The 115,343-nt window shown below is 49.9% G+C and carries 99 protein-coding genes and 1 tRNA gene (1 of these 100 running past the window's edge); 53 read left to right on the top strand and 47 right to left on the bottom strand.

Annotated elements, in window-relative coordinates; all coding sequences use genetic code 11:
- On the bottom strand, window positions 1-384 hold the beginning of the coding sequence (locus tag KOO62_08200; GenBank protein MBU8933976.1) for a hypothetical protein. The gene continues 3,534 nt to the left of window position 1, outside the view; 384 of the gene's 3,918 nt are visible here — the first part of the coding sequence; it begins with the start codon at window positions 382-384; its stop codon lies off the left edge, out of view.
- Between the two features lie 258 nt (window positions 385-642).
- Here KOO62_08200 and KOO62_08195 point away from each other — a divergent pair, with 258 nt between their 5' ends.
- The 7 genes from KOO62_08195 to KOO62_08165 all read left to right on the top strand — a co-directional run bounded on the left by KOO62_08195 (window position 643) and on the right by KOO62_08165 (window position 9,564).
- Window positions 643-867, top strand: coding sequence for a hypothetical protein (locus KOO62_08195; GenBank protein ID MBU8933975.1), 225 nt, complete (start codon window positions 643-645; stop codon window positions 865-867).
- A 364-nt stretch (window positions 868-1,231) separates the two neighbouring features.
- Complete coding sequence (locus KOO62_08190; protein MBU8933974.1) at window positions 1,232-2,743, top strand: oligosaccharide flippase family protein; 1,512 nt, start codon at window positions 1,232-1,234, stop codon at window positions 2,741-2,743.
- Window positions 2,740-4,221 carry an O-antigen ligase family protein gene (locus tag KOO62_08185; GenBank protein ID MBU8933973.1) on the top strand — a complete coding sequence of 494 codons (1,482 nt, stop codon included), beginning with the start codon at window positions 2,740-2,742 and terminating at the stop codon, window positions 4,219-4,221. The genes KOO62_08190 and KOO62_08185 overlap by 4 nt, the downstream gene beginning before the upstream one ends.
- Window positions 4,214-5,272 (top strand): FemAB family PEP-CTERM system-associated protein, encoded by a 1,059-nt coding sequence (locus KOO62_08180; GenBank protein ID MBU8933972.1) that lies wholly within the window; start codon window positions 4,214-4,216, stop codon window positions 5,270-5,272. The genes KOO62_08185 and KOO62_08180 overlap by 8 nt, the downstream gene beginning before the upstream one ends.
- Window positions 5,273-5,276: 4 nt before the next feature.
- Window positions 5,277-6,485 carry a DegT/DnrJ/EryC1/StrS family aminotransferase gene (locus tag KOO62_08175; GenBank protein ID MBU8933971.1) on the top strand — a complete coding sequence of 403 codons (1,209 nt, stop codon included), beginning with the start codon at window positions 5,277-5,279 and terminating at the stop codon, window positions 6,483-6,485.
- A gap of 7 nt (window positions 6,486-6,492) precedes the next feature.
- Window positions 6,493-8,835 carry a glycosyltransferase gene (locus tag KOO62_08170; protein MBU8933970.1) on the top strand — a complete coding sequence of 781 codons (2,343 nt, stop codon included), beginning with the start codon at window positions 6,493-6,495 and terminating at the stop codon, window positions 8,833-8,835.
- A gap of 261 nt (window positions 8,836-9,096) precedes the next feature.
- Window positions 9,097-9,564 (top strand): hypothetical protein, encoded by a 468-nt coding sequence (locus KOO62_08165; GenBank protein ID MBU8933969.1) that lies wholly within the window; start codon window positions 9,097-9,099, stop codon window positions 9,562-9,564.
- Here the strand turns inward: KOO62_08165 and KOO62_08160 are convergent.
- The 4 genes from KOO62_08160 to gyrA form a co-directional block, all read right to left on the bottom strand.
- The gene (locus tag KOO62_08160; GenBank protein MBU8933968.1) at window positions 9,561-10,520 is read right to left on the bottom strand and encodes a hypothetical protein; all 960 of its coding nucleotides are present in this window, start codon (window positions 10,518-10,520) and stop codon (window positions 9,561-9,563) included. The genes KOO62_08165 and KOO62_08160 overlap by 4 nt on opposite strands.
- 4 nt (window positions 10,521-10,524) lie before the next feature.
- Entirely contained in the window at window positions 10,525-11,454 is a 930-nt protein-coding gene (locus tag KOO62_08155; GenBank protein MBU8933967.1) for a DMT family transporter, read from the bottom strand.
- A 96-nt stretch (window positions 11,455-11,550) separates the two neighbouring features.
- On the bottom strand, window positions 11,551-12,432 hold the full coding sequence (locus KOO62_08150; protein ID MBU8933966.1) for a serine protease: 882 nt from the start codon (window positions 12,430-12,432) through the stop codon (window positions 11,551-11,553).
- A gap of 9 nt (window positions 12,433-12,441) precedes the next feature.
- Complete coding sequence (gene gyrA / locus KOO62_08145) at window positions 12,442-14,868, bottom strand: DNA gyrase subunit A (GenBank protein ID MBU8933965.1); 2,427 nt, start codon at window positions 14,866-14,868, stop codon at window positions 12,442-12,444.
- 574 nt (window positions 14,869-15,442) lie between these two features.
- Here gyrA and KOO62_08140 point away from each other — a divergent pair.
- On the top strand, window positions 15,443-16,411 hold the full coding sequence (locus tag KOO62_08140; protein MBU8933964.1) for a hypothetical protein: 969 nt from the start codon (window positions 15,443-15,445) through the stop codon (window positions 16,409-16,411).
- A 167-nt stretch (window positions 16,412-16,578) separates the two neighbouring features.
- Here KOO62_08140 and mfd read toward each other — a convergent pair whose 3' ends face one another.
- The 3 genes from mfd to motA all read right to left on the bottom strand — a co-directional run bounded on the left by mfd (window position 16,579) and on the right by motA (window position 21,926).
- A complete protein-coding gene (mfd, locus tag KOO62_08135; protein ID MBU8933963.1) occupies window positions 16,579-20,001 on the bottom strand; it encodes a transcription-repair coupling factor in 3,423 nt (1,140 codons plus the stop codon).
- A 203-nt stretch (window positions 20,002-20,204) separates the two neighbouring features.
- A complete protein-coding gene (locus tag KOO62_08130; protein MBU8933962.1) occupies window positions 20,205-21,062 on the bottom strand; it encodes an OmpA family protein in 858 nt (285 codons plus the stop codon).
- A 6-nt stretch (window positions 21,063-21,068) separates the two neighbouring features.
- Entirely contained in the window at window positions 21,069-21,926 is an 858-nt protein-coding gene (motA, locus tag KOO62_08125) for a flagellar motor stator protein MotA (protein MBU8933961.1), read from the bottom strand.
- 440 nt (window positions 21,927-22,366) lie between these two features.
- Between motA and KOO62_08120 the strand changes: the two genes are divergently transcribed.
- Together KOO62_08120 and KOO62_08115 are read left to right on the top strand one after the other, a co-directional pair.
- A complete protein-coding gene (locus KOO62_08120) occupies window positions 22,367-23,623 on the top strand; it encodes a cation:proton antiporter (GenBank protein MBU8933960.1) in 1,257 nt (418 codons plus the stop codon).
- Between the two features lie 104 nt (window positions 23,624-23,727).
- Window positions 23,728-23,804 (top strand) — tRNA-Met (locus KOO62_08115).
- A gap of 122 nt (window positions 23,805-23,926) precedes the next feature.
- Here KOO62_08115 and KOO62_08110 read toward each other — a convergent pair.
- From KOO62_08110 to KOO62_08095, 4 genes are all read right to left on the bottom strand, one after another.
- On the bottom strand, window positions 23,927-26,260 hold the full coding sequence (locus KOO62_08110) for a protein kinase (protein ID MBU8933959.1): 2,334 nt from the start codon (window positions 26,258-26,260) through the stop codon (window positions 23,927-23,929).
- A gap of 400 nt (window positions 26,261-26,660) precedes the next feature.
- Window positions 26,661-27,239 (bottom strand): NAD(P)H-dependent oxidoreductase, encoded by a 579-nt coding sequence (locus KOO62_08105; GenBank protein ID MBU8933958.1) that lies wholly within the window; start codon window positions 27,237-27,239, stop codon window positions 26,661-26,663.
- Window positions 27,240-27,424: 185 nt separating this feature from the next.
- The gene (locus KOO62_08100) at window positions 27,425-27,997 is read right to left on the bottom strand and encodes a PadR family transcriptional regulator (protein MBU8933957.1); all 573 of its coding nucleotides are present in this window, start codon (window positions 27,995-27,997) and stop codon (window positions 27,425-27,427) included.
- A 397-nt stretch (window positions 27,998-28,394) separates the two neighbouring features.
- On the bottom strand, window positions 28,395-30,659 hold the full coding sequence (locus KOO62_08095; protein MBU8933956.1) for a protein kinase: 2,265 nt from the start codon (window positions 30,657-30,659) through the stop codon (window positions 28,395-28,397).
- Window positions 30,660-31,021: 362 nt separating this feature from the next.
- Here KOO62_08095 and KOO62_08090 point away from each other — a divergent pair, with 362 nt between their 5' ends.
- From KOO62_08090 to typA, 5 genes are all read left to right on the top strand, one after another.
- The gene (locus KOO62_08090) at window positions 31,022-32,005 is read left to right on the top strand and encodes an ATP-binding cassette domain-containing protein (protein ID MBU8933955.1); all 984 of its coding nucleotides are present in this window, start codon (window positions 31,022-31,024) and stop codon (window positions 32,003-32,005) included.
- Window positions 32,002-32,781, top strand: coding sequence for an ABC-2 family transporter protein (locus tag KOO62_08085; protein ID MBU8933954.1), 780 nt, complete (start codon window positions 32,002-32,004; stop codon window positions 32,779-32,781). The genes KOO62_08090 and KOO62_08085 overlap by 4 nt, the downstream gene beginning before the upstream one ends.
- On the top strand, window positions 32,774-33,589 hold the full coding sequence (locus tag KOO62_08080; GenBank protein MBU8933953.1) for an ABC-2 family transporter protein: 816 nt from the start codon (window positions 32,774-32,776) through the stop codon (window positions 33,587-33,589). The genes KOO62_08085 and KOO62_08080 overlap by 8 nt, the downstream gene beginning before the upstream one ends.
- Before the next feature lie 295 nt (window positions 33,590-33,884).
- A complete protein-coding gene (locus KOO62_08075) occupies window positions 33,885-35,222 on the top strand; it encodes a DEAD/DEAH box helicase (protein MBU8933952.1) in 1,338 nt (445 codons plus the stop codon).
- The gene (gene typA / locus KOO62_08070) at window positions 35,219-37,132 is read left to right on the top strand and encodes a translational GTPase TypA (protein MBU8933951.1); all 1,914 of its coding nucleotides are present in this window, start codon (window positions 35,219-35,221) and stop codon (window positions 37,130-37,132) included. The genes KOO62_08075 and typA overlap by 4 nt, the downstream gene beginning before the upstream one ends.
- A gap of 94 nt (window positions 37,133-37,226) precedes the next feature.
- Here typA and ispG read toward each other — a convergent pair whose 3' ends face one another.
- Window positions 37,227-38,315 (bottom strand): flavodoxin-dependent (E)-4-hydroxy-3-methylbut-2-enyl-diphosphate synthase, encoded by a 1,089-nt coding sequence (ispG, locus tag KOO62_08065; protein ID MBU8933950.1) that lies wholly within the window; start codon window positions 38,313-38,315, stop codon window positions 37,227-37,229.
- An 11-nt stretch (window positions 38,316-38,326) separates the two neighbouring features.
- Between ispG and KOO62_08060 the strand changes: the two genes are divergently transcribed.
- Window positions 38,327-38,815, top strand: a complete 489-nt coding sequence (locus KOO62_08060; protein MBU8933949.1) for a hypothetical protein — start codon at window positions 38,327-38,329, stop codon at window positions 38,813-38,815.
- On the opposite strand, the gene KOO62_08055 is transcribed toward KOO62_08060, so the two are convergent.
- Both KOO62_08055 and KOO62_08050 read right to left on the bottom strand, forming a co-directional pair.
- The gene (locus tag KOO62_08055; protein MBU8933948.1) at window positions 38,799-39,182 is read right to left on the bottom strand and encodes a YraN family protein; all 384 of its coding nucleotides are present in this window, start codon (window positions 39,180-39,182) and stop codon (window positions 38,799-38,801) included. The two genes, KOO62_08060 and KOO62_08055, sit on opposite strands and share 17 nt — an antisense overlap.
- Window positions 39,169-39,819, bottom strand: coding sequence for a ribonuclease HII (locus KOO62_08050; GenBank protein ID MBU8933947.1), 651 nt, complete (start codon window positions 39,817-39,819; stop codon window positions 39,169-39,171). The genes KOO62_08055 and KOO62_08050 overlap by 14 nt, the downstream gene beginning before the upstream one ends.
- Before the next feature lie 151 nt (window positions 39,820-39,970).
- Between KOO62_08050 and KOO62_08045 the strand changes: the two genes are divergently transcribed.
- Window positions 39,971-40,552: an RsmD family RNA methyltransferase gene (locus tag KOO62_08045; protein MBU8933946.1), complete on the top strand. Its 582-nt coding sequence runs from the start codon at window positions 39,971-39,973 to the stop codon at window positions 40,550-40,552.
- 68 nt (window positions 40,553-40,620) lie between these two features.
- Complete coding sequence (locus KOO62_08040) at window positions 40,621-41,382, top strand: type III pantothenate kinase (GenBank protein MBU8933945.1); 762 nt, start codon at window positions 40,621-40,623, stop codon at window positions 41,380-41,382.
- A gap of 26 nt (window positions 41,383-41,408) precedes the next feature.
- Here KOO62_08040 and KOO62_08035 read toward each other — a convergent pair whose 3' ends face one another.
- The 7 genes from KOO62_08035 to KOO62_08005 form a co-directional block, all read right to left on the bottom strand.
- Entirely contained in the window at window positions 41,409-42,620 is a 1,212-nt protein-coding gene (locus KOO62_08035; GenBank protein MBU8933944.1) for a glycosyltransferase family 4 protein, read from the bottom strand.
- 62 nt (window positions 42,621-42,682) lie between these two features.
- Window positions 42,683-43,243 carry a 2'-5' RNA ligase family protein gene (locus KOO62_08030; protein ID MBU8933943.1) on the bottom strand — a complete coding sequence of 187 codons (561 nt, stop codon included), beginning with the start codon at window positions 43,241-43,243 and terminating at the stop codon, window positions 42,683-42,685.
- 15 nt (window positions 43,244-43,258) lie between these two features.
- The gene (locus KOO62_08025; GenBank protein ID MBU8933942.1) at window positions 43,259-44,728 is read right to left on the bottom strand and encodes an OmpA family protein; all 1,470 of its coding nucleotides are present in this window, start codon (window positions 44,726-44,728) and stop codon (window positions 43,259-43,261) included.
- A gap of 11 nt (window positions 44,729-44,739) precedes the next feature.
- Entirely contained in the window at window positions 44,740-45,999 is a 1,260-nt protein-coding gene (locus tag KOO62_08020) for a SpoIID/LytB domain-containing protein (protein ID MBU8933941.1), read from the bottom strand.
- Between the two features lie 38 nt (window positions 46,000-46,037).
- Entirely contained in the window at window positions 46,038-47,228 is a 1,191-nt protein-coding gene (locus KOO62_08015; GenBank protein MBU8933940.1) for an anhydro-N-acetylmuramic acid kinase, read from the bottom strand.
- 12 nt (window positions 47,229-47,240) lie between these two features.
- On the bottom strand, window positions 47,241-48,239 hold the full coding sequence (locus KOO62_08010) for a hypothetical protein (GenBank protein MBU8933939.1): 999 nt from the start codon (window positions 48,237-48,239) through the stop codon (window positions 47,241-47,243).
- A 63-nt stretch (window positions 48,240-48,302) separates the two neighbouring features.
- On the bottom strand, window positions 48,303-49,859 hold the full coding sequence (locus KOO62_08005) for a sensor domain-containing diguanylate cyclase (GenBank protein ID MBU8933938.1): 1,557 nt from the start codon (window positions 49,857-49,859) through the stop codon (window positions 48,303-48,305).
- Window positions 49,860-50,365: 506 nt separating this feature from the next.
- On the opposite strand from KOO62_08005, the gene KOO62_08000 reads away from it, so the two are divergent.
- Entirely contained in the window at window positions 50,366-51,601 is a 1,236-nt protein-coding gene (locus tag KOO62_08000) for a hypothetical protein (protein MBU8933937.1), read from the top strand.
- Between the two features lie 41 nt (window positions 51,602-51,642).
- On the opposite strand, the gene KOO62_07995 is transcribed toward KOO62_08000, so the two are convergent.
- On the bottom strand, window positions 51,643-52,455 hold the full coding sequence (locus KOO62_07995; protein MBU8933936.1) for an aldo/keto reductase: 813 nt from the start codon (window positions 52,453-52,455) through the stop codon (window positions 51,643-51,645).
- A 159-nt stretch (window positions 52,456-52,614) separates the two neighbouring features.
- On the opposite strand from KOO62_07995, the gene KOO62_07990 reads away from it, so the two are divergent.
- Window positions 52,615-53,682 (top strand): glycosyltransferase family 4 protein, encoded by a 1,068-nt coding sequence (locus KOO62_07990; GenBank protein MBU8933935.1) that lies wholly within the window; start codon window positions 52,615-52,617, stop codon window positions 53,680-53,682.
- The gene (locus KOO62_07985) at window positions 53,648-54,832 is read left to right on the top strand and encodes a DegT/DnrJ/EryC1/StrS family aminotransferase (protein ID MBU8933934.1); all 1,185 of its coding nucleotides are present in this window, start codon (window positions 53,648-53,650) and stop codon (window positions 54,830-54,832) included. Before KOO62_07990 ends, KOO62_07985 begins: the two co-directional genes overlap by 35 nt.
- Window positions 54,833-54,929: 97 nt before the next feature.
- On the opposite strand, the gene lpdA is transcribed toward KOO62_07985, so the two are convergent.
- From lpdA to KOO62_07925, 12 genes are all read right to left on the bottom strand, one after another.
- Window positions 54,930-56,327, bottom strand: a complete 1,398-nt coding sequence (lpdA, locus tag KOO62_07980) for a dihydrolipoyl dehydrogenase (protein ID MBU8933933.1) — start codon at window positions 56,325-56,327, stop codon at window positions 54,930-54,932.
- A gap of 221 nt (window positions 56,328-56,548) precedes the next feature.
- Window positions 56,549-57,358 carry a ZIP family metal transporter gene (locus KOO62_07975; protein ID MBU8933932.1) on the bottom strand — a complete coding sequence of 270 codons (810 nt, stop codon included), beginning with the start codon at window positions 57,356-57,358 and terminating at the stop codon, window positions 56,549-56,551.
- 61 nt (window positions 57,359-57,419) lie between these two features.
- Window positions 57,420-58,535 (bottom strand): SO_0444 family Cu/Zn efflux transporter, encoded by a 1,116-nt coding sequence (locus KOO62_07970; GenBank protein MBU8933931.1) that lies wholly within the window; start codon window positions 58,533-58,535, stop codon window positions 57,420-57,422.
- A 117-nt stretch (window positions 58,536-58,652) separates the two neighbouring features.
- Window positions 58,653-59,228: a rubrerythrin family protein gene (locus tag KOO62_07965; protein ID MBU8933930.1), complete on the bottom strand. Its 576-nt coding sequence runs from the start codon at window positions 59,226-59,228 to the stop codon at window positions 58,653-58,655.
- A 264-nt stretch (window positions 59,229-59,492) separates the two neighbouring features.
- Window positions 59,493-60,164 carry a hypothetical protein gene (locus KOO62_07960; GenBank protein MBU8933929.1) on the bottom strand — a complete coding sequence of 224 codons (672 nt, stop codon included), beginning with the start codon at window positions 60,162-60,164 and terminating at the stop codon, window positions 59,493-59,495.
- Window positions 60,165-60,183: 19 nt separating this feature from the next.
- Window positions 60,184-60,699 carry a ferritin gene (locus tag KOO62_07955; GenBank protein MBU8933928.1) on the bottom strand — a complete coding sequence of 172 codons (516 nt, stop codon included), beginning with the start codon at window positions 60,697-60,699 and terminating at the stop codon, window positions 60,184-60,186.
- Between the two features lie 8 nt (window positions 60,700-60,707).
- A complete protein-coding gene (locus tag KOO62_07950) occupies window positions 60,708-61,085 on the bottom strand; it encodes a desulfoferrodoxin (protein ID MBU8933927.1) in 378 nt (125 codons plus the stop codon).
- Between the two features lie 86 nt (window positions 61,086-61,171).
- Window positions 61,172-61,699, bottom strand: a complete 528-nt coding sequence (locus KOO62_07945) for a ferritin family protein (protein ID MBU8933926.1) — start codon at window positions 61,697-61,699, stop codon at window positions 61,172-61,174.
- A gap of 33 nt (window positions 61,700-61,732) precedes the next feature.
- Window positions 61,733-62,236 carry a hypothetical protein gene (locus KOO62_07940; protein MBU8933925.1) on the bottom strand — a complete coding sequence of 168 codons (504 nt, stop codon included), beginning with the start codon at window positions 62,234-62,236 and terminating at the stop codon, window positions 61,733-61,735.
- Window positions 62,237-62,322: 86 nt separating this feature from the next.
- Window positions 62,323-62,910 carry a peroxiredoxin gene (locus tag KOO62_07935; protein ID MBU8933924.1) on the bottom strand — a complete coding sequence of 196 codons (588 nt, stop codon included), beginning with the start codon at window positions 62,908-62,910 and terminating at the stop codon, window positions 62,323-62,325.
- A gap of 69 nt (window positions 62,911-62,979) precedes the next feature.
- Complete coding sequence (locus KOO62_07930) at window positions 62,980-63,417, bottom strand: hypothetical protein (GenBank protein ID MBU8933923.1); 438 nt, start codon at window positions 63,415-63,417, stop codon at window positions 62,980-62,982.
- 54 nt (window positions 63,418-63,471) lie between these two features.
- Window positions 63,472-63,873 carry a transcriptional repressor gene (locus KOO62_07925; protein MBU8933922.1) on the bottom strand — a complete coding sequence of 134 codons (402 nt, stop codon included), beginning with the start codon at window positions 63,871-63,873 and terminating at the stop codon, window positions 63,472-63,474.
- Window positions 63,874-64,093: 220 nt separating this feature from the next.
- On the opposite strand from KOO62_07925, the gene lepB reads away from it, so the two are divergent.
- The 4 genes from lepB to KOO62_07905 all read left to right on the top strand — a co-directional run bounded on the left by lepB (window position 64,094) and on the right by KOO62_07905 (window position 67,299).
- Complete coding sequence (lepB, locus tag KOO62_07920) at window positions 64,094-64,819, top strand: signal peptidase I (GenBank protein ID MBU8933921.1); 726 nt, start codon at window positions 64,094-64,096, stop codon at window positions 64,817-64,819.
- Between the two features lie 3 nt (window positions 64,820-64,822).
- On the top strand, window positions 64,823-65,962 hold the full coding sequence (hemW, locus tag KOO62_07915) for a radical SAM family heme chaperone HemW (protein ID MBU8933920.1): 1,140 nt from the start codon (window positions 64,823-64,825) through the stop codon (window positions 65,960-65,962).
- Between the two features lie 53 nt (window positions 65,963-66,015).
- Window positions 66,016-66,861, top strand: coding sequence for a pantoate--beta-alanine ligase (gene panC, locus KOO62_07910; GenBank protein ID MBU8933919.1), 846 nt, complete (start codon window positions 66,016-66,018; stop codon window positions 66,859-66,861).
- Between the two features lie 192 nt (window positions 66,862-67,053).
- Window positions 67,054-67,299: a hypothetical protein gene (locus tag KOO62_07905; GenBank protein MBU8933918.1), complete on the top strand. Its 246-nt coding sequence runs from the start codon at window positions 67,054-67,056 to the stop codon at window positions 67,297-67,299.
- Between the two features lie 87 nt (window positions 67,300-67,386).
- Here the strand turns inward: KOO62_07905 and KOO62_07900 are convergent, their stop codons facing one another.
- Complete coding sequence (locus KOO62_07900; GenBank protein ID MBU8933917.1) at window positions 67,387-67,815, bottom strand: isoprenylcysteine carboxylmethyltransferase family protein; 429 nt, start codon at window positions 67,813-67,815, stop codon at window positions 67,387-67,389.
- Between the two features lie 350 nt (window positions 67,816-68,165).
- On the opposite strand from KOO62_07900, the gene KOO62_07895 reads away from it, so the two are divergent.
- Window positions 68,166-68,927 (top strand): inositol monophosphatase, encoded by a 762-nt coding sequence (locus tag KOO62_07895; protein MBU8933916.1) that lies wholly within the window; start codon window positions 68,166-68,168, stop codon window positions 68,925-68,927.
- 252 nt (window positions 68,928-69,179) lie between these two features.
- Here the strand turns inward: KOO62_07895 and raiA are convergent, their stop codons facing one another.
- From raiA to lptB, 3 genes are all read right to left on the bottom strand, one after another.
- Window positions 69,180-69,539 (bottom strand): ribosome-associated translation inhibitor RaiA, encoded by a 360-nt coding sequence (gene raiA, locus KOO62_07890; protein MBU8933915.1) that lies wholly within the window; start codon window positions 69,537-69,539, stop codon window positions 69,180-69,182.
- A gap of 458 nt (window positions 69,540-69,997) precedes the next feature.
- Window positions 69,998-71,401 carry an RNA polymerase factor sigma-54 gene (gene rpoN, locus KOO62_07885; protein ID MBU8933914.1) on the bottom strand — a complete coding sequence of 468 codons (1,404 nt, stop codon included), beginning with the start codon at window positions 71,399-71,401 and terminating at the stop codon, window positions 69,998-70,000.
- Window positions 71,402-71,535: 134 nt separating this feature from the next.
- Window positions 71,536-72,261 (bottom strand): LPS export ABC transporter ATP-binding protein, encoded by a 726-nt coding sequence (lptB, locus tag KOO62_07880; GenBank protein MBU8933913.1) that lies wholly within the window; start codon window positions 72,259-72,261, stop codon window positions 71,536-71,538.
- A 186-nt stretch (window positions 72,262-72,447) separates the two neighbouring features.
- Between lptB and KOO62_07875 the strand changes: the two genes are divergently transcribed.
- The 7 genes from KOO62_07875 (at window position 72,448) to KOO62_07845 (ending at window position 80,687) form a co-directional block, all read left to right on the top strand.
- Window positions 72,448-74,625 carry a hypothetical protein gene (locus KOO62_07875; protein ID MBU8933912.1) on the top strand — a complete coding sequence of 726 codons (2,178 nt, stop codon included), beginning with the start codon at window positions 72,448-72,450 and terminating at the stop codon, window positions 74,623-74,625.
- Window positions 74,626-74,662: 37 nt separating this feature from the next.
- Entirely contained in the window at window positions 74,663-75,643 is a 981-nt protein-coding gene (locus tag KOO62_07870) for an NAD(P)-dependent oxidoreductase (GenBank protein MBU8933911.1), read from the top strand.
- Between the two features lie 32 nt (window positions 75,644-75,675).
- Window positions 75,676-76,377 (top strand): NTP transferase domain-containing protein, encoded by a 702-nt coding sequence (locus KOO62_07865; protein ID MBU8933910.1) that lies wholly within the window; start codon window positions 75,676-75,678, stop codon window positions 76,375-76,377.
- Between the two features lie 256 nt (window positions 76,378-76,633).
- Window positions 76,634-77,869: a PAAR domain-containing protein gene (locus tag KOO62_07860; GenBank protein MBU8933909.1), complete on the top strand. Its 1,236-nt coding sequence runs from the start codon at window positions 76,634-76,636 to the stop codon at window positions 77,867-77,869.
- Window positions 77,870-77,912: 43 nt separating this feature from the next.
- Window positions 77,913-79,307, top strand: a complete 1,395-nt coding sequence (locus KOO62_07855; protein ID MBU8933908.1) for a hypothetical protein — start codon at window positions 77,913-77,915, stop codon at window positions 79,305-79,307.
- 41 nt (window positions 79,308-79,348) lie between these two features.
- A complete protein-coding gene (locus KOO62_07850; GenBank protein ID MBU8933907.1) occupies window positions 79,349-79,780 on the top strand; it encodes a DUF1795 domain-containing protein in 432 nt (143 codons plus the stop codon).
- 13 nt (window positions 79,781-79,793) lie between these two features.
- Complete coding sequence (locus KOO62_07845) at window positions 79,794-80,687, top strand: hypothetical protein (GenBank protein ID MBU8933906.1); 894 nt, start codon at window positions 79,794-79,796, stop codon at window positions 80,685-80,687.
- 85 nt (window positions 80,688-80,772) lie between these two features.
- Here the strand turns inward: KOO62_07845 and KOO62_07840 are convergent, their stop codons facing one another.
- The gene (locus tag KOO62_07840) at window positions 80,773-81,978 is read right to left on the bottom strand and encodes a glycosyltransferase family 4 protein (GenBank protein ID MBU8933905.1); all 1,206 of its coding nucleotides are present in this window, start codon (window positions 81,976-81,978) and stop codon (window positions 80,773-80,775) included.
- An 83-nt stretch (window positions 81,979-82,061) separates the two neighbouring features.
- Between KOO62_07840 and KOO62_07835 the strand changes: the two genes are divergently transcribed.
- From KOO62_07835 to KOO62_07815, 5 genes are all read left to right on the top strand, one after another.
- Window positions 82,062-82,997, top strand: a complete 936-nt coding sequence (locus KOO62_07835) for a squalene/phytoene synthase family protein (protein MBU8933904.1) — start codon at window positions 82,062-82,064, stop codon at window positions 82,995-82,997.
- A 113-nt stretch (window positions 82,998-83,110) separates the two neighbouring features.
- Window positions 83,111-84,460, top strand: a complete 1,350-nt coding sequence (locus KOO62_07830) for a DUF4139 domain-containing protein (protein MBU8933903.1) — start codon at window positions 83,111-83,113, stop codon at window positions 84,458-84,460.
- A gap of 83 nt (window positions 84,461-84,543) precedes the next feature.
- Window positions 84,544-85,911, top strand: coding sequence for a tetratricopeptide repeat protein (locus KOO62_07825; protein MBU8933902.1), 1,368 nt, complete (start codon window positions 84,544-84,546; stop codon window positions 85,909-85,911).
- Between the two features lie 82 nt (window positions 85,912-85,993).
- Window positions 85,994-88,405 (top strand): primosomal protein N', encoded by a 2,412-nt coding sequence (gene priA, locus KOO62_07820; GenBank protein MBU8933901.1) that lies wholly within the window; start codon window positions 85,994-85,996, stop codon window positions 88,403-88,405.
- Window positions 88,406-88,574: 169 nt separating this feature from the next.
- The gene (locus tag KOO62_07815) at window positions 88,575-89,486 is read left to right on the top strand and encodes a DUF4097 domain-containing protein (protein MBU8933900.1); all 912 of its coding nucleotides are present in this window, start codon (window positions 88,575-88,577) and stop codon (window positions 89,484-89,486) included.
- Between the two features lie 76 nt (window positions 89,487-89,562).
- Here the strand turns inward: KOO62_07815 and speE are convergent, their stop codons facing one another.
- The 5 genes from speE to KOO62_07790 form a co-directional block, all read right to left on the bottom strand.
- Entirely contained in the window at window positions 89,563-90,441 is an 879-nt protein-coding gene (gene speE, locus KOO62_07810; GenBank protein MBU8933899.1) for a polyamine aminopropyltransferase, read from the bottom strand.
- 23 nt (window positions 90,442-90,464) lie between these two features.
- The gene (locus KOO62_07805; protein ID MBU8933898.1) at window positions 90,465-91,634 is read right to left on the bottom strand and encodes a type III PLP-dependent enzyme; all 1,170 of its coding nucleotides are present in this window, start codon (window positions 91,632-91,634) and stop codon (window positions 90,465-90,467) included.
- Between the two features lie 13 nt (window positions 91,635-91,647).
- Window positions 91,648-92,064: an adenosylmethionine decarboxylase gene (gene speD / locus KOO62_07800; protein MBU8933897.1), complete on the bottom strand. Its 417-nt coding sequence runs from the start codon at window positions 92,062-92,064 to the stop codon at window positions 91,648-91,650.
- A 32-nt stretch (window positions 92,065-92,096) separates the two neighbouring features.
- Window positions 92,097-92,639: a helix-turn-helix domain-containing protein gene (locus KOO62_07795; protein ID MBU8933896.1), complete on the bottom strand. Its 543-nt coding sequence runs from the start codon at window positions 92,637-92,639 to the stop codon at window positions 92,097-92,099.
- 371 nt (window positions 92,640-93,010) lie between these two features.
- A complete protein-coding gene (locus KOO62_07790; protein ID MBU8933895.1) occupies window positions 93,011-95,482 on the bottom strand; it encodes an SBBP repeat-containing protein in 2,472 nt (823 codons plus the stop codon).
- A 228-nt stretch (window positions 95,483-95,710) separates the two neighbouring features.
- Between KOO62_07790 and KOO62_07785 the strand changes: the two genes are divergently transcribed.
- From KOO62_07785 to KOO62_07715, 15 genes are all read left to right on the top strand, one after another.
- Complete coding sequence (locus tag KOO62_07785) at window positions 95,711-97,159, top strand: AAA family ATPase (protein ID MBU8933894.1); 1,449 nt, start codon at window positions 95,711-95,713, stop codon at window positions 97,157-97,159.
- Window positions 97,156-98,259 (top strand): AAA family ATPase, encoded by a 1,104-nt coding sequence (locus KOO62_07780; GenBank protein MBU8933893.1) that lies wholly within the window; start codon window positions 97,156-97,158, stop codon window positions 98,257-98,259. Before KOO62_07785 ends, KOO62_07780 begins: the two co-directional genes overlap by 4 nt.
- Before the next feature lie 23 nt (window positions 98,260-98,282).
- The gene (locus tag KOO62_07775; GenBank protein MBU8933892.1) at window positions 98,283-98,726 is read left to right on the top strand and encodes a type VI secretion system contractile sheath small subunit; all 444 of its coding nucleotides are present in this window, start codon (window positions 98,283-98,285) and stop codon (window positions 98,724-98,726) included.
- 15 nt (window positions 98,727-98,741) lie between these two features.
- Window positions 98,742-100,160 (top strand): DUF5458 family protein, encoded by a 1,419-nt coding sequence (locus KOO62_07770; protein ID MBU8933891.1) that lies wholly within the window; start codon window positions 98,742-98,744, stop codon window positions 100,158-100,160.
- Window positions 100,161-100,267: 107 nt separating this feature from the next.
- A complete protein-coding gene (locus KOO62_07765) occupies window positions 100,268-100,678 on the top strand; it encodes a hypothetical protein (GenBank protein ID MBU8933890.1) in 411 nt (136 codons plus the stop codon).
- 72 nt (window positions 100,679-100,750) lie between these two features.
- On the top strand, window positions 100,751-102,664 hold the full coding sequence (locus KOO62_07760) for a hypothetical protein (GenBank protein MBU8933889.1): 1,914 nt from the start codon (window positions 100,751-100,753) through the stop codon (window positions 102,662-102,664).
- 8 nt (window positions 102,665-102,672) lie between these two features.
- Window positions 102,673-103,047 carry a GPW/gp25 family protein gene (locus KOO62_07755; GenBank protein MBU8933888.1) on the top strand — a complete coding sequence of 125 codons (375 nt, stop codon included), beginning with the start codon at window positions 102,673-102,675 and terminating at the stop codon, window positions 103,045-103,047.
- A 13-nt stretch (window positions 103,048-103,060) separates the two neighbouring features.
- Window positions 103,061-104,743, top strand: a complete 1,683-nt coding sequence (locus KOO62_07750) for a hypothetical protein (GenBank protein ID MBU8933887.1) — start codon at window positions 103,061-103,063, stop codon at window positions 104,741-104,743.
- On the top strand, window positions 104,740-105,687 hold the full coding sequence (locus KOO62_07745; GenBank protein MBU8933886.1) for a type VI secretion system baseplate subunit TssG: 948 nt from the start codon (window positions 104,740-104,742) through the stop codon (window positions 105,685-105,687). The genes KOO62_07750 and KOO62_07745 overlap by 4 nt, the downstream gene beginning before the upstream one ends.
- 52 nt (window positions 105,688-105,739) lie before the next feature.
- On the top strand, window positions 105,740-107,188 hold the full coding sequence (locus KOO62_07740) for a hypothetical protein (protein MBU8933885.1): 1,449 nt from the start codon (window positions 105,740-105,742) through the stop codon (window positions 107,186-107,188).
- Window positions 107,189-107,212: 24 nt separating this feature from the next.
- The gene (locus KOO62_07735) at window positions 107,213-108,121 is read left to right on the top strand and encodes a hypothetical protein (GenBank protein ID MBU8933884.1); all 909 of its coding nucleotides are present in this window, start codon (window positions 107,213-107,215) and stop codon (window positions 108,119-108,121) included.
- A gap of 60 nt (window positions 108,122-108,181) precedes the next feature.
- Window positions 108,182-110,377, top strand: a complete 2,196-nt coding sequence (locus tag KOO62_07730; protein ID MBU8933883.1) for a GTPase domain-containing protein — start codon at window positions 108,182-108,184, stop codon at window positions 110,375-110,377.
- Window positions 110,378-110,420: 43 nt separating this feature from the next.
- Complete coding sequence (locus KOO62_07725; protein MBU8933882.1) at window positions 110,421-110,963, top strand: hypothetical protein; 543 nt, start codon at window positions 110,421-110,423, stop codon at window positions 110,961-110,963.
- A 76-nt stretch (window positions 110,964-111,039) separates the two neighbouring features.
- Entirely contained in the window at window positions 111,040-112,158 is a 1,119-nt protein-coding gene (locus tag KOO62_07720; GenBank protein MBU8933881.1) for a T9SS type A sorting domain-containing protein, read from the top strand.
- A 237-nt stretch (window positions 112,159-112,395) separates the two neighbouring features.
- Window positions 112,396-113,463 (top strand): class I fructose-bisphosphate aldolase, encoded by a 1,068-nt coding sequence (locus tag KOO62_07715; protein MBU8933880.1) that lies wholly within the window; start codon window positions 112,396-112,398, stop codon window positions 113,461-113,463.
- 71 nt (window positions 113,464-113,534) lie between these two features.
- Here the strand turns inward: KOO62_07715 and KOO62_07710 are convergent, their stop codons facing one another.
- Together KOO62_07710 and KOO62_07705 are read right to left on the bottom strand one after the other, a co-directional pair.
- The gene (locus tag KOO62_07710; protein MBU8933879.1) at window positions 113,535-114,344 is read right to left on the bottom strand and encodes a PASTA domain-containing protein; all 810 of its coding nucleotides are present in this window, start codon (window positions 114,342-114,344) and stop codon (window positions 113,535-113,537) included.
- Between the two features lie 274 nt (window positions 114,345-114,618).
- A complete protein-coding gene (locus KOO62_07705; GenBank protein MBU8933878.1) occupies window positions 114,619-115,089 on the bottom strand; it encodes a cyclic nucleotide-binding domain-containing protein in 471 nt (156 codons plus the stop codon).
- Window positions 115,090-115,343 lie beyond the last annotated feature (254 nt).

The following is a 115,343-nucleotide window of genomic DNA, read 5'->3' as shown; positions in this document are numbered from 1 at the left end:
AGTGATTGTGATATCAGGAGTCACTGCCGTAAACTGCTCTCCCCGGTACAGCACATTCCCTTCAGCGTCCAGGGCTTCGACAATAAAGTGTCGATTTTCTCCGACTGGAATTTCCAGCGTATCGCCAAACACCAGTCCCTGATCTTCATAGACCGGAATCATCACATCGATGGAATCCATGTTGTCGCCGGTGACAATTATGTGTAACCGGTTGATCATTTGGCTCAGCTCAGATGACGCCAGTTTGAAGCTGAGATCAACCGAGGGTGCATTGGTCGTGTTGACACTTCGATTGGTACATCGTGGCAAAATTACCATCAGAAATGTAATCGCTGTCAGCAGTGACAGCCAGATGAGCCAGCTTGATCGATATTTGTTGGGCATGGGTTCCCTTCCTTGGTACCGGATTCCTCCATTGGGCACTATGGTAAATAACCTACGAGACAGTCAGTCCGGTCGCAAGGTCTTTCTTGGTTAGCAACGCGGCAATACACTCCGTAAAATATTCATGGATATTATATTAGCAGAGTAATAATGTGGTCAGTCTATAACAGACAACATGATATGTGTCACTATCAATAAAATTGAATATTCCGGTCTATTTGTTGTATCTTATGTTAGAGAGTAAGACAGGAGATTATCATGTCAGAGACAATCTACTACTTCATCATTGCGGCGATCCTGGTAGCTTTGATTCCCATAGTACCGAAATTTCTTTGCCTGAGGATCAAGATACTCCGCTTCCTGCGTTGGAAATCACTGGCCGATTGGCACGCACGGCATTTTGGTGGCTTGGTCATCGCCGTGAGAGCTATCATGGGTGTGATTGCAATAGTGGTTCTGATCCTTGGGATCAAAGGCCTATAGCGAGTTGGGTCACTTGTTTACCATTTAACCATCAGCTCTGCCTATCTTCAACCGACAATCGGTAGGCATCAATTTGAATGATTTTCATTATCTCGATGGATTTACAATCCTTTCCCTCGACGGCAACCTTCATTGTCTGATTCAGAATCCTTGATGAGCAAATATGTCGATGTCCAATCCAATATCCTCAAGTCCGAGGCAAATGGAATATCGTATATCTCTCTATGGTCTGCGAAAAGGCAGCAATCCGGTTACACTGTCGGTTACCGTACTTAAGTGTACAAGGCGATAATCGAAATATTTTGTTGTTAGCCGTTAGGGTCCGGTCGATATTAGTTTAAAAGACCAGATTGTCATTAAGTTAATGAACGAGACCAAGGTAGAAGCCGTGGCAGAGAGTATCAACTATCGAAAGCTGATAACAAAATCCTCGATATATATGCTTGGTGTGCTTATCTCCAAGGCGGTCGGATTCGTTATGATACCGATCTATACCCGGTATCTGATCCCGGCTGACTACGGGGTGATGGAGCTTCTTGCCATGACAACGAACGTTGTTTCTATGCTGATAGGCATCGGGCTCGCTGCCGCGGTATTAAGGTTTTACTACGACTACGATAGCGAGAAGGATCAGAACGAAGTTGTCTCCACAGCCTTGTCTGTTTCTTTGGTGTTGTTTGGTACGGTCTTTGGACTTTTGGCTTTGAATAGTTCTCATGCCTCTCAACTAGTTTTTTCGACCGATGAATACACACATCACTTTCGGGTGATCTTTGTTACCATGATGTTATCTGCGGGCATAGAAATTCCAATGATTTATCTCCGTGCGATGCAGAGGGCTGGGTCTTTTGTCACTATCTCGATGGTAAGGTTGGTTATTCAACTGTCGTTAAACATAATAGCTGTTGTTGCCTTGGGATTGGGCGTACTGGGGATATTGTACAGCTCACTGATTAGTTCTATTGTTGTTGGCGGGTACCTCGTGGTGACCACTTTTGCCAAAACAGGGATTTCAATTTCTTTGCCAAAACTCAAGGTTATGGCGCGGTATGGTTATCCTATGGTGTTTTCTTCAATCGGCGCATTTATCCTGACATTTTCCAGTCGCTATTTCTTGAACTACTATTCCAGTCTTGACGAGGTTGGCATATTTGCTCTCGGTTTCTCATTTGGCATTATGGTTTCGTTTCTGGTTAATCTGCCCTTTGGACAGTTCTGGGGAGCAGAGATGTTTGTGGTCGCCAAGCGCAAGGATGGCCCTGAGACGATTTCAACTGTCCTGACATACAAGATTCTGATTTCTGTTCTCTTCTGTCTTGGGATGTCACTCTTTATCAAGGAAGTGATTGAGTTCATTGCCGATGAAGCCTACTGGCGTGCCTGGGAATTTGTCCCGGTCATTTGTGCGGCGTATGTGGTGGCTGGCATGAGAGAGCACACCAATTGCGGTATTCTCATAACCAAACAAACCAAGTACGGTGCCTATGCTGCGGGCATAGGTGTTGTCGTCATGATTGTACTGTGTTTCCAATTGATACCCCGGTACGGAGCGATGGGAGCGGCGGTCGCGACTCTGGTAGCCGGTTGGGTCCGGTTCCAACTTCTCCATTGGTACTCGCAAAGACTCTTCAGAGTAAATTATGATTGGGGAAGAATCCTGACGGCGATTGGATTGGCGGCAACGCTGGTAGTCGCGTCATATTGGGTGAAAGGCGACCTGGTTGCTGTTCTTGCGATAAAGTCGGCGATGTATCTGTTCTTCTTGTTCGTGCTCTTCTGGAGCGGGTGGATCCGACCGCGCGAAAGAGAAATAATCATCAAAGCAGTTCGTAATCCCAGGGCTGTGCTAAATTCTTTTCGCACGGTGGGACAATGAGTGAATATCCAGTAAGTGAGAATAGTGGGCCTTCGGACTCACCGGGTTCGAAAGTCAACTTGAACAGAGCACCCGATCTCGTGGATGAATCTTCTCGTATATACATGAAGGCTCGGCATCTGTGGATTGCTATCTTGATAATTGTGGCGGTCGGACTTGGTATCGCAGTCCCATACGTTGATGGTATGGTACTGGTATTGCTCGTCATTATTGTGTTGGCGGTTGCCCTGACGATTATTCACCCCATCGTGGGCTTGATAGCCTTCACGATTGTCAATTTCATTCGCCCGGCTGATCTTGTTCCGGCGCTGGAGGCTGTTCCGCTTGCCAAGTTGGTGGGTGGCGGTACATTGCTCATCATGGTCGCGCAGGCAATCATCCGAAGAAAACTGTTTTTCAGGTATCGACAAACCTGGGCAATTACCGGCATTCTCATTACTCTATTTCTTTCGATACCCATGTCCTATTGGCCGAGCGCTTCTTTGCAAGTAGCCGTTGACTATACCAAGATCATCCTTTTCTACATCCTCATCATTAATCTTGTAAGGAATCTTCAAAGGCTGAAAGTCATGTCATTGATTACACTTGTCTGCGTGCTCGTGTTAGCCATATCAACGCTGGAGGGCTATTTCTTGGATGGAGGAAGAGCCGCATCTGCAATTGGTGCGAAGATGTTTGGCGATGCCAATGATGCCGCCCTGTTTTTTGTAGCGGCATTACCGCTTTCAGCCTTCTGGCTGAGAATACGTTCGCACGCATACATTGGTCGCATAATGTACTGGCTTTCAGTGGCAGTACTTTTTTCTGGAACAATCGTCACTCAGTCCAGGGGCGGATTCCTCGGATTGATAGCAGTCTTCTTTTTCTACTTCCTTCGTCGCCGTAACAAAATAGTAGCAGCGATAGCGATCGTACTAATGGGAATCATTGGTTTTGTTGCCCTGCCAACTGAAATTACTGATCGGTACGAGACTATAGCCGAGCCCAATCAGGAGGCATCAGCTTCCGCCCGGTTACATACTCTGGGAGCAGGGTTGAATATGATGCTCCACAGACCTCTAAATGGTGTAGGTGCGGGGGCATTTGAAACAGCCTTCGGTACTGATTTTCGGCCAGCAGGCTATCTTCCATCCAAGTGGAATGCTCCTCATAACACTCTGATACAGGTGGGTGCGGAAACAGGCCTGATTGGTCTGGGTTGTTTTCTGTTTCTTTTCTTCTTTACAATTCTCCAGTTGAGAAGGATGACGTTTGAGAGGAATGAACTGGACGCCGATGAGATTGACATGAGAGAAATTAGGGACATAATTTATGGTAGCATGATAGGCTATGGAGTTTGTGCCTTCTTCCTTACTCAGGCACACAATTATTTGCTCTACTATCTAGTTGCGGCCACTATAGTTCTGGTCGATTTATACCAGGACAAGGATCGTGAAAGAACAGAGGCATCCTATCTTTCGGTGAAAACTGATGAGTAGTGCTTCCACATCATATGACTCAATCAGGATAAGCCTGGCCGAAACAAGCGATGCCGGTCAGTGGGACACTTACCTGGCAAATCATTCATCTCGCACGTATGCCCACAGGTTTGCCTGGTCCGGAATATTCGAATCCGCTTTTTCCGCCAGACCATTCTATTGGATTGCGCGGCAGGATAATCAAGTTGTAGGTATTCTGCCGTCAGTGTTGTTAAGCAGTTCCATATTTGGTCGGTTTTTAATCTCTATGCCATGGCTTGACTATGGCGGGCCTCTGTCTGATGCTATTGAAATTGATATTGCCCTGGTCGACCGGGCGGAAGAAAAGGCCAGGGAGTTTCAGTGTAAATTTGTGGAGCTACGAGCGATCTCTAATCAGCTTCCAAATGTTGTAGAGAAAACCGATAAGCGACAGTTCCATCTTGGACTTAGTGATGGAGAAGAATCCGTCTGGAAATCATTCGACGCCAAAGCCCGCAATCAGGTGCGCAAAGCAGAAAAAAACGGGCTGAAAGTAGAGTTTGGTGGCCCTGAGTTATTAGGCGAGTTCTATCGGATATTTTCCCGCAACATGAGAGACCTCGGCACTCCGGTTTGGCCAAGGAGTCTATTTCGAAAAATCTTTGAGCAGTTTGGTGAGGATACGGAACTGGCTTTGGTTCATAAGGGTAACAAAGTAATTGCGGCTGGCCTGCTGGTTCACTATGGGGATTATTCCGGAGTCCCTTCGGCATCGGCGATTCGTGACTACCTTAGCCTTTGCCCTAATAACCTGCTGTACTGGGAAGTAATCAAACGTTGCATTGAACGTGGCTCCAGAGTCTTTGATTTTGGCAGAAGTTCCGAGGGTGCCGGAACTTATCGCTTCAAGAAGCAGTGGTTGAAGGAACCGAAGATACAGACCTGGCAATATCGCCTCCTGTCAATTGACTCTCTTCCGGAGTTGAATCCAAGTAATCCAAGGTTCAGAATGGCCATATCAATTTGGCGCAGAATGCCAATATGGCTTGCAAATATTATCGGTCCCAAAATAGTGACGAAACTACCGTAGTTAGATGTTTAATACACTTCCTCCAGCAGGTATACCATTTGGATGGCGCTTTGTTTTTTCGGCCGCGGCCGATAAGCATGGCGAGTTCTCGAGAGCAATTGAAGACATGCTGGGAGGGAAAACTTCTCTCACCATGAGCGGTAAGGCAGCCCTCTATCTCATTTTGCGCGCCATGCATCGACTACGACCTGAGAGAAACGAAGTAATAATACCTGACTACACCTGCTGGACAGTTCCTGCAGTAGTGGTACGGGCTGACCTCCGTGTGAAAGCTGCCGATATCAGTCTGGTCAATTATGGGTTGTCACCGAAGGCGGTCGCGCGAGTGGTCTCTGATAAAACTCTGGCTGTGGTTGCCACCCATTTGTTTGGAATACCCTCGAACATAGACTCGATAGAGGACACATGTAGAGATCAAGGACTGTTTTTAATCGATGATTCTGCCCAGGCGCTGGGAGCCAGTTTGAACGGACGATTGATGGGGAGCTATGGGGATGCTGCATTACTAAGTTTTGGAAGAGGCAAATGCATTACAACTGTACACGGTGGTGCCGCCGTCATCCATAATGAAAGCGTTCAATCGCAAGTTGAGGATGTTCTTGAGAGAGAGTTTCAACCGGCGGATTCCTCTCCGCTTCGCGACATGTTAGAACTGGGTGTCTACAAAGCCTTTTTCTCACGGCATCTTTTCTGGCTCCCGGACAACCTTCCGTTTCTCGGATTGGGAGAGACTGTATATGATACATCATTTCTCCTGTCGCGCATGACAGAGGCTCGCGCAGGTCGAGGAACGGAAATAATTACCAACCTAAAATCGATTAACGATATTCGCAACAGCAAAGCACAAACATACATGGAACTGCTTGGCGACAATCAGGATTTGACACTTCCGGCCAAGGCCGATTTTACATCCGCCGCCTGTCTTCGCTTTCCACTACTGATGCCGGACAGGGAAGCGGCCACAAAAGCAGGCGAGTTGGGACATCATCTGGGAATCTCCCGGATGTATCCCGGAACTGTCAGCACCATTCCAGCATTATGCGCAAACCTGGCCGATGGTTCACCCGGCAATGTCAACGCAACTATGGTTGCTGAACGTTTGATTACTCTGCCAACGCATCATGGAGTGGATTCAAACGATATGGAAAGAATTGCCGATCTGTTGAATATGATTATCGCTAACAATCGCTCCAGCCGAGTGACAGAGAAATAACTGCATTATGAATACAAAGGAAGCCAAAAAGAGATACGACCAACTCGCCACTCCAATTGTCTGTTATGCCGAAGACTGGGCAAGGCTTCCTTCGTCAACCCAGCATCTCATGCGTGGATTGTCTAAAACTCACAAGATTCTGTGGATAGACTCACTCGGGCTCAGGACCCCGTCAGCCACTCCGGGGGACATGAAACGGATTATTGCCAAAATTATGAAGAATTTTGCCGGGGCGAAAGAGGTCGAACCAAATATCTTTACGATGGCTCCGATAGTTGTGCCGATGTTTCACCTGGCTATCGTTCGCTGGGTCAACCGACTACTGCTGAAGCTGTACATCGGTCGATTCCTTAGAAATCACCAAGTACACACGTTCATACAGTGGTCGTCCTGCCCTACATCAGCAATAATGATCGGCGCTCTGAAGGAGGCGGCCAACGTTTATTACATCGGAGATGAGTTTTCCGAGTTCACCCAGTTTGATGCCTCTCTCGTACATCGCCTTGAAAATGAACAAATGGTGTCATCGGACTTGATGTTCGTGGTAAGTGATCGGCTAATGGAAACGAAGTCCAGATTCAATCCGCACATCAACAAGATTCCGCACGGATGCGACTTTGAGCATTTTTCATCTGTACAGAAGCTGACGAAACATGACATTCCACAGGAGCTGCGACGGATCAATGGACCGGTGATAGGCTACTACGGATTGATCCGCGACTGGTTTGATTTTGAAATGCTAAAGAACATATTCAGCCGACGGAAGGATTGGTCGCTGGTTCTGATTGGCCCCCATGATACGGACCTCTCTCTGATCAACAATCTGCCCAATGTTCACCTGCTCGGTCCCAAACCTTATGAACAGCTACCTTTCTATATTCGCGGATTTGATATCTGTCTGATTCCTTACCGTAAGACAGAAATAACAGTGGCGGCCAATCCACTAAAATTGCTGGAGTACTTGAGTTCCGGGAAACCGGTGGTGAGTACAGACCTGCCTTCGGTGCATCCCTACCGCGAGGGTCTGCAGCTGGCAGATTCTGAGGCAGAGATGGAACAGGTGTTGGCTGACACTATTGACGGAAAAAACATACCCCCGAAAGAAGTCGGTATGGAGATAGCCCGCACTAACTCCTGGCAGTCACGGATTGAAAAAGTGGAGCAAGCAATGGAAAGGGATGTCTATCCACTAATCTATCCGGACAGTCATCAAGCAAGACCGGTTGTTCTACACCTGATAGCTGGGATGGGAATTGCGGGAGCTGAGAAAGTATTGCTCAATCTCCTGTCTCAGTCATCAAGGTCGAGTTACGATTTGAGAGTCGCATCTTTCGTTCGCAAAGAAGATGGCGCTGGAGTGGAACTGCTGAGAGCGTCGGCGAAATTGGGTGCGGTTGTGGACAGAATCCCTATTTCGATCAAGAAAGGCTGGGATATCTCCAACCTTCTTGCTATGCGTCGACTGATAAGGAGACATGGGGCAGAGATAGTACATACTCATGGATATAAGTCGGATATTGTTGGATCTATAGCCGGCAGATGGGCAGGCATACCGGTCGTCGCTACTGCTCATGGATTTACTTCCAGCGACGGACGGCTGGGACTGAATGAGAAGATCGGCCGGATGTTTCTGAAACGAGTTCGAAAAATCATTGCCGTATCGAAAAACGTCCAAACTGTATTGGTCCAGACCGGTATCAATGAAAACAAAATACTTACAATACCCAATGCCGTGGATTTTGAATACTTTGCAGGTGAGGCCGAACTTGACTTCCGTTCCGAATGGCAGGTTGCCGAAGGCGAGATACTGATTGGGACGGCTGGCAGACTATCATACGAGAAGAACCAGCTTGATCTCATTCGTGCTTTTTCAAAACTGGCTCCAGAACTTATGCGTAAATGCAAGCTGGTTATTGCGGGCGAGGGAGAATTGGCTGATCAGCTTGTACAGGCAACTAGGGACAGCGATCTAACAGATAGAGTTATCTTTCCGGGGTTTGTCCATGATATGCGTTCATTCTACAAAGCTCTCGATCTATTCTGCTTGCCATCAATAGTAGAAGCCTCACCATTGACAGTACTTGAGGCGGCTGCCACCGGATGTCCGGTTATTGCTTCCAATGTAGGTTCGATTGGAGAATTAATCATCGACGGAACAGATGGTTTCCTGATCGAGCCAAAGGACAGCTATCATCTCGCTGCCTGCCTCAGCCTGCTTGCTGGTTCCAGCCACAAATTGGTTCAGCTCGGAGCTCTTCTGCGAAATAAGTTGCGCAAGGATTATGACCTCCACACTTGGTCAGACAGGATATTTGCTGTCTATGATAGTGTCAGGGCTGACAGGAGCTGATTGACACCACCACAATAGTTAGTTGCTTAAAAAACGAGATTGGTAGCATTTGAGGAGAAACAGGTGCTGCCAATAATCCGGTGGACTTTTTCTTGCAGACATATGCACCTTCTGGTAGGTGGTGAGCCACATTTTAGAGCCGCACGAACTCCTGCCCAATACAGGAAGTATCACTCCCACAAGTAGTTATTCGTCCTTTTGAGGGATAAATGCCTCTTGGCACAGATATTTCTTTACCCTTCGGGTGAGGACATGTAAAAAATGGAAGCAACCTTTAGTAACATATTCAGTGGTGGTTGGTACCCCATGCTTGCCGGCTTACTTTGCATGTCGATGTTTTTCGCCAGGGCGGGTCTGCGCGACATAACCAGCCAATTCCTGGAGGGCTTTCTTTTTCTGGCTCTGGCGGTCTTCTTTTTCTGTGCTCATCTCTACCTGTTGCTTGACATGTCTATCCAAAGTTCTCTGGGCAGTCTGGCTGCTGATCTTAATATTTGGCAATGGCTGGCGCTCATGTATGCACCTTCGCTGGTTTTCCTGTTCATTGTGATGAGTGCCATGAATTTCTTCACCAGGCAACATCGGGTCGGAGTTGTGAAACTCTTCTTTGGATTGACGCTCATGTGCTACCTGTGGATGGTAGGTGGTCACTGGCCAGCCGATTGCAAAGGTATTCTGGCTATGATCTATGGCGGTGTGTGGTTCAATCTCGAACTGCGAACGGCCTAGCAATCTTCCTTTTCCAGATACTCCTCTACCAACAGACAGTTCATCATGGCTTCATGGTTAGCTCTGGTGTTATACAACGCTTCTGGTAGGCCATCGGACAACTCAACAAACTCAAACGAATCGAATTCTTCCGCAGGCAACGAGGAACGCAATCTGATGGAGAGTTCGTCCTCTGTCAGTGACGTACGAATAAGGCAGAACAGTTGCGGCTTCTCCCCCCGGACTATCTCGCGCGCCCAGGCCAACGGCTCGATACTGAACTCGTGATCTGCCAATCCCAATTCCTCTCGAATCTCCTGTGAAAGGCTCCACCGGCTCAACTCCGCCAGAGTTCGACAGGAAGTTGTGAAATCAATCGATCCGGCTGCTGATGGCCCCACGCTGTTTTCCAGTGACGCGAGATTTCCGGATCGATGCACAAGCAACAGGCGGGAACGTGCGGGCGTCTCGGCAATTAAGATACCACAGACACCTATACAAAGCGCCAGGGGGTGGCTCTCCAACACTGAGTTCGGGGTCATTCGCTTGTAGTATTCACGAAGGGTTCCTCCGAATCCATCAAACAACGGATCAGGTTCATCGAGAGCAAAACAACTTCCCGCAAAGACACCGTAGGTACAGGCCTTGACGGTTATGGAAAAGGGGGATTCAGACATATTGGCGGCCGCAACTTGCATAACCAATGGTCCATCGTAGATACGTCCCTGTTGCCGGAGACAAGTCTCTATTTTCTCGGCGAATTTCCTTATTGTCGGATTTATGAGACAGTATTCCCCCGGTTCATACTTGATCTCAACCGCTTCAGGGTCGATCCTCTCGCTACCGAAAAAACGTATCACGTCGAAATATCCGGAGTCATAGGAGCGGTTGCGCCCTACTCGCCTGACCTCTTGATCCTCGGAGGAACCAAAGTATCTGTCGATGAAATCGGTTAGTTTATCATAGTCCAAAAGCATGTCATCATCCCAGGAAAATAAGCGTCACGCCAGCAACTGCCAATATTGCCCCTAGCCAGGCTCGAAGTGAGACTTCTTCGCGATAATACCAGATCAGCAATGGTAGCACAGCTATGGGTGTCATCGAGTTGAGCGTTGCGGCCACACCGGTCGCAATATACTTGACTGCCACTAATGACAACCAGACTCCAAGAAACGGTCCGACTATTGCTCCTCCGGTGCAGAAAGTCATGGCGGGGCGATTTTTCAGAGCACGTATCACCAGGGGTAACTGGCCACGAATAATCGCCAGCAACCAGATTCCGCCCAGACCGACAAGCATCCTTATAAACGACGCCGACATCGGGGATAGATCGCCGCCGGAGTGAACCATGCCCTGTTTAGCCAGTACCAACCCGACCGCCTGCCCAAGCGCCGCACCGAGTCCAAGCAGGATTCCTTTGGTCAGTGAACCTTTGTCCGGGTGGTCATCTGTAACCGCGCTGGTCTGCCCGGTAGAATACTGCCGCTCCATCACTACCCAGCTCACACCTCCAATAGCTACAGCAATCCCCAACAGGTCCCAGCTTCCCAATTTCTCCCCGAGGAAAACCCAGGCAATGATTGTCGCCATTATTGGAGCCGTAGAATACAGAAGTGTTGTCAGCCGGGGGCCAATCATCACGAGCGCTTTGAACCCAAGCCCATCTCCAATGGACAGTCCGATCAAGCCCGATAATCCCAGCCATGTTAATTGCTCGGTGTTGAGATCTTCCGGCCAGGGGGTACCATCAAGAATTGTCAGGACTATCGAATAGATAATAACCGCCAACAGCAACCGGATACAGTTGACTGCAAACGATCCAATCCGCTTGCCCGCCTCGGAGAATAGAATAAAGGTCATGGCCCAAAACAGGGCGGTACTCAGTCCGGCTATTTCACCTACATATGGCATGAGGGAATATAGACCCTCATCAAGGGCTTTGCAATCGTCATGAGGTTATAACGGGCAGGGGCGGCGTACTGCGCAAATCCACCCACCATGCTACGATTAGTCTACGGACTTGGTCGTATCTTGATCTGAATAATAAGTGCAATCAAGGATATCAAAGAAATCGAGGATGTACCCCGAGTTCACAACTCCGGCTATACCAAGATCGTGAGTTTTGATGACAACCTCGTCTCTTGATTGAACGATTTCTTTCTGTCCTTGCGAGTTCGAGACAATTCCGACAATAAAACCGGGGAGTGTCTTGCCTTCTGACCTCTGAGCAAGTAACACTGGCCCACCGCTGTTCCCTTTCTTGACTGGGCCATCAATGTAGTATACCGGATTGCTGCGAAATGGTAGTATTGGATAAGACGCTATTATGCCACTCCTCACCAAAGGGAAGTCACCTTGCGTAGATGCAAATCCCCACGGATAGCCAATGAAATACACTTCGTCACCTGTGTGCAACTCAGCATCGGCCAATGCTGAATCACTTACAAACATACTTTTGCTCATGATTTTGGGGTCAAGTCTTGGGTCTTTGGGCAATGGAAATCGCATACCGGCAAGATCAATATTGGAATCAGGATGAACGTGGTATAGCGGTATGCTATCCTTCCTAATCTGGATCGTCCATGGATGGACTTCCACGAGGCCCGTACCAGTGTATCTCCGCAGGAATATTTGCACGCTGTCAGATCTTATTGAATCAAATACGTGCCGTGCAGTAACAATTGCCGGAATCCTCCTTAGTGAATCCACTGGGCAACCAATAAACAAGCCTGTACCATAATGCCCATCGAATCCTTGAATCCGATATGTGCATCTTACCACATGCTCAGTGTAGAAAGCAGGCGAATCGAAAGCATCATCTGCACTAGCCTTCGCTCCCATGATTGAGAGTAGTACGAACCCAACTAAAAGCAGTAGTATTCTTGCCACCTTTCCCCCCTACTCCTCCCTTGCCACTCGTGCGACGTCTGTCACGAGGTCATCGTCTTTGAGGGTAATCAATCGCACACCTTGAGTGTTGCGACCAATGACACTGATTTGTTTTACCGCCTGACGATTCGCAATTCCGTGTTTCGTGATCAGGATCAACTCGTCCTCATCCAGCACTTCCTTGATCGCTACTACTTCGCCGTTGCGTTCTGAGGTCTTGACATTGATAACGCCTTTGCCGCCACGATTGGTAATACGGTAATCATCAATCGAAGTCCGTTTGCCGTAACCGTTCTCCGTCACTACCAGCAGACTGCTGTCGCGTTTGACCACCACCATGCCGATGACATAATCTTTCTTAGCCAGATTGATCCCTTTGACGCCATAAGCCGTGCGACCCATTGAGCGAACTTTCTCCTCGGAGAATCGAATCGCCATTCCCAACCGCGTTGCCAGAACAATCTCGTAGGAACCGTCGGTGAGCGAAGCCTCGATCAATTCGTCATCCTGTGGCACATTCATCGCAATGACACCAATCTGGCGCGGATGCGAAAAGGCGTCCAACTGAACTTTCTTGATAATACCATTGCGAGTCGCCATCACCACATACTGCTCCGATGAGAACTCGCGCACCTTACAGAACGCCGTAACAGTTTCGCCGCGTTCCATCTTGCACAGATTCACAATCGGCTTCCCCTTAGCCAGTTTGCCGCCGGTGGGGATCGCGTACACTTTTACCCAGTAGCATTTCCCCTTGGTCGAGAAGAACAAAATGTAATCATGCGTCGAGGCAATAAACAAATGCTCGGCGAAATCATCTTCCTTGGTCTTGATCCCTTTAACACCCATACCGCCGCGTTGCTGACGACGATAGGCACTCACCGAAAGACGCTTGACATAACCCAGGTGAGAGATCGTTATGACCATCTCTTCCTCGGCAATGAGGTCCTCAACCGTCAGGTCATCGGCCGCTTCCTGAATCTCGGTCCGGCGGTCGTCGCCAAACTTCCTGGCGATAGCCATAGTTTCATCTTTGATAATCTGCATCCGCAACGCCTTGGAATCGAGTATAGCTTTCAGCGCGCTGATCTTCTTGATTAGTTCGCGGTACTCTTCCTCGATCTTCTCTCGCTCAAGTCCGGTCAGGCGTTGTAACCGCATCTCCAGAATAGCAGTCGCCTGGATTGCTGAGAGCTTGAACTTCTTCATCAACCCGGCATGAGCCGTCGGCGTATCTTTGGATTTCTTGATCAGTTGAATGATGGCATCGATGTTGTCCAGAGCAATGCGATACCCTTCGAGAATATGCGCGCGTTCTTCCGCCTTGCGAAGATCGTATTTGGTGCGTCGAACAACAACTTCGTGACGGTGCTCCACGAATGAATCAATGAGCTGTCGTAACGTCATCGACTTCGGTACGCCATGATCAAGCCCCAGCATATTGACCGAAAATGTTGTCTGCATCGTCGTGTGCGAATAGAGCTGATTGAGTATCACTTCCGCCTGGGCATCACGCCTCAGTTCGATGACTATCCGCATACCGTCACGATCCGATTCGTCGCGCAGATCGGTAATTCCTTCGATTTTCTTATCACGAGCCAACTCGGCGATCTTCTCCAGCAGGTTCGATTTATTCACCTGATAAGGAATTTCGGCGACGATAATCATCTCCTTGCCACTTTTCATGCGTTCGACGACTGCCTTCGCACGCACGGAAATGTGTCCCTTGCCCGTAGTATACGCCTGATGAATCCCGGCGCGACCGTTGATAATGCCGCCGGTGGGAAAATCGGGTCCCGGAACCAGTTCGATCAAATCTTCATTGGTGGTTTCGGGATCATCAATCACCTTGATTATTGCTTCGCTGATTTCGTTGAGATTGTGAGGGGGAAGATTGGTAGCCATCCCGACGGCGATACCGGTAACGCCGTTGCATAGCAAGTTGGGGAATCGGCCGGGAAGGACAGTTGGCTCCTGGCGGGTGCCGTCGTAGTTGTCAATAAAATCGACAGTCTCTTTTTTGAGATCGTCGAGCATCTCAACCGCTACCGCAGTTAACTTTGCCTCGGTATAACGCATCGCCGCCGCACCGTCACCATCGACCGAACCGAAGTTACCCTGACCATCGACAAGAGGATAACGCATATTGAAATCCTGCGCCATTCGCACGAGCGTCGGGTAGACAACCTGTTCGCCGTGGGGGTGATAGTTACCGGAAGTATCACCGGCGATCTTGGCGCATTTGCGATGAGCCTTGCCGGGGTTAAGGCCAAGATCGTTCATCGCCACCAGAATGCGACGGTTGGACGGTTTGAGACCGTCGCGAATATCGGGCAAAGCGCGGTTGGTTATGACCGACATGGAGTAATCCATGTAGGAGTTTTTCATTTCCTCTTCGAGGAAAACAGTCTCTATTTTTTGTCGTTCGATATCCATAATTAGTGGCAAATTCCTTTGCTAAAACAGACCAAAAAACACTCAGCTATGTTGACTCAATAAGGTACGAATTATGCTATCTTGAGGCAACAAAAACAGGCTCTAGGGACGCGATTTATTGTGGTGCGGTACAAGGGGTTATGGAAATATTTCGTAGGGTTGGTGGTCCACAGCTTGCTGTGGGTTCTGTTAGTCCGTACGTCGCCGTGTGACTTTACGATTGGGTGGCACGCTCAAACTTGTTTGGGCGTGAATGGGCCAAAACAAAACCCACGAAGCTGTTTGGCTTCAGGGGACCAAGTTTGGTAGCGGGGAGTCGGTTTGAAGCATCCCGATGCCATCTATCTGGCGTTATCTCATATTTGTGTTGTTTCTAATTATGACTTTGAAAATGCGTTGGAGAGAGGTGTATGTCAAGTGACATCATATCTTGGCAGTTGACATTGACTGATTAGTAGATTATCCTATTTTGTAAAGGGTCATAGGGTTACGTTATGCTGAGCCTGATAGTGAATCCGTTGCACTTCATGGCGGCAATTGAGCTTGATCGTTCGTTTTGACAGGGGACTTATTCATGGCAACAAAGATACCACCTCATATCCTCCCGCAGTTGAAAGATATTGAAAAGGACCTTCGCGCTGCAGTCGCCAAGGGCCAGACAGAGATCGCAGTCGAATGCGCCACAAAAATCCAGATGCTCTTTGCTCCCGACCGGAAACACCACCGTCTATTACAAGCAAAGCTGTGGGCCTTTGAGGCTTGTCTGGACGAAAACCGCCTCAGATATGCTGAATCCGGTTTCACCGGCATACGCCAAATAGCTGCGCAGAACACTCGCCTTTATTTGGAAGCCACTGGCTTCCTTGCTATCTGCCTGTTGAGACAAAAGCAGGTGGAGAAGGCCAAGCCGCTCATTCGTGAGGTCGTGCAGAGCGCTAATAACATCCGGTCAGAACGCCGCAGACGCCAGTTTCAAAAGCGCTTTATTGCCCGGATTGAAGAAGAGTGCGTCTTGTCAGAACTGATCGGAACGGGAGAGGCCAGTCTGGACCCAAAGGCGATCCATGAGAAAGCCGTCCTACTTCTTCAGCAAAACGACCAGAACGAACTGACAAAACTGATTGGCAACCTAGTTCCACTCTCTGGAGTCCTTCTTCTCCGCGACGTGCGTACCTACTCGATTCTTCAGCTACCACCACCTGATCGCAAACTGCTCCCTCCTCTAGAGGTTGCGGAAACTCCAAAGAACCTAGGCAAGCGTGCGCTCGCAGTGCTTCGCCGCATAGCATGGCGTGCCATTTGCGATCCAGACAGCTCCATCTATAAGGCATGGTCGAAGAGATTACCGAAAGTATTCAATGAGGGTTACTTTGCGGTTGCTCTTGTGACAACGTTCGGGAACTGGCAAATAGGCATTCCTCTCCTCGTGAGCGGTGTTGCAGCCATCATTATGAAGTATTCCGCACATGAATTTTGCGAATGGGCCAAGCCGCGTGGGCTAATGATTCCTGTTAATGAAAAGGAGCTCGATTCAGAGAATTGACCTATACCCTGCACTGGTGCCCCGCAGCTTGCTGTGGGTTCTGTTAGTGTAGCGCTTTCGTTAGCACTCTCCGATACCATGATATATTGGCATTGTCGAAACTGAAGACAGTTTCAACCTACTCAGCTGCCCTACAACACACTCAATTGAGAAACAGGCAATGCCTGCTACATTTTCCCCAGCACACCCTTCAGATGCGCCAGGCGGTCGGAGGCTTTGATCTGCCCCAGGTCGAGCATAATCTGCGAACGGCCTACCAATGAAAACTCTATCGGGCAGTCGGTTGCTTTCCGCAACGATTCCACCATCTCGCGCGTCAGTTGCGTATCCTCGCGGAAAACCAGACAAGCCTGGCCTTTCTTAAGTCTTAGCTTTTCGATGCCCAATACTCCCGCCAGAACTTTGGTGGCAATAGCGTCGCAGAGATTCACCGCCGAAGCTGGCATCGCTCCAAACCGGTCAGTGACTTCGTCGCGGATTTTCTCCACCTCGTCAATCGCATAACAGTCGGCCAGACGACGATAGATATCCACCCTCTGATGACGGTTGGGCACATAGGCGCCACTCAGATGCGTTTCGAAATCGAGTTCGAACTTGACTTCCGGCGGACGCGCAAGCTCCTGGCCTTTGAGTTTGGCCACCGCTTCTTCGAGCAAACGGTTGTACATATCGTAACCGATCTCTTCAATAAACCCGGACTGCTTCGCGCCGAGCAATGTCCCCGCGCCGCGTATTTCGAGATCGCGCATAGCCAGGGCAAAGCCGCTGCCAAGATCGGAGTGCGCTTCGAGAGCACGTAGACGTTTGATTGCATCCGGTTTGAGCCGACGGATTGGCGGACTTAACAAATAGGCAAAGGCTCGTGCGGCACTGCGTCCGACGCGACCACGCATCTGGTACAACTGGGCCAGTCCAAAGCGGTCGGCGCGGTTGATGATGATCGTGTTGGCATTGGGAATGTCCAGACCGGATTCGATGATTGAAGAACACAGCAGTACATCGTGCTGTTGAGCCATGAAAGCCAGCATGATTCCCTCCAGCGACTTCTCGTGCATCTGTCCGTGCGCCACGGCGATGCGTGCCTGGGGAACGATCTTCTTGAGATAACGATACATGGCGTCGATAGTCATCACCCGATTATGCACAAAGAAAACCTGTCCACCACGATCAATCTCTCGTAAGATCGTGGTGGCGATAATGGCCGGATCGAACTCAACTATCTCCGTAATAATCGGTAGTCTGTCTTTTGGCGAAGTAGTAATAAGACTCATATCGCGCACACCGATCATCGACATCTGCAGCGTTCTCGGAATAGGCGTCGCCGACATCGACAGCGTATCAACCGAAGTCATCAACTGCCGCAACTTCTCTTTGTGACGGACGCCGAAGCGGTGCTCCTCGTCGATTATCAGCAGACCGAGGTCTTTGAAACAAATGTCTTTGGAAAACAAACGGTGCGTTCCGACGACAAGGTCCACTTTTCCTTCGGCCAGATTATCAACGGTAGCCAGTTGTTGTTTGCGGGATCGAAACCGCGAGAGCACTTCCACCCGCACGGGAAACTCGGCCAGTCGCTCGGTGAAGGTCTGGTAGTGCTGTTGAGCTAAAATCGTTGTTGGCACCAATACCGAAACTTGTTTCCCCCGCTCGATAGCTTTGAATGCAGCCCGGACAGCGACCTCGGTTTTGCCGTAGCCGACATCACCACAAATAAGACGATCCATCGGGCGTTCATCAGCCATGTCGCGTTTGACGTCGATGATTGCCTTAGCCTGGTCAGGTGTTTCCTCAAACGGGAATGACGCTTCCAACTGCCGAAGCCAGACTGTATCCTCACCGAACGAGTAGCCGGTTTTCGTCTTTCGTACGGCGTACAACTTGATCAAATCGGCCGCCATGTCGGCGATAGCTTTGCTGGTCTTCTTCTTGAGTTTGTCCCACCCGGCACCACCCAGATGGGTCAGAGCAGGAGCGGTATCTTTGCCGGCATACTTGGAAACTCGGTTGAATTCCTCGATAGGGACATAGAGCCGGTCCTTCTCGGCGTATTCCAACAGCAGGCAGTCGCGTTGTCGCTTGTCCACGAGTATGGTCTCAAGCCCCAGGTACCGCGCGATACCGTGATCGGTATGAACGACGTAATCACTGCGGTTGAGGCTGGAGTAGTCAGAAATAGCTACTCCCTCTTTAAACTTCTTCCGGCGGACACGACGATGATGACGGCTGAAGATTTCGCGATCGGTAAGAACAGCGAACCGTCCGCTCTGACAGACAAAACCTGCTTTGAGATCGGCGACTTCGACAGCGGGTCGGGCCTCCTCACCGATTCGTTCAGCCACAAGTTCACCCAGGCGATCAGCTTGCCCGGTTGTTTCTACGGCCACAAAGTATGCCATGCCCAACGTGTCATATTCCTTGGTAGCTTCGGCCAGTAGATCGAGACGTGATCCAAAAGCTGGATGCGGTGAGCAGCCAAAGTCGATGATATCCTTGCGACCACCTCGAAACGGCACTTGATCAATCCGGGGGAACCCGGCCAGGGTTGAGAAAATGTTCTCAGGAGATTGATAGTAGGTTTCCGGGGTCGGCAGTTTTATGAGTCGCTCCTTAAGGCGGTCATATAGCGCATGTCCCTCTTCCAGAACAGCCTCCGCCTCGTCCTTCAAGCTGCCTTCGCCGTTAAGAAAGGGAACGGTGTCGTTGCCGAAATAGTCTAGCAAATTCCCCTGGCTGATTCCGAACATGAAAACGAGCCACTCGAGTCCGGGTAGCTCCGGGTCGTTGAGGTACCGACTGCGGATGTAGTCAGCATCCGATTCGGGCAGGACACCCAGGTACTCTTCCAGGTTATCAAAAGTAACGGGCACTTCACGCTTCGGCAGTAGCGTAACATCATCGATGCGTCGGATAGTTCGCTGGTTGGCAACATCGAAAAGGCGGATAGTGTCAATCTCATCACCAACAAACTCAATCCGCACCGGTGCCTCAGAGCCGGGAGAGAAAAAATCCAGCAGTCCACCCCGAACTGCAAAGTCGCCAACTTCCTCAACGACCGGTACGCGTCGGAAGCCAAGCGTTATCAGTCGATGCATGAGGTCATCCATATCCGCTTCACCACCGACCTTGAGCTGGATGCAGTTCCCGGCCAATTGTTCACGGGGGATGGTCGGTTCCATCAAAGCCCGGATCGGGCAGACCACTACCGCCAGTCGCTTGTCAAGCAAACCGGCCAGTGTGGATATTCGTCGGCCCATAATCTCCCCCTGGGGGGCGCGGAAATCGTAAGGTAGAATCTGTCTGGCCGGGAAATGACCAATGCGTTCGGACCCCATCAGGAAAGCCAGGTCATCGTGCAGATCGGCAGCGTCTTCGGAATGCTGGGTTACAACCAGGATAGGACGTTCGAGTCGCATACTCACAGCGTCAACGGCAAAAGACAGGCTTGATCCGGCCAGACCGGTGATTGTCTGACAAGCTGGTCCATCGTTGGCTAATCGATCACAGAGTTCAGTGAGCGGAGGATAGGTTAGCCAACGTTGAGCAATACGGGCTACCCGCGATGTTGAAGATTTCTGAACTTCTATGGACATTTTTCAGCTCTTTCTCCCACACATTGGCCATGGCTCATTCCACCACAGCCCTGAAAAAACGCAAAAACCCCCGTTGGCGGCCGTCCGCCCGGGGTGTGTTACCATTAAGTTGTGTGGCCAATATATGAGACAGTTGTATTTAGCGCCATATATTTGATGTCCCTGCCAGTTTCAGATGCTATGGGACTTATGGGACTGACTGCTTAACCGGACGATGCCTGCTGCATCAGGTCAGTTCCTACTTCAATCTGATCGTAATGGTTGGCGCGTTCCTGGTACAAGACCACGATCGTGACACGACGATTGCGAGGATCGTTGGGTGAGTCGACTATCATGGGATAATGATCTGCGAAGCCGCGCACTTCCTGCACCTGCTCCGCATAAAGCCCGGATACTTCCAGCAACTGTCGGGCGGCGTTGGCCCGATCGGCGGAGAGTTCCCAGTTGGTGTAATCCCGGTTACCGGTAAAACCTGCATCGGTGTGCCCTTCAATGACCAGGCGGTTGGACAGCGTACCCAGTTCCCCGGCGATAGTCATCAGGATAACTGCGCTTTTCTGCAAAAGCTTGGCCGAGCCGGGTTCGAAAAAGGCCGGTGCATCCTCGGACTCGTTCAAAATTATTCGGAGTCCTTCCGATGTCAACTGAACTTTGATGTTGTCCTTGAGCTTCCCAAAAGCCTCTTGTTTTCGTAACTCCCGGATGATATTCATGGCCGTCTGACTCATCTCTTTCTTCTCAATATCAGACGGTCCCTGCGATTTCTGCTCTGGCGTTGACTGACGCGCTCCGATGGAAATGTCAGCGGCCGGGATCACACCTTTTGAGCCTTTCAAAACCCCTGAACTACCTTGACTCTTGAACTTACCCGGATCCCGAAAATGTCCTGCCACAGCTTCGCGTACCTCGGGTGCTTGACCAACCAGCCACATGACAAGAAAGAAAGCCATCATGGCTGTCATGAAATCGGCAAAAGCAACTTTCCAGGCTCCACCGTGGTGACCACCGTGCCCCTTCTTGATGCGTTTTATGATTATCGGTTGTTGGTTGTCGTCAACCATTTTCCTTTAGCTCCGCTTGGTCTCGTTACAAGCTTCTTCCAACTCGGTGAAGCCGGGACGAACTTCCGCATAAAGAGAACGTCGGGCAAACTCAACCGCAATTACACCGGCCACACCCTTATGGAATGACAACAGAGCCAGCTTCATACAAGTAAGGTACTGCTTGCCATCGTTGAGACGGTGTTTCATAGCGCCTGACATGGGACCCACAAATCCATAAGAACCCAGAATACCCAGAAAAGTACCCACCAGCGCAGCACCCACCTTGTGTCCGATTATCTCTGGAGGGCCGTCGATGGCTGCCATGGTAATGACAATTCCAAGTACCGCCGCGACGATACCCAACCCGGGCAGAGCGTCGGCCACCGAATTCATAGCGTCGGCTGGACGCGCTTCCTCTTCATGGAGGGTCTCAATATCATTGTCCATTAGATCTTCAAGATCGTGGGGTTGCACTGCGCCGGAAATGATAACGCGCATCGTATCAGCAAAGAATGCTACCGCGTGGTGGTCGGCGAGGAACTTGGGATATTTCTTGAATATCTCGCTCTCCTCCGGGTGCTCAACATGATTCTCAAGACCAATTAAGCCGTCCTTTCGCGCGATATTGAACATCTCGAACATCATAACCAAAAGGTCCAGATAGTCCTTCTTACCCAGACCACCTTTGAGAATCCCAAGCAACTGAGAGATTATAGCCTTGAGAACCTGAAGGGGTGTCGAAATAAGCAGTGCTCCCAGTGCCGCCCCACCGATTATCAGAATCTCTACAGGTTGATGAAGTGCGAGGATGTGGCCGCCTTCCAGAACGAAGCCACCAAGAACGGAGCCGAAAACAATGATGATTCCGATGAAAATAAACATGCTTGCTTATCCAACCATTAGGTCTGTTTACTCACTTTGATTCGACGTTTCTCTTAGTATTTCGACACTTTGGCAATAAAGCTGAGCTATGAGGGACTATTCCGTGCCAACTTTGTGCTTTTTCGGCTAGTACTCTCGGACCAAGCCAGAACTGGTCCCACAAACTCTGGCGCGAAAAAAACTTGTGTGTCTCATGCGGTTACGATACTTTTTTGTGATTCTTGGGTGTGGAGAGCAGTCTGTTGTGAAGATGTTCCCCAACACTGGCATGATAGTCCCTAGTACTTCGACCGACAGGAGGAAGTGTGCGATTTCTTACTAACCGACGGCTGGTCTGGTTTCTGACCATCGCTGGTGTCTATCTTCTTTATGACCTGGCTTTCGCCTCCAATGGAGGTAACGGTCACGCGGACAGTGGCGGTGGTCATGGTGGCCCCGTTCTGGATGTTCTTCTGGAACTGATTGTGATCCTTCTGGCAGCCAAGCTTGGTGGCGATCTCTTTGAACGGATCAAGGCTCCGGCTGTGCTCGGGGAACTCGTGATGGGGATGATCATTGGCAATCTACATTTGCTCGGCGTTGATGTGTTCGAACCTTTCAAACACAACATGACCCTTGAAACGCTCGCTGAAATCGGCGTCATCATCCTGCTGTTTGAGGTGGGTCTCGAATCGACCGTTCGAGGTATGCTGAAGGTTGGTCTCGTCTCCTTCATGGTCGCCATGTTCGGTGTGATTGTCCCCTTCTTCCTCGGCTGGGGCGTGGGCGTATGGTTCTTGCCTGAGGAATCAGTGTATGTCCATGTTTTCATCGGAGCGACACTGACCGCAACTTCGGTTGGTATCACTGCCCGAGTTCTAAAGGATATAAATAAGATACACACGCGAGAAGCGAAGATCATCCTCGGTGCGGCTGTGATCGACGACATAATGGGACTGATAATCCTGGCCGTGATCACCGGTATTATTACTGCCATATCAGCCGGATCGTCCGAAGGAGTCTCATCCGGTACCGTTCTTTTCATTATCGGGAAGGCTGTTGGATTCATAGTCGGGGCGGTTGTGATTGGTGCCTGGGTGTTGCCGGCCTTTTTCAAGTTCGGCTTCCGGCTCAAAGGAAAAGGCGTACTGCTGTCCTTTGCGCTGCTGGTCTGTTTCCTGCTGGCCTATCTGGCGGGTAAAGTAGGTCTGGCTCCAATCGTTGGCGCTTTCGCAGCCGGTTTGATTTTGGAAGAGGTCTGGTTCAAGGACTATCATGATCGGGGTGAACACTCAATCGAGGAATTGATAGCGCCTATTGCCACCTTCCTGGTACCGATATTCTTTGTGCGGATGGGTATGCTGGTCGATCTGACAACTTTTGGAGAGGTCTCGATTCTTGGCTTCGCAGCGGTTTTGACCATCGCAGCAATAGTTGGTAAACAGGTATGTTCGCTGGCGATTCTTGACAAAACGACTAATCGGATTGCGATCGGTTTGGGCATGATCCCTCGTGGCGAGGTGGGACTTATTTTTGCCGGTATTGGTGCCAAACTGATGCTCGATGGACATCCGGTCATCTCCAGTAGCACATATTCGGCAGTTGTTATTATGGTTATCATCACGACTTTGGTGACACCTCCGGCTTTGATATTCTCGATGCTACGAGGAGACCGAAAAGCGGCGCGATCTCTCAAAGGCGCTCAGACCGAAGGATGATTGATCGATTCGAAGCGATGATGTCAGCTATCGAGAATAGTTGAGGCAGAGTACGAATGGTGCTTGACAATGAGATGTTAAGCATGTTCTATAGAGGAACTTGCCGCGGGGTGGAGCAGTCTGGTAGCTCGTCGGGCTCATAACCCGAAGGTCAGAGGTTCAAATCCTCTCCCCGCCACCAAATCCAAGCTCCTGAAGTCCAACGACTTCGGGAGTTTCTTTTTGTCCATGAATAATTAGCTTTCTAACAAAACTTATCATAACTGGGTTCTCGAAAAAGAAGATGGATAGGGTTCGCATCACTTAATTGGGGATAACAGAGGATTGCTGAGACTTGACTATCCCTTCAAGCATATGCCTGGAGATCAGTTGGGACGATTCGACTTTTTGTTCCCAGATTAGTCTTCCTTTGTAAATCAATCTTACATTAGGCCATCCGGTAATATTGAAATGCTTGTAGGCTTTTCCACTCTCTTTAATCATTGGGAAAGTAATACTATTCCTTCTAATAAACTCTTCGCATTTTTCTCTGGTACTTGTCTGTGTGATCTGTGTTACTCCAACCATGTCAATTCCATAATTGTGATACTGTCTATACAGGTTCTCCAGCTTTCCTACTCTTGCATCACAGAAAGGACACCACGCCTCCCAGAACATTATCAGCAGAACGTCACTCTTATCAGGGTCCAGGTTTCCTTGAATATCATATTCCTTATCCAAGGTTGGATAGGTGGGGAAATCTCCATACAACTCGGTAGCTTCAGCAAGTTTTCCCTGGGCTATTAAGGCCGCAGCCAGATGGCTTTTGCTGCTTTCGGTGGGCCAACCATCCTCAATTCTTGTTCTTGCAAATTCCAAAGCCGTTCGCGCTACCTCTTCAGCCTCGGCAAAGCTCCCGCTTTGGAGTAAGAACCATGACAGGTCTCGATCGATTTCATTCCCTAATTCCAAATTATCTGAATGATCACTGAGGTACAGCGCCCGTGTGTCTTGCACCACTTTCAATGCTTCAGAAATCCTACCAGCTCTCTCCATGCCATAAGCTAAACTCAACTTGGAATTGAGAGTGTTTACACTCTTAACCCCATAATTAGCGATATCTATCCTGCAGATCTCTTTGCAGACAGCAAGGTCATTCTTATGTCCCCCTGTCACACTGTTTAGCAATCTCAGTTGTAAGAGCGTTTCTCTAGTTTTGGGATGCCTTTCACCCAGCGTCTCTTTCCTTAACGATAGAGCGAGATTCAGGTGCTCACGAGCCTCACTGTATTTTTCACACCACGAGTAGCCTGTACCAAGAGAGTGACTTATATCTGATTCGACTTCAGGATTGTCAGGGAAAGCACCGTCAAGTGACTTTGATGCCTCGTCCAACATACGACTTATAGGAACCGGCTTACCATATCCGTATGGGACTGCAGTTTCAAATAGATTGGTTAAGAATCCATTGGCTCTCTTTGCTTTTTCCGATTCCTCAGATACCCGAACGAGAAGAGTGGTGGACACAATTGAACCGGCGATTAACAACACCAAGGCCGAAGCAAACGATCCTACCAGCAACTTGTTTTTGCGCGTGAAGACTCTCATCTGGTAGGCCAGACTCGGCGAACGAGCGACGATAGCATCTCCTGATAGATACCTGCTAATGTCTTGATGTAACCCGTAGGCTGTCTGGTAACGCATTTCCCGTTCTTTTCTCAAGCACTTTTGCAAGATGATGTCGACTTCGGCGGCTACCTTTACGCCACTCTTGTTCAAGCCATTCGGCGCTTTTTCCCGAACAATGCTGGCAATTTCATACACCTTTTTGGCCTTCAAATCATAGGGCAGGGTCCCCGACAATAATTCATGAAGGACAACGCCGAGGGAATAAACATCACTCCTCGTATCAAGATCACTTGAATCAGCCTCAAATTGTTCCGGACTCATATACTGAAGTGATCCAATTATCTGTCCCACCTCAGTCTGCACATTTGTCTGACGTAAGTCTGAATCTGTTGCTCGAGCCAGACCAAAGTCAATGACCCGGATTCTATTATGAGAATCTACTAGGATGTTATCTGGCTTCAGGTCACGATGCACCACTCCCTTCTGGTGACCAGAATTCACTGCGTCACACACCTGCAGGAATAATTCGAGCCGCTCATCCACCGAAAGTTTCTTCAGTTTAGCGTATTCTGTTATCGTCCTGGCGTTGGGAATGTACTCCATCGCAAAATACGGTACCTCGGTACCGTGATCATCGTAGGTGCCAGCTTCGTAGATCTCAGCTATTCCCGGATGGCGCAGTCTCGCCAGCATCTGAGCTTCATACTCTAGACGGCTGACAGCTGTCTCAGATGCATCGCCCCCCTTAATCACTTTGATCGCCACTGGCCGACGAGGGTTTTCCTGTAATGCTTCAAAAACAGTACCCATGCCACCAGAAGCAATGACGCGTCTTATGATATACTGACCGATTTTCTTTGGATGATGCGGATCCAGTTTGTCACTCATAAGAGAGGAAGCAACGGTTTTGGTCACATCGTCAATGTGAGAATCCAATTCCTGATCTGATTGTTTCTTGTCTGGATTATCTTTGGGATCAGTCAATTCTATGTCCATAATCAACGGGTTGAGATTGTAACTCTCACTCAAAATATAAAGTACGACTTGAATATGGATAACGCAAGTCTATTATATGATATTTAACATACACCTCTTTCTAACAGCTTTCTAACAAAACGAGCAAGAACACCGGGCAATAAGAAGAAACACCAGACACTGTGTTTCCCGTACGTAATTGCTATTACTACGGGATAGTGTCTGGTGCTTTCTACTGTTTGGATTTCTGTACAGGCTCATAACCCGAAGCACACATAGTGTGGTTATCAGAGGATCAAATCCTCTCCCCGCCACCAAATTATCCCCTTGAAGCCCAACAGCTTCGAGGGTTTTCTTTTGATTCGGGATTCCTTCGGATGCCGTTTGTCAAGTAGTCGCAAAGAGAAGCGGGCTTTTTTGCTGGCTTTGTCTATTTGCCATATTAAGTGACACACTAATCATTTCGCCCAATATTGAGACACTTACTTAGCCATTTTCGTCTTGTTGCTTCAGATGACATTTTTACAGAGCCAAAATATGTTTTCGATACAGGTTTTATTCCACAAAAGTGAAACATGTCTTTCATCATTTTATACCCCGGATCGCCTACAATCCACTTATAGATAATAGGGGGAGTATCCATTGTACTTATAATTCTAGCGGATTTCCCCTTAAGTAATTTGTCCCAGGCAACAACATGTTTGCTTTTCTTAAATTTATACGCAAAACCGGGAAGCATGGTTCTTTCTATAAATGCTTTTAGCAAAGCAGTTGGAGTTGCCCACCATGTAGGATAAATGAAGACCAAATGATTAGCCCATTTTATTTGCTCTTGAGACTTTAAGATATCTGGCTCAATATATTGCTCTTTTGAATATCCATTTTTGAGAAATGGGGCAAAGTCAAGTTCGCCAACATTAATTCTTTTTATTTCATTCCCGGAATCTTTGGCTCCCTCACAATATTTATCTGCCAGACATGCAGAAAAGCTCTCGCTTGAAGGATGCCCGAGTATGACGAGTGTTTTCTTCATGTATGTTTCCTTTAATTACATAACGATTGATTACTCTGATGCCTACTTGCAGGAATCACCTGCAAAGATTTGTTAGTTATTTAAAATAAGCTTAGTTTGCATCTTCCAAAAATTGATAAAAAATAATGTTTCCACTATCAGACAATACACTTTGATTACGATTTCTATTATTCCTAAGGGACGATTTATTTCATTTTTTGTTCTAGTTGTGTAATAATAGAATCGATGAATCGTATTTCGTTTTTAATAAGAGATAATGGGTGCTTAAACACCAAAATAGCAGAGAACGGCAGATTCATAGTCCCCTCATTCTTTAATTTTTCTTTAATAAATACCTGCCTCTTAATTAACTCTGTTTTACGATTTCCAAGCGCGAATATAGCATCCTTAAAATCGACAAAACATAATCCGGCAAGACCAAGATCAAAGCGATAATCTCGTTCATTTGTATTTGATAATGCAAATAATATTTCATCTTTTAATGTCTTGTTTCCTCTTTTATTTAGTTTAAATAATCGAGGTACCGGTCCTTTTCCAGTTTTATTTTTTTTCAGGATCGAAGTAACAAGATGTTTATTTTCTAATTTTACAAGTCCTTTATAAATTGAAGTGGTACCAATATCTGCCCAATTTCTATAACATCTTTCAATTACAATTTGATTGATTTCATAACCAGAGATTTCTTCTTTCTCACCAATGATTTGAAGTAATGTTAATTCAACATTTGTAATTTGGCTATCCGTATTTTTATATATCATATATACAATATAACACTACTGTAATATATAATCAAGAGAAACATTTGACATACACCTCTTCCTAACAGTTTTCTAACAGAACGAGCAAGAACAGTAGATAATAAGAGGGAATACCAGACACTGTGTTTCCCGTAAATAATTGCTATTACTACAGGTTAGTGTCTGGTGCTTGCTGTTGTTCGGACAATTGAACAGGCCCATAACCCGAAGCACACATAGTGTGGTTGTCAGAGGTTCAAATCTCCTCCCCGCTACCAAATTTAAGCTCCTGAAGTCCAATTACTTCGGGAGTTTCCTTTTGAGCGGGACTTCCTTCAGATGCCGGGTTTTCTGACAATTACATGAGAGTGGCAGAACCGCAAAGGGGTTCTGCCCTACGTCAACTACCAACAAGTTGTTAAAGACCAATCTTCCTCAGCAACTCCACATACCGCGTGTTCGACAAGATAGGATCGAAGAAGGGACCTGTTCCTATAAACACCAGCATGGGATTCCTCTCCACGTAGGCTTTCTCGAGCAAATCAAACGCCTCATCCATCCTGCCAAGGCCCAGGAGGACGTTGGCTTGGTGAACTGGGGAAACGTACCGCTTTTTCGCCAGCTCGTTCAGAATGTCAAGTGTTCTCAAGGCATCTTCTTCTTGACCACACACACCGCAGGCAAACCCGAAATACCCGAGCGAGTAAGCGTGTTCTACAGCAGACGCTTCGACCCTACGTATGGTCTTGACCACGCTCTCACACATACCGTTAGCAACATAAGCTAGAACGATCCACGTGTTTGCCAGCAGGAAGTTAGGATCCAAATCCAGTGTTTTCTGCTGGTTCTTGATGCTCTCCTCGTACCGGCGAGCAAAATAGTATGCAACCCCTACGACCGCGTTTATGATGAGCGACAGCGGATCCAGAACCCGAGCGCGCTCCGTCTCAGCGATCGCTTCGTCGAACCTGCCCATAGCGATGAGATAGACCCCGTACCACTCATGAGCCGTTGCGTAGTTTGGATTAAGCTCGATAGCGCGCTTGAATTCACTTTCTGCCGCGGACCAGTCCCACTCATGAAAAGTGTAGAACCAAGCCAGCGACGCGTGGGCCTCCCCCAACTTGTCATCAATCTCCAACGCCTTTTTTGCCGCGGTAAATGCCCTCGGGAAGGCCTCTTTGGGCGGGAAAAAGCCAAAAAAACCGGAGATGTTGTACGTATCGGCAACACCTACATGGGCTAGCGCATAATCGGGATCTTTCTCGATCGCCTGGTGAAAATGTTCCATGGCCAGCTTCATACCGCCTTCGAGCCGCCGATTCCAGAAATACAGGCCCTTGAGATAGAGATTATGGGCTTCCTGGTCATCGGTGTGCCGTTTTATGAGCGCACTTCTCTCCTCCCCGAGGAGTCTGACTTTGAGTTTATCCACAATCGCCAATGAGATTTCGTCCTGGATCGCAAAAACATCGTCAAGGGTGCGATCGTATTTTTCGGACCAGAGATGGAAGCCGTCTTTAACACTGACTAATTGTGCGGTTATGCGAAGACGGTTTCCTGCCTTCCGTACACTACCTTCTAGTACGGTTGTGACACCCAATTCTCGTCCTATGGTTGGAATATCGCGATCGGGTTGCTTGAACTGGAACGCCGACGTCCTGGCGGCTACCTTCAGTCCACTAAGTTGCGTCAGACCGTTGATCAGCTCTTCGGCGATACCGTCGCAGAAGTATTCCTGGTCTTTCTCGGGACTCATATCGACAAACGGCAGCACTGCTATCGATTGGTGCTGCTTTGTTGCTGATGTAGAACTACTCCCCTTGATGGAGACGCGCTTAATGTCGCTGGCCAAATCAGCAGCAGACTGGTAACGGGTCTCAACGTGCTTCTCAAGAACTCTCTCGATTACTCCCTGCAAGCCCTCAGGAATGTCAGAACGGTACCGCGCGAGCGGGTGTACCATATCATCGCAGACGGCCTTGAGAGTCGCGGCTTCAATGTCTCGCTTGAATGGATTCTGTTTGGTGATTAGCTCATATAGGACAACCCCAAGAGAGAAAAGATCGGAACGATGATCGATCTCTTTGCCCTGAACTTGCTCCGGGGACATATAGCCAATGGTTCCGAGAGTTGACCCTGTCTTAGTCAGCTGATCAGACCCCACGACAGAAGCCAGACCGAAATCGACGATTTTTGCCCTGCCATGTGAATCAATGAGGATGTTTGAGAGCTTGATGTCCCTGTGGGTGACACCTTTTTCGTGTGCATCCTGCAATCCTTCACATATCTGAATGCCCAGATCGAGTATCCGCTCTATAGGCAGGTCTTCATCTGACGAGAACTCTCTTACAGACTGCCCCTCGACATGCTCCATCGCAAAGAAAGGTCGTCCATTATGCTCGGCGACTTCAAAAATGGTGACGATGTTCGGATGATTCAACTTGGCTACCGCTTGTGCTTCTCGCTTAAAACGGGCACGGCAATCTTCATCCTGACAGAGGTGCGACGACAGGAACTTAAGTGCTACCTTACGATCAAGCTCAGTATCCTCAGCCAAGTACACTTCCCCCATACCACCGGCACCGATCTTCTCAATTATCTTGTAGTGCGAAACGTCGGTGCCTTTGGTCAGGGCAACGAAGGACTGGGTCCGATCATCATGTGATTCATCTGCCGCCATGGACAAATTGCCTCGTATCCTCTGTCACTTCACACTATCACCTTATGACTACAAGATAGAGATTTCAAATCTCAAGCGCAAATTCCATCTTGACTTCGCTCCAGCGATAACGTAAATCTTTCTCTGCAAACCACAAGTTTACCACGGTTTTGGCTCCTTTGGTTTGGCTCTAAAGACTCATAGTCAAACGCGTTATTATTCCATTTCAACAATTTACACAACTTAAGATACACTACCCACGTCAACTGAAGTTTGCATATATGAACGCTTGCACATATATTGGATGCCAATCGCAAGTCAGCGTTCGGTCGGGTCACAGGAATGGGGTTCCGGCTAACAGGAATTTGTAATCGGGTAATGCCATGGAACAAGCTCTTCAAATAAGTGGTCTTAGAAAAGTATTCAGGACAAAAGTAAAGACATCGGGGCTGGCGGCCGCTATGAAGAGTCTGGTCAGCCCAACCTATCGGAACACAACAGCCGTTGACAACATTTCATTCTCCGTTGACAGGGGTGAAATTCTCGCCTTCGTAGGTCCCAACGGTGCTGGGAAATCCACAACTATCAAGATTGTTACCGGCATTATGTTTCCCGATTCCGGCGATGTTACCGTGCTGGGTTTGAATCCACACCGGGAAAGGAAACAGCTATCATACAGGATAGGGACGGTGTTCGGTCAGAAATCACAGCTCTGGTATCACCTGCCGCCGATAGATTCCTTTCATCTCCTTGCGGATATCTATGATCTTGATCGCACAGAATCTGCAAAGCGTATTGATTTCCTGACCGAGGTTTTTCAAATCGGCGATTACCTGCGCGTACCGGTGAGGAAGCTATCCCTCGGAGAACGTATCCGATGCGAGATCGCCGCCTCACTCATTCACAAACCGGAGATCCTGTTTCTTGATGAACCGACTATCGGACTTGACGTGATCGTTAAGCAACGTATCAGACAATTGATTCGCACCATCAACGCCGAAGATCGGACTACTATCTTCCTTACCTCGCACGACACCGGAGATATAGGCAGTATCTGCAAACGTGCCATAGTAATTAACCACGGTCGCATCGTCTGGGATGATTCGGTCAACAGAATGAAATATTCGTTTTTTCGGAAGAAGACTATCGCCCTGAGGCTTGAGTCCCCTTTGAAATTGGTCATGGATGGTGTGGAGATCCTCAAGAAGAATGATCGTTCGGCCAAACTTGAGATCAATCTTGATCGGGTGGAACTATCGTGTGTCATCGAGGCGATCATGCAAAATAATCGCATCAAAGACATGACCGTTACCAATCCACCTCTTGATGATGTCATTGCCATGATATACTCGCAGGAAACGCCGTGAAGTACCTCAGGATATTGACTATTTCAGGCCGTGAACAGATTGCGTATCTTCCCGCTTTCTTATTGCGCAACGTGTTCTTCGTTGTACTCATGTTCATTTTCTATTCCCTGTGGAAAGCGATCTACCAGGATCACACTTCACTCGAGGGATATACGATGATCCAGATGGTTTGGTATCTTACTTTCGCTGAGGCTATCGAGCTTTCACGATCAGGAATTATGAACCAGATTCAGCGGGAAGTTAAAGACGGAACTGTTGTCTATGGTTTGGCTCGTCCGTACTCCTATGTATTGTTTAAAGTCTCACGCGGCATGGGGGAAAGTCTGATCAGAAGCCTGCCAATTCTCGTACTGGGATTCGTCATTGCCTATCTGTTTGTCGGGCCTCTTGACGGCTATCTGACAGCGCTGCCTTTTGGTCTGACACTGATTGCAGGGGGAATATTACTGAACGTCCTGTGGCAGGTGAACATCGGATTGCTTTCGTTTTGGTTTGAAGAGGTCGGTCCTTTCTTCTGGATTCTGACCAAACTGGCATTTATCGTTGGCGGAGTATTTTTCCCGATTGATCTCTATCCGGAATGGCTGGCCGGAATTGTGCGCTACTTGCCTTTCGCATTCTCCGCCTACTGGCCAGCGCGGACAATGGTCCGGTTTGATATGGATGTCTTTCTGATTGGGCTTTCAGGATTTGCGATCTATGCCACCATACTGTTTATGTGTTGCGCCATGACCTTTGCGATTGCTCGCAGGAGGGTACATGTCCAGGGTGGATAATACACATTCGGGAGATTCATCGCTTGCCAGATCGGTCAGGTTGTTTGGCCGCTATCAGGCGACCAACTTGTCGGCAGGGATCGAGTATCGCGCCGCCTTCCTGACCCAGGTCTTCGCAATGATTGTCAACAACTCCGCCTTTATTATATTCTGGCTGATTCTATTTGACCGCGTTGGTACGATCAAAGGCTATGACTTCACAGCTGTCATGTTTCTCTGGGCGCTGGCAGCAACCGGTTTTGGAATTGCAGCCGTATTTTTCGGTAATTCATCGCATCTATCTCAAATCATCTACAATGGCGAACTCGACGTTTACCTATTGCAGCCCAAACCTGTTCTCCTCAATGTCCTGATCTCGCGTTCACATGTTTCCGGATGGGGAGATCTAGCCTATGGGCTTATCCTCTTTTTTGCCACCCAACCTATCAGCATAGGTGGTCTGTTGTTGTTCATGTTATTCAGCATCATGTTCGCAGCGATATTGATATCTTTGAGGGTATTGTATCACAGCATGACTTTCTTTCTTGGAAATGCCGAGGAATTGGCCACCAGGGCTTCCGATATGGTAATCAGCTTCGCATTGTATCCGGGGACGTTGTTTGATGGTCCGGTGGTTCTTTTGTTATATAGCCTGGTTCCGGCGGCACTTGCGGCTTGGATTCCGTTTGAGATATTTCAGTCCTTTGATGCCAACCAGCTTGCAATCCTAATCTGCGCCGATCTGCTGGTTGTCGGAATCGCCTACGGCGTGTTCTGTCTGGGATTACGATCATATGAGTCAGGGAACCGGATGGGGGTGCGTCTGTAGGAATCTCGCTCTTGAGGTAGAACGTCGGGGCAGACCTGCTTTCCGTGTATCCTCAGCCGTATATGTATCAGAGGTTTATGGTAGATGGATAATATCTACAAATGTCTGTTCTTTGTCCTTGACAATTACTGATTTAACAGTTAATTGTCTCGACTGCAGAAATACTTTCACACACATAACTTGACACATTAGAGAGAATTACTTGAACTTAGACCAACTATTACATGACACTGCTTTAGATAGACATAGAAGAAGCAACAAAACGACCAGACGATCCAGTAGCGGATTTGATAATTTGGATATTATCCCGAGCTTAATAAAGGGGATCAAACAACTTAACTTTGAGAACCCAACTCCCGTTCAGAAAGAAGCGATACCGGCAGGTATTCAAGGAAATGATATTCTCACCGTTGCACAGACTGGTTCCGGCAAAACTCTGGCATTTGGGATTCCAATGTTACAGCGTTTGTCACAAATGAAAAGAGGCACCGGACTTGTGGTAGTCCCGACTCGTGAACTGGCCATTCAGGTGGATGAGCAACTTCAAGCTCTTAGTCGCTTAGTACGTTTGCGTTCGGCAGTTTTGATCGGGGGAGCCTCAATGTCTTTGCAGTTGAATGCTCTCCAAAAAAAACCTCGCTTGATTATAGCGACTCCTGGAAGACTTATGGATCATATTGCAAGGAAAAGCGTCGACCTTTCTAATACAAAGGTTCTGATATTGGATGAGGCCGACCGGATGCTCGATATGGGGTTTGCTCCTGATATCAAGAAAATAGTGAAGTCAATTCCTGGCAAACGTCAAACAATGCTGTTTTCAGCAACTATGCCAAAAGCAATTGAAGCTATTGCTGATAAGTTCATGGAAGATCCGACCCGTATTGAGATCAGTCGTTCCGGCGCCACCCCTGTTGAGGTTAGCCATGAAATGTTTGTCATAAATAAGCGAGACAAGAGCCGGCTTTTGGCCTTCCAGCTCAAGCAGTGTTCCGGCCCGGTACTTGTATTTACGAAAACCAAATGGATGGCTCGCAAATTGACGACTAAAGTAAATAATATGGGGTTTGCCGCGGCTGAAATTCATTCCAACCGAAGTCAGGGACAAAGGCAAACGGCCTTAGAAGGATTCAAGCGGGGAAGATATCAGGTACTCATAGCAACTGATATTGCCGCCCGTGGAATCGACGTCTCAGGGATCGAACTGGTGGTCAACTACGATATGCCGGCTAACTCAGAAGATTACGTTCATCGTATCGGCCGCACCGGTCGGGCCGGGAAAACCGGCCACGCCATTTCTTATGCTACTACCGATCAAAAGGGGTCTATCGGAAGTATCGAAAGATTCATGAATACCAAACTGGCTATCTCGGCTCTTCCGACCCTGCCTTCCGAGAAGCTCCTTATGAGAAAAGCCGATCAATCGAACTTGAGAAACGAGTCTGCAGGAGATGATAAGCCTTTAAAACGAAAAGCTTCCAAAAAGCGTTTATCAAAACGTCAGGACTTCAAGAAGCGTATTTCCAGGAAATCCGCTGTTAAGCGGATTGAATTAAAACAGAATAGCTTCAAGAGAAAAGATCCGAATCGAAAGTATGCATCATCACGCAACTCGGACGGACAGGATCGACAATGACTGATATAGCTCATATCCGAAATCTTGCTATTGTGGCTCATATTGACCACGGCAAAACGACTCTCATAGACTCTGTGTTCAAAGCAACACAGACCTTCCGGGCAAATCAGGAAGTGGCCGAACGGCTAATGGACAACAACGCAATAGAACGTGAACGTGGGATAACTATTCGTTCCAAGCACTGCACTGTATCGTGGAATGATTACTTGATAAATATCATTGATACTCCCGGTCACGCCGATTTCTCCGGCGAAGTTGAACGGGTACTCTCAATGGTAGACTCGGTTTTGTTGTTGGTTGATGCCAACGAAGGGCCGATGCCGCAGACCCGTTATGTGCTTATGCGTGCCCTGAAATTGGGTCTTCGCCCGATTGTCATTATCAATAAAGTAGACCGCCCGAACGCCCGTCCGGATTATGCCCTGGACAAGACCTTTGACCTCTTCATAGAACTGGGCGCTACCGATGAGCAGGCTAATTTTCCGGTACTCTATGGTTCCGGTCTTAACGGCTGGTTTGTCAATGATCTGGGTAAGGAAGAACAAAAGGGAATGGCTTCCCTGTTTCAGACAATCATTGACGAGGTCCCTGCTCCCGGGGGCAATCAGGATGGTGATTTCCTGATGCAGGTCAGCTCTCTTGATTGGAGTGACTATATCGGTCAAATCGGTTGTGGTCGGGTTCTTCGGGGTACTCTGAGGAAAGGTGAGGATTTCACACGCATAGCAACCAAGCTGAAAGATCCACTTCGTCAGGATGAAGGCTGGGAGTTGGTTTCTTCTTCAAGAGCAAAAGGTATCCACATGTGGATTACTCGCGGTCTGACACGGGTCGAGACCGACAAAATCTCCGCTGGCGATATCGTTTGGCTGGCCGGACCTCCCGAGATTGGGATTGGCGATACATTCTGCAAGAGTGAAGATACGAAGGAAGCATTAAGGCCTCTTGAGATCGAACAACCTACTCTATCTGTGTTTTTCTTAGTCAACAACGGACCGTTCTCAGGACAGGATGGCACAGCGATTATGCTCCGGCAGTTGAAAGAACGACTCGCAAGAGAACTGCGTGTAAATGTTGCTCTTCGAGTGGAAGATATCGGTCGGCCGGATGGTGTAAAAGTTTCAGGGCGCGGCGAACTTCATCTGGCTATCCTGATTGAAGAAATGCGACGTGAAGGACTTGAGCTTTGTATCTCTCGTCCGGAAGTAATCACGCGTCTTGACGAAAACGGTCATGTCCTGGAACCGATAGAACAGCTAATGATAGATGTTCCTGAACAGCACCAGGGCATTATCATTGAGAAGCTTGCCCGACGTAGAGGCGAGTTGGTTTCGGTTGAGAATGGTAGTACAGGTACGATTCGTATCGAGTTTGAAATCCCCACCCGCGGGTTGATCGGATACAGATCGGAGTTTCTAACCGACACGCGTGGTCTTGGAATCATGGCCTCCCGTTTTGTTGGCTACGGTTCGTGGCGTGGGAATATTGTATCAAGAACCAAAGGTTCTGTTATCAGTATCGAAACAGGTTCCGCTACCGCGTATGCCCTGGAAGGGCTTCAGGAGCGGTCTGTCATCTTTGTCGAACCGACCGAAAAGGTCTATACCGGCCAGATCGTCGGCGAAAACGCAAGAACAATGGATATGACCTGTAACCCAACCAAACGGAAACATCTGACCAACCATAGATCATCTACTAAAGATATGGGCGTTAAAGTTGATGCTCCCCGGAAAATGACACTGGAGCAGGCGATGGAATGGATCAGGGACGACGAACTGGTCGAAGTCACTCCCAAGTCTATTCGAATCAGGAAAGCGATTCTGGATGGCGATGACCGAAGGCGGGCCAGCAAAAAGCTGCTCGGTTTGGACGAAAGCGAAAATGGTTTGCAATTGAGACCTTCCGCATAGACGCCTGGCTAGTCATATCTAAGTCTTGTCTTGACTGGATCAAAAAACTCGACCTACAGAGCATAGTAAAAAATATCGGATGATGTCCGTTTTGTCACCCTTCGGGTTTCTCGCCGGTGATCGCTTCGATTTCTTTGAGCAGTTCCCGTTCGAGTTCGGTTTCGCTGACAGTGCGGACGATCTCACCCTGCTTGATCACAATCCCTTTTCCATCACCACCAGCGATGCCAACATCAGCTGTTTTTGCCTCGCCGGGACCATTTACCACGCAACCCATTACAGCCACTTTGAGGTGGGCTTTGATGTTCCTGGTCTTCCGCTCGATTGATTCAGCGATGGGGATCATATCTATCTGACAACGCCCACACGTAGGACAGGCGATGACCTCGACGCCATCAGTTTTCAGGGCACAGGATGTGAGAATCTGTTTAGCTACTCTCACCTCATGGATCGGATCGGCAGACAATGACACCCGCAGGGTGTCGCCGATGCCAGTCAGAAGAATGGCACCAATACCTACGGCTGATTTGACGGTACCAGTCTCAAGCGTCCCGGCTTCGGTGATACCGATATGCAGGGGATAGTCGCACCGCTGTGCAAGCAGATGATACGCCCAGAAAGCGGTGGTAGTGTCAGTCGATTTGACGGAGATGACGATGTCTTGGAAATCCATGTTCTCAAGTACGGCAATTTCTCGCATAGCCGCCTCGGCGAACGCTTCGGGATCATTGTGACCAAACTGCTCCAGCAGGTCTTTGGGAAGCGATCCGGAGTTGACGCCGATCCGAATCGGCACGCCAGCGTCTTTGGCGGCCTGGGTCACTTCGCGCACCTTCCACTCAGCACCAATATTTCCGGGATTGATACGAACCTTGTCGAATCCGGCTTCTATGGCTTTGAGCGCCAGCGTGTGCTGGAAGTGGATATCTGCAACTAAAGGTCCATCAATCTGTTCTCTGATATCTTTGAGGCAATCGGCGGCATCATCATTGATAACTGACATCCGTACAATGTCGCACCCAGCCTCGAAGAGTTCCCGAGTTTGCCGAACCGTCGCTTCAACATCTCGCGTGTCGGTGGTTGTCATGGACTGGATTGCAATCGGGAAACCACCACCGATGATAATATCACCGATCTTGACTGTCCGGCTCTTACGCCGCTGTATGGGGTATTTCAGTTCCATCGCATATCACCTTGACCAGTACACATTGGATCAATAGTTTACGCAATAGTAGACATGGCGGCAACCGGAAGTTATCACCGAAGAAGAAAGGAGCCGGTTTGATCTGGGTTAAGCGATTCCTGCCACTTGTCATTCTGATCGCGGCGTGGTTTGGTATTGATCACTACCGCAACAAACAAGCGGACGAATATGATCGGCTATCTCGGGAACAGGCACTGATCACGGCTCGGGTCTGGTACCTCAGCGCCCGGTTTCGTGAGGAACCTCAGACTTTTCTAATCCTGCGTGATTCTCTCCTTGTCGAATCGGGGGTTACGACGGAACAGATGCACAAGTATCTTGAATTGTACAATGATCGGCCTGAGAAATACGAGCAGTTCACGCGCTTGGTTAGCTACTATGTTGATTCGTTGTGCGAGTTAGGACATAAGTATCAGGGAAACCGCGACGAACAGCCGGACTCATTGGAAGTTGTACAGCCTGTCACTCAGGAGCCGTAAAGGCATCAGGGAAATGTTCCAGTTGGCCTTTGGTGAATGTGACAACATCGAACCGAAAGTCGTGCTGATGGATTTCTTCGTCTACGAGGTACCGTTGGGCGGCGCGAACGATATTGTAGACCTTGCGCTTATCAACGCGCTCGACTGGGTGTCCGAATTTTCTTGATGAGGTTGATTTCACTTCGACAAAGACAATCAGGCTATCCTTGCTGACAATCAAGTCTATTTCGCGGGGGCCATCATGCCAGTTACGCTCCAGGATTTCAAAACCCTGATCCTGAAAGAACCGAGCGGCCAGCTTCTCAAATGAGCGGCCGGTTTGCACGCGATTTGTGCCATCGGAAGGATCATCTTTAGACGAGAGCATACTCTTTCAAGAGATCCGCCACTGGCTTAAAGGATTTGCGGTGAATCTCGGTCGGGCCGTACATCTTCAACTCTTTGAGATGAGCCGGGGTCGGGTAGCCTTTGTGCTTAGAGAATGAGAAGGACGGATATAGAGGTTGCATCCGGTCCATAATACGGTCTCGCGTTACTTTGGCAACAATTGAAGCAGCTGAAATACACGGACATCGAGCATCACCAGCCACAACCGCAAACTGCGGAAGAGTGATATTCGGGACAGTGAATTTGCCATCGACCAGAACGAAGTCTGGGGATTGGTTGAGGTCCGACACGGCTTTACGCATGGCCATAAGCGACGCACGATGAATATTCATTCGATCAACATCTTCATTATCCAGTACACCTACGGCGCAGATCAGCCCGAGATCCACGATTTCGTCAAAGACACGCTCTCTCTGAAGGGGGGTAAGTTTCTTGGAATCATCCAGACCGTCTATGTTGGTATTAAACGGAAAAATGACGGCAGCCGCTACAACCGGACCAGCCAAAGGTCCCCGACCGACTTCATCAACACCACAAACAGCGCCATATCCCTTGCGAGCCAGCATCTCTTCGAGATGATCAAGATCGGGCAGAGTCACCATTTTGTCGAGATTCATTGTCATTTGCACCTCATATTTGTAGCGCCAGAGAGCGGCCATTTCAACAAAAAACGCTTCTTTCAGTTCATCGGAGCGGGAAACGTCTTTCATTAGGGCAATCGCTGATCTATATTGTCGGGCGAAATGTTCACAGAATGCACATGGTAGTATGAGCAGGAAAAAACAGAAGTCACTTGATTTCAAGGTTATTGCGGGAGCACTCAAAGGCGCCCGGATTGTCACTCCCGATCTGGGTGTCACTCGCCCACCATTGACGCGTTTGCGACGGGCTATCTTTGATTTCCTGGGGCCGTATCTTGACGATGCCAGTTATCTTGACCTGTTCAGTGGCACCGGCTCGTATCTTTTTGAAGCGGTTTCAAGAGGCGCGTCGCGTGCTGTCGGAGTCGAGCTTGAACCACAACTGGCAGAAGCGATCAATACACAAGCGAAAGAACTCGGTGTCGAGAGCAGTTTGCACTGCTATTGCCAGGATGTTTTTAATGCCATAGAACGCTTTGCCTCGAACGGGACATCGTTTGACATAATTATGATGGCACCGCCGCAATACCAAGGGTTGATCGACCAAGCTCTGACGATATTGAGCGAGCATCCTCTGTCAGCAGAACAGGGAATCATCATTTGTCAACATGATACTTCCGAGACCAAGGATATTGATTTCCAAAACTACCCCATGCTGCAATTGCGCAAGTACGGCAATACGACTTTCTCTGTGCTGGGCATAAAATAGACTGCGTAGATCAGTCTGACGCAACCCGAAGTTAGTGGACAAAACGACTATTCTCTCTATATTAAGTTATGTTGTTAGCTATTGATATTGGCAATACCAATGTTGTCCTGGGAATCCTTGAGGGCAACAAATTGACCGCCAGTTTTCGTCTGGCCACCCGAAGAGATGCTACGGCCGACGAAATCGGCGCAACGCTTCTTAATCTGCTCCAGCGAGACCAGATCGAGGTGAGCAGAATCACACGGGTGATTCTAGGTTCAGTGGTACCACCCCTGACGACCGCCTATGAGCAAGCCTGTGTCAGATATTTCCAACGCGAACCGCTGGTTGTATCACATGAAATTAAGCTACCAATTCGGATTGATATCGACCTGCCCCAACAAATCGGAGCGGATCGTATCGCCAACGCCGCAGCCGGCTATGAACTGTTTGGCGGTCCGGTGATCATTGTCGATTTCGGTACTGCCACGACGTTCGATATTGTCAGCGCTGAAGGAGCCTACATCGGCGGCGTGATCTCTCCCGGACCGGAGACTTCGATGGCCGAACTGGCACGGAAAGCAGCTCGTTTGTTCGATGTACGTATTGAGCGACCGGATAAAGTGGTGGGCAAATCGACTTCGGCGGCTTTGAAGTCGGGCCTATTTTACGGGACGGTCGGACAAGTGGATTTCATTATTGAGCGCATTCTCGATGAATGCAAATTCGAAGGTTGCAAGGTGATCGCGACTGGTGGTCTTGCTCCGGGCATTGAGAAACACTCCCGCCATATCGAACAGGTCATACCTGACCTTACATTGCAGGGATTACGGGTGATTGCAGGGGAGTAAGGGGCATGCCCCAAAAACAATAATCGTTAGTCCTGATCAATCAACTCATAGTAGCGGTGCGCCCAGCGTTCGCGAACGTGATACTTGGCGACATGATCATGGTACTGCCGGCCCAATCGGGCGCCGTCGATCCGACCCTGTTTGAGCTTCAGAATCAATTCGGAGAGCTTATCAGGCTGATCGGCCGGGAACCAGAGCGCGCCACCCGCCTTCTCCAATTCGCTGACCGCTTCGCCACCACGTGACCCAAAAATAATCGGGCGACCTGAAGCCATATACTCAAACAGTTTGGCAGGGAAAGTTCCTCTGGTGATCGGAACCTCTTTGAGACTCTCCACCAGAACATCGCTGGCTTTGAGAAAATACGGGATCGTTTCCAATGACTGAAGTCCAATGAAACAACAATTCTTCAGACCGTAATCCCGTACCATGCCTTCCAGCGCCTGCCGTTTCTGACCATCACCGGCAAACACGAAATATATATCCGGCTGGTCAACCAACTGACGGGCGGCCTCGATAACTGTCTCAAGACTATGTGCCCAGCCCAGGGTACCTGCGTACAGAACCAGGAATTTGTCATCCCAGCCGAACTTCTTACGAATTCCGTTGGAATCAGCAGCCAGGAATTCCTGACCGACACCGGATTTGATCGTTGTTACCTGGTTGGCTGGGATTCCGATATCTGTCATATACTGCGCGATACCATCCGTGACACCGACAATGTGATCGGCTCGACGGTAGATCCAGTGCATAAACTTCTTGAGCACTCTGGTAAACAGCGATGATTTGAGGTTGCCAAACTCCTCGCTGGATTCTGGTTGCAAATCGCGGATCTCAAGGATAAAGCGTGCCCGCCGCAGCTTGCTCACCAGCCAGCCGACGACTGGGGTAGTCACGGGCGGTGATGAAGCCAGGACAACGTCGAACTTGCCCTTGATACGCACACTGTTGAGGAGGGCTGTGAACATAAAAATGATAAAGCCGATCATCCGCTTTCCCGGGTACCGGTTTGAAGCCGGCAGGACGTAGCTGCGATATATCTTGACGCCATCTATTTCTTCGCGGTAGAAGAAGAAACCACGATATTTCTCAGGCACAATACCATCGGGATAGTTGGGAATAGCAGTCAGGACCGAAACATCCATCCCCTTATGTGCAAAGTAGCGGGCAAACTCGCCCAACCGTCTGACAGCGCCTCGTTCCGGCGGAAAATGCTGTGTAATAATCAAAATTCTCATATACTTACCCGTATCAGTCTACAGGTTTTACCTTTTTATTGCAAGGACTTTCTCGTTAACTATCAGTCAGATGAGAGGAGCTGAAAAGTCCTTACTGAAACCCATTTCTGATCATCCAGGGGGGTGATCAGGTCCATTGTCCCAGCCAGGAAACTCTCGGATGGCAGGTAAGGAATGACTTTTTCTTTCACCATCATTACTCGATGGGGAGAGATTTCCTGAGCCACAGTAACGTGAGGAAGAAACTCCTTGAACGGTACCGCAAGACCAAGCTGGGAGTGCAGCCGGTAGTAGAGTGAGATCAAACGGTCGTTACTCTCTACTTTCCAGCATATGATAGGTGATTTTGGATAGAAATCCATTATTGAGTTAAGTTCAATTGGTATTTCCGGTTCGTTTTCGAGCTCTCTTTTGATAATCGCGGTCAGTTCCTCAATCGGATAACTGGACTCAAAGGGAAATACAATGGTAATGTGGGAGGCAATCTGATTGTGAAGTGGGTCAAATTTCTCCCTCAGAGGGATGATTATCCGATCCAATTCCTCAGGCAAGTACGTTACCAGAGCGTACAGATTCTGACGGCGGTTCTCAATATTTTGCCGTTGGTAGAAATTCCGGTACATAGACTTTGTATCCGATCATCTGTAGAAGATAATCTCAATTCTTCTGTTCTTGGCGCGATCAGCCTCGGTCTGATTTGAGGCCACAAAACTAGTTTCTCCTCGACCAAAGACGCGGATTCGTTCTGATGCTACATCCATAGCGACGAGGTAATCCCGAACCCGACGGGCTCTTTTATCCGATAAAGTCTGGTTGGCCGAAGTCAGACCAATGTTGTCGGTGTAGCCGTTTATCTCCAGCTTTATTATTGGTACAAAATTCAGAATACGGGCCAGCTCTCGTAACCGGTCCATATTGTTAGGATCGACCTCGAAGGACCCGGGGGCATAGTCGATGTTCATGATCATCGGCTTGGCGAAAACACTCAGATCAACACAGCCATGCGGGTCAACATCGATCCCGTAAAGAGTGCCGGGACAGTCATCCAGACCGTCGGGGATGCCATCGGCGTCACTGTCGAGCGGACAACCACCTTCATCAACGAAAGCACCGACGGCGTTGTGGGGACATGCGTCACGGTAATCCGGTACACCATCAAAATCAGAGTCCAGTGGGCAGCCGAAAATATCGACTTTATTACGGGCTCTCGGATCGGTACCATCACAATCATCCAGACCGTCGAAGACCCCATCACGATCACTGTCAAGCGGACATCCGTGGCGATCCACAATAACGTCTGTAGGCGTAGCGTGGCAACGGTCATCGGAGTCCGGTATGCCGTCGCCATCGGAATCAGTAGCTGCTTTGGGCTTTTTAGTATTTGTGGGAGCCTCAAGGGACCAGGCTCGTTGCGAAGGCCACCCACGTTGGAAACCGGAGGGACCAAATGAGAATGACAATCCTACAGATGACCCGACCAGCCAACGGTCACGAGCCGAGCTGATTTCGTCGGCAAATTCAGTTCCCGCTCCCGTTAAATAATCCACATGGAGATCGAGATTGAGCGCAAAATGACTCGACAGGGCAATCTCAGTCCCCACCAGACCGGTGACAAACACTTCGGTTGACGAATAATCCACGGTCTCATTTCGTGATCCCGGTACTTCCAGAGTGGTGTCAACTCCAGGATCAGCCATCCTCCAAATCAGCAATCCTCCACCCAGACCAAGCGAGATATTGACTAACCCGCCGGGTGGTAAGAGAATCCGTTTCACTTCAGCCCCGAGGCGGGTCGCCTGGAATCGACGTGAAGATAAGGTGCTATCATTTCTGAAAGAAAAACTGGAGGTGGCGGACAAATCATCATAGAGATCATACCAACCCAGGTTCACATCAAGATCCCAATGTTCTGACACAGCGTAGCCAAGCGACATGCCATAGGCACGTCGCAAAGGGAATTTGTATCCTTCGCCACCCGTAACAGTAGCTACTTCGCCGTGTAATCCCAGGGTGTAACGGAAGTCCGCCGCCTCAGTCGGCATGGCCAGCATGGCGCAAAACACCATAAGGACAGCCGGCGTGATTAATTTGAGCGTAAACTTCTGCATCCGTATGCCTTCTAATACAGTTTTCGGATTTCCGTTCCCTGGTAGTAATGCCGTAAGATATCACCGAACAATTCACCCTGTCGGGCTTTGCCAATCGCTCCACACTGACACATGCCAACACCGTGGCCGTAACCCTGTCCCTGGAAGGTGATATTCTGGATACTGCCCGCCCCGTCACGCGTGATAATGACATCGAATCGATCTGAGGGAAGGATAAGGTCCGGATTGGAAGTACGTCCGATTACCCAACGAATGCGATCTCGGAAGAAACGATAGTTGTCGTTGTCGGTATGGATAGTCAGTTTTGCGATGCGATTGCCGGGGGTACGCTCGCCAATTGTGATATCTCTGATTTCTCCGATCCGCATATCCCGACCTCGATCACTGGCCATATACTGTTCTATCCTGCCGCGTAGTTGTTTTTCGGTGAAGTGTTCTTTCCAGTTGTAGTACTTCGACCATGAACAAGCGCCATCATCGGTAACCGCTTTGAGATACGGAATCGACTTGCGATCCCAGACATGAGCAATATCATCGGTAGCACCACCACAAGTAGAGTGGTAGTAGGCTTCAATCATCTTGTCTTCATACATAATCACATTGCCTGCTGTTTCATCAATAGCTCGATTGGCGACGGAGTTCTCGACCTTAGTGCCTTCGTATACCTGATCATAGATAGAGGCTTTCATGTCATAACGTTCGGACGGATATTGTTGCAAATGAGAAAGAGCGTAAGTACGGGCGGCAACCGCCTGGGCTTTAACTGCCTCCAGCTCATTTTTCGTTCGCTTGCCAATCTCGGGTGGCACAACGCCTCGCAGATAATCTTCCATATAGACGATATTGATAAGCTGTACATTTCGTCCGTAGGGTAGTACTTGCGTGATACCCCGGTATGGTTTGCCGTAGAGGTTGATGTAGTTGCCGGATCCGCGCGGGATGATGTTCACTTCATCGACATTGTCCTGGATCGTTGTCCCCGTATTGCTCACTACCGTCAGAAAACTTCCCTGGCTCCGGACTGTCACTGGACGGCTGGAGTAGTACACAGCCTGTTGTCCACCAGTCAGGCATTCAACGGCGAAAGCTTTCGGGGCCGAGAAGCCGGCTTCTTCCTCGTTCTCCCCCAGAAGGACCCTGACAAATGGAACACGGATGAATGAGCCAGGTTCTTCGTCCTTGAGTCCGGGTACGGTAGCACAACTCCAGACCAAAAGCATAATGCACAGGCCGGTGCCCAGCCGAGCGGCAATTTTCACGAACCATCGCATACGGCTACTACTGCAGTTGTTCTCGTCCATAAAAATCCTTACGCGGGTGGCTGAGCAATATGACCCAGCACCGGCCTCAGAGTTTGAGCCGCTCCGGTTCTAGTGGTCCGGTTTATTGGTTCCGAACGCAAACAAGCCTCACCGATGACGGCATAGGAAGCGGCTTCAACATAATCGCCATCGAGGCCAAGATCATCAATCAAGCCCACCTCAAGGTCGGGCAAGTGCGCATCTAACCTCTCTCGAATGAACATGTTATTTCGTCCACCGCCGGTCAAATACAATTTCGACAACGAAGTATCATCTTCAAGCAATGGTTGCACCGCTTCGGCTATGGTTATCGCCGTAAGTTCGGCGGCGGTAGCAACCAGATCAACGTTACCCAGTCCCAGCTTCCGTCCGTGCTTTATCATCTTGTCGGCCATGTATACACCAAATGTCTCCCGACCGGTCGATTGTGCCTGGCCCTTGAAGAACTCTTCTTTTTGCAGGTATAACATCAGACGTTGGCTTGCGTGACCCTTTCGAGCGAGGCGACCATCGCGATCAAATGGACGATGAAATAACTGTGCCGTCAAGATATCAGACAAACTGTTGCCCGGTCCACAATCACAGGCCATCAATGTAAATCGAGTTTGTCGGCCGGGAAGGTAAAAATAATTCGCCATACCCCCAATATTGACAATCAGTCGGGATTTCTGCGTTCCGAACAATCGTTGTACGGCTCCAGTAGTAATAGGCGCACCCTCGCCCCCAATGGCAATATCAGCCTGTCGAAAATCACCGACCACCGGCAACCCTGTCACAGCGGCGATCTGATCCAGACTGCCAAGCTGCAGAGTGCCGTTGACATGGTATGGGCCGATACGAGTTATCTGGGGAATATGTCGCACGGTCTGGCCGTGAGAAGCAACCAGATGAAGCTTTGTGTTCCGAGCCGCCATGTCGTCACAACAACTTGCAGCCTGCTGCCCATAGAACTGCCCCAGTAGGTTATCCAGAAGGACGACTTCTTCGAGCGTTACAGTTCTGGCATCAGCCAGCTTGAGAACTCGCTCTCTAAGTGTCTTGGAATATGGTACAGTATGGCCGTGTATGAAAGTGGTGCGGAGACCCGTTTGGGATCGAGAGATGCGGACCACTGCCAGATCAAGGCCGTCGGCCGAGGTCCCGGAGTTCAGCCCCAGAACTACGAGACGTCGGCGTTGAAGAAGCCGTTGCATTAACATAGCTATAAAGAATCAGCGCAGGACTGACCTGTCGAGTTTGAACTTAATCCCTGACACCCGGTCGAGCGCCCTCTGGAGACGCTGTTGGCTGATCTCACCGAGACGAACACAATCACAGAAATAGTCATAAGCGCGTGAGGCCAGCATAAAGTCACTACCAAACAGCAGCAGGTCGTGTCCGGCCTGGAAGGCCGCTATGGTGCGTCGACCAACCTCGCCCAGTTCCTGGGCACCAGCCATAGCAAGATCGTCGGTGATGACGGGACCATCGAAATCAAGTGATTTGCGCACGAGCGACTCGATGATACCTCTTGATCCTGTTGCAATAACATCGTCGAACTCGGGCAGCAAGATATGGGTGGTCATAATGAGGTCTGCCCCGGCGGACACACCAGCCGCAAATGGAATCCGCTCCCGGTTGGTCCAGATTAGTTCATCATAATCGGCGGTGGCAGTTTTCTGGTGGGGATCGATACTACTGGCACCTAACCCTGGAAAATGCTTTAGACAACTGAGTACACCAGCCGTTCGTGAAGCCTCTACTGCGGCCACCACAAAAGGTTTAACCACTTCTGGTGTAGTGCCAAAACAGCGCCCGTCGCAACAGTTATTCTCAGGATTGAGAAAAACATCACAGACCGGAGCGAGATTCAGGTTGATACCCAACGACTCCAGAACCAGCACTGAACGCTCATATTCTTCACGGAAACGCTCGACATTGCCGTCCTGCCCATACTCCCAGGCGGATCGGATCTCAACCGGGGCACCTCTCAGACGGCAAACACGCCCACCTTCCTGATCGATCGCAATGAATGGTGTGTTATCTCCGCAGACGTCTCGTATGAGCTTGACGTTCTCTCGCGTTTTCTTCAAAGATGGACAGTTCTCCTCAAATAGGATCACACCACCAATACGTCTCTCTTCGAGAAACCGAAGAAATGAAGAGGGCGGCTCCTTACCGGGAAATCCCACGATGAACAATTGACCAATACGTTTCAGATAATCTGACATATTCTTATCCCCTGCACCGGATTGCGGTCGCAAACATTAGATATCGTGAACCAAAAACACTTTTTACAATACACATACGAGATTTCTTCCTTCATCCTTGGCCTGATAAAGAGCACGATCTGCCGCCGACACCAACTCTTCCTGTGGACGACCGTTCTCAGGAAAAGAACTAACGCCTACCGAGACCGTAATTCGCAACTGTTCCTCGGCGGCACTGATCACCGATTCCATAACATTGCTTCGGATACGCTCACCGATAACAGTTGCTTCCTCCTGTCCGGTCTGGGGCAGGATGACGACAAATTCCTCACCACCGTAACGGGAGAAAATATCAACATCACGAATACTGCCCTGGATGATTCTGGCCAGATGACTGAGCATCTGATTGCCGATCTCATGACCATAAGTATCGTTGAATTTCTTGAACCAGTCAATGTCTATCATTATCAGGGACAGCGCCACTCCATAGCGACTGGCCCGTCGTTTTTCTTCCTCGAACTTACGGATGAAATAGCGGTAGTTGTAGGCACCGGTGAGATCGTCGATAATGGTCAATGCTTCGGTCTGTTTGTGCAGCTCGGCGTTCTCCAGAGCCATAGCGGCCGAACGGGCCACCATTGAAAGAGTTTGCAGGTCTCGCTCGGTGAACGCCTTGGCATGGTTGGATTCAACGATTACTACTCCATTAATCACACCATGCGAATTCATGGGAACTATCATCGCGGATTGCGTTTCCCCAACCAGAGGCACAAAGTCGTCACGACTTCGGGTATCAAGGATTCGCACCGGCTCATCAAGTTTTGAGACCATCTTGGCCAAGGAGAATTTCTCTGTATCGACGGTTTTCATATGGTAATTTGCGTTTCCGTTCACCGACCGCACGCGGTATACGAATTGGTCGCTCTTGTCGCGAAAGATTATTGAATGGTCCGGATAATCCAGAATGGAACCAAGAATACTTGTGGTTTCCCTAACAACATCATCTGGTTCAAGAATAGTTGACAGGTTCCGCATATTGGCGTACACCATCTCCATCTGTCCCTGAGAGCGCTCTAACTCTGAAGTACGCATATTGAGCGTGTCGAACAAGTGAAGCAATCTCTTTTCAGATCGCCTCATGTATTTTGAGATATAGGAAATGGCTAAGAAAGAGACCAGGAATAGCCCTGTCCGAAGTGAGACATCATACAGTGTGGCAAGGCTCAGGGATGTTTGGATCGACAGCAGGTAGACACCAATTATCAAACAGGTGGCCGAGACTGCAAACCAGAACCGCAACACATAGGCCGCTACCGAGATTGTCATCAGGAATATCACATAGAATGAGGAATCAAAGCCACCAGACAGAGTCACCATCATTGGCACAACAAGGATATCGAGAACAATGGTTACCAGATAGGCCAGCTTGATATCAAATCGACCCAGGATAGCAGTATAGAAGATTACAAGGTGAGCCACAAATGTGGCCAGAATAGCGTAAATCAAGAGTGGCTCTTGAATATGAAGATCATGCTCGAACATAAACCAGGCATAGAAAGCCAATATACCCAGTCTGATCAGCAGGTACATGCTGTCGAGCCGCGGAAGCAGCGTTTTATTTCTATCGAGGAACAGTTTCATAATTGTAACATCCCGTATAGCCCGTATATCGACCGGAATGCGATAAGGTTAATACGGCAGAGCGTTTTAGGAGTAAATGGCCGCTTCAGAACCGGAAAAACCCGCGAGTTAGATTACCCTCAGAACCATTACTCCCAGAACCATAAGTTACAGTCTCTTATGATAGGGTCGCCCGTGGTGGTAGGTATGCTCCGGTCAATAGTAAGCCCCAATGGTACCGTCAGGATCGATAAGGGATCCTGCTTGTCAATAAGGGCGATCAGGCCATCCGGGAATCGGCCTGAGTAGATATTTTACTGGCTCTGTGGCTTGTGATGTCTTATTGATTTGGCAACCTGCCGGGAATTAGCCCGTACCAGATGGTAAGGTAATGATAAGCAGTTCGTGGTGGCAGAATGGAAGTAGTGCCGGATAGACGTTCCGTTATTAGCGAACTGAGATAATGGAGTCGGACTGAAGTTATGGTTAAGCGGTCATCAACAAGTTCTTGGGTTGTTTCAATCATAATGATGAGTACTGTGCTGCTGGCTGGCAGTGTCGGTGGTTCAGTTTTCGAAACCGATAAACGTCTGCACATAACCAATCTCCATCAGATCAACGACGACCTTTATGCAGCATGTGAGAAGATCACTATTGATGGCGCGATTGAAGGGGATCTGTTGGGAGCGGCCAGCAGTATTGTCATCAACGGACATGTCTTCGGCTCGGCCAACATTTTTGCTCAAGATGTGAGACATAGTGGCCGGGTAGATAGAACTCTGCGCGCTTTCGGGATGGATATTGAAGTGGGTGGTTTTGTCGGTCGAGCACTTTTAGCTGGTGGCCTACATATCGAGATTGGCCCCGCCGCTGTTATCGAACAGGGGGTTAACCTCTGGGGGCAATCAATCAGCGTGTCCGGCACTATCCGGGGCAACGCCTCGACCCTTGAAGCTGACACGATCATTATCGATGGCACGTTCGAGGGAGATGTCAGCCTGAAGGCAAAGCAGATTCGGATTAAAGCTGCGACTGTAATCACCGGCAATCTGACCTACGAGACTATCGACACCTCGGGAATTGAGATCAGTGACGGCGCAATCATCGAAGGGGAGACAGTTTGGGTGCCATGTTGTGGGACTGAGAGTTCTGATGACGAAGGTGATGATTTTACCTCTGACTTTCTCCTCTCGTCCTCCAAACTCCTGGCCGCGTTCCTGTTTGGAATCATCATAGTGGCCATATTTCGACGACATGCGCTAGAGTCCTTTAGACAGCTGCGGGACCGGTTTTCTGTTTCTCTAGCTTCCGGTTTTCTAGCCCTGCTGGGCTTTGCCTTCAGCCTGATGGTGTTGGCTGTCTCTCTGGTACTGATGGTTGTGGGGCTGATAGTATCAACCACTGACAGCGCGGCCATTGGGGTAGCGGCTCTGGTGTTCTCGATCCTGATGCTGCCTATTACCAGCTTCACGGCGGTGTCCGGAGGAATCATCTTCTATGCCGGCAAGATTGTCATGGCCTTCCTGATCGGTTACTGGCTGGTCAGGATTTTCAAGACCAAACCGATCGAGCTGGGCAAGTGGCAATTACTGGTCGGGCTGATTATCCTGACCATTATTTTCGCGGTGCCGGTGATTGGCTTTTTCGTGTATCTGTTGGCGGCGATTGCCGGAGCAGGAGCGATAGTGTTGAGTATTCGCCAGAACCGTAGCCATCCCGAAGCCCCTTCTTCAAAATTACCTCAGCCTAAGGAACAGCCCTAACCTGTCTGGTCCTGCCCCTTCGATTCCGATCAGGTTCCGGCTTACATGAACCACTTCCTCGTGTGATGCACTCGATCACCGAATTGCTTCATAAACTCCATATCTTCGTCGCTGAGCGGTCCCTCTTCGAGAGTGGTGAGGTTATGTTCGAGCTGTTTTTGATTAGATGGAGCCATCATGCAGACATCGACATTGGGATTGGAGAGGACAAAGCGATAGCATTCGCCGGGAGTGGGAAGACGATCGCCTTTTGGATATCCTGAAGGTCGTTTGATTAGATACCGCCAACGCGTGGCAGTGAAACTGATTATACCGGGATTATGCTTCTGCAGATGAGGAAACACGTCCTCTTCAGCCCCGCGATGAGCGGCATTGTATCGTACCATCAGAACATCCTGTGCTCCATCCGTCGCCAGCTTTCCGGCAAACTTTCGGTCGTGCGTTGAGATACCAATGGCGCGCACTTTGCCTTCCTCCTTTAGCCGATACAGTTCCTCTCTTATGTGCTCCGGGAATTCCTTCTCTTTCATTACGCCCATGAACAGAAAGACATCAATGTGATCAGTCCTTAACTGCCGCAGGCGTTTCTCAAGGGTCTTGCGAATGTCCGAATGCCACCAGATGTAGTTGTAAGCGCCGGTAGCGATAACGAATCGGTCGCGATTGTTAACAATCTCATCCCGAAGAACACTTTTCATCTGAGTATCGAAACCGTACATAAAAACATAGTTAAGGCCAGCGTCAAGGGCGCGGTGAAGGGTCTTTTTGCCCGGCCGGTAAGTGGCCGACAGACCGAGTCGATGAACTTCGATACCGGTGCGGCCTAATACTGAATGTGTAAAGTCCTGTATCATTACTTTCATCCTAATCAAGAAAGCTTGTCTCCGGCAAGTTTTTTTCAGTGACCGCGATTGCACCCTGAATGACGATCCTCTCATATCAGGTAAGACATACAGCACTTGTAAAGGAGACAACGAGTTGACAGATGGATGATTATCTTCGTATCATTTAGAATGACCAACAAGCGGATTGTCATTTTCGGTTGGGCCAATTCGGTCCACATTCATCGCTGGGCCGCTGGCCTGCGTGAACGGGGCTGCGAGGTCAAGGTAATCTCTCTCGACGGTTGGGAGGTTGACGGATGCGAGACTGTTGTTTTCCCGCGAAGTGGACGATGGTCGTACCTAGCTCATGCCTCTACGGCAGTGCGAGAAGCACAGGCGTTCAAACCGGATCTCATCCATTTGCATTATGTCTCCGGCTTCGGTTTGTGGGGGGTATGGTCACGGTTCTCTCCGTTAGTGATGTCGGTATGGGGATCCGATGTTGTAGATTTCCCTTCCACTAGATTACGCCGCGCGTGGCTTAGGTACCAACTTGGAAAAGCTACTCATATCACAGCTACCAGCGACTTTCTTCGGAAGACTACCCGAAATCTTCTCCCGGCAGTAGAGCAGCGAATCTCCGTCATTCCTTTTGGGGTGAACGTTCCAAACACTACTGAACCACTGCCATCGATGGATTATCTTCGTCTTTGCTTTATAAAAAATCACAAATCAATCTACGGTCTGGATATTCTTCTTAGAGCACTCGCCCGGGCCAAATCAAGAATACCGAATATCAAACTTTCGCTGGCGGGCCGTGGGGAAATGACCGGGGAATTGCAGTCGATGGTGACCGATCTTAACATTGCCGATATTGTTGATCTGGTCGGCTTTATTGAGAACAAGAATATCTACAAGTTCATCTCACAGCATCATATGGTTGTGATGCCGTCGCGACGCGAAGCTTTTGGCGTTGCAGCCCTTGAAGCAGGAATCTGTGGCCGACCGGTTATTGCATCGAATGTCGGTGGCGTACCGGAAGTACTGCGCGATGGCGAGACAGGTATCCTCATCCCGCCGAATGATCCCGAAGCGTTGGCCGAGGCTATTATGACACTATCGCAAAATGCCGATCTTATGAAGAAGATGGGTGATGCGGGACATCTCTTCGTGCGCGACAACTTCAGTTGGGACCGATCACTTGACATGATGATCGAGCTGTATGAAAGGCTTATTAGTGAAGCAAGCCATGCGTAAGAAGATACCGCTCTTCGATCTCAAGTTGTCGTCGAAAGCGAAAAAGGAAGTTGCGGCAGTACTCAACGAAGGTTGGCTAACTGTTGGTTCGCGCGTGGCTGCTTTCGAGAAGGCTGTGGCCAAACTCCTCGGGGTGAAACACGTTGCCAGCGTGAGTTCTTGCACGACCGGGCTTCATCTCGCCTTGAAGACACTCGGGGCAAGTACGGGCCGGGAAGTGATTACAACCCCGTTTACTTTTGCCGCCACCGTCGAGGCTATTATCGAAGCTGGTGCTCGGCCTGTCTTTGCCGATATCGATCCAAAAACCCTGAACATTGATCCTGACGAAGTCGCCCGCAAAGTGTCTGACCAAACGATGGCCATCATGCCGGTTGATATCGCCGGCTATCCAGCCGATTACGTGCAGTTGAACAAGATATGTGATGCTCATTCCGTTGCCCTTCTGGCTGATGCGGCCCATTCGATTGGAGCGTCGTACAGGAAAAGGTCGATCCCTCAACTGTGTGATGGGGCTGTGTTCTCTTTCTATTCCACCAAGAATCTCACTTGCGGCGAGGGTGGTTTGGTAGCCTCTCGTCACAAAATGCTGACCGACAAGGTACACCTGCTGGCTCGCCATGGCCTGTCATCGAGCACACTTAACCGAACAAATTCAGGCCGATGGGAATACGATGCTGTCACTGTCGGATATAAGGGAAATATGTCCGAGCTACATGCGGCCATCGGGCTGGGGCAGTTGGCGTCTTTCGAGAAAGTTCAGAAAGCGCGCACTAAACTAGCGCAACGTTATCTCAAAAACCTCGTCGGCCTGGAAGATTATCTCGAGGTGCCCGAAATTGCAGGCGGATACGTTCATGGCTGGCACCTGTTCATAATCAAATTGCACCTGTCAAGCCTGAAGATTGACCGGAATAAGTTCATCGCGGCTATGAGTCGCAAAGGAATTGAATGCGGAGTGCATTACAAACCGATCTTTGAACTTTCGTGTTATCGCGACCTGTTTGGACTCTCACCGCAGTATTTCCCCAACGCCGCCTATGCCGGGCAGCGTGTTATCTCTTTACCGTTGTACCCGACTTTGAAATCTTCGGATGTTGATTACATCTGCGAAACGATACATTCACTGGTGCGCAGGCATGGTCGGTAGACGGCATTGCCGTTTCTTCATTGACACACCCTACTAACATCTTAGCCTGACTCATGACACGCGCTGACCACTCAGGGTTAAGTTATTGGAGAACCACTCAGTTCGGCATGTGGATGGCGTGCTTGTTGACGCTAAGGCCAGCTTCCACCAAAGCCTCTGAAAGAGTGGGGTGGATAGCCATCAAGTGCCCCAATTCCTCGGCCGTGGCATCCATTTCCATCAGCGCCGTGCCCGTCATTACGATATCACCGGCATGGGGGCCAACAACATGGATGCCAAGGATATTATCAGTAACGGCGTCGGCCACTATCTTGACGAATCCGTCTGTTGCGAGCGTTGCCACCGCTTTCCCTATAGCGCGGAAAGGGAACTTGCCAACCTTGATTTCCATGCTGGCTTCAGCAGCTTCTTTCTCGGTCAGACCAATTCCAGCCACTTCGGGATCAGTGAAAACCGCATAGGGAACGGCCTTCCAATCTGCCCGTGTAGGGGATCCCGCCAAAGCCTCGACGGCAACAATACCCTCGTGCGATGCTTTGTGAGCCAGTAGCATTCCCCCGGCGATGTCACCAACAGCACAAATATGAGAGACACTGCTTCGCATCTGGTCATCAACAACCACGAAACCATGAGAGTCAACTTGTACGCCAACTCCCTCGAGATTGAGAGATGATGTGTTTGGTTTCATCCCGGCCGCGACAAGAATAAGATCAAAATTGTGAGTTTTGCTATCCCCTTCAGATTCGATGACAACTTCAACTGTCTCACCATTGCGTTTCGAGGAAGTTACTCTGGACGATAGAAGGAGCTTCATGCCCATCTTCTTGAGCGCTCGTGCCTGCGCAGCGCCAATGTCGGAATCAAGCGTAGGTAGCACTGAGTCGAGCATTTCTACAATCGTCACCCGTGCTCCCAGCGATCGATAGACAGTCGCCATTTCGACGCCAATCGGACCGGCCCCGACAACGAGCATTTCCTCAGGTACACGGGGAATTCCTATTGCTTCACGAGCACCAATAATGGCTTCGCCGTCCTGTCTTAGCATGGGCAGTTCGATTGGTGATGCTCCGGTAGCTATAACGAAATTGTCAGCCTTTATAGTTTTCCTGCCGTCTTCGCCAACAATCTCCAGTTCGTTTTGGGAGAGGAATGAAGCGGAACCGTTTACGATTGTAACGCCAGCATTTTCAAGTAACATCCCCACGCCGCCGGTGAGGCGCTTGACAGTGGTGTCTTTGTGCTTACGCAACCGATCGAGGTCGATCGATACGTTTTCTGCCTTGAGACCGATCCGCGATGCTTCCTTGATTTTGCGCTTGAGTTCCGTCACATACAAGAGCGTCTTTGATGGTATACAGCCCCAGTTGAGACAAACTCCTCCCAGGTACTCACGTTCGACCACGACCGTCTTGAAACCGAGTTGAGCAGCTCTGATAGCTGCCACATAACCTCCCGGACCGGCACCGATAATTACCAGTTCGAATTTCTCACTCATCCGATGAATCCTCAACTATTTCGTATCACTTCAAAGAACCCGCTATCCATGTTTTCCAATCAAAACGTTAGCCAGCAATAGCCACCGGCAACGATAGCAAGACGCGGAAATATGTGCCGTTCCAAGCTGGCCCGGCGACTTTCACGATAATCTTTTTTGCATGTATTCCATTGTCATATCAATACTAACCGAATCAATAAAAGTGGCTTTGTCCACAACACTCACCCTAAAGCTACATCCAATGTCATCATCACGGCAAACCCGATTATCGCACCCCAAGTGGCTGCGTGCGAGTGTCCGCCGGTCTGTGATTCTGGTACCAGATCCTCAATCACAACAAAGATCATGGCTCCGGCAGCAAATGACAATGCATAGGGCAGAATAGGACGAGCCACTAACACCAGTGCCGCTCCAAGAACGCCGGCCATTGGTTCAACTACGCCCGATAATTGTCCGTACCAGAAACTTTTGGCTCGAGAGAACCCCTCACGCCGCAACGGCATCGAGACCGCAGTTCCTTCTGGGAAATTCTGAATGCCAATTCCAATCGCCAGCGCCACCGCACCGGCCAGAGTAGCCGAATCAAGACCCGCCGCCGCAGCTCCGAAAGCTACACCTACTGCCAGACCTTCCGGAATGTTGTGGAGCGTGATAGCCAACACCAACAGTGTCGTTCTCTGCCATCTGGTTTTGACCCCTTCGGCCTGTTGGGTAGCCATACCAGGATGGAGGTGAGGAAGAAATCTGTCAACCAATCGCAGGAAGGATGCCCCCAGAAGAAATCCCACTGTAGCAGGAATCCACGCCGGGAGGCTCCAGTCCTCGGCCATCTCTATTGATGGAATCAACAGAGACCAACAACTGGCCGCTATCATAACCCCGGCAGCAAAACCCAGCATGGCATCCATAGTGCTGCGTTTCAGGTCCTTCATGGAAAAGACCAGAGCTGCTCCGGCGGCAGTAAGCGCCCATGTGAAACAGGTCGCCAACAGAGCCTGGACGACTGGATTCAATTGTACAAACCAGTCAATTGGTGGCATGATTCAATTACTCCCTCGAATAATGATCGTCACAAAGTGAAATGGCACTTTCTCAACGAGAAGAATTTACTTCTCCATGCGAGTTGCTGTCCAGGGTGACGTTATTACAACAGGATTCACCTTTCTTTTCATTGACCGGATATCTGGCAGAAACATAGGCCATTCCAAGGATAATCAGAAGCACTATCGCACTACCGTTATGAACCCAGACACTTTCCATCTCATGGTGCGCCTGATCGGCCAGTTCCGGCACAGTACTACCAGCCATCGGTATCAGCCAGTCCAGAATCAGACCAAAGCCCAAGGCGCTGGCCGCCACTGTTATCAAATAGAGGATAGCGGTTCGTGATCCCAGAGTACGCCAGATTGTCGTGACGGCGGCTGCATTGGTGGCTGGACCAGCGATAAGGAAAGCCAGAGCTGCACCGGCGGAAGCACCCATGTGTATGAATCCGGCTGCAATAGGCACTGAAGCCGTTGCACAGACATAGACCGGCACTCCAGCTACCATCAGAATCAGCATAGACAGAAATCCCCCGCCGACGTAGGCGGCCAGTGAATCCTGCGGCACAACAGCAGTAAGGATTCCGGCAATCAGAATTCCCAATAGTAGCGCCATCCCGATATCTCGTGGCAACTCAAGAAAACCGTACTTCAGGGCATGAGCGACTTTCGACTTCTCAGGTTCGGGTATCGACGATTCACAGCAGCAGCACGAAACACCAGTCATTTGTAGACTTTGTGGTTTCTCCTTTTCTCCGAAAAGGCCCACGAGTCCACCACCAACCAAGCCAGACAGAAGAGCTGTAACAGGCCGAAAAATAGCAAATACCGGACCCAGTAGCGCATACGTAACAGCAATGCTATCTACACCAGTTTGTGGAGTTGAAAGTAGAAAGGCCGTAGTAGCAGCCCGGCTGGCACCACTCTCTCGAATCGAAACCGCCACCGGTATGACACTACAGGAACACAACGGCAGAGGAACCCCAAACAGAGAGGCCAGGAACACTCCCCGATAGCCACTGCCACCGAGATACCGGCGGACCCATTCGGCTGACAGATAAACAGAAAGAACACCGGCCGCCAGGAACCCGAACAACAGGTAGGGAGACATCTGACCAAGAATCAGCCAACTCTCCTGGGTTATTCGTGCTAACAGATCATACATTGCGACTAACGCTCCATCTTGTCGAACTTGACCTTCGTTGCCACTGATGAAAGTTGCAGATCGCCGCTACTTACATCAAGGATTTATTCATCTCAATCGTCTACAAGCGAAGGTCAACTACCAGTTCTCTGCCAAACGCTCAAAATGCGCTTGTGGGTGAGCACACGCCGGGCATGCCTTTGGTGCTTCGTCGCCTTCATGAACATAGCCGCAGTTGCGACACCGCCAGACAACTTTGCCTTGCTCTTTGAAAACAGTACCCGCCTCAACCCGATTCATAAAGGCAAGGAAACGTTTTTCGTGTTGTTTCTCTGCCACCGCGATAGCCTCGAATGTCTTCGCGATAGTCTCAAGGCCTTCCTCACGAGCGATCTTCGCGAATTCGGGATACATGCTCTCCCACTCGTGATGCTCTCCTCCGGCGGAAGCTTTCAGGTTTTCGGCTGTACTGCCTATTACACCAGCCGGGAAAGTTGCCTGGACTTCAACTTCGCCACCCTTGAGGAATTTGAATAAACGCTTGGCATGTTCTTTTTCATGGTTGGCGGTCTCTTCAAAGATGTGTGCTATCTGGATAAAACCTTCTTTTTTCGCCTTGCTTGCAAAATACGTGTAGCGGTTTCGTGCCTGGGACTCGCCGGCAAATGCCGTGAGAAGGTTCTTTTCGGTTTTGGTCCCTTTTACATCAGCCACTGAAATACCTCCCAAATTTTCATCACGCCGATCAGTCGACGACTACTATTGTCTCGTTTCATTCTCAGTATCCGGACCATCCGGTTCACTTCGTGTCTTTTTTGAGTGGGGCTTAGCTTGAGCAAGGACATCACAGTTCTCATCGGTCGGATTTGGTTCTGGACAGTCAGTACACTTGTCTCTTCCAAAATGTTTGCAACGCCGAAGCTGGTTTCTCCTTCCCCTATTCAAAACGTTCTGTTCCTCTTGTTCTTTCTTTGAAGTTCAAGCGGCCCTATCCTTCGACTCGATCATTTCCACTGCAGTTCGCGCAGCTTCACTTATCCTTAAGGTCACAAAGTCGCCATTATTGAAGTCGTAGTGTCGCAGTTGAGACTGGTCTTTAATCAACGGCTTCAGGATATTGCAATACGCCGATGCCTTCAACTCCCCCAATGTCAATGCCGAAAAAGCTCGTATGATCGGATCGGGACTAGCTACCGAGTTGGCAAGCTCGGATGCTCTTTCAGCAAAAGGTTTGGAATCAATCTGAGCTATCCGGTAGATAGCCAGGTGCACCCCTCGCTCAAATGGTTCTTCTCGCAAAGACGAGAGGAGAAGATCAGCGTACTCGGGAATCAGCACCGGTACATTGACGAGTATTTCGCCGATGAGTTCGGGCGCATGCCAGGCGAGACCGCCGGACTCGTCATTCATCTGCCAGAATAGCCGCCGGAGCATATCCCTCACTCGGTCCAGGTTGGATTCTGCGAATGTAGCCACAACCCAGCCGACCGCCTCAATTGCTCGCCATCGCATCAACTCAACGGGGTCAAAAGTTATTGATATGAGCGCCCGGAGAGGGCCACGCACCGATCTGGCCCACTCCAGCAAGCCGGTTCGATCCCGATTTCTCAGGAATGCTGTTGCTTCTGCCTTCTGTGATCGAATCGCCATCGTTCACATACCTTATATCTTACTGCGCGGTTCCTGAAGGCGGAGTGAAGACGCGTGTTCCCAGCTCGCGGTCAATCTGAAACAGTCCGCCCTTGGAGTCGCCAAGCAGCTTGAGTTGTTGAACTATCGATTTAACCGACGCTTCCTCTTCAACTTGCTCATTCACAAACCACTGCAGGAAAATCTGGGCTGCATGGTCCTTCTCTCCAATGGCCACATCCATCAGACCGTTAATTAAACCCGTTACTTTTTGTTCATGGGCATAGGCCGTTTCGAACACATCCTGGACCGATTTCCAATCTGTAGGAGGAGCCTCAATCGCACCGAGAGTCGCCCGCCCGTCACGTTCAATAACATATTCGAAAATCTTCAGAGCGTGGGACTCTTCCTCCTGGTACTGGATACGCATCCAGTTGGCAAACCCGGGGAGATCAATCGATTCCAGATAGGACGCCATCGACAGGTAAAGATAGGCCGAGTAGAATTCGGCAGTCACCTGGTCATTGAAAGCGTCTTGCATCTTTTTACTTATCATCGTTTCTATTATCCTTTCCAAAGCCCGTGCAGGTTGCAATACTCGCGTACACTGACGCTGTCCCCTTCAACCATGAAAGTCGCCTCGGGCGTGTCTCCCGGGTTCAGGAACTGACGATACGCTTTGCCGTCGGCGATCAGTTCGATCCATTCGATGTAATGCTTGTCTTCCATGGGATGGGCCACGTCTCCGACCTTGACCTTGTAACCGCCGTCAATCTTCTCGATCACGGGAACATGTTTTTCGGTTGCGGCATCGACTTCGCCCTCTTTCAAGAGTCTCATATCCTGTCCACAGCAAACCAGCGTACCACCTCCGGTATGGATTACCTCCACCATGTTGCCGCACTTTTCACATTTATAGACTTGCAGTCTTTCAGTTGCCATTTTCAACTCTCCTTATCATGCTATCTTTTGTATTCGCAATTTCTTATTACCAGAAGCCAGTCTTCGGCCGTACCATTAGCTAATTGCTACATTGGTGCAAAACCACCAGCCAACCAGTAGTCTTCCTTTAGTTCCTCTTGTTGTCTTAGAAGCGCACGGTAATGACCGGCCTCCCAGTCGGACAATTTGGAAAAGAAACTTTTCACTTCCAAATCGGACGCCGCTTCTGCCTCAGCCCGATAGAATTGCATTGCATCATGCTCAAGCTGAATACCGATAGCCAGCGAGGTCATCTCGAAACTGGCTTCTTTGATTCGTCCTTTCAGACTCTCAGAGAAAATTGGAGACATCCCTGTCAGGTCACTCTGTGGTCCGAGCCTAATGGAATTATCCGGTTGCCCGGTCTTGAGGATAGCATCATACTGTTTTCTCAGGAAATGCATATGGTCCAGCTCTTCCCGTGCCAGAGTCTGAAAGATTTCCTTCCCTTTGGGGTCTTCCGTACTGTTGGCGGCCATTAGGTAAAAATTGTGACCGTATCGCTCCGCCTTAATAGCCTTCAACAGGCCTTCCGCCATTGTTTCCCTGGTGTTTTCCGTGCTATGGTCGCTCATATGGTTTTCTCCTCACACCAGCCACTGGAGTGATCAGTGCTCTTGATTAAACTCCTCAAAATCGAAAAACCGACCGGTGTTATTGAGGTAGTCCAGTTCCGCCTGAACAATGGCCACATGACCGTCTTCAATTTCAAGAAAGCGATTAAACAATTCCGCTCCCGTGTCCAATTCGCCTACTATCTTCCGATAAAAATCCGACGTTTCCTGTTCCATCGCCAGCGCTTTCTTGAGCATCTCGCGCTCGGTCTCGAAATCGGTGGCAGAAGCGTGCGCATCAAGCCTGCTTACTCCCTGCTCGATGGCTGCCTTTGCCGGAACAACAGTGTCCATATCAGATGAAGACAACATACCTGTTTTCTGCCACTCGTCGAGTTTGCATTCCAAGTAGTCAACATGGCCCTGCTCTTCTTTGCCAAGAACCTCGAAGACATGTCGTCCCGTTTCATCTTTGATGCTGTCAAGTGAGTTAAGATAAGCGTCACGAACCTTGATCTCGTACTCAATAGCTGTCTTGATTGCTTCCTCGAGTGTCACTATCCCTCCAGAATCGTTATCGCGAACGGTGTAGTTTTAACCTGTGGACGCCGGTAGGAATGACCCACCGGCTTACCACAATACTACTAAGCATGTGCTGCAAGGTATTCAGCTACACCTTCAGCGGTTGGTTTCATAGCATCATCGCCTTCCCGCCAGTTGGCCGGGCAGACCTCCCCATGCTTCTCAGTGAACTGTAGAGCGTCAAGCATTCGTAGAGCTTCGTCCACATTCCGGCCCAACCCAAGATCGTTGATGACAGCATGACGGATAATCCCCTCTTTGTCAATGAGAAAGAGCCCACGCAACGCTACCGATTCATTGACCAGTACACCGTAGTCGCGGGAAATGTTCTTATTGAGGTCTGCCACCAGCGGGTATTTGATCTGCCCGATACCACCCTGATCGACTGGGGTGCTTTTCCAGGCCAAATGGGTGAAATGGGAGTCAACCGACACGCCGATCAATTCTGTATTCTTGGCCTGGAACTTCTTCAGCGCTTTGTTAAAGGCTATGATCTCCGACGGACATACAAAAGTGAAATCCAGCGGGTAGAAAAACAAAACCACGTACTTGCCGCGATAGTCCGAGAGCTTCAACTCGGAAAATGAATTGTCTCCCATTACTGCCTGTGCAGCGAAATCCGGAGCTTCTTTGGTTACTAAGCTTGACATTATATTCTCCTGTATTCTTGATTGTCATTCATTTCAATTTGCTGAGCAAACAGTCACCTGGTACCCCTATCATCCGTAAGGATACATCCCCTTCTTGATTGTCTCCAGAGACTCAAGCACCTTGTTGTGCTTTTCTTCATCTATCAGCAGGTACTCCAGCAGGTACTCCTGCACAACCATTTTCTTCCCCTTCAGGGCTGCCAGAGCTTCATTGGCATACTCAACGGTCTTTTTCTCAAGCTGGATATGCTTTTCGATCAGATCCCACACCGACGCCAGTTCGTCCGGAGACAGCGTGATTGTTCTGGATGTGAGACTGTCGGCTATAAGCTCCTGAATGCGGTAATGCATCTGCGAGTCGCGCTGGATGATTTCCATCACGAGTCGTACAATCGGATTCTCAGTTTTCTCGATGACTGCTCCAGTTGATGCCACAGATGCGTTTTCAATTTTCTGCCAACGCTTCATGTTATCGACGACTTGTTCCTGGATTTCCTTGGTACTCATGCTTCTCTCTCCTGTGTAAACTTGATTAACACCTTGTTTATGTTTTTTTGATTCCTATTTCTGGCTGCTTCCTGATATACTACAATCCGGGCATATTCCGACGAACTCTGTCCGTTTTCCCACTATCTCCCAGCCTTCAATTTCCGGTAGAATTTCATCAACGGCTCGGCCGTTTGTCGACATGATATCCCCAACACGCCCGCAATTTTTGCAACGGACATGATGATGTTGTTCTATATCTCCATCGAAACGGACCTCGCGGCTGGCAAGTCTCAGCTTCACGATCAGTCCAGCCCGGCTTAACAAATCGAGATTGCGATATACCGTACCCAGGCTAATATCGGGAAGTCTCTTCTGTACAAGTCGATACATCTCCTGTGCAGTAGGATGAGAAGTCAGTTTCCTCAACTCTTCTAGTATGACCTGGCGCTGTACTGTGTTTCGCTGTAGCATCATTTCACAATCTCTTCGTAACAGTAATGATTCCTATTATAAGCATGTAACAGATTGCACTTTCATTTGGTTCCCTTGAGTTGGAATAATTATAAAATAGTTTCCTGCGTGGTAACTAACTATCTCTGACGCTTGCCTATCTCGATAAACTACATATATTTGTAACATTGATGCGCCCCCATGCTAAAGGATATGTGGGGTAATACCGATAACCCATATTAGTATGGATCAGGATTTTCTCATACAGGATATTAAGAAGGCTGAAGCTAGCCGTCAGGCACGCAAGGTACTCCGGCACAAGCCGACTAAGCCGATATGGCGGGAGTACGCCGAAACTGCAGCAATCGCACTGATTGCCGCTATTTTGTTGCGTGTCTTTGTTGTCTCGGCCTACCGCGTGAACTCCGATTCGATGGAAGACTCGTTGTACGAAGGTGACTATATCTTCGTGAATAAGCTGGCCTACGAGTATGGCTCCGATCCGCAACTCGGCGATATTGTGGTCTTCAAGTACCCCAATAATCCCGAAAAGGACTTCATCAAGCGGATAGTAGCCCTGCCGGGACAGACAGTTCAAGTTGCTGACAAGATTCTGTATGTGGATGGTGTAGTAGCCCAGATTCCAGTGCACTCCAAAAACGTAGACAAACGGATTATCCCTGGTGATCTTTCCTACCGGGACAACTTTGGTCCCTACGAGGTTCCGACCGGGGAATATTTCGTCTTGGGTGACAATCGCGACGACAGCCGCGACAGTCGTTTCTGGGGAGGAGTACCTCATGAGAATCTCATGGGCAAGGCCGTTTTTGTGTATTGGTCATGGCTACCGGATCCTGATGCTCCCGGTTGGGAGTTCCCGTACATTGTCGATGCCGTCCTCTGGATTGGACACGGGTTGTTTAACTTCCCGTCGCACATCCGTTGGGATCGTCTCGGCATGCCTATCTAATTCATGCAATTCGGTCTTTATCTACATTATCCATTCTGTCGTAACAAATGCGACTACTGCGATTTCCACAAAGAGACCTACAACCGAGCGCGGGAGAAAGAATTCTTCCACGCCCTGCGCATTGAAACCGAACTGGCCTCGGAAGACCCCGTGCTGCAGAACGGATCAGTCGGGTCGATCTTCATCGGAGGCGGGACACCATCGCTGGCCAACCCGGATCTGCTGGCCGACTGGTTGAGTGTCGTAAGACGCCACTTTGATGTTGTTGAAGGTGTCGAATTTTCGATCGAGTGCAACCCCGAATCTATCACTCTCGAGGTACTCCAGACTTTTAAAGACCTGAGTATCAACCGACCTGTGTTCGGGATTCAGTCATTCGATGCAAAAGCCTTACGGTTGCTCGGTCGCCGTCACAACCCGGACCATAGCCGACGGGCGGTCTATTTGGCCAACGTTCTCGGGTTTCAGAATTTTGGCGTTGATTTGCTCTTTGGATTACCGGGACAGAACAGCCAGATGTTGTCCTCCGACCTCGACCAGATTATTGATCTTGAACCACCACATATATCGTTTTACCAGTTGACGGTTGAAGATGACACCAAACTTGCCAGACAGGTCGCGAATCGTGCCATTAGATTGCCGGACCAGGAATTGTCGCTGGGACTCTATCGTGGTGGCTGTGAGAAAATGGCTGATGAGGGATATGCCCGCTACGAAGTTTCGTCGTTCGCCAAACCCGGATTTGAGTGCCTTCACAACCTGCGGTATTGGGAGGGGGGTGACTACCTGGGACTGGGACCATCGGCGCATTCGTTTGTCGGCGATCGACGGTTTGCCAATCAGGTTGATGTTAGCGAGTATGTCGAAGCACTCACCTCTGGTCTGTTACCGCGAACGACAGATGAGTCTGGTCTTGAGGAACGAATGACCGAGGCTATCATGTTGGGGCTACGCACTTCACGCGGTATCAGCCGCTCTGTTTTTACGAAACGTTTCGGGACTTCACTCTCTAGTCGGCTGAACCCGAAAAAATATGCGCGGCTGGTGGAATCCGGCCACCTCCTGCCCGAACGTGGTAGTCTCAAACTCTCCGAGGAAGGTATCTACGTCATCGACGAAATTACGCGGCTGTTGCTGAAGTAGGAGCTGTGCCCTACTGCTTGACGCCGCTCTCATAATCCGCTATACCTACCCCCATGAAGATCATTCGCTCAATCAAGAGTATGCAGCGTCACGTCCGCAGGATCGCCGCCGAAGGGAAAACAATCGGCCTCGTGCCGACGATGGGGTTTCTTCACGAAGGCCATACTTCCCTGATCCGTCGTGTCGCATCCAAAACCGATGTTGTCATTGTGACGATATTTGTAAATCCAGCTCAGTTCGCTGTCGGTGAAGACCTCAGCCGTTATCCTCGCGACGAAAAAAGGGATCTGCGCAAGATCCGAGAGAGCGGTGGCGAGATTGTTTTCATCCCGAAGGCTGACGATATTTATCCCGAAGGTTACCAAACCTTTGTCACCGTCGAGAAACTTACGCAGACACTCGAAGGCACCACACGCCCGACTCATTTTCGAGGTGTAACAACAATTGTAGCCAAGCTGTTCAATATCTGTCGTCCGGATGTGGTTGTATTTGGCATGAAGGATTTCCAGCAGGCGGTCGTGCTGCGACAGATGACAAAAGATCTCGGTTATACGATCAAGTTCATTATCGCTCCGATAATACGAGAACGAGATGGTCTGGCGATGTCATCACGAAATGCCTATCTTGTCGGTGAACATCGTTCCGAGGCATTATGTCTTCACTTCGCGCTGCGAAGTGCTCGGAGCATGGTGTTGGCAGGTATCACCAGTGTCGCCCGGATTAAGAAGGAAATGAAAGCGGTCATCATGGCTGCCTGCCCGAGTGCGAAAATCGATTACATCGCTTTCACCGAATTCTCAACTCTCCGTCCTGTCAGAAAGATAACCAAAGGAACAATCTGCTCGCTGGCAGTCAATGTCCATGGTGTACGCCTCATAGATAACATCAAGCTGCCGTAGACAGTAGGGCAGGAGCCTTTTGCGCTCCTGCCGTATGCGGCGGAACCACCAAGGGGTTCCGCCCTACAAAATAGGGTTTTGTCTGCGATTTGTTGTTCAGAGAAACCCCCGCGGCGTGCATCACTGGTCAGCGAGAGGTTCATCGAACAGGGTCGGTTGATATGACGCCCATGATTGGGGATTGATTTTGAAATGCCAGGCATAAAGGCACTCGCCATTACGACAGGTATGTGGTCTTCGTTGCGACGTATGGTCAAACGAACGCCCACACACCTCACAGGTAGCCGTTCTCCACTGGTAATCGGGCAACGTCATTTGGTTTTTCTCTTTGTTCATCTCACATCGTATTTTCAGCGATATTACTGCTTTTCCCCTACCGTAGTGTCTGCGCACTCGGTTGGCAACAACATTATTGGTGCAGAGCAGATGATCCGGTGAACATGAACAGAAGACAGAGCGCAGCCGTAGTACTCCTCACTCATGAGCACAGGACGCGCAACGACATCTCTATTCTGGAGTACATTGTTAGAAAAGGTAGGGAATGAACATTTTCGTCTTTTTCATGTAGCATTCATAATCAGACCCAAAGAAACGTCTGTTCTCGATCTCTTCTATCCTGGCCGCGATTGTCAGCAAAGCTGTTGTTATCAATGCCAGACTCACGCCCACCAGGGAGGGTTGCTTGAAACATACTCCCCAGCCCAGACCGATCAGCGAACTATAAATCGGGTGCCGTATGTAACGATACACTCCGGCCTTCACTAACTTCGTTGTCTTTTCTATCCCTATGAGTGACGGATCGTCGCGTGTGCTGTCCGGTTTCCCCACCACTTTCAACAACCAGGCGCCATGTAACACTAGCCCCGTGGATGCGAACAGCAAAAGCCAGGAAACCATCTGATGTATACTCCACGGTTCATGGAACCAATGATTGAGGTGTAACAGAATCAGCACCAGCAGAGTCTCCCAGGCGAAAAACCTGTAGAATCCATGGGTACGCCAATTACCCAAAGATGCTCGCGATACCCAGATGAAACCAATTGAGGTAAGTATAAATACTAATATCTTGTAGTAAATAGGCATAAAGACATAACCATTGTTAATAGTTCAAGATAACGCCGATATCTTCACTACGCAACGCCGAAGAAAACTCCTTTCGGAAAATAGCTTCGAGGAGAGGATGTTCACCCCACAGCCAAAATGAAACTGACAGACAGTTGAGGGTTGGCTACTCCATGTATGCGCCGTATCTTGATTACAATGATATTTAGAATATCTGTTGCTTTAGTAATGATAGGTGCCAGATGTCGAAATTTCTCACAATAGCAAAGAGAGCAGCCCGGGCAGGTGCCAGTCAGGCGCTGAAATACTATGAAGCGAATGTCGAGGTGAAGCTCAAGAAGGACCGTACACCAGTAACAGTAGCTGACACTGAGGCCGAGAAAGTAATTATCGAAACAATCCGGTCACAGTTTCCCGAACACGCCTTTTTCGGCGAAGAATCAGGTCGCAGCGGACGCCAAAGCAACTATGTCTGGATCATCGATCCAATCGACGGAACCAAGAACTTCATTGCCGGCATTCCTCTCTGGGGGACGTTGATTGCCCTGATGCATCGGGATGAAGTGATCGTAGGGGTCTCGTATCTACCAGTGATGAATGAAATGCTCGTGGCGGAAAAAGGGTCGGGAACCTGGCTCAATAGCAAGCGCGTGACTGTCTCCGACAGATCGAGATTGCGCGACAGCATGTTGAGTTTTGGATCGTTGGGGCCGTTCGCCGAGAAGGACAAAAAGCGAGGTCTCGAATCGCTCATAGCCGCCTGCAAGAGACATCGGTGTTTTGGAGATTGCTGGCCTTATCATCTTCTGGTAGCGGGAAAACTTGAGATCGTCGTTGAGGCAGCGATCAAGCTGGTTGATGTCGCCCCGTTTGTTTGTATTATCAAAGAAGCCGGCGGCAAAAGTTCGGATATCAACGGCAAGCCGCTTCATCCAGAAATTGATTCTTTCATCGCTACGAACGGAAAGCTGCATCGGGCGACGATGAAGCACCTGGACAAATAAAGTTAAGGGCGAGACTGTCTTCAGCCTCAACAGGCATCGCCTGTTCTCTTGCAGGAACGAACCCGCCTAGGCGTGTTGCCCTACCTCATCCATGACGATAAACAGAGCTGGTTCGATCTTTGCTCCAGCCACCACCGAGGCGACACAAGGTCGCCTCCATATTGATATTTTGGTGTGAATATCTTGAGATCGCTACGATGATCCGTCATTGCGGATTCACAATGGCGACAATATAATCTCCCCAACAACCCGTTAGATGTCAAGTTCGTCGGTATCAGTGCTGGGGCGGGTAAGGTCTTCCTTGATATCGGCAATTTCTTCCGGTCGACGATTCTTTAGCTTACCCTTGTATTTCTTGAGCTGAGCGATAGCCTTATCGACGGCAACCGCAATGGCGCTATCGATCTCGTCGGTATCGCCTGAACCGGTGATCGTCTGGTTGTAGACATTGACCTTAAGTTCGGCCATGCGTCTGTGCCGCTCGCGGTCAAGGACGAGTTCTGCCGATACAATATTGTCAAAATACCGCGTCAGTCTGTCCATCTCATCTTCCGCCCTGGTTTTCATCTCGGGTGTCAAGTCAAAGTGACGGGCTGTTATCTTTTTCAACATGATGAACATCTCCTTTCCATGCTTAACATATAGAGTTGCCGAGGGTTTCTGTCATTCTTGCTGCTTTCGTGACATTCTCGCTTTCCTCAAACATTGGAGAACAACCCACGACAGCAGGTTGGTCCCTATCTGTTTCTCCGACCAGCAACTACCGATAGACATCCTTCAACAACCAGTACTAGTAAATATCTGTTTTCAAAGGTAGATTCCGCAATATAGCGAATCCCCCAATATATATCCGACTAAAGGACTTGTACTGCTCACACCATAAGATAGCATATGTCGTATCGTTGGTCGAGTCTTTTTTTGATCTGTTGGCCCGCCCTGAATTGATGTGGGCGGATGCTCAAGTAGCGATTCGGGGATATGCAAGGTCCAGAGCAGAGGTCCATACAGCTTTGTTTCTCTGTACAAAGACACCAGAACAAATGGTCAGTCGAACATCTCCGGTCCGACAGCTAGGTGACCTTTTTTCGCAATCGCGCCGGGCGAATTTTGAGTTCTTCCCGATACTTGGTGACAGTCCTACGCGCCAGCTTGATCCCTTCCTCATTGAGCCTGCGGTAGATTTCCTGGTCGGAGAACGGTTTTTCGGGAGGTTCTCCGGCAATAATTTCTTCTATCCGTATCTTGACGGAACGTTTAGACACATCATCGCCGTCAGCACGCGCAATACCTGAGTTGAAAAAATACTTGATCTCGTAGACTCCTAGCGGCGTCTGAACATACTTGCTGTTGGACACTCGACTAATAGTGGCAACGTTCATGTCCACCGCCTGGGCAATCTCTTCCATTATGAGCGGTTTCAGAAAGGCCGGTCCCCTATCAAAGAACTCGTGCTGTTTGACAATAATCGCTTCCATCACCCGGATCATGGTCGAGCGCCGCTGATTGATACTGTTGAGCAGCCAACGTGCCTGCTCCAGCTTCTGCCGGATATACTTCTTCGTATCCTGTGATGACTTGTTCCCACGCTTGATAAGATTGCGATAGCCAGAGTTCACCCGCAGACGCGGAACGTTGTGGTCGTTGTGGGTCACGACAAAGTGATCACCATAACGTTCCACTAACATGTCCGGCACGATTGCCATTGCAGCGGCATCAAATTTCCCCTGCACTGGTTTGGGTGACATAGACCGGATAATGTTCATGGCATTTTCGGCCCTTTTCGCCGTAACACCCATCATGCGGGATATCTGCAGAATGGATTTACGATCCAGTTCGTGCAGATGTTCATCAACGATTCGATAAGGGAGACTACCTTCGTAGCCCTTCTCTTTTAATTGAATCAGAAGTGATTCGCGTAGATCACGAGCTCCAACTCCGGTCGGGTCAAAACGCTGGACTTGTGTAACCACTTCCTCAATGATGGAAGGCTCGATCTCCAGCTCCATCGCCATTTCTTCGACACTTATGGTCAGATAGCCTTCGGGGGAGATATTGCCAATGATATACTCGCCGATCAGGTGCTCTTCGGGGGTTAGTTTCAGAAATGAGAGTTGTTCCAAGAGGTGATCGTAGAGATTATTGGACTGGGCGGCGGTTCCTTCGAACCGCTCTTCGCCGACCTCACGAGTCTCACGAACCTTGTAACCCTCCTCTTCATCGAAGAGGTACTCGTCCCAATCTATTGTATCTTCTTTTTCGTCCTCGGCGATCTCTACTTCGGCATCCCGTTCCTCGGCCTCATCTTTATCCGGCTCGAGTTCCTCGATCTCCTCAAGAAGTGGATTGGTAGCCAATTCGTGACGAATTGTCTGCTCCAGCTTCAGTACCGGCATTTGCAGCATCTTCAGTGACTGAATAAGCTGAGGTGCCAGCTTCTGACTAAGCTTCAGTTGTAATCCAAGACCTAATTTCATCTTCTAACCTGTTGTCTGCCAACCGACATCGTCGGCTAAGATTGTTGCTTTACCTAATCATATCGGTATTCGCAGACTTTCCGATTACGCTGTAGACCAAGTTCGTTCACTAATTGTACATAGTCCAGGATATCTTAGTTGAGTTGGAATTTCTCGCCAAGATAAATTTTCCTCGCCTCAGGATCATTAGCCAGATATTCTGCAGTACCAGACTTGAGTATCTTCCCATCACACATAATGTAGGCCCGATCACAGATAGACAGGGTTTCCCGCACATTGTGATCGGTTATCAAAACCCCGAGACCTCTTTCTACCAGACGTCCAATGATCTTCTGAATATCTTCTACCGCAATAGGATCGATCCCGGCAAAGGGTTCATCCAACAACATAAACTGGGGATTAGTCACCAGGGCTCGAGTTATCTCTACTCGTCGCCGCTCCCCCCCGGACAGCGTGTAGGCCTTGGCTTTGCGAAGATGGGCGATATCCAACTCTTCAAGCAACTCCTCCAGACGCATTTTGCGTTCTTTGCGGCTCAATTTCTGGAATTGCAGAATCGCAGTCAGGTTTTCCTCCACCGTCATCTTGCGGAAAATCGAAGCCTCCTGGGGCAGATAGCCAATACCCAATCGAGCCCGCTTGTACATGGGCATGCGGCAGATATTCCGCCCGCCCAGGAACACTTTGCCGCTGTTGGGTCGAATAAAACCGATTATCATATAAAATGTAGTCGTCTTCCCCGCTCCGTTAGGACCGAGCAGTCCGACCACTTCACCAGGATCGACGTTAATAGAAACGCCATCAACCACAGCTCTTTTGCGATAGAATTTGCAGAGATCTTTTGATTCCAAGACTATCATACTATAATATACGTTCAAGAAAGGTCGAATCCAGCACAAAAATTGATAGAGATACGTTTTTGTCGGATATTATCCTTTTGTAATCTGTAAGAATCAGTAATCTTGGTCCTATTCGTCTGACTCGGGTTGAACTAAGTGATAGTGGTTCGACTAAAGGGTTGGGTAAATCATGTGAAGGAAAGAGAAATGAAAAGACTGACAACTGCTCTACTGGTATTACTTCTGCTGGCTGGATGTGCTACTTCTCCCGAAGACAAAGCTGAGGCACTGTTCGACGAAGCAGTCGAGTTGACTTCCGAGTATGAATTTGATAAGGCGGCAAGTAAGTTTGCCGAGCTGAGAGAAATGGACCCTACCTCACCGGCCGGTCATTTCGGATCGGGTCTTATCTACGAGAAACAACTACAATACTATGATGCCTTGCGTGTGTACATGGCTATTGTCGAGGTATCCCCGGCTTATGCCGCCGGTCAGGCCGGCTGTTGGAGAATGCTCACCCGGCTTGAAATGTATCAGGACGCACTCAATTACGCTCTCGTTTACAATCAGATTCTCTCGACTGAACCCGTCGCCAAACTGATCCTGGCGGAATCATTTATGAATGTAGGCAGTAACCGGCGAGCGCAGGCTTTTCTTGATACGGCGCTCTCTCTTGGAGAAGACCCCCGGTTGGTCAATGCAATGCGTGCCCAGGCCTTTGCTCGGGATCACAAGTTTGACTCGGCCTCAATCGCATACGATCAAACCCTTGGGGGAGATGAGTCCACAGACATTACGATGGAGTCTGTGCTCTATCTCGAAACAATCGGTCAGCTCGATTCCGCCGTCGCGATGAGTCATCGTGCAACAGAACTGGCCGGAAATACCAATGTTTCCCTGATGCACCATTTTGATTTGACTATTCGCAACGGCTATTTCTATGAAGCCCGCCAAGCTATCAAGCAGCTCAGAGACAAAAAAACACCGGAGCTGGTCATCGCATCCCTTGAAATGCTCTACTATTACTCCCAGGAAGATTACACCTCGGCATGCAAATCCCTTTCGCAAGTCGAAAGGTTGTCGGAGTCATCACTATCATTTTATATCCAGGAAATGATTGTCAGGGGTGCTGTTGGGGATGAACTTACCAATACCTCGAACTTTGGCATGCTGAACGGTCTCATGGAGAGGGAGGAGTCGGGTTCGTTGTTCAGCGAATACTTGACGTACTTCACCGCTATGCAACTGGCAACTGTATTTACGGATCAAAAGGGAATAAATGGTCTTGACATGATATCCCGTCGTTTTGCTAACCGAGCTGCAATAGAAACCAAGAAAGCCTATCTATTGTACCGCACCGGACAAAGTGAAGAGTTCAAACGTAGTGAGGAAAAAATCATAAAATCGTACGGCCGTCAAACGAACTGGTCTATCAAAATGGCTGACATTTTCGCAGATCCCCAAGTTCATCTCTATAACCAGGCCGAGGAAATGTATCGTCGGACGCTCGAGTTGGATCGCTGGTATCGTCCGGCACTGGAGAATCTGGTGGCGATGCATCGCTGGTTGGACCAACCCGACCAGGCGATGGCGGTGTTTGATGATTTTCCGTATTTCTCCGAACACTATCCCGAGCTTGGTCTCTTACAAGCGGTTGTCCTGGTTGAGAGTAATCATGTTGATGAAGGGTTAGAACTTTTCCTGGCCAACACCGACCATGTCGGAGGGAAAATATACTGGTTTGAGCAGTTGTGGCAGGCACTCGTAGCGGCCGACCATCAGGATGGTATCTTGAAACTTGCCGCGTGGCTGGCTGACAACAACGGAGATAATACCGATGCGCTTGTGCTCGCAGCCATCATGTTGGGTGATGAGAAAAAGTACTCCGAGGCTCAGGAATTAACGAAGCGAGCGATTGAGGCCGAACCCGAAAACCTTGATGCCATAGCCTACAATGCAAGGTCATTGTACTATATGGGAGAGCCGGAAGTAGCGATCGGGATACTCGAAGCAAGCATTATTGCCGACAGGGAACACGGGACAAGCAATTACTTTCTATCACGTTTTCTCGCTATGGAGGGGATCGAACCACAGCGCGCAGGAAATCTGGCTCGCCGTGCGGTTTTTCAATCCAGTAGCGCCTTGAAGGAGTGGGTCAACCTGAGCTATGTCTACTTCCAGCTTGGGAAATACGACTTTTCGCGAGGGGAAGCTTCCAAAGCCAGTCGTTCCTACAAGGGGACCCCTGAGCCGCTTTTCCGGTGGGGTATGGCGCTCTATATGGAAGGGAACAAGGAAGCGAGCGAGAAACTCCAGGAAGCAATTGATCTCGGCCTGCGAGGAGATAATCTGCGCGAGGCTCAACAAACGCTCAAGAAACTCTGAGCCGGGACGACAGCACAATGACAACGGATAATCGGTCATGACCGTTCTGGTGACCGGCGGAGCCGGGTATATCGGCTCCGTTCTAGTGACGCTACTGCTGCGTCATGGTTTACGAGTCCGTGTAATTGATTGCCTTGAGCATGGTGGCGAAACCCTGTTGGGGTTTTGTTCGCATCCGAGTTTCGAGTTTCTACATGGTGATATCTGCAATCCTGATCAGGTCAAAAATGCCCTGGAGGGTGTTGACTCGGTCGTACATCTGGCGGCAATAGTCGGCGACCCGGCCTGTGCCGTCGATCCGGAACTGGCCACAGCAGTTAACAAAACAGCTTCGGAAATGCTATGCGATCAGGCGATAAAGACTGGTGTGAAGAGGTTTGTTTTTGTCTCAACTTGTAGCAACTACGGCAAGATGGATGATGGCGTATCGTGGGTTGATGAGACCTCCCTGTTGCAACCCGTATCGCACTATGCGGAACTGAAGGTAGGTTTCGAGAAGTTTCTAATGGACCGCAAGCAGGCCGACTTCACGCCCGTCTGTCTTCGGTTCGCCACCGCCTACGGGTTGTCTCCTCGACCGCGTTTTGATCTGACCGTCAATGAATTCACACGCGACCTGTACCTTCGTCGCAAGCTGGAAATCTATGGCGAACAATTCTGGCGGCCGTACTGTCACACGCTCGACCTGGCCCACGCTTGCCTCCTGACCCTGGTGGCAACTAATGAAAAAGTGGCAGGCGAGGCTTTCAATGTCGGCAGCACCGAACAGAATTTTCGCAAAAAGGACCTGGCGCAGATGATACTCACAGAACTGCCTGACAGGGACAAGTTGATATCGTATGTTGCCCGCGATGAAGACCCGAGGGACTATCGGGTGAACTGCGACAAGATCAAGACTACACTGGGTTTTGTTCCTGCGTCCGGCGTGATGGATGGCATTCGTGAGATCATTGCCACCCTTGCCGCCGGGCTGATTTCCGATCCCGACAGTTCTCGCTACCGCAATATGAAACAGTGACGGCCCGAATGAATACAGATCACGATCAGAACCTGCAGGCGGTTATTCTTGCCGGTGGAAAAGGCACCCGGTTGGCACCGTACACAGCCGAGATTCCTAAACCATTGGTGACAGTTGGCAACCGTCCGGTAATTGAGATTCTCCTGCATCAGCTCAAAAAAAGCGGAGTGCACAAAGTACGTCTGGCGGTCAATCATCTCGCCCATCTGATACTGGCTACCCTTGGCGATGGAAGTCGACTGGGGATCGAATTGGTTTATTCGCACGAGGAAACGCCGTTGTCCACTGTCGGTCCGTTGACTTTGATGGATGATCTACCGGAACATTTCCTGGTGGCCAACGGGGATATCATCACCGATTTGAACTTCCGCGATCTGTTTGATTTTCATTGTAAAGGTGGGGCATTAGTAACGGTAGCTACCTGCCAACGTCACGCTGAGAGCAACTACGGAGTGCTGGACGTTGATAGCGCAGGTCGGGTGATAGCATTCCGGGAGAAACCGAGTATCGATCTTACTGTCTCAGCCGGTATCTATGTTTTCTCGCGGAAGGTACTGGAGTTTGTTCCCCAGGGTCGACCGTTTGGTTTTGATGATCTTATGGCGGCGATGCTAAAGAAAGGGCGACCGGTAGTGACTTTCCCTTGTGACGGCTATTGGCTCGATATTGGACGTGTCGAGGATTACGAACAAGCCAACCGGGATATTGAGATTATTGATAAGCTGATGGGGTGAGCCACCGAGGGGCAGTTGCGATGACATTGTTGTCGAAACTGAAGACAGTTTCAACCTAAAAGACTGCACGAAGTGTATTGTCAGGTTGGCAAGCAACCAGGTCTACAAGCACGCAAAGACGATTCCCCTCCAACATTCTGTTGACTTGAGTGCGTTCGTGTCCCTATAGTAATGTGAGCGGATTCCGGCAGGCGAACACGGTGTCGGGAGAAGTTCTGTTGTTACTTGCAGGAATTGTTACAACGGAGGATTCGCAATGGGTAAACCGGCAGCGCGGTTAGGTGATATGACAGCCCACGGCGGAACGATCGTCATCGGTGCGCCGACCGTGCTAATCGGTGGACAGCCCGCTGCTTGTGTCGGTGATATGCACGTCTGTCCGATGGTCACACCCGGTGTTCCACCGATTCCTCACGTAGGTGGACCAATTATACCACCTGGAGCAGTCACGGTTCTTATCTGCGGTCGTCCGGCTGCATGTGTTGGTGACATGGCGACTTGTGTTGGCCCACCCGACACTATCATTCCACCCGGTTGTCCGACGGTTCTGATTGGTCCCGGCGGTGGTGGTGGTGGCGGCGCAGGCGGTGGTGGTGGCAGCGGTGGCGGAACAGCCGAAGGTGAAGCAGACGGCGACACGGGCGATCTGGGCGAGAGCGTAGACAGCGCGGGTTCATCGGGGTCCGGAGGAGAAGAATCAACAGAAGGCGAAATCCACTTCTTAGACGTCAAGTTCACTGACAAGGCTGGACACCCCATTACCGGTGTCGGCTATAAGATGACTGACCCGGACAGCAATGTCTCCCGGGGATCAGTAACCGGCGGGATTAAGAACTCCGATGCCAAAGAAGGCAACTACGAGATTGCCCTGCGGGCCATAACCGGTACAAAATGGTCGGCGGATAGTGCCAGAGATGGCGAGACAGTTAAGATGCAGGTCGAGACATCCGGGTTTGATGATGACACTGCAGCGGTTGTTCAGGTTTGGCAACGGGATTATAACCGCGCCGATAAGTGTATCAAGAAGATCGAAGATCAGACCGTTCAGAGTGATAAAATCGAAATCGACTGGGTCTATGAGTATTCGGAGAACCAGGGCGGTGTGTTCCCGCAAACAGCCCGCGAGCCGTATTCCTCGCCGGTCTTCTATTTCACCGTTAAGGTTGCATCGCTGACATCCCGGTCTGACCTGCTGGAGTATAAGGACTGGATTGAGATTGAACTGCTCAATGAAGATGATTCCCCTGCAGCGGATACTCCTTACGAAGTACATTTCTCCAACGGTGAGGTACGCAACGGAAATCTTGATTCCGATGGTAGAGCACGAGAAGAACGAGTGCCAACCTGTACGCATGAAGTACGGTTTCCTCAACCACCCGATGAATCGGAGGACGATGCGACTCAGCAGGAAGATACCGGTGGCACACAGCGGCCGGGTGGAGGGGCTACTCAGCGGGCAGATGATGATTCAACCCAGCGGACGGGTGAGTAAAGTGCTGTTAATCATTGTTGTCACACCGGCAGGAGCAGTCTAATTGCCAAATGTTGAAGGCCAGGGTTCCCTGCAAGCACAGGAGTACATTCAACCCCTGAGATTCCGAGAGACTACTTCGGGCGGGAATCGTTTTCATTGGGTTTTTAGTGCGGGCGAGTTGAGATGCTCTGCCTCGTCGAGAGCCGACATCGCTATCGCTAGTCCTCGTGAGCGAACGGCATTCTATCGCGATCGGCCTAGTTTTGTATATATGGATGTTGGAGCCTGGGCCGATGACTCCGATGGCCAAAATACCGTACGACGTGATTTTGGTATTGTCTGCGGCCCTCATGTTTATCTTTGCCATTACACCGGATCTCGACAGGCGCAACAGAGCAGTGTACCTAACGTTCAGTCTTTCATGAGAGGGATGGCTTCTCAGGGGCGCGGTTTCCAGGTCATAGGACACGCCCTCGCAGCACAGAGGCTTGATCCTCGAACGGTCACCAACACTGATCTGTATGTTATCCTCGGCGACACTCATCTTCCACCGGTCGAGTGGTACTATACTCAGCAAGAACTCATAGGCCTCTCACAGGCTGGAGTACGTAATCCACCGGCGTGGATGGTTGGTCTTCCAGCCATATCACGACAGCGAACCAATCTATTACGTAATTACTATTCACTTGCCCAGCAAGACCGAGAACGAGGTAATCTTAGATCTCACGCGTCCGATATTTTCCGTGGCGCGGGCAATGATCTTGTCCGGTTTCTGGGAGGGTTAGCTGGTCTGCCGGCAGCACAAAAGCGACAGATTCACTTTCTCCAGACCGGCGACATGTTCGAAATGTGGATTGGTCGAAGCTACCAATTTCGCACAGGTCGCGGGCGTCCACGGTGGCTCAGCGGTAACTCGGCAAATTTGTGTTCCGACTGGGGATTGGCGATCCTGATGAGGAACACACCAGTCTTTGCAGCCATTCGACAACTAAACCAGGCAGGTCTGGCAGAATCAGTGTGGTGCTGGGGGAATCATGATTCGTACATGATGAGCACAGCGGTCACTTCGCAATTGGGTCTTCGAGCAAGAGTATCACACTACAGAGGGTTGCATAACGATCTCTGGGTTGAGCACGGGCACCGATTTGACAGTTTCAATTTCGATCAATTAAGTTACGGTGTTGGAAGCGGACCATGGATAACGGAGCAACTCTATCACTTTCCGGGCGTGCGATCGTATGAGGAGCAGGCCCAAGGAGTGTTGTCGTACATTAGTCCAAGACCTGAACAGCGAAATGTTCATATCATGGGGGCGGGCCTTATGTATATGTATCAGCGTTACGATCAAGGAGCAAACCCGTTTAGTATCTACATAATGGGTCACACTCACCGCCGGTTTCTAAAAACAGTGCGGCTGCGTGGAATATTGGAATTGGCCAGTACCGCCAGGACGTAGGTCGTCGTAGTGATGCTGGAAAACCTGAAGAGGATTACACTATGTCTGACGGACTCAACAAGTTTAATCTGACTCTCCCTGACGATTGGGTGGACCAATCAACCTACTTTTTTCAGGGACCGGAAGATGGGGGCGTCTACCATAACCTGACGATGCTGATCGATCACCATCCAGAGTCCAAGGATCTTCGAACCTACGCTGCTCCCCGGATGGAACAAACAGTTAATGGGATGGGCGGCGCGGAAATACTTAAGGAAGAAGAAAAGCAGCACTCCTGTGGAGGGCAGGCACTTCACGTTGTCTACAAGTCGGTTCCAGAAGACAGCAAGCCGCTCTTTCGCAAACAGGTTTTCCTTATGGCCGAAGACAAAGCTTACACTTTTCAGGCAGACTTCACCAAGAAGACGATGAAAACTATTGCGCTGCAAGTGGACCAGATCATTGACAGCTTTACTCCTTTGGGAGGGGGTTGAGGAACACCACCAAATGGAGTTGAAGTTCACCAAATCGACTGACACCGAGCACACGGTAGAATTGGAACCGATCCTGGTATCGGCCTACTGGAAGTCTTCCAGTGCCCCGGTCGGTGGGATAGTGAAGTTCGAAGTGATTACCGCCTTTGTTGGTAGTGGAGCGCCGATAGAAATTACCAGCCTGACCGAAAATGGCGAGTCGCTGGGTGAAGTGTCGGACGTCATGCGTTCGCGAAAATACTGTGGCGGCTTTGATGTGCCTGACAACCTCAGGATCGGCGATAAATGTTACTTTCAAGTCACCTTTCCCGGCAATGACATCGAAGGGGAATCTGGCCGTATTCCGGTTGTACCACATATCAATGTCAATACTCTTAAATGGAGCGCGTCTGAGGCGAGGCGGGGGGATACATTGACTCTGTCGGCATTTGTCGATGGTGTACGCGATGGTGAAGAAGTGACGGTCACAATCTATGAATACGACCGCGACAACGCTCACGACAAGATCACCGAGTTGCCAGCCATAATCGAGGGAGGCCGTTTCGAAATACAGTGGGATTTTGAGTATTTTGAAGATACCGATGAACTTCCTACCCAGGAAGAGCTTGATCGCTATGGAGGAAACTACAATCCGCCGGAGTATTTCTTCACGGTCAAGGTAGGCGACGCTGAGTTCGGCAAGGATGAGCAGGCTTCGGGGTTGCTTGAGTTCAAGGACTACCTTGAAATATCATTGCAGGATGCTGACGGTGAGCCAGCCAATGATCAGAAATACATATTGCATTTGCCGGACGGCACCACCAAGGAAGGCACACTCGACAGTGATGGTCACACGCGTGAAGAGAATGTGGTTCCGGGGAAGGTGAAAGTGGAGTTTCCCGATATTGGAGACAGCGATGTGTCGTAGGGAATCCTGAGCGCGGCAGATGCTGAAGTATAGCGTTTCAGCTTAATCCGGACAGATTGCATACAAAGTTAAGACGCGTTGTCTGTCAATACAATTTCCTTCCAGCAGCCGCTTTGATAATCTCTGAGTAGCGCTTGGCGAGTGGTCCAGAGGAGTAAGTGTTGTGGGCGAACTTGTGACCGGCATCTGCCATTGAAGACCGCATTGCGTCATCATCCAACAGTAGTTTCATTGCTTCCGCCAGTGCGGCGCTGTCATCGACCGGGACGAGCAGTCCGGTCTTGCCCTCAGAGATAATATCAGAAATACCACCGCTGTTGGTGCCGATCACAGCCGCGCCACACATCATCGCTTCCGACAAAGCCAACCCGAATCCTTCCTGGTGAGAGTTTAACACAACCATGGCGGCGCGGTTGTAGATTTCGCATAGCTGTTTCTGCGGGATAGGCTCGTGTATACGGATTCGTTGTGTAAGACCGAATCTGTCGATGAGGGATCGGATGTCGTTTTCCAGCGGACCGGTGCCATACAGTTCAAGTCTCGCCTGTGGGTGAGACTCGTTGACGTGTGCGAACGCTTTGATAAGATAATCAACTCGTTTCTGCTCGGTAAAACGTGTCACAGCTACAATAAGATCGGAGCCACGAACGATAGTTTCATCGCGAAAGAAAACCGTCTCGTCATGCGGCAACGGAAGGACTTCAAGAATCGACTGCAACATCGGGTCCGCTTCGAGAATGGCATCACGAAGGAAGTTCGAAACGACTGTCCAGCGATGTAGACCGCGACAGAATCCTTTCAGGTAACGGTATATTACCCCGGCATACTTGCGCATCAACCGGACATCGGTGCCATGTGATGACATCACCATTGGCAGTGATGTTTTCTTCGCAATTGTTTTCATAACAATCCCGGTCGGCACCAGCCAATGTCCGCCAACGACATTGATTTGTTCTCTGTCGATAACATCCAGCGCAGCATTGCGGAAACAATCCAAAAAATGCTTGAATCGAAAAATCCCACCAGGTGATCCCAATACGAGTTGATGCATATTGCCACGGTAAGCAATATTCTCTTCGGCGTCCGTATCAGCATACCGGAAGCGGTAGATCGTAACACCGTCGATCTCTTCATATTCGGCTGCGCCCGGATCGTGGGGAGCCAGGATGACCGGGTCGATGCCGAACGCCGGAAGGTTCTTCGCCAGCAGGGAAATGAACACGCCTGCAAAGTCTCCCTCGAAGCGTGGGAAGTTATGGGTCGGCATAAGAAGTTTCACGCGATCACTCATAGTTACAGGGTAAGAAAAGAGGCTTCGTCCTGAAATATAATTTTCAATGGCCGGGTGCCTTTATTATACTCATACTACTTACGATGGATACAAATAAGCCGACAAAGATCGACTTCGCCGCTGAGATCGATTTCTCTGAGATCCTTACCAATCCCATTCTGGACATTGCCGCCCAATTCTGGGACAATGATCGATACGATGCGTTTCGAGTCTGCTACCGATCCATGCGAGTACTTGATGATCTGGTCGATAATCGCAAAGAGGCAGGATCGATGATATCGGCACGCGAGCGTGAACTTCTTGGCAATATGATCGATGACTGGCTGAACTCGCTGCATCGAAAACTACCCACCGATCAATTCCAGAAACATCTGCTCAAGGCCATCGACCACTACCGGATCCCAATCTGGCCATGGGAGCGATTGGCCAGAGCGATGAAATATGACCTCAATCATGACGGCTTCACTTCAATATTGGTTTTCCTGCGATACTGCGAAGGAGCGGCAATCGCACCAGCCTCAATTTTCACCCATCTTTGCGGGGTAACCCCCAGCGGTGATGATTTCTTGCCACCATCCTATGATGTCCGTCTGGCAGCACGATCCCTGGCCCTGTTTTCGTACTTTGTGCACATAATGAGAGATTTTCAAAAAGACCAGCAGGCTGGACTTAATTACATAGTGGATAACATGTTAGCTATCGAGAATGTCTCTCGGGGTGATCTCCAGAAGATCGCCAATGGAAGCCCGATTGATGATCGGTTTCGAAGGCTAATGGCTCGCTATGCAATGGTCGCTGAATACTACCGCCTTAGGGCTCGATCCAATCTGGACCGACTATTGCCACAACTTACACCCCGTTACCAACTGAGCCTGGAAGTAATTTATGGCCTGTATTTACAGATATTCCAACGGGTTAGGCCTAGTTCGGGAATGTTCACAAGCGAGGAGCTTAATCCAACTCCAGAGGAAGTAAAAGGGCAACTGGACCGGATCGTTTCCTCTTTTGAGCCTCTTTAACTTGCTTTTTCATGGAAGAAACCTTCAGATTCGATTGTAATGGGGGTAATGCCGCTCGTGACTATCTGTCGGCGACCGGCTGGTTGACAATGTATAACAAATGGAGGAAGATCATGAAGACGACAGTCCTTGTTCTGGGTATGCTGCTGCTACCGGCGATTCTGGTCGCTGATGAAGTAGCCGTGACCGTTTACAATTCCAACCTTGGGGTAGTCAGCGAAACCCGCCTGCTTGAATTCGATAAGGGTGTGGGACAATTGTCATTTAGAGATGTACCGTCGGCTATTGATGCCAGCTCAGTCACTTTCGATGTTGTAGACCAATCCGGAGAAGTAGCAATTCTCGAACAGAATTATGCCTTTGATCTGGTCAGCCCTGAGAAAATCTACACGCGGTTCATCGACAAAGAGATCGACCTCGTTGACAAAGAAGGCAAGCTCTATTCGGGCCGGTTACTGGCATACAACAAAGGGGCCGTTACGCTTATGGAGAAATCGGGCGGGATAAAGATTGTCCAACTGGCTAATGTGACTGAAGTAAATTTCCCTCAACTACCTGATGGTCTCGTTACGCGTCCCACTCTGTTCTGGCGTTACAGCAGCAATCATGATGGATCGCTGCCGTGTCGGGTTGGCTATCAGACCGGCGGTATTAGCTGGTCAGCGGAATATATTGGTGTCCTCTCCGACGACGAAGCTGATCTCGATTTGTCCGGGTGGGCGTCAATAACTAACAGTTCCGGCAAAACCTACACGGACGCCACATTGAAACTGGTGGCCGGAGATATTCATCGGGCTCGTTCCGCTAAAAAAGGGCGTGGTATGGATATGGAATTAATGGCTGTCAAAGCGCCAGCTGCCGGTTTCGAGGAGAAGGCTTTCTTTGAATATCACCTGTACACTCTCCCCAGGAAAGCCACTCTGGCCGATCGGGAAATCAAGCAGATATCGCTCTTTGAACCGGCATCCACAAAAGTGATTAAGGAATTCATCTATCGCCCGGACAAGAATCCTAAGAAGGTGGAAGTGGCTCTCAACTTTACCAATTCCTCGGCTGCCGGACTGGGAATGCCACTACCGGCCGGTCGTGTCCGACTTTTCAAAGCCGACGACGACGGCTCTTTGATTATGTTAGGTGAGGATCGGATAGACCACACCCCGCGCGATGAAGAGATCGACCTCAAGGTCGGCTATGCTTTTGATATTGCCGCCGAAGAACGCTTGATGCAGCGTGATCAGATATCCCATAAGGTTGAGGACCGCACTTTCGAGATCGAGCTACGCAACCGTAAAGAGACATCCATCACGATCAGAATCGAGAAGAAACTGTGGGGGCTCTGGGAGGTTGTGGAGGCTAATTATCCCTATACTATCAAGGATGCTCAGACTCTCCAGTTTGACATAGGTACTGACGCAGGTGAGACTGCGGTTGTAACCTTCAAAGTTCGGTTTACTCAGAGGTAGATCGATGGTTGACAATGCCCACAACAAGCCCTACATTTTCGGCCAAACAGCCGGCATGGGGCCGGCGTAAAGAGGAGGTCGGTTTGAAACGAATAAGTATTGTATTGGTCCTGGCTATAGCCGGGCTGCTCGTAGTGGGGCAAGCAGATGCGAAGAAAAAGAAAAAGAATGTCGGGGCATATCTAAGTGGGTCCAGAATTGCCATTGTGGAAGGACGGCCGCAAGAGGCCCTGAGATTGCTGGATACGCTGGCCATAACTTATGGTCCTCATGCTCAGGCGCTATCGCTGTCCGGCCAGGTTTATGTCGATCTTATCGATGCGGTGTCCGATGCCGCCCAGAAAAAGCCATTGGTACAGATCCTGGTTGACTACTCAGACTCGCTGGCAATGTGCTGCGAGAACGAAGATATCAACAAGAAGTACCGTAAGAACTGCAACAAGTATCTGGAAAAGGCAGACTCGACCAAGATCAAGTACTGGCGAGAGTTCTATAATCTCGGAGTTGAACAACTAACAAACCTGGATGACCTCGCCGAGGATCTCAAAATCGAGACCGACTCCGCCTCGATAGCCTATATTGAACGGGACATTCAGGTCAATATCGACTCAGTTCAGAACAACATGATCCTTGCCATTCTTCTCGATCCGATTGATCATCGACCCTATGTGGCCATCGGCAATGCCTGGGAGCGCAAAGGCGATTTCAAGCAGGCAGCCGATTGGTTGTTAAAGGGACTTGAGAAAACAAGTGACCGCACATCGTTGCTCCTTCCCATCGCTCACAACTTTATCAAGCAGGATGACTATTGCGGCGCGATTCCTTTCTTCAAGGAACACTGCGAGGGAAAACCCACCGACGAAAACAACATGATGAACCTGTCCATCTGCTATAACAATTGCGAGATGCCCGATTCGGCTATGTTCGTCTATCGCGAAATGCTTACCATCAACCCTGACAATACTGATGTGCTGGGCTATTGCGGCCGGTTCTTTCTCGTAGAGGCTCAGTATTTTTCCGATTCTGCGAGCGATTACCGATTAAAAGACGACATGGAGACGGCCGACAAATTTGGTGCCGCTCGCACCGAAGCCTTTGACTCGGCCCAGGCATATTTCAAACAGGCGTTCAATTTACTCCCGGACAACCAGGATTTCGCGGAGCAGTATTCATTTGTCAGTGCTCTGTTGGAGGACTGTGAGAGCGCCATCGAAGGGTACGAGAAAGTGGCCGAACTTGATCCGGACAACGACGACAACTGGACCTGGCTGGGTGACTGCTATCTCCGGTTGGCTAGATATGAGAATGCCATTGTGGCCTATGAAAACGTCGTGCGGGTGAAACCTGGTGAATTGGCCGTTTGGGAGAACCTGGCCGATCTGTATCAGGAAGTCGGTAATAAAACCAAGCAAGATGAAGCACAAGCCAAAATCCGGGAGTTATCCAATTAACAGTCTGGGTCCGGGCTATGTCTCGACTCGACCGAGGAGATTTGAAACGGCAGGCCCAACGCCTGCCGTTTTCTTTTGAACAATGACATCAGTTTCCAAAACATCACTTCCTCTTGCCACCGTGGCTGTCCCAGGTCCTCGTCGCGCCACGTTTACCTATACCATACCACCTAACTGCGGTCCCCTTCAGCCGGGACAGCGCCTGTTGGTGCCCTTTGGCCGAGCGAAACGGATTGGGTTCTTCCTTTCAGAAACTACTGATTCCGGTGCGTACACAGTCAAACCGATTTCCAGTGTAATTGATCCAACCAGTTTTTTCCTTCGTGATTTGTTCGCGTTGTGTATGTGGATGGCTGATTATTACTTTGCCAACCCGGCTGATTGCCTGGCGGCGGCACTCCCGCCCCTGCTGAAGACTCTCGCCCGTCCACAACTCACCTGGAAAGGTGACAGTCACCTGATAAGTGATTCTCTGCGCCGGTTTTTCAAACTTGGAGGAAAAGTTACTCCCAGGGTGCGTCAGGCAATCGACGAGGAACAAGACGGTCTACTGAGGAAACTCATCAAAGAGGGCGCGATTATCGAGCAATGGTCACAGGTACGCAGGGACCTGTCGAGCCGTGTTGTCGGTTACCGGTGCTGTCGGACGGAACGATGGGCAGGGTATTTCCAGACCCGCAAAATCGAACCCAACCCATTCGAAGGTGTTCAAACCAGAGCGCAACTATTGGTCGAGGGCTGGACGACGTACTACATCAGCCGGGCTGTCAAAGATGGCCTGCTGGAGACGGTAGCATCAGGTGAGGTTCCTTTCGCGCCCGATATTCTAGCGCCACGCGACGACGTTGATCAAATTGCCCTGAACATCCAACAGCAAAACGTCATCGACAAAATCATGCCCTGCCTGAGAGGTGACGAAGTCACCTTTCAGCCGTTTCTTCTTCATGGTGTGACCGGGTCGGGGAAGACCCTTGTCTATTGTCATCTCGCCCGCGATGTCATACGATCCGGGCGCACGGTCCTGGTTATGGCTCCGGAGATAGCTCTTACCGGCGTTGTTCTGGCCTATTTCCGGGGGTTCTTCGGTGACCGCGTGACTGTGCTCCATTCGGCCATGACCGACCGCGAACGTCTGGATAGTTTTAATGGTATTCGTCGTGGCAAGTACCAGGTGGTCATCGGACCGCGTTCGGCGCTCTTTGCTCCTCTAGAGAACCTGGGCCTGATTGTCGTGGATGAAGAACACGATTCATCATACAAACAGAGTGATCCTTCGCCTCGTTTTCATGGTCGCGACTGTGCTTTGATGCGCTGCAGGATCGAGAAGATTCCGATCGTTCTGGGGACGGCATCACCGTCGGTCGAGTCTTACTATAACGCTCTGCATGGCAAGTATCGGCTTCTGAAACTGACTGAGCGTCCAGCCGGAGCCACTATGCCGCAAGTGCGGGTTATTGATATGAAATCAGCCCGTCTCGGCGGCGACACACCGTTTTTCTCATGGACCCTCAAAAAGGAAATTGACCATCGGTTGGAACGCGACGAACAAACTATTCTATTCCTTAATCGTCGTGGCCACTCGCCACAACTGAAGTGTTCCGAGTGCGGCCATGTGCCCAGTTGCCCCAACTGTCAGATCAAATTAACCTACCATCGTACGGGACGTAAACTGGCCTGTCACTACTGCGGTCATGCATCGTATGGACATGATCGCTGCCCATCGTGCGGCGGTGACGACTTTATCTATCGCGGGGTCGGTACCCAAAAGATCGAAGAGGTCATGCCGAAGTTGTTCCCCCAAGCTTCAGTCGCACGGCTTGATTCCGACACTGCCACCGGACGTCAGCGAATGCGAAATATCCTGCGGAGTTTTGCCACCCGAAAACGCAATGTCCTGCTGGGTACTCAGATGGTTACCAAAGGACTGGACCTGCCGGGAGTGACTCTGGTCGGGGTGTTATCGGCCGACCTGCTGATGGACATGCCGGATTTTCGAGCCTCCGAACGCACCTTCGCCCAACTGTTGCAGGTTGCCGGACGGTCGGGACGAAGCGATCTTCAGGGTGAGGTGCTGATCCAGACTTACTATCCCGATAACGAAGTGATCGCTTTTGCCGCAGGAGCAGATTACGAGTCGTTCTACAAAAGTGTCATCGAGTCACGACGTGACCTTTCTTTTCCTCCCTTCTCACGCCTTGTGAACATTATCCTTTCGTCGGGTGATGAGAAAAAACTTGAGGAAATAGCTCGCACCTTCAGTGACAACATGAGGGAGAAGCTGGCTTCATCTGGTGTTAGTGCCACGCTATTGGGACCAGCCCCGTGCCCGCTGTATTTCCTGCGGAAGAAGTTCCGTCGTAACCTCCTGCTGAAGACGAACCAGGTGGTGAAGTTGACCCGGATGCTGACCGCCTGGGAACTCGATCAACCCCGCTTCGGATTGCCCACCGCTATCAAGGTCAATGTGGATGTCGATCCCGACGACATGATGTAGGCAACAGTATCGCCGCGTTGTTACTGTAACATTCCGTTGAAACTACGAAACCATACACGGGTCTTCTCGTAATTCCACTTAGTATCAATTGCGAGAGTAGTTGGCTCAACTGGCAATCGATACTGGTAACAATGGAAGCGATACAGGAATAAATATGGAGGAATGAACAATGAGAACAATTAGTAAAACGACAATCTGTCTGTTACTTGCCCTGGCGGTTATGGCCACCAGTACACTTGCAGGAAAACACCGGGAGAAAAGCTGGACCTTCGATAAGAAAGAATCGATCAGGATCAAGACGATCTCGGGCGACTGCATTGTGAAAAAGAGTAAGACCGACCGGATCGAAGTTGAGGTGATCAGTTCCTATTCTCCACGCAATTCGTTTGAGCCAAAAGCGAGGGCAACCGGCCGGGCGGTAAGACTGTCGGAAAAAATGTACGGGTCCAACTCGGGCAGTTCCACCTGGTACCTCTCTGTACCTGAGGGAACCGAGATTGAGTTTTCATCAGCCTCAGGTGATTTGATCATCGCCGACATGAAAGGCGATTTTTCAGCCGAAACCGCCTCCGGCGATGTCCAGATCGAAAATTGTTCCGGTGAATTCGAGTTCAGCACTGCTTCCGGTGATATAGAGATGATCGACTGCCAGGGAGTGTTCGAGATGAGTACAGCTTCAGGGGAGATCGAGATGACAACCTGTCGCGGTGAGTTTGATCTGGGTACTGCTTCTGGTGATATTGATGCCGTCGATATCATTCTTGAGTTTGCCAGTTCCTTCTCAACTGCTTCGGGTTCGGTGGAAGTGACCCTGGCTGAAACGGCCGAGTTTGATCTGGAGGTTTCTACAGCTTCTGGTCGCGCGACGCTCGACTACGGCGGTAATCCAATCAAGGGTTCTTTTGAGTTTGTATCCAAGGATCGACGCGGACGTATCAGATGTCCCTTTGACTTTGAAGATGAACGACGTTTTGACCGTTGGGGCGACACCTATGTACGCAAGACTTTCACCCGTGATGGTGACGAACCGCACATTATCATTGAGACAGCCAGCGGACGCGCGACATTAAGTGAGGGGTAAATCGGCAGGTTCGATGATTTGAATATTCGCGAAGCGGCGGACCTTGTGTCCGCCGTTTTTCAATTGGGCAATATGCCTACTTCAGAAGGTCAGTCACAAACTGCGGCAGGGCAAACGAACCCCGGTGGGTGTCAGCATTGTAATAACGACAGGCAAGCCTGAGACTGTTATAACGTTTCTGATCAAAGTCCTCTAATGGATCATATTTCTTGCTACAGAAAGCAAACGACCAATAACCCGATGGATAGATCGGCATGAAACAGGTGTACATACGAACTATCGGGAATACCTCGCGCAGGTTGGCGTACAATGCTCTGACCGTTTTCGGATTATAGTATGGTGACTCCGACTGCGCCACCATAATTCCATCGTCGTTAAGACAGTCGAACGCTCGCTGGTGGAACGGTTTCTGAAAGAGATCGGCGGCAGGTCCTACCGGATCGGAGAGATCAAGCAGGATGACATCGTAACGTTGTTTTGCATCCTCGACAAATACCTTCCCGTCCTGAAACAGAACTTTCGCCCGGGGGTCATCGAGACCTTTTGTCAGGTATGGGAAATGTCGTTTGGAGACTTCCACTACCTTTTCATCCAACTCACACATCGTCCCATGAGCAACTTCAGGATGTTTCATGACTTCCGTAAGCGCACCGCAGTCGCCGCCGCCAATAATCAGTACTTCTTTCGGTGAGGGGTGCGCAAACAACGGAACGTGAGCCAGCATTTCATTGTAGGCGTTGTTGTCCTTGTCGCATACCATGAGCGAGCCATAGAGCGCGAGTATTTTGCCGAAATCTTTCGTTTCAAGAACATCAATTCGCTGGAACTCGGATTTGGTCGACTCCACGATACGGTCAACCTTGATCGTCAGACCGGACAGTCCGTTATGCAACTCCCGGTACCAGACATCCCATAGGTCATCCATTCCCTCTTCGCTGATGTAACCGGCGTTGATATTGCTTTTGTTGTCCATAGGTCTTAATCCACAACAGTGTATTCTGGATGTTTCAGAGCATTGAAATTCGATCCGGACACACTGCAATAGGCACCTGTCGCGGCGAACAAAATCCTGTCTCCAACTTCGTGCTCAGGGATCATCAAACCGTCGTACATAACATCAAACGAATCGCAAGTCGGACCGGCCAGAACGCTTAACCTCTGCTCTCCACGCCGATGGCAGATCACCGGGTATTGACATTGATCGTACACAATTCCGGAGAATGTGGAGTAGAGTCCATCGTCGAGATAGTACCACATTTTACCGTCGCGGAACGCTTTGCCCACTACGGACGTTACAAGCGTTACGGGTGTGGCGGCTATAGCTCGTCCAGGTTCACTGATAATAACAATACCGGGGCGTATGTGCTTATCAAGTGCGCATGCGATAGGCTTACAGAATTCTTCCATCGGTGCCACCGCCTCCACATATTCAACCGGAAAGCCGCCGCCGATATCAAGGACACGAGTGTCGAATCCGGTCAAATCGAGTTCGTTGATCAGTCCATGAGCGACCTCGATAGCTTTGACGTAGTTCTCGTTGTGAACACACTGCGACCCCACATGGAAACAGAGGCCATAGAACTCGTGCCCTGACTTCTCCACAAGGCGCGCCAGATCAATCACCTGGCTGGTTTCACAACCAAACTTATACTGAAGATTGACCACCGCCGCATGATTAGTGTGGCAGCGAAACCGGATTAGCAGTTTTAGCTTCTTGTGAGTGTACCGACTTAGTTTGCGGATTTCGTCGGGATTATCAACAACGAAAATCTCAACGCCCTCTCCAACGGCATAATCGAATTCCTGGAGTGATTTAATCGGATGCGAATGAACCAGCGTAGCTGGGTTGATACCGGTGTCGAGGGCAATATCAATCTCACCAGCCGAACAAACATCGAAATTCCCTCCCAGGCGAGCAACCTCCTCGATAAACAACTCGTGGTTATTCGGCTTAACCGCATAGTGGATTGAAGCCCGCGGCAGTGCCGCCTTCAGAGCACGATAGTTCTCCGCAATGGCCGATCGGGACAACAGCAATTGAGGCGTTGTAATATCAGGTCGCTCAAACAGGTCACGCATGAAAGCAGCCTCGATACCGCTTCGTCGTACCCGTCGATCCGGCGTGGACAAATCTATGAAGGGTGTCATGATCCGGGCTCCTTCAACTTGCCGGCTGGGCTTGCGGGTGATTGGCAGGGGTTGATTTGTGGCGAATGATCTCGTCATTGGCCGACGGAATACCGCGCTTGAGTTCACGCACCTGAACATCACCGGCCTTTAGAGCACTCCGCAACGATTCGAATGCTTTGTAAGGATCAACGGTCTCACCACAGGTGAAAAAATCGACCGCAGCATAGCCATACTCCGGCCAGGTATGGATCGAGCAATGCGATTCGGCAATCACGACCACGCCTGAGACGCCCTGTGGGTTATAACGATGAAACACCGATTTCACCTTCGTGGCTCCACTGCACCGAACCGCTTCGTTAAGGCAACGTTCGAGGAAATCCAAATCATCAAGTTGTTCACAGTCACACTGCGACAGTTCCACTACCAGATGGCGTCCAAGTATCTTCATCTTCCGTTGCTCCTTTCCGCTTCCCCGCACAACTACATGTGAGGCGGCGAAGTTACCCATAACAGCTCGGTGACTTTGTTTCCACGGTTCACCAGTTGGTTGGCCTGGTTGGCCTCAAAATAGAAACAATTTCCCTTCGGGACTTTATGGTGACCACCATTCATTACTAATGTCACCGCCCCTTTCAACACATAGCCAAACTGCTCCCCTGGCATTGGTTCGAGTCTCTCAAGTTTCTCACCCGGCTCAAGCCGCAGCAAAATGGGGTTCATGAGGTTATTGGTCGATCCGGGCACAAGCACTTCAAAATTGCTGACGCCCTGGCCAGTGACAGCCACTCGGTCGGCTGGACCAAAAACCGTCTGAGATGGTTCGGATTTGGTGAAGAAGTCAGCCAACGGTTCGCCCAGAGCTTCGAGAATGTCCGCCAACGACTCAAGGTTGATAGTGGTCTGATCGTTCTCAAGCTGAGAGATAAAACCTCTGGTCAGCTTGGCGCGGTTGGCCAGTTCTTCCTGGGTAAGGTCCGACGCCAACCGCAACGCCTTGATCTTCTCTCCAATTTGTAACTTCATTAGTCTCGACTCGCGATTCTATGATGTACGGTAAAAGCTACATCCGTGTTTAATAAAGCGTACAGATAATACGGGATTGATGTAACTTGTCAAGGGGAAATTCTGTCGATTATCCTTCGACTTCGCTCAGGATGACTTAAGGGGGAGAATCTTTGGTAGGGCAGGAGCCCTGTGCTCCTGCCAATTGAGATCGAAATCTGTCTTCAGTTTCGACAATTATAACTAACCTACAAATACTTGTCATGCCTGACTTGATCCGGCATCCAGCCTTGTAGGGCGAAACCCTTCTTAGCGGTTCCGCCATCCTGCTGTAGTTGGGTAGGGCAGGAGCCCTGTGCCCTGCCAGAGAAGGATGAGAGTGCTCTATAAGTTTACTTCGCCAGCACCATCTTCCTTGATTCTGTGAACCCGTCGGCCTCAAGCTCGTATAAATAGACTCCGCTGGCGAGGTTGGCGCCGTCGAATTTGGTGTTGTAGTTGCCACAGCTAAGGGTTTCATCCACGAGAGTCACCACCTGACGGCCAAGAACGTCGTAGACCGTGATCTTGACGTGCGATTTGCTTTTCACCGAAAAACTGATGGTCGTGGTCGGGTTGAACGGGTTAGGATAGTTCTGCTGTAGCAGGAAGGCTTTTGGGATGATATCTCCCGGCTCCTGTTCGACACTACTTGCAGAAGGACAAATCTTTGTCACGAAGGCGTCAAAGCCCCCTGCATAATCTGCCTGGTATGCGTTCTCTGTCGGGAAGTTGGAGGAACTAGTGAAACCCGCCACATAAGCGCAGCCCGAAGTATCGACTGCAATAGCATGACCTTGTTCAACGAAGCAACCACCCAGATAAGTACTATAGAGTAGACTATTGCCGGAACTGGCTAGCTTGGTCACGAAAGCGTCCCCCAACCCGCCCTGATAGGTCTGATATTGGTTCTTGACCGGGAAATCGGGTGACTGAGTATCGCCTGTGACATAAGCACAGCCAGAACCGTCAACGGCGATACCAAATCCCCAATCGTTGCCGCTACTACCCAGGAAAGTGCTGTAAAGAAGATCATTGCCCGATTCGTTCAGCTTGGTCACGAAAACATCCGACCCTCCTTGAGCCGCCTGAATTGCATTCTGGGTCGGGAAGTTAGATGAATATGTTGCACCCGTAACATAAGCGCAGCCCGAGCCGTCGACTGCAATACCCCAGCCCTCCTCGAAGTCCTCACCGCCCAGGAAAGTGCTGTAAAGCAGGCCATTACCGATGCTGTTCAGTTTGGTCACGAAAACGTCGCCCATCCCGCCCTGATAGGTCTGATACTCCCCCAAAGTCGGGAATTCCGATGACCTTGTATAGCCTGTAACATAGGCGCAGCCCGAGCTGTCAACCGTAATAGCGTAAGCATAATCATCCCAATTACTAGCGCCCAAATATGTGCTGTAAATAAGGCCATCGCCGGAACTATTTAGTTTGGTAACAAATGCATCTTCCATGGGGCTCGGATCGGTCTGATATGGGTTCTCGGTTGGAAAGTCAGTTGACCCAGTGTACCCTGTAACATAAGCGCAACCCGAACCGTCAACGGCAACACCCCAGCCAACATCCCATTCACTATCTCCAATGTACGTGCTGTAAGTAAGAGCATTGCCGGCAGCGCTCAGTTTGGTCACGAAAACATCACCGGGACCATTATAGCTAGTGTCATAAGCGTTTGGAGTGGTCGGAAAATCCGAGGAACAGGTATACCCTGTCACATAAGCACAGCCAGAACCGTCAACTGCGATACCGTAGCCCTTATCAACATCAACATTACTTCCACCCAGGTATGTACTGTAAAGAAGGTCATTGCCTGAACTGCTTAGTTTGGTCACGAAGACATCAATATAGCCTTGATTTGTCTGATATGCATTCTGGGTTGGGAAATCAGACGATTCTGTCCACCCTGAAACATAAGCGCAACCCGAAGCATCAACCGCGATGCCATAGCCACGGTCTTCGTCATAGGGGCCTCCACCCAGAAATGTGCTATAGCTCAATACCGGGTCGATGACCAGAGCGTACTGATCGTCATATCCGCCGGGTAGACAGAAACAGAATGTTTGATCATCAACCAGCGCGTATTCACATTCGACCAATTCGCGTATATCATCAACAACCTGATACACATGAGGTTTGTGCTCTACCACTTTGCCCCAGTCGGTCTCGACAACCAATTCGCCACGTTCGTTCACATTGATCGATTTCGTTCCTTCATATTGGACCATGATTTCCGATGGATCAGCACCCGGCAAGACAATGAAGTCATACTCCATCTGTTTACCATTGCCGTAGAATTTCAGGTCAATACCGGCATAAACATCTTCATACACGATTGCCTGATAGTTGGGGACATCGGTGTGCCATTTATCAGGATCATTGCCGATGAAATAGTTGCATTTGTATTCCATCATCTCAACGCCAACCATTTGCGGATTGGGATTTGACCCAACAAAGTTGGACTTGATTTCGATGGACTCGACGGAGTCCGGTTGGTGCATCAAATTAGGGGCAGACGAGGGCGTCTGCCGCCCACTTAAATATCGCTTGTCTATAACAGAGATAGGATCATTATCTTCTGATCTAATTGTTCGGGTGAATTGATAGACGGCGCCATCTTTAGTAAACCACATTGTGGCACCGCCAGCATTGGTACGGAATGACACCTGTTCATCCCACTGCCCTTGATTCTCCGTGAAAGCAAGCGGCATAGATGTGAGGTTTCTTGTTACCGTGATTGACTGATCACTGGCTACTGCAGATGTCGAGAATACGACTAACGCTACAATCATCACTGCAAGCAGGACGTTGTGGTTCTTCATCTGAGCTACTCCCCTGGATTTGAGTTCTCTCAGAGTGGCCATTTCTGGTATCGTACATCCACCCTGCTCTTGTATAGTATACGACAAAACAGCCCATAAATCAATGGCCCCGCTCAAACAACTTGACACCGCATTCCCAGGTTGTTATCATTTAAGCGGTTTAGCAGGCGCAGGAAAATGCCTGCCAGAACGAAAAAGCCAGTTGTAAACGGGAGGAACCAACCAAGGATGGATATAGCCAGCTATTCCTCTGATTCGCGGGCAGTAATCAAGGTGGCAAAGGAAGTTGCGGCGGAGTTCCGCCACGCTGAGATTACGGCCGAACACCTTCTGATCGCAGTTGTACGCCACGAAGGCTCGGATGTCGAGTCTATTCTCAATCAACTGGGCAAGAGTCCAACCATAGTAGCTAACATGGTTGAGGTTTTTCTAAAAGATCAGTCAACGCGCGCCTCGGCTCGTGAAAACCTCTCGCTCGCTCCCGAAGTCCAGGGGATTCTTGAAGCGGCTCTTGAGGAAAAAGCCAAGCTCTACGACACTCTGGTCGAACCCGAGCATATTCTTATAGCTATCTTCGATCCCAATTCCGCTCTCTCGCCACAGGTGCGTGAGAAAATTGATATTGCCAAAGAAGATATTTACAAAGCGATTGCCGAAGCCAAATCGGTCGAGGAGATAGCAACCGGCGGCTCGCCTACCGGTGAAGGGGTCGAAGGGAAAAGGGATGTCGCCGGTACGCTTAAGTATTGTATCGACCTGACCAATCAGGCTGCGGCCGGGGAGTTCGACCCCATGATCGGTCGCGAAGATGAAGTACAGCAACTCATACAGATTCTGCTCCGTCGCCGCAAAAACAGCCCCGTCCTGGTCGGTGGTGCGGGCGTAGGCAAAACGGCTATTGTCGAAGGCCTCGCCCAGGCCGTAATAGACGGTCGAGTACCAAAAGCGCTCCAGGGTGTCAAGGTGATGGAACTGGACATGGGCTCGCTTGTTGCCGGAGCCAAATACAAAGGTGAGTTTGAAGAGCGGTTCAAAGGTCTTGTTGGCGAAGCAATCAAATCGGCCGGACGAATCGTTCTTTTCATTGATGAAATCCACACCATTACCGCAGCCGGCAGTGGCAGCGGGGGGATGGATGCCGCCAACCTGATCAAACCGGCTCTCGCTCGGGGTCAAATTCGACTGATCGGCTCTACTACTAATGAAGAGTACACCCGGTACCTTGAGAAAGACAAAGCGCTCGACCGTCGTTTTGAACGGATCAAAGTCGAGGAGCCTGGTTTCAATGATTCCGTACGCATCGTCAAAGGGGTAGCTTCCAAATACGAAGAACACCACAAGATCACCTATACCGAAGACGCTATTATCGGTTCGGTCAAGTATGCCATCAGGTATCTTAGCGAACGAAACCTCCCTGACATTGCTCTGGATATCGTGGACGAGGCGGCCAGTGCGCTCTCGGTGAAGGAAGAAACGGCAGGTCGCACGATCCCTGAGATGGAAGAAGAAATCAAGGGGATCGAGAAGCTGATTGCTGCATGTGAGGGAAAAGACCCGGAGAAAAACCCCGATGAGTTCTCTCGCCTCAATGAAGCCCACGAGGAGTTCTCTCGTCGCATTGAGCGACTGGGGGATATGTGGGGGCATCGCCTTGAAACCGCAACGGGAGCACAATGATGGCCACAACTGATCTGAATATCGCCGAACTGAAGAAGACACTTGCTTCTCAGACCGAGAAGCTGAGCGCGATTAAGACTGTGGTTGAGAATCTTGAGCCGGTCGTCGATGAGGCCGATGTGGCAGCCGTAGTGGCCCGACGGACCGGGATTCCATTGTCAAAGATGATGACAGCTGAGAAGGATCGCCTGGTGAACATGGAGACCTTTCTCTCCAAGAAAATCGTTGGTCAGCAGGAGGCAATCAAAGCTATCGCCAATGCTGTGCGCAAAGCCCGGGCAGGACTGAAACTGGCTAACCGACCGGTGGGATCATTCCTTTTTCTGGGACCAACAGGTACCGGCAAAACCTATCTGCCCAAGTTGCTGGCAGAATTTTTATTCGACGACAAGAACGCTATGGTACGACTCGACATGTCGGAGTATATGGAGAAACATTCAGTTGCCAAGATGATTGGTGCCCCTCCGGGGTATGTCGGCTATGAAGAAGGTGGTGTTCTGACCGAGGCCGTCAAGCGCAAACCGTTTTCGATTGTGCTTCTCGATGAAGTGGAGAAAGCCCACCCGGATGTGTTCAATATTCTTCTGCAGTTGATGGATGACGGTCGCCTGACCGATGGCCAGAGTCGTACCGTCGATTTCTCCAACTGTATCGTCGTGCTGACTTCCAACTACGCTGCGGAGAAGATACTCGACGCCGACCGCGAGGAACGTGACGTCGATATGGATGAAGTGCGCCAGTTCCTGTTTACCAAGTTCCGGCCCGAACTGCTCAATCGCCTCAATGATATCATTATCTTTCACACCTTCACACCCGAGCAGGTGGAAGTTATCGCTGGCTTGGAATTTGAAAACCTGGGTGACATGCTCCGCGAGCAGGATATCACCGCCACGCTGAGTCCGTCCTCAAAGGCCAAGCTGGCCAAAGACGGCTATACTTTCGAGTTGGGAGCCAGACCTATTCAGAGAATTATCGAGAGAGATATTATCAATAAGATGTCGGTCGATATTATTACCGGCGCCATAGTCAAAGGCGATAACATAGCTATCAATGTCAAAGACGATGCCTATGTGTTCACCAAAGAAGAACAGAAGAGTTAATCTCATAGAAGAATGGAGGGACCATGGCGAAGTTCATGCTTGGTGCCACCGAAAGGTTGAAGAAAGACGACTCGATTCCCGTTGAGTTGTTACCGTCGAACAAGATGATGTACGCTGCGCGACTGAACAAGGACGATGATCCCGACGTTGCTCCCGTAGAGTGCAACAACCTTAAAATGGTCTTCGAGAAGTTCCAACCGTCGTTTGAAGCGCAGATGGAAACTACCGAAGGATCTCCGGTCAATGCCGATTTCAAAATTCGGGCGATGAAAGATTTCTCGTCCAAATCGCTGATTGAACAAAACGACCATCTCCGAAAGACTTACTACGGCAAGGAGATCATGGCCGATCTGGACAAACAGCTTAAAAAGAACAACGCTCTTAAGAAGACGCTGGCCGACAGCGAAAAGAAGGAAGCGTTGCTGAAGGTTATGAACTACTACATTGACCTGTTGGACGAAGAATAAGCGAGGTTGAATATAATGGGTGAAGAAGAAAAACAAGAAATGCAGCCGCAAGCCGCAGAAGCCAAACCGGCCGATGCCGGCCCCAAGCTCTCTGATGAAGAGTTTGCTGGCATTCTCGGAGATACTTTTGGAGACTTTAAAAAGCTAACCTCCCTGTTGCCATCATTCAAGACAACTGATGGTGATCTCGTGCGCGGTGTGGAATGGCTTGACCCCAAGAAGAACTTCCAGCGTAAGGAGTTCCTCACCAAGAAGGATCATGCCGGTGCCCGCGCCCTGCTGGTGGAACGTCTCAAGATCTGGAGCAAGTTTCTCGCCGAGGGCGGTAGTCCTGACGACATTCGTAAAGGCCTCAATGAGGAAGCAACCGGGCTCGAAGCCAACCTTGAGAAGAACATGAAGAAGGTGCACCAGGAGAGCCGCGACCTCGAAATCACTTATCGGGCAGTGGATAAGTTCTTCTCCAACGCCCAGGCCGAGCCGGACGACAAAGTTGCCGCCTGGTTTTCCAATATCAGCGGCGAAGAACTAATGGACCCCGATGATCGTGACAAGTTCGAGGCTCTTGCCAGAGCTGTTTCGGACGAGTTCCGGGAGTGGGGTATCAAGCGCTGCTGGTCGATGCTGGCGATTCCCGGCTACCTGGGCAGTGTCGAAAATATTGATACTGTTGCCCGGCAATTGGGTATGCCCAACAAGGTTCATGTCATGACTGACCTGCCGGACCTGGAGTCATTCGAAGAGACGATGGATCTGCTTGAGGATCCTACCTATGACGGTCTGATGAGTTCTGATCTTCATAAACAGTATGCATCGGTCTTTGCCAACTACCTGCAGGCGCGTACGGCCAACGACTATGAAGAAGACGATATGTGGATTCCGCCGTCGGCAGCGATGGCTGGTAAGATGTATCTTGGCGATACGACAGCCGGGATGCAACAACCGATGGCTGGGTACAAGTTCGGCAAGATCAATGATGCCAAGTACCTTCGTTACCGGTGTAATCAACCCGATGCCAGTAAGGTCAATGAGAAGGGCATCAATCCGATGGTCAATTTCGAGGGCCAGCCGGTGTCTATGGGTGCCGCGACGCTTTACAATAAGGAGACGTTTAACGTCTATTCAATTCGACGCACGTATGACTACGTTTACAAGTCGTTGCGCAACTATCTTAACAAACAGACCTTCACTGTCATCGACTCGAAGTTCATGGATGCTCTGCGAACTGATATGACCAAGTTCCTTTCTGCTATCAGTGGTGATGACAATATCCTGCAGGATTACACTATCACAGTCTTCGCCGATGAGGAGATGCGCAAGCGGCAGGAAGTTGATATTAAGGTGTCACTTAACCCGAAGTACCCGGCGCGATCATTCAATATTGAGTTTGCCGCCTGGGGCGACGACAACGGTTCGAATGTGAAGGACAAATAATACGGCTGTTCCTCCGGTTAAGTCTGGATCCAAAAGATGCAGACCGCCACAGTCGATTGATAGTAAATTGAAACGGACCATAAACTGGAAAGTGCAAGGAGAGAATCATGGCACACAGACCAAAACTCGAAATTGACGGGCAGCCAATACCGCACGTCTTCGAAGTGTCCTATGACATCTATACGTCTAAGGATGAAACCGGTCGCCCGACCGATCGCGCCCATGCCGGTACGATCAAAATCACTGTCGAGTCCGAAGAGGGTGGCAATGTTGATATCGCTCGTTGGGCGATGGACACCAGCAAACCCAAGTGGAAGGGCGGCAAGGTTCAGTTCTTTAACAAGAACAGCGAAGTGATGAAGGAGCTGGTTTGGACTGATGGGTTCATTACCCGTTTCACGGAACACATTCCTCACGTCAAGGATCGTTCCGACGAGCAGATTTATCAGTATTTCGAGATTTCCGCCAATAAGGTGAAAATCGGCGATGCTGAGATGGAGAACTACTGGGAAATGTAGGACAGAGCACATCCGGGGCAGAGTCCTAAACTCTGTCCCGGACGATGCTGTCAGAACAGTTCTTAAAGTAATATGGTAAACTTACCCCCATACAGATGTCCCATTGTAAGAGGTGGGAATCCAGAGCCGTCCGAAGATATTCTAACCAGCGAAGTAACCGACTACGGCACCCCGGCGGAATGTACTATCTCGGTTGACGGCACGGAGATCAAGGCCGACATATATTCAGTGCGACTCGAGCAGAATGTAGATGCACACCATGTGCTTACTGCTCACCTTAGACACTTAGGGGTTTCTACTGAGTCACAGGAATTCGACGACCCTCTGAAGTTCACCGCTTATTTAGGCAAGACGCTGTCTCTCAAAATAACACCTAAAGGCGAAATCGTCGATTCCGGTCGCAAGCTTGAGTTTATCGGCCCTGTAACAGAAGTTCGACTGGACCATGGTATCAATAAGATAAATACGGTGGTAGTGACCGCAATGAGTCCTACGGTGGCGCTCGACGGCCACCAACGCGACAAAGTTTTTGGAACCGGATTGGATTGTGCGGGCATAGTGGGCCAGATTTTAAGTGACTACGAGATTACGAAAGGGAAAATAGATTCGGCAACGGTAGCCTCGGCTGGTGGGGGGCTGAACATGGAAGTCGATTCCGGCGTTCAGTATCGCGAAACCGACTATGCCTATATCAAGCGTCTCGCTTCCGAGCATCAGATGTTCGCCTACTATAGTGGTAAGAAATTCAGTGTCGAGAAAGCCAAGAGTAACGATGAAGAAGAGCTGGTTTGGCGGCAGACCCTGGGTTCGTTTGCTCTTGGTGTCGGAACGGCACCGGTCAATTACTATGGCCACGTGTGGGATTTTTCGAAGAAGTCAGTCGTTGTAGCGGAAGCAAGCCGATCATCGGTACGAGCCTCCCTGTCTGATTTTTCCGGTACCTCCCTGGAAAGTTCCGAGACGATTTACCCCACCAGTGGTGTTTCATCGGTACCCAAACACCCAGATCAGTCCAAGGCTGATGCTGCTATAGCCCGTGAGGCAGAAAGTGCCGCAGGACGGATGATGGTCTGCAATGGAGTCTCAATCGTCCCGGCTATCAAAGTTGGCTCGTGTGTGAAAGTGAAAGGATTGGACAAAATTGATGGGCAGTATTGGGTGCAGGCCATCGTTCATCACATCGGCGACGGGGGCAAGTATCACAATAACTTCCAGTGCACACCGCTGGAACTAGCGCTGCCCGATCTCAAGCGTGAAGAGCAACACTTTACGCATCTTCTCACCGGCATTGTAGTAGATAACAACGATCCGGATGGTCTGGGACGTATAAAGATCAAGATGCCGTGGCATAGAGACGAAGAGACCGAGTTCATGCGTATGCTCTCGCCCGATGCCGGTTCGGAACGAGGCTGGTTCGCACTGCCGGAAATCGACGATGAAGTCCTGGTTGGCTACGAGCGCGGCAATTCCGATATGCCAGTTGTTCTTGGTTGTTTGTACAACGGTAAGGACAAACCACCTCTCCCCGTCTCGGAAGCAGTTGTCAGCGGAAAGGTGGAGGCCAAAGTCTACAGGACCCGTAACGGCAACGAAATCAGGTTCGACGACGCCAGCGGATCAGAGAAAATCACCATCTCGCAGATGGATGGTACTAACGTAATGGTGATGGACATGTCCGGTCCCTCAATTGCCATCACTTCCAGCGGAGATATCAGTATCAGTGGCGCCAATGTCAATATCGAGGCCACCTCGGGCAATATCAAGATGGATGCAGGAGCGGATATTGAGGTCAAGGCCAAATCCAACCTCAAGGCTGAGGCGTCAATGGAGATGGAACTAAAGGCTGGTACTGATTTCAAGAGTAAGGGCGGCATGAATTACAAGGCCGAAGGTAGCCTTGCCTTTGAGGCTAAAGGCGGCGTGTCAGCCAAACTGGATGGCGGCGCGATGACAGAAATCAAGGGCGCTATCGTCAAAATCAATTAGGCGTATCAATGGAATACCTCTCACTACCGCTGGTACTCAATCAAGGGTACCTTTCCCGATGTACGCTCGAAGAATCAATCATATATTCTGTAGGCCTTATACTGAGTACGCGCTTGGGGCAGTTGCCCTTTGCCCCTGAGTACGGAAGCGAGATATGGGAGCGTGAGTTTTCCGATCTGGTGACTTCCAATAAAGCTGACATGCGGGGCAATTTTCGCAACGCCATCGATAAATATGAGAAACGTCTCTATAATGTTTCGGTCTCAATTTTGCAAACTCAAGACGGCAAAGCTGCAGCCCTGGGATTGATTGCGGAAGTTACCGGCAACTACATGGACGGTAACGAAGAAAAAACACTCAGAAATAGTTTTCGCATAGGTTGAGGATGAACCGCCGGTGAAAGACAGAACTAAATATCCCGGGGCGCGATCGCAGGCACAAATCTTCCATGATATGTATCGTGAGCTTCGCGTTTTTAATCCGGATACACCTGAATCACCCGAACGTCTGGATCCTGTTATGCGTATGATGCTGGAAGTATACGCACACCAGATAGAACGAGTTGACAAACGTCTTGATCAGACATGGGGGATCTCGACCGCATCGTTGATTAAGTCGGTTTGCCCTGAGCGCGGTCGGAGACCTGTTCCAGCCTATACCGTCATGCGTTGTAATCCGGTCGATCCTATGATTGATGTTGATACGAATACCCGTTTCTTCTTCAAAGAGAAGCGCACTGGGGGACAGACATTCTTTTTCTCGCCCGAATGCGAGTCGAGAGTGATTGCTGCCCAGATGAGAAAAATCTATCTCTGTCAGGACCATACGGTCATAGACCTATCTCCGCCGGTCGAGGGTGAGTACATCACCGAGTCGCCAGCCATCACCACGACCTCGTCAGGTCAGTGGCAGATATTTGTGGCCGTCGACTATTCCGGACCTCCTTCCGGGCTTCAGGGAGCTGTTGTTTTTCTAACCGGTGCCCGAGAGGCTCTCAAGCAAATGCGTTGGGGGTATTGGTACCCGGGGGCACAAGACGGCTCCTTCTATAGCGACAGCGGTTTCTGTCCCGGCCTCACTGGAAGCGTGGAAGACGTATTGGGGGGCGGGTCATCAGGAACCGATTGGGGTGGATTGCGGAGTGGACGCGACCTGTTTGTTGATATGAAGGAGAACTTCGCCGTTCTCCCCGCGAAGTTCACTTCTACCTGGGAACTGGGCCGGGCCGACAGCGATCTTGCTCTCCGTTGTAGCAACAACAATGTGGCTTTGCCGCCCGAAGGTGAGAGTTTCTATTGGATACGCATTGATCTGTCAGAACGTGGTGACAAGAAAGCCTTCAACAACAAACATATCGGCTTCTACTTCGATTGCCTCGTTGCCACAAATAAGAACGAACTAACTCTGTTTAAGCATACTGGAGTCAATCAGCTGGTTGAGATTGAAATTCCAGAAGAAATCGACTCGGTCCTCGAAATTGTATCGGTTGTTGATGCAACCGGTAAAGACTATCGTAACCTTGATGATCTGGATGCCGACCCGCATTGGCCAATCTATGTTCTGGAAGAACGGGATGACAAGCTTGTTCTGTGGTTCGACTTCTCCGACTTGATTGATACCCCCCCCGATTCTATTACCGTCACCTACGCTGTTACGGCTGGTACCACGGCTAACGGAATTGATGCCGGCCTAATTACAGATTTGTACGAAAATCACCCGGGCATTGACGCGGTTGAAAATATCCTTCCTGTTAGCGGGGCCATACCAGCCAGGAGTCAGGAACAACTGATGACCGAGGTCTCTACACGTCTGCGGCAGCGCGATCGAGCCACGACATTCCGGGATGTGATAGCCTGGACAAGAACCTTCGATAGCCGTATCCGCGATGTCGAGTGTCGCAACGGGATCGAACGCTCCGAGCGTGGAGTGCGTCGCTGCGTGGTTGTGACCGTGACCATAAATGCGGAAGAGTTTCACGCCGAGGATGAAATTGATCTGCTGAGCAAACGTCTGGTCCATTTTCTCAAGGCTCGCAGCACCGTAAACACGCAATATGTAGTGGAGATCACACGCGCATGACTACCGCTAATGAATCGGTGATGCCCGATCTGTGTCACCGTCGTTTCCCGTTTCATTGTGTGACAGCGCTTGTGCTACTGAAAAAACTGGGCGTCGATGTGACTCAGGTTAATATGCGGGCGGTGGGTTGCTATGAAAATTACAAGGGGGAAGTGCTGGAACAGTCCCCGGCACCGGGAACGCCCCTGACATCGGGAGTCAGCATTTCACTCGATATCGGTCAATGGAGCGCTGTCGATATCCTTCCCTACCAATTTTTCTACGGTATGACTGGTATCACCAACCGCACCGGAGGCTGGGAAGACGATGCTCGAGCGTTGATGGCTCCCTTTGATGCAGCCATAGTCCGCGGAAAAGCCAACGCCGATTTCGAAATGCTGAAATACGCCCTGTCCACCATCGACTACCAACACTTGAAACGCTTTCTGGGATTATTCGATATTGATCATCGGCGCGACATGGCCGACCGACGTGAGGCCAACTTCTGGGCCGCTCTGATGCCGACCCACCACCTTTGGGCCGGTAACCCTGTTTTGATTTCTCGTATTTTACAACATATGTTCGGACACAAATTCTCTATTCATGAAAATATGCCATCGTCTCAGAATATTCCCCCCGCAATTCGATCACGATTGGGGACTAAATACTCCCGACTCAGTTCTGAACTCGTGCTCGGTAAGTCGTTTACCGAATACGATTCGACTTATAATATCATTTGTGAGACTCGCTCGGACGACATCAAAAACTGGCTGCCGGGAAAGAAAAAGCGAAAGAAATTGGAGAGGATTTTAAATATGTGTATGCCCGGGAATCTTGAATATTGGATTCGCATCCGGGTGAAACGAGACCCGTTGGTCCTGGGCGCAACATCCGGTAAGGCGTATCTTGGCTATGGAACCTTCATCTCAGGACATGATGTGCGTGCGTATCGTCAACAAGCTTGACATCGGGTATTGAAGACAGTAGATTTTGAACCAATGTTATTGAGGCAACACAATGGGCGACTTGAACTTAAATTCTGTTAACTGGCAGGATGGGATGCTGATCACTCAGCAGCATCTCAAGGATCAGGAGAAGTACTTCGAGGAACTGGCCCGGTGGTATGCGCTACCGACAGGAGATCGATACGGTCTGATCCGCAAGTCCGCCGATGGACGCGAAGCACTGGCGCTGGATCTGGCTCTGACGGGCGAACAACTGCGGGTGGAGGTCATTCGTTGCCAGGCTATCACTCCTGATGGGAGCGTCATTCAAATCGATGACATCAATCAGAACCAGATACAGGCCGAGACTTCTCTGAGTGGATCGCCGGTGGGAGTATATGTCGGGATTGATCCCGTGGCCAAGAAACAGGTAGGTGATCCGGACCCGTACGAAGAGGTACCCCGTGTTCCCTTCCTGGCCCATGCCTACTCGCTTCATCTGGGAGAACCGCCTAGCCAGCCGGTGGGCAGCTTTCTTCAGGTGGCGGAGTTGACAGTCGTTGGGAATGATGTCACTCACACCGCCAATTACTACCCTGCCTGCGTTACTCAATATGCCCACGAAGCTCTTAATACTCGTGCCCAGGAATATCGCAATAGGCTGGAAAACCTGCTGTCGTTGTGTTCCCGGGCATACATGGCTGTTGTGGCGGGGAGCTTGCTGGCCGGTGAAAAAACTGAGCTTCAGGCTGCATTCAAGGATACCATCTTCCAGTTTGGTTATCATCTGTCGTCATCGCTGGATGATTTTATGGTGGGACCAAATGCCGGGCATCCTTTGGTACTGATCAGTTTCTTCAAGAAGCTGTTTCGGGCCTTCACAACCCTACTTAACTTCCAGCCCGGCCTGAAGGATCTTCTCAATGAGAAGTTCTTCACGCGCGAGTTGAACTCTGAAATTGGCCGTTTCCTGTCGTCAGTGGATAATTTCCTACTCTCGCGCTACGACCACAAAAACGTAGGCGGACAGCTCAAAATGATTGATGACATCCTGGCCGTCGTGCTGGGTGTTATTGGTTTCCTGGCCCAGGTAGAGAAACACGAACTGGAAGAGCAGGCGGTGGCCACAGATACTGTCACGTATGGTGGGAAAACGTATCGTGTGGTTGATTACTCCGGTTCTCGTGCGGAGGAATCGGCCGGTCTTATCTATCTTCTGGCCGATATTCCCACTCCGGGTCCGATAGCCGACATGGTAGTGCTCCTGTCGAAAGACATGTTCAGCATTGGCGAGTGGAACTTGATGCAGGTACGCCTGGGCCTCAATGAGGCACGGGGATTAGGTGAAACCGACCCGGTCGACATCGACACCACTACTTTTGGCAACAAAGTCGCCTTGAGAGCACAGGATATGCTCAAGGCCTCGGCAGTCAATCGCGTTAATCTGATATTTCGCGGCGTTCCTGATGTAAGTAAGTTTGACAATCTGGGTAAATCAGACCTTATTATATATGCTATATAGGCAACTGAAAGTGAGTATTAGTACTTGGACATAAAGTCATACATAGATGAACTCTTCCGCTATCTGGACTGCTACGAAAAGAAGTATGCAGAGTTCAAGACGGAAGCTTTTCTCCAGACCTATAATGGCCTGAGAGCGGTTTTCAAAGCGCTGCGCGAGGAACGCAACCAGGCGGTCGAGGTCGATTATACTTTTCTCGATGCCATTACCCCGACCCCGTTGACCAATTCCGACCTGCGACAATTGACAGTCCAGATTCTGATCAGCTATTTTGAAGCGGTGGCCGATGTTGACGGACGCTCAAACCAGAGCTACGATTACTGTCGTAAGCTCCGTGCCGTCAAACAGGACGTTCAGTTCTTTGAGAAGGGTCTGTTGCCACTCCTGTTTGCCGAAGGAGCTCTCAACGGCAACTACCAATTACATAGTTTCCTTTTGGAAGAAATCGGAAAATATCTCGATTCTTTTGGCCGATCAATCAAGACCGATCTTAAACCCGAAGACTTCCTGGCTTATGACGACGCCCGAAAATTCCTGGAACTGTCACGCCGGCGCCAGCGTCTGGGCGGAGCGTTGCTCGCAGACCGTACTTCGCTTGAGTTCCACTTGGACAGGATCGGTGAATTTAAGAAACTGGCGCATAAGGATCGACTGTACAAATTGTATCTGACTCAGTGGGACTACCTGCGAAGCAAGAGTTTCTGGGCCAGCGTGAAAACCTTTCTGGGCGAGTTGGGTGGTAAAGGGAAAGGGCTCTTCTCGAGCCACCGCTATACTCGTTTTGCCTTCAGCCAACGGCAACCGGCGTTTTTCCTGCTGGTGTTTCTGATGCTTTTCTGGGTAGCCATTGCAGTGGCAGTCCCCTGGGCATGGCATGAGTATGAATCTAATCAACTGGAGAAATTTCGACAGCGAGTAGAAAATGTTAAGTAGCTGTCATGATACGATGCTCACCGACGGGAAAGCCCTATTAAGATTGGACCATAGAATACTGTGAGTTTTGCAAAGATATTCAAGTTCGGCAAGAAGGGCGCCAAGATGGCGGCCCCATCAAAGGATAAGAAAAAGGACGGCGGCGGTTTTGACTGGCCGTCCGGGGCACGGGTTGGTGTTTTCGGCCACAGCAACGCAGGCAAGACGGTCTATTTCACGGTTCTCAATGAAGATTGCAAGGTCGCTCGTGATCTTCAGATTTCTGTGACCGACAACGCTACTGCCAACGAACTGCTTATCAACTTCAAGCGGATTTGGGGAGTCGGTACTCACGCCGGTCCCGGAACGCATGTTGACCTTCGAGAAGAACGCAAATTCCCTGATCTGAGCCAGCGAGATAGAGTCCTGCAACTCACAGCCATCATTGACCGCTCCCAGAAAGTGCCCGTGGTCACCTATGATTACCCTGGCAGCGCAATAGACATTTCAGCTGCAAGCGATTACACCGACAAGGTAGCGGATTTCATGGCCAATTGTGACGGTCTGTTGTTTTTCTTCGATCCCAAAGTACTCGGTTCCGAATATCAATGTCACACCCACGTGGCATCGTTCGTGAGCATGTTGGAGAAACTGGCGCCGCTGGAAGACCGGCTGCCTATTCCGGTAGCCCTGGTAATAACGAAAGCAGACACACTCCCCGGTTTTTCAGGTGAGGAACAGACTGTTCTTGTCGGTGCTGAAGAAGAGCCAGTTGTTTGTCAGGACTATGAAACCTTCCTTGAAAGAGTTCTTACCAGCGACCGAGTCACTCGGGATGCCGCCTGGGCTGGTACCGTGCGCGATATTCTTGTCAAAACAAAGGAGTTCATCAAAGTAGTGGTAGGTCGAACACTGGATTTCCAGATATTCTTCGTATCCCAGACTGGTGAATCACCCGAGAAGGTCGGTGCCGAGGAAGGTCGTTCACTTTATAAACCTCCCGAGAAAGTTCGACCGGTGGGAGTCCGCAAACCGATGTATTGGCTGGTCAAAGCGATCGCTCGTAATCGAAGCCTAAACAAGATGAGAGCGTTCAACCGGTGGGTACGGTTGATATCCACAGGGGTGGTCATCGCGGTGTCGTTCTTCTATGCTTTGCACTTCTGGTTTTTCCTGGCGCGCGTTACGTCGCTACACAGCGCCACAGTTGGCGACAAGCATGAGTCCGAGTGCACTGTGTCAGAACTCAATCATCTGAGCTCGAAATACAGCATCTACTCAAGCAATTGGATGGTGAGACCGTTGTTCCCGGCGTTTGCGATTCAAGCGCACAACATGGCCAGGAAACTGGACACGCTGGAAACAGGAAAATCCACGAATTTGTTTGACGACGTTCTCAAGGAATTCGGTATGGTTATTGGCAATGAGGATTTGTGGCCAACTCCAACGCCAACAAGGGATGGAGTAATCCATACCGGACGGAGCCAGCTTCTGGACAACAGCCTCAACAGTGCCGTGGCGCAAACCGATTCCGGTTCTGTTCCATATCTACGGGCTCAAAGGACTCTGGAGCTCTGGGAACTATTTAAAGCGTGCATCCCGGCCATGACTGATCCGACGAAATTGGAACTTCTCCACAGCACTATTGACCGCTATCAAAATACCCCTGGTGTCGAGATCAGTTCCGGGGAGACTCAGCTCTTCATCAAACTCCTTGACGTAAAGGCTCGTGAGGAGGAAAAGAAAAGCGCAGCAACCGCCGTAGTCAATTTCCCCGAGTATGTTGAACGAATCAACGGCAACGAAGATATTGAATATCGTCTTGATGGTGCCGTGAGCGAACTTGAGGAGCTTCGGAAGAAGTTGGTTCCCGGCTCCAAAGAATACAAAGCCATTGGAAAATACAAAGCCGCGGCCAACAAGTTCAAACGGGAAGCCACTTACAATTATCAGATAAGCTATTTACCCGACGGCGCTCATATTCACGTCGAGGTAACCACACAGGCCGGAATGCCACAGTGGACAGTCGCAGATGAGTGGTACAAAGGCTCGACCCATGAAATAACGTGGTCGCCGAATATGGTCATACACGTTGCTATCTGTCTGGGGGACAACACAAATTGTCAGTGGGGAAAGAGAGCTACCGATCACACCAAACTTGACAACAAATACTCAATATTCGATATGGATGGCGAGCTACTATTTAGTTCGGGAGCCAAGGCCAAATTCAGTTTCTCTCCCAGTCTCAGAAAGGGACTCCCAAAGCTGAAGGACTAGGTTGATGTTCAGATTGAATTAAATTCGTTTTGATTGAGGAATTATGATGAGAAATTATTCTAAGTTTGGATTTGCTGGTTTCATCACTGCAGCCTTTATCGGCCTTCTGCTAATGGCAGGAACAGTGGGTGCCTCGACTATTCAACTCACCAAAGACATGCCGGTTCAGATCAAATTCCCTGCTGATATCACAGTCAGTTCAGGGGAGTTCGGAGAGGAAGGGATGGAAATCCCCATTATTCTCCACCAACCGATTATCAAGAACGGACAGGTCATCGTCGAAGCCGGAGCCAAAGGAACCGCGAGAGTGGTGGAAGTTACACCCGCCGGTCGAGGTGGTAAACCGGGCAAGATAACGGTCGAGGTCGTTGAACTGATGCCCAAGGGTGAGTTTGTTCTGGACAGAGGAGAGGGGGACTTTATCCCTCTCACCGGCGACCAGATCAAAGCTGAAGGCAAAGGCAAGGGTATCTTTCCCTGGCTTTTCCTGAAGTTTGTACTGAAGGGTGGCCAGGCCGAGATTGATACTGACGAGATCTACGAAGTCAAAATAGCCAAGTCGATCATGACGACCAACGAATTCTGATCGGTTCTTCTGGCACGGTTCTGTACTAGTGACGGCCTATCGAATCGAGCCAAATGGCTCTTCTGGAGGAATCTTCATGAACAAGGTATTGCTGACGATATCATTGTGTATTGGCGTTCTTCTTCTGGTATTGACTTCAACGGTTGAGGCTGGATCGCTGCAAGATCCTCTTCAGGTCGTGAAGGACACTATCAGGAATCGTCCCGATACTCCCGGCAACTGTCAAGATTACCTTGTAACTGACACCCTGGTGATCTGGTTCAACAGGCCGGTTAGTACATATTCGTTGGTAGGCCGTGTGACGATGATCAGCAGGCTTGGGGAACCAACTCCTGACTTCCTTTACCGTGATGATGACGATCATTTTGAAGTTGTTTCTTCCAATGGGATGTTCACACCTCTCGATCGAATTGGGATCATTATCAACTCAGCAGTAACCGATCTACAAGGTGACACAATGGAAGCCGATGACACCGTGTGGGCTCATTTCGGTCCGAACGTCTACCCCGGTGACACTGACAACAACGGCGTTGTTGATGAGCGCGACATACTCCCGCTCGGAATATTCTGGAGTACGGCCGACTGTCCGCGGCATGACGTCGGCGATTTGACATTTGTACGCAACTCTGCCCACAGTTGGACACAGCTCCGGGCCACCTATGCTGATGCCGACGGTAATGGTGTTGTTGACTCTGCTGACATTTGCGGTATTGCCGAAAACTGGGGACAAACCCAATTGAATGGTGTGCGGTCTGGCTCACAGCAGAATTTCCTGGCTCTCGCTGAGACCGATCGTGATGTGATTCAGAAACTGTACGCGGCCCTCGCAAACTGTGACCATGTATCGGCTGGAGCTCAGAGATTGGGTGAATTACTGCAGGCTGCGATGGATCAGCCGGAAACAGAAGTCCTTCCGACAAGCTTCGAATTGAGCCAGAATTATCCCAATCCATTCAACCCGACCACGACCATCCGGTTCTACCTTCCACTACCGGGTCGTGTACAACTATCAGTCTTCAATGTCACAGGGCAGGAAGTAGCGGTGCTGCTTGATGAGACCATGCCTTCAGGCTATGGCGAAATAGTGTGGAATGGTACCGATCAGAGCGATTATGCGGTGGCCAGTGGCCTCTACTTATACCGCCTGACAGCGGGTGAAACAGTCCTCACCAAGCGGATGCTACTGCTGAAGTGAAGTTGCACCAGGAATAGTAGGAGCTGATAGACGACTAATTTAGTATCGCCTCGATTGTACACAACCGGGGCGTTCGAATGGCCGAGAACGCAGTCCTGCTTTCATCGATCTACAACTCAAAACCAAGCCAACAAGACAATGCTGTTCCAGGTGTCCATCAACTGATTTGCGGCCAAATCTGGTTGCGTTGGCATTCAACATTGTGTATGTAATTTGTTAAGAAGGTTGCATATTTTCATGGAGGATTGGACCGTGATTGAAAAGATTGAGAAGATGCTGGGCGATGACAAAGGTCTCCTGACTTACAAGTGCAAAGGGATTCCGAAATCTGGTTTGCATATCCCCGGACCGAATTTCATCGACGATGTGATGATCCTCACCGACCGACCACCGACGGTGCTGCGCAATATCAGCGCATTGTATAACCACGGTCGCCTCGCTGGGTCAGGTTATGTTTCGATTCTGCCAGTGGATCAGGGAATTGAGCATTCCGGCGGAGCTTCATTTGCTCCCAATCCAGGCTTGTTCGACCCTGAAAAGATCATCGAGTTGGCCATTGAGGGCGGCTGCAACGGCGTCGCATCGACCCTCGGTGTGCTGGGGGCCGTGTCGCGCAAGTATGCCCACAAGATTCCCTTCATTGTCAAACTGAACCACAACGAGATGCTCACCTACCCTAACAAGTTCGACCAGGTTATGTTTGCTTCAGTGGAGAACGCGTTCAATCTCGGCGCGGTTGGCGTTGGTGCAACTATCTATTTTGGAGCCGAAAACGGCATGAGGCAACTCCAGGAAGTAGCCGCCGCGTTTACCGAAGCCCACGAATTAGGCATGTTCACTGTTCTGTGGTGTTACCTGCGCAACTCCGCTTTCAAGAAGGAGGGAGTGGACTATCACACTGCGGCTGATCTAACCGGTCAGGCCAACCATCTGGGAGTTACTCTCGCAGCTGATATCGTCAAGCAGAAGCAAGCTGAAACCAATAACGGCTACAATGCTATTGGCTTCGGTAAAACACACAAGAAGGTGTACAGCAAATTGACGAGCAATAACCCTATCGATCTGACCCGATACCAGGTAGCCAACTGCTACATGGGTCGTGTGGGCCTGATCAACTCGGGTGGTGCTTCGAAAGGTGCCGGTGACTTGGAAGCTGCGGTGCGGACCGCGGTCATCAATAAGCGAGCCGGTGGTATGGGGATGATCTCCGGTCGCAAGGCCTTCCAGCGTCCTCTTAAAGATGGCGTCAAGTTGCTCAACGCGATCCAGGATGTTTTCCTGTGCAAGGAAGTAACTATCGCCTGATCGCGTTCGATATTTATCTATCTAAGGGCAGGCTAAGCCTGCCCTTTTTCTTTTATTGCAATTGAGTGCTGTCAGTCTGTAGTGCTGACGACCAAATCGATCTCAGTGGCAACGTCGAGCTCTGTGCCGGTTGGTTCGGACTGCTCCAGGACCGTCTCCGGTAGGTAGTTCTCATCGGTGCGATAAGTGATAACGCCTTGTCGCAGACTCTTGTCTTCCAGCAACATGACTGCCTGGTCCAGTGTAAGACCGACCGCCTGTGGCATATAAGTGAAGTTTGAGGCACGCCCCCGGTTGACCATCAGATTAACCGGCGACCCAATCGGTATCTCCGTATCTGACGCAGGGTACGAGAAAACCACAACGCGCTCGGGTAATGTATCAGAGAAGGCCCAGGCAATTTCACCAAGTGTCAGGCCGACCGTTTCCAGATCGAGCATCGCCTGGCGAACCGATTTGCCGCCAAGAAACGGGATGTACACCAATCTTTGTCCGGCCGAGACAACGAACTTGATCGTTCGATTGGATTTGACCTTTGTTCCCGAAATGGGGAACTGGTTTAGGATGATTCCTTTCGATTTGCCGGGGGAATACTCGTGCGACGCAATCTCATGGTTGAGCCCCAATTCACTTAGAGACAACTGGGCCTCTATCGCGGTTTGCCCGGTATAATCAGGGAGAGCGAACTCACTCCCGTGGCGAGTAACCGCCATCATGACCATGTCGTCCATGATCCAGTATCCCAGCAACAGGCAGATCAACGGTACGGCTACCCAAAACGCCAACTTGCGCTTCAGACTGCCCGGTGGTAACTGGTCATACAAGAACCCCTGCGGACGGTGCCGTCCATTGCTCAATCGTGATGCTCGTACTGGCGACATCTCTTATCCTAACGCCTTTCTCTTGCGTTCCCGGTTCTCTCGCCTCACGGCGAGCCTTGTGTCCGTCATCCCTCGACTCAGCTCGGGATGACGATCGGCGGGAGATAATCCCCACTCTACGCGAGACAATCGAGTAGGTCGAAACTGTCTTCAGTTTCGACATCGACATTTATACGCTACTAGGGTTGAGAAATGTGCCCCGAAAATCAATATTAAAAAGATTCCCGGAGCATGCACGACGTTAGATGATCAGTAGCTTCACTCACCGTATCCTTCAGCGAATGAGCGAAATCTGGCCTACAACCCCTTGAAGACTTTTCAGGACCTCAATATACCGGGTGAAGTAGATATGTGCCACCTGGCTAATGATGTTGAAGCCCGCCACCTCATTCCTCATAAGCATCTCCCGGAAGGGCTGGGCCTCAATGGACAGCAACTCGGTTGGTTCAATACATTGCGCTGTCGAAGTAAACCTGGACGAGTTAAGCAACGGCGACAACCCAAACAGTTCCCCCTTCTCTATTTTGGAGATGACGAAACTGAAATCGGCCGGATTGGCGGGAAGTCGAAGATTGACCGACCCCTCCAAGAGCATATACACGTGAGCGGCCGCCTCGCCGTACTTGAAAACCATCTCGTTAGCTCTGTACTTTTTCACCGACGAGAATGAGTTGATTTGGTGGGCATCGTCAATACTGAGTGACTGAAACATGTCGTGTCCCTTGAGAACTCTGTCAACCGTCATAATTGACCTCACTTTCTCTTGTTGATGGACATTTGCCAAATTCACACCCCTGTGATCTCTCCGGATTTCAATTAGAACCGGACGCAGGTGTGATTAACTTACAAATATGGTCGTCGTTTCGTAGATCGTGCGTGCTGTATTTATATTATAATAGACCGTTCGCTCTACGTCAAGCTGTTTCTCCCAATGTGATCGAACGGGTAATGTCAAGAGTTGTGTGTAAAAGTGTGTATCCATATTATTCATGCTGCTTT

It is taken from the genome of Candidatus Zixiibacteriota bacterium, assembly GCA_019038695.1.
Classification (GTDB): Bacteria; Zixibacteria; MSB-5A5; order GN15; family FEB-12; genus B120-G9.
The sequence above is the reverse complement of the archived record's forward strand: the minus strand, read 5'-3'. Positions and strand labels throughout refer to the sequence as shown.

Coding starts and splice junctions, on each gene's coding strand:
- KOO62_08195 (MBU8933975.1), top strand. CDS start 643: ATGTCAGAGACAATCTACTACTTCATCATTGCGGCGATCCTGGTAGCT.
- KOO62_08190 (MBU8933974.1), top strand. CDS start 1,232: ATGAACGAGACCAAGGTAGAAGCCGTGGCAGAGAGTATCAACTATCGA.
- KOO62_08185 (MBU8933973.1), top strand. CDS start 2,740: ATGAGTGAATATCCAGTAAGTGAGAATAGTGGGCCTTCGGACTCACCG.
- KOO62_08180 (MBU8933972.1), top strand. CDS start 4,214: ATGAGTAGTGCTTCCACATCATATGACTCAATCAGGATAAGCCTGGCC.
- KOO62_08175 (MBU8933971.1), top strand. CDS start 5,277: ATGTTTAATACACTTCCTCCAGCAGGTATACCATTTGGATGGCGCTTT.
- KOO62_08170 (MBU8933970.1), top strand. CDS start 6,493: ATGAATACAAAGGAAGCCAAAAAGAGATACGACCAACTCGCCACTCCA.
- KOO62_08165 (MBU8933969.1), top strand. CDS start 9,097: ATGGAAGCAACCTTTAGTAACATATTCAGTGGTGGTTGGTACCCCATG.
- KOO62_08160 (MBU8933968.1), bottom strand. CDS start 10,520: ATGCTTTTGGACTATGATAAACTAACCGATTTCATCGACAGATACTTT.
- KOO62_08155 (MBU8933967.1), bottom strand. CDS start 11,454: ATGCCATATGTAGGTGAAATAGCCGGACTGAGTACCGCCCTGTTTTGG.
- gyrA (MBU8933965.1), bottom strand. CDS start 14,868: ATGGATATCGAACGACAAAAAATAGAGACTGTTTTCCTCGAAGAGGAA.
- KOO62_08140 (MBU8933964.1), top strand. CDS start 15,443: ATGGCAACAAAGATACCACCTCATATCCTCCCGCAGTTGAAAGATATT.
- mfd (MBU8933963.1), bottom strand. CDS start 20,001: ATGTCCATAGAAGTTCAGAAATCTTCAACATCGCGGGTAGCCCGTATT.
- KOO62_08130 (MBU8933962.1), bottom strand. CDS start 21,062: ATGGTTGACGACAACCAACAACCGATAATCATAAAACGCATCAAGAAG.
- motA (MBU8933961.1), bottom strand. CDS start 21,926: ATGTTTATTTTCATCGGAATCATCATTGTTTTCGGCTCCGTTCTTGGT.
- KOO62_08105 (MBU8933958.1), bottom strand. CDS start 27,239: ATGAAGAAAACACTCGTCATACTCGGGCATCCTTCAAGCGAGAGCTTT.
- KOO62_08100 (MBU8933957.1), bottom strand. CDS start 27,997: ATGATATATAAAAATACGGATAGCCAAATTACAAATGTTGAATTAACA.
- KOO62_08095 (MBU8933956.1), bottom strand. CDS start 30,659: ATGGCGGCAGATGAATCACATGATGATCGGACCCAGTCCTTCGTTGCC.
- KOO62_08090 (MBU8933955.1), top strand. CDS start 31,022: ATGGAACAAGCTCTTCAAATAAGTGGTCTTAGAAAAGTATTCAGGACA.
- typA (MBU8933951.1), top strand. CDS start 35,219: ATGACTGATATAGCTCATATCCGAAATCTTGCTATTGTGGCTCATATT.
- ispG (MBU8933950.1), bottom strand. CDS start 38,315: ATGGAACTGAAATACCCCATACAGCGGCGTAAGAGCCGGACAGTCAAG.
- KOO62_08055 (MBU8933948.1), bottom strand. CDS start 39,182: ATGCTCTCGTCTAAAGATGATCCTTCCGATGGCACAAATCGCGTGCAA.
- KOO62_08050 (MBU8933947.1), bottom strand. CDS start 39,819: ATGAATCTCGACAAAATGGTGACTCTGCCCGATCTTGATCATCTCGAA.
- KOO62_08045 (MBU8933946.1), top strand. CDS start 39,971: ATGAGCAGGAAAAAACAGAAGTCACTTGATTTCAAGGTTATTGCGGGA.
- KOO62_08040 (MBU8933945.1), top strand. CDS start 40,621: ATGTTGTTAGCTATTGATATTGGCAATACCAATGTTGTCCTGGGAATC.
- KOO62_08035 (MBU8933944.1), bottom strand. CDS start 42,620: ATGAGAATTTTGATTATTACACAGCATTTTCCGCCGGAACGAGGCGCT.
- KOO62_08030 (MBU8933943.1), bottom strand. CDS start 43,243: ATGTACCGGAATTTCTACCAACGGCAAAATATTGAGAACCGCCGTCAG.
- KOO62_08025 (MBU8933942.1), bottom strand. CDS start 44,728: ATGCAGAAGTTTACGCTCAAATTAATCACGCCGGCTGTCCTTATGGTG.
- KOO62_08020 (MBU8933941.1), bottom strand. CDS start 45,999: ATGCGATGGTTCGTGAAAATTGCCGCTCGGCTGGGCACCGGCCTGTGC.
- KOO62_08015 (MBU8933940.1), bottom strand. CDS start 47,228: ATGTTAATGCAACGGCTTCTTCAACGCCGACGTCTCGTAGTTCTGGGG.
- KOO62_08010 (MBU8933939.1), bottom strand. CDS start 48,239: ATGTCAGATTATCTGAAACGTATTGGTCAATTGTTCATCGTGGGATTT.
- KOO62_08005 (MBU8933938.1), bottom strand. CDS start 49,859: ATGAAACTGTTCCTCGATAGAAATAAAACGCTGCTTCCGCGGCTCGAC.
- KOO62_08000 (MBU8933937.1), top strand. CDS start 50,366: ATGATGAGTACTGTGCTGCTGGCTGGCAGTGTCGGTGGTTCAGTTTTC.
- KOO62_07995 (MBU8933936.1), bottom strand. CDS start 52,455: ATGATACAGGACTTTACACATTCAGTATTAGGCCGCACCGGTATCGAA.
- KOO62_07990 (MBU8933935.1), top strand. CDS start 52,615: ATGACCAACAAGCGGATTGTCATTTTCGGTTGGGCCAATTCGGTCCAC.
- KOO62_07985 (MBU8933934.1), top strand. CDS start 53,648: ATGAAAGGCTTATTAGTGAAGCAAGCCATGCGTAAGAAGATACCGCTC.
- lpdA (MBU8933933.1), bottom strand. CDS start 56,327: ATGAGTGAGAAATTCGAACTGGTAATTATCGGTGCCGGTCCGGGAGGT.
- KOO62_07970 (MBU8933931.1), bottom strand. CDS start 58,535: ATGTATGATCTGTTAGCACGAATAACCCAGGAGAGTTGGCTGATTCTT.
- KOO62_07960 (MBU8933929.1), bottom strand. CDS start 60,164: ATGGCGATTCGATCACAGAAGGCAGAAGCAACAGCATTCCTGAGAAAT.
- KOO62_07955 (MBU8933928.1), bottom strand. CDS start 60,699: ATGATAAGTAAAAAGATGCAAGACGCTTTCAATGACCAGGTGACTGCC.
- KOO62_07950 (MBU8933927.1), bottom strand. CDS start 61,085: ATGGCAACTGAAAGACTGCAAGTCTATAAATGTGAAAAGTGCGGCAAC.
- KOO62_07945 (MBU8933926.1), bottom strand. CDS start 61,699: ATGAGCGACCATAGCACGGAAAACACCAGGGAAACAATGGCGGAAGGC.
- KOO62_07935 (MBU8933924.1), bottom strand. CDS start 62,910: ATGTCAAGCTTAGTAACCAAAGAAGCTCCGGATTTCGCTGCACAGGCA.
- KOO62_07930 (MBU8933923.1), bottom strand. CDS start 63,417: ATGAGTACCAAGGAAATCCAGGAACAAGTCGTCGATAACATGAAGCGT.
- KOO62_07925 (MBU8933922.1), bottom strand. CDS start 63,873: ATGATGCTACAGCGAAACACAGTACAGCGCCAGGTCATACTAGAAGAG.
- lepB (MBU8933921.1), top strand. CDS start 64,094: ATGGATCAGGATTTTCTCATACAGGATATTAAGAAGGCTGAAGCTAGC.
- hemW (MBU8933920.1), top strand. CDS start 64,823: ATGCAATTCGGTCTTTATCTACATTATCCATTCTGTCGTAACAAATGC.
- panC (MBU8933919.1), top strand. CDS start 66,016: ATGAAGATCATTCGCTCAATCAAGAGTATGCAGCGTCACGTCCGCAGG.
- KOO62_07905 (MBU8933918.1), top strand. CDS start 67,054: ATGCCAGGCATAAAGGCACTCGCCATTACGACAGGTATGTGGTCTTCG.
- KOO62_07895 (MBU8933916.1), top strand. CDS start 68,166: ATGTCGAAATTTCTCACAATAGCAAAGAGAGCAGCCCGGGCAGGTGCC.
- raiA (MBU8933915.1), bottom strand. CDS start 69,539: ATGTTGAAAAAGATAACAGCCCGTCACTTTGACTTGACACCCGAGATG.
- rpoN (MBU8933914.1), bottom strand. CDS start 71,401: ATGAAATTAGGTCTTGGATTACAACTGAAGCTTAGTCAGAAGCTGGCA.
- lptB (MBU8933913.1), bottom strand. CDS start 72,261: ATGATAGTCTTGGAATCAAAAGATCTCTGCAAATTCTATCGCAAAAGA.
- KOO62_07875 (MBU8933912.1), top strand. CDS start 72,448: ATGAAAAGACTGACAACTGCTCTACTGGTATTACTTCTGCTGGCTGGA.
- KOO62_07870 (MBU8933911.1), top strand. CDS start 74,663: ATGACCGTTCTGGTGACCGGCGGAGCCGGGTATATCGGCTCCGTTCTA.
- KOO62_07860 (MBU8933909.1), top strand. CDS start 76,634: ATGGGTAAACCGGCAGCGCGGTTAGGTGATATGACAGCCCACGGCGGA.
- KOO62_07850 (MBU8933907.1), top strand. CDS start 79,349: ATGTCTGACGGACTCAACAAGTTTAATCTGACTCTCCCTGACGATTGG.
- KOO62_07845 (MBU8933906.1), top strand. CDS start 79,794: ATGGAGTTGAAGTTCACCAAATCGACTGACACCGAGCACACGGTAGAA.
- KOO62_07840 (MBU8933905.1), bottom strand. CDS start 81,978: ATGAGTGATCGCGTGAAACTTCTTATGCCGACCCATAACTTCCCACGC.
- KOO62_07835 (MBU8933904.1), top strand. CDS start 82,062: ATGGATACAAATAAGCCGACAAAGATCGACTTCGCCGCTGAGATCGAT.
- KOO62_07830 (MBU8933903.1), top strand. CDS start 83,111: ATGAAGACGACAGTCCTTGTTCTGGGTATGCTGCTGCTACCGGCGATT.
- priA (MBU8933901.1), top strand. CDS start 85,994: ATGACATCAGTTTCCAAAACATCACTTCCTCTTGCCACCGTGGCTGTC.
- KOO62_07815 (MBU8933900.1), top strand. CDS start 88,575: ATGAGAACAATTAGTAAAACGACAATCTGTCTGTTACTTGCCCTGGCG.
- KOO62_07805 (MBU8933898.1), bottom strand. CDS start 91,634: ATGACACCCTTCATAGATTTGTCCACGCCGGATCGACGGGTACGACGA.
- speD (MBU8933897.1), bottom strand. CDS start 92,064: ATGAAGATACTTGGACGCCATCTGGTAGTGGAACTGTCGCAGTGTGAC.
- KOO62_07795 (MBU8933896.1), bottom strand. CDS start 92,639: ATGAAGTTACAAATTGGAGAGAAGATCAAGGCGTTGCGGTTGGCGTCG.
- KOO62_07790 (MBU8933895.1), bottom strand. CDS start 95,482: ATGAAGAACCACAACGTCCTGCTTGCAGTGATGATTGTAGCGTTAGTC.
- KOO62_07785 (MBU8933894.1), top strand. CDS start 95,711: ATGGATATAGCCAGCTATTCCTCTGATTCGCGGGCAGTAATCAAGGTG.
- KOO62_07780 (MBU8933893.1), top strand. CDS start 97,156: ATGATGGCCACAACTGATCTGAATATCGCCGAACTGAAGAAGACACTT.
- KOO62_07775 (MBU8933892.1), top strand. CDS start 98,283: ATGGCGAAGTTCATGCTTGGTGCCACCGAAAGGTTGAAGAAAGACGAC.
- KOO62_07770 (MBU8933891.1), top strand. CDS start 98,742: ATGGGTGAAGAAGAAAAACAAGAAATGCAGCCGCAAGCCGCAGAAGCC.
- KOO62_07765 (MBU8933890.1), top strand. CDS start 100,268: ATGGCACACAGACCAAAACTCGAAATTGACGGGCAGCCAATACCGCAC.
- KOO62_07760 (MBU8933889.1), top strand. CDS start 100,751: ATGGTAAACTTACCCCCATACAGATGTCCCATTGTAAGAGGTGGGAAT.
- KOO62_07755 (MBU8933888.1), top strand. CDS start 102,673: ATGGAATACCTCTCACTACCGCTGGTACTCAATCAAGGGTACCTTTCC.
- KOO62_07745 (MBU8933886.1), top strand. CDS start 104,740: ATGACTACCGCTAATGAATCGGTGATGCCCGATCTGTGTCACCGTCGT.
- KOO62_07740 (MBU8933885.1), top strand. CDS start 105,740: ATGGGCGACTTGAACTTAAATTCTGTTAACTGGCAGGATGGGATGCTG.
- KOO62_07725 (MBU8933882.1), top strand. CDS start 110,421: ATGATGAGAAATTATTCTAAGTTTGGATTTGCTGGTTTCATCACTGCA.
- KOO62_07720 (MBU8933881.1), top strand. CDS start 111,040: ATGAACAAGGTATTGCTGACGATATCATTGTGTATTGGCGTTCTTCTT.
- KOO62_07715 (MBU8933880.1), top strand. CDS start 112,396: ATGGAGGATTGGACCGTGATTGAAAAGATTGAGAAGATGCTGGGCGAT.
- KOO62_07710 (MBU8933879.1), bottom strand. CDS start 114,344: ATGTCGCCAGTACGAGCATCACGATTGAGCAATGGACGGCACCGTCCG.
- KOO62_07705 (MBU8933878.1), bottom strand. CDS start 115,089: ATGACGGTTGACAGAGTTCTCAAGGGACACGACATGTTTCAGTCACTC.